This is a genomic window from Neorhizobium sp. P12A (assembly GCF_008365395.1).
In the GTDB taxonomy this organism is placed as follows: domain Bacteria; phylum Pseudomonadota; class Alphaproteobacteria; order Rhizobiales; family Rhizobiaceae; genus Rhizobium.
Genome location: NZ_QOVX01000006.1, coordinates 1 through 111,657, shown reverse-complemented (window position 1 = coordinate 111,657; position 111,657 = coordinate 1). Strand labels below are relative to the sequence as shown.

116 protein-coding genes, 1 tRNA gene, 1 pseudogene and 1 riboswitch (1 of these 119 only partly in view) are annotated in these 111,657 nt (G+C 58.6%); of the genes and pseudogenes, 64 read left to right on the top strand and 54 right to left on the bottom strand.

Going from position 1 to position 111,657, the window contains the following annotated elements; genetic code table 11:
* The 3 genes from DTW90_RS18645 to DTW90_RS18635 all read left to right on the top strand — a co-directional run.
* Window positions 1-759 carry the final stretch of an SEL1-like repeat protein gene (locus DTW90_RS18645; protein ID WP_188079981.1) on the top strand. It extends 1,719 nt beyond the left edge of the window, so only the last 759 of its 2,478 coding nucleotides appear in the window; the start codon falls outside the window, past its left edge; its stop codon occupies window positions 757-759.
* A 154-nt stretch (window positions 760-913) separates the two neighbouring features.
* Window positions 914-2,923, top strand: a complete 2,010-nt coding sequence (thrS, locus tag DTW90_RS18640) for a threonine--tRNA ligase (protein WP_149340087.1) — start codon at window positions 914-916, stop codon at window positions 2,921-2,923.
* Between the two features lie 118 nt (window positions 2,924-3,041).
* Complete coding sequence (locus DTW90_RS18635) at window positions 3,042-3,881, top strand: 1-acyl-sn-glycerol-3-phosphate acyltransferase (RefSeq protein WP_149340085.1); 840 nt, start codon at window positions 3,042-3,044, stop codon at window positions 3,879-3,881.
* Between the two features lie 9 nt (window positions 3,882-3,890).
* Here DTW90_RS18635 and DTW90_RS18630 read toward each other — a convergent pair whose 3' ends face one another.
* Entirely contained in the window at window positions 3,891-5,009 is a 1,119-nt protein-coding gene (locus tag DTW90_RS18630) for a hypothetical protein (RefSeq protein WP_149340083.1), read from the bottom strand.
* Window positions 5,010-5,118: 109 nt separating this feature from the next.
* Here DTW90_RS18630 and DTW90_RS18625 point away from each other — a divergent pair, with 109 nt between their 5' ends.
* The gene (locus DTW90_RS18625; protein WP_149340081.1) at window positions 5,119-5,700 is read left to right on the top strand and encodes a nitroreductase; all 582 of its coding nucleotides are present in this window, start codon (window positions 5,119-5,121) and stop codon (window positions 5,698-5,700) included.
* 1 nt (window position 5,701) lies between these two features.
* Window positions 5,702-6,313: a flavin reductase family protein gene (locus DTW90_RS18620; protein WP_149340080.1), complete on the top strand. Its 612-nt coding sequence runs from the start codon at window positions 5,702-5,704 to the stop codon at window positions 6,311-6,313.
* An 18-nt stretch (window positions 6,314-6,331) separates the two neighbouring features.
* On the opposite strand, the gene DTW90_RS18615 is transcribed toward DTW90_RS18620, so the two are convergent.
* Window positions 6,332-7,048, bottom strand: coding sequence for an aldolase/citrate lyase family protein (locus DTW90_RS18615; RefSeq protein ID WP_188079980.1), 717 nt, complete (start codon window positions 7,046-7,048; stop codon window positions 6,332-6,334).
* Window positions 7,049-7,276: 228 nt separating this feature from the next.
* On the opposite strand from DTW90_RS18615, the gene DTW90_RS18610 reads away from it, so the two are divergent.
* Window positions 7,277-8,416: a DUF2336 domain-containing protein gene (locus tag DTW90_RS18610; RefSeq protein ID WP_149340077.1), complete on the top strand. Its 1,140-nt coding sequence runs from the start codon at window positions 7,277-7,279 to the stop codon at window positions 8,414-8,416.
* A gap of 4 nt (window positions 8,417-8,420) precedes the next feature.
* Here DTW90_RS18610 and DTW90_RS18605 read toward each other — a convergent pair whose 3' ends face one another.
* From DTW90_RS18605 to parE, 3 genes are all read right to left on the bottom strand, one after another.
* Complete coding sequence (locus DTW90_RS18605; protein ID WP_188079979.1) at window positions 8,421-9,602, bottom strand: AI-2E family transporter; 1,182 nt, start codon at window positions 9,600-9,602, stop codon at window positions 8,421-8,423.
* A 172-nt stretch (window positions 9,603-9,774) separates the two neighbouring features.
* The gene (locus tag DTW90_RS18600) at window positions 9,775-10,908 is read right to left on the bottom strand and encodes an esterase-like activity of phytase family protein (protein WP_149340075.1); all 1,134 of its coding nucleotides are present in this window, start codon (window positions 10,906-10,908) and stop codon (window positions 9,775-9,777) included.
* Between the two features lie 185 nt (window positions 10,909-11,093).
* Entirely contained in the window at window positions 11,094-13,160 is a 2,067-nt protein-coding gene (gene parE / locus DTW90_RS18595; protein ID WP_149340074.1) for a DNA topoisomerase IV subunit B, read from the bottom strand.
* A gap of 216 nt (window positions 13,161-13,376) precedes the next feature.
* Here parE and DTW90_RS18590 point away from each other — a divergent pair, with 216 nt between their 5' ends.
* The 6 genes from DTW90_RS18590 (at window position 13,377) to DTW90_RS18565 (ending at window position 20,236) form a co-directional block, all read left to right on the top strand.
* Window positions 13,377-14,267 carry an alpha/beta hydrolase gene (locus tag DTW90_RS18590; RefSeq protein ID WP_132524866.1) on the top strand — a complete coding sequence of 297 codons (891 nt, stop codon included), beginning with the start codon at window positions 13,377-13,379 and terminating at the stop codon, window positions 14,265-14,267.
* A gap of 111 nt (window positions 14,268-14,378) precedes the next feature.
* The gene (gene tpiA, locus DTW90_RS18585; RefSeq protein WP_149340073.1) at window positions 14,379-15,149 is read left to right on the top strand and encodes a triose-phosphate isomerase; all 771 of its coding nucleotides are present in this window, start codon (window positions 14,379-14,381) and stop codon (window positions 15,147-15,149) included.
* A gap of 116 nt (window positions 15,150-15,265) precedes the next feature.
* Window positions 15,266-15,739: a preprotein translocase subunit SecG gene (gene secG / locus DTW90_RS18580; RefSeq protein WP_132524870.1), complete on the top strand. Its 474-nt coding sequence runs from the start codon at window positions 15,266-15,268 to the stop codon at window positions 15,737-15,739.
* A 144-nt stretch (window positions 15,740-15,883) separates the two neighbouring features.
* Window positions 15,884-17,512, top strand: a complete 1,629-nt coding sequence (locus tag DTW90_RS18575; RefSeq protein ID WP_188079978.1) for a CTP synthase — start codon at window positions 15,884-15,886, stop codon at window positions 17,510-17,512.
* Window positions 17,513-17,842: 330 nt separating this feature from the next.
* Window positions 17,843-18,376, top strand: coding sequence for a FecR domain-containing protein (locus tag DTW90_RS18570; RefSeq protein WP_246664973.1), 534 nt, complete (start codon window positions 17,843-17,845; stop codon window positions 18,374-18,376).
* Between the two features lie 6 nt (window positions 18,377-18,382).
* The gene (locus DTW90_RS18565; protein WP_149340069.1) at window positions 18,383-20,236 is read left to right on the top strand and encodes an adenylate/guanylate cyclase domain-containing protein; all 1,854 of its coding nucleotides are present in this window, start codon (window positions 18,383-18,385) and stop codon (window positions 20,234-20,236) included.
* A gap of 38 nt (window positions 20,237-20,274) precedes the next feature.
* Here DTW90_RS18565 and DTW90_RS18560 read toward each other — a convergent pair whose 3' ends face one another.
* Window positions 20,275-22,149, bottom strand: coding sequence for an adenylate/guanylate cyclase domain-containing protein (locus DTW90_RS18560; protein ID WP_188079977.1), 1,875 nt, complete (start codon window positions 22,147-22,149; stop codon window positions 20,275-20,277).
* Window positions 22,150-22,568: 419 nt separating this feature from the next.
* Complete coding sequence (locus DTW90_RS18555; protein WP_149340066.1) at window positions 22,569-23,657, bottom strand: citrate synthase/methylcitrate synthase; 1,089 nt, start codon at window positions 23,655-23,657, stop codon at window positions 22,569-22,571.
* 84 nt (window positions 23,658-23,741) lie between these two features.
* Here DTW90_RS18555 and DTW90_RS18550 point away from each other — a divergent pair, with 84 nt between their 5' ends.
* Complete coding sequence (locus tag DTW90_RS18550; RefSeq protein WP_149340064.1) at window positions 23,742-24,878, top strand: citrate synthase; 1,137 nt, start codon at window positions 23,742-23,744, stop codon at window positions 24,876-24,878.
* A gap of 12 nt (window positions 24,879-24,890) precedes the next feature.
* Here DTW90_RS18550 and tehA read toward each other — a convergent pair whose 3' ends face one another.
* From tehA to DTW90_RS18535, 3 genes are all read right to left on the bottom strand, one after another.
* A complete protein-coding gene (tehA, locus tag DTW90_RS18545) occupies window positions 24,891-25,886 on the bottom strand; it encodes a dicarboxylate transporter/tellurite-resistance protein TehA (protein WP_149340063.1) in 996 nt (331 codons plus the stop codon).
* A 41-nt stretch (window positions 25,887-25,927) separates the two neighbouring features.
* The gene (locus DTW90_RS18540) at window positions 25,928-26,896 is read right to left on the bottom strand and encodes an MBL fold metallo-hydrolase (RefSeq protein WP_149340061.1); all 969 of its coding nucleotides are present in this window, start codon (window positions 26,894-26,896) and stop codon (window positions 25,928-25,930) included.
* Between the two features lie 76 nt (window positions 26,897-26,972).
* The gene (locus DTW90_RS18535; RefSeq protein WP_149340060.1) at window positions 26,973-27,794 is read right to left on the bottom strand and encodes an alpha/beta hydrolase; all 822 of its coding nucleotides are present in this window, start codon (window positions 27,792-27,794) and stop codon (window positions 26,973-26,975) included.
* Window positions 27,795-28,122: 328 nt separating this feature from the next.
* Here DTW90_RS18535 and gnd point away from each other — a divergent pair, with 328 nt between their 5' ends.
* Window positions 28,123-29,151 carry a phosphogluconate dehydrogenase (NAD(+)-dependent, decarboxylating) gene (gene gnd, locus DTW90_RS18530; protein ID WP_132524888.1) on the top strand — a complete coding sequence of 343 codons (1,029 nt, stop codon included), beginning with the start codon at window positions 28,123-28,125 and terminating at the stop codon, window positions 29,149-29,151.
* An 86-nt stretch (window positions 29,152-29,237) separates the two neighbouring features.
* On the opposite strand, the gene glp is transcribed toward gnd, so the two are convergent.
* The 5 genes from glp to DTW90_RS18505 are packed head-to-tail and all read right to left on the bottom strand — an operon-like array spanning window position 29,238 to window position 34,724.
* Window positions 29,238-30,461 (bottom strand): gephyrin-like molybdotransferase Glp, encoded by a 1,224-nt coding sequence (gene glp / locus DTW90_RS18525; protein ID WP_132524890.1) that lies wholly within the window; start codon window positions 30,459-30,461, stop codon window positions 29,238-29,240.
* Between the two features lie 3 nt (window positions 30,462-30,464).
* Complete coding sequence (gene moaC / locus DTW90_RS18520; protein WP_149340058.1) at window positions 30,465-30,956, bottom strand: cyclic pyranopterin monophosphate synthase MoaC; 492 nt, start codon at window positions 30,954-30,956, stop codon at window positions 30,465-30,467.
* 1 nt (window position 30,957) lies between these two features.
* Complete coding sequence (gene trpC / locus DTW90_RS18515) at window positions 30,958-31,773, bottom strand: indole-3-glycerol phosphate synthase TrpC (protein WP_149340057.1); 816 nt, start codon at window positions 31,771-31,773, stop codon at window positions 30,958-30,960.
* A gap of 16 nt (window positions 31,774-31,789) precedes the next feature.
* Window positions 31,790-32,806 carry an anthranilate phosphoribosyltransferase gene (gene trpD / locus DTW90_RS18510; protein ID WP_149340055.1) on the bottom strand — a complete coding sequence of 339 codons (1,017 nt, stop codon included), beginning with the start codon at window positions 32,804-32,806 and terminating at the stop codon, window positions 31,790-31,792.
* Window positions 32,807-32,831: 25 nt separating this feature from the next.
* Window positions 32,832-34,724 (bottom strand): peptidylprolyl isomerase, encoded by a 1,893-nt coding sequence (locus DTW90_RS18505; protein ID WP_149340054.1) that lies wholly within the window; start codon window positions 34,722-34,724, stop codon window positions 32,832-32,834.
* Between the two features lie 168 nt (window positions 34,725-34,892).
* Here DTW90_RS18505 and DTW90_RS18500 point away from each other — a divergent pair, with 168 nt between their 5' ends.
* Window positions 34,893-35,174 (top strand): hypothetical protein, encoded by a 282-nt coding sequence (locus tag DTW90_RS18500; protein WP_132524899.1) that lies wholly within the window; start codon window positions 34,893-34,895, stop codon window positions 35,172-35,174.
* A 66-nt stretch (window positions 35,175-35,240) separates the two neighbouring features.
* Here DTW90_RS18500 and DTW90_RS18495 read toward each other — a convergent pair whose 3' ends face one another.
* The 6 genes from DTW90_RS18495 to DTW90_RS18470 all read right to left on the bottom strand — a co-directional run bounded on the left by DTW90_RS18495 (window position 35,241) and on the right by DTW90_RS18470 (window position 44,778).
* Entirely contained in the window at window positions 35,241-36,995 is a 1,755-nt protein-coding gene (locus DTW90_RS18495) for a GNAT family N-acetyltransferase (protein ID WP_188079976.1), read from the bottom strand.
* A gap of 129 nt (window positions 36,996-37,124) precedes the next feature.
* Complete coding sequence (locus tag DTW90_RS18490; RefSeq protein ID WP_132524903.1) at window positions 37,125-37,616, bottom strand: hypothetical protein; 492 nt, start codon at window positions 37,614-37,616, stop codon at window positions 37,125-37,127.
* A 93-nt stretch (window positions 37,617-37,709) separates the two neighbouring features.
* Window positions 37,710-39,083: an HlyD family type I secretion periplasmic adaptor subunit gene (locus DTW90_RS18485; RefSeq protein ID WP_149340051.1), complete on the bottom strand. Its 1,374-nt coding sequence runs from the start codon at window positions 39,081-39,083 to the stop codon at window positions 37,710-37,712.
* Window positions 39,084-39,088: 5 nt separating this feature from the next.
* Window positions 39,089-41,575, bottom strand: a complete 2,487-nt coding sequence (locus tag DTW90_RS18480) for a type I secretion system permease/ATPase (RefSeq protein ID WP_246664972.1) — start codon at window positions 41,573-41,575, stop codon at window positions 39,089-39,091.
* A 41-nt stretch (window positions 41,576-41,616) separates the two neighbouring features.
* Window positions 41,617-43,647, bottom strand: a complete 2,031-nt coding sequence (locus DTW90_RS18475; RefSeq protein ID WP_149340050.1) for a hypothetical protein — start codon at window positions 43,645-43,647, stop codon at window positions 41,617-41,619.
* A 156-nt stretch (window positions 43,648-43,803) separates the two neighbouring features.
* The gene (locus tag DTW90_RS18470; RefSeq protein WP_149340049.1) at window positions 43,804-44,778 is read right to left on the bottom strand and encodes a fibrinogen-binding protein; all 975 of its coding nucleotides are present in this window, start codon (window positions 44,776-44,778) and stop codon (window positions 43,804-43,806) included.
* A gap of 1,088 nt (window positions 44,779-45,866) precedes the next feature.
* Here DTW90_RS18470 and DTW90_RS18465 point away from each other — a divergent pair.
* The 4 genes from DTW90_RS18465 to DTW90_RS18450 all read left to right on the top strand — a co-directional run bounded on the left by DTW90_RS18465 (window position 45,867) and on the right by DTW90_RS18450 (window position 50,311).
* The gene (locus DTW90_RS18465) at window positions 45,867-46,664 is read left to right on the top strand and encodes a response regulator transcription factor (RefSeq protein WP_149340047.1); all 798 of its coding nucleotides are present in this window, start codon (window positions 45,867-45,869) and stop codon (window positions 46,662-46,664) included.
* 420 nt (window positions 46,665-47,084) lie between these two features.
* Entirely contained in the window at window positions 47,085-47,549 is a 465-nt protein-coding gene (locus DTW90_RS18460; protein ID WP_149340046.1) for a MarR family transcriptional regulator, read from the top strand.
* The gene (locus DTW90_RS18455; RefSeq protein ID WP_149340045.1) at window positions 47,542-48,771 is read left to right on the top strand and encodes an HlyD family secretion protein; all 1,230 of its coding nucleotides are present in this window, start codon (window positions 47,542-47,544) and stop codon (window positions 48,769-48,771) included. The genes DTW90_RS18460 and DTW90_RS18455 overlap by 8 nt, the downstream gene beginning before the upstream one ends.
* Window positions 48,764-50,311, top strand: a complete 1,548-nt coding sequence (locus tag DTW90_RS18450; RefSeq protein ID WP_149340044.1) for a DHA2 family efflux MFS transporter permease subunit — start codon at window positions 48,764-48,766, stop codon at window positions 50,309-50,311. Before DTW90_RS18455 ends, DTW90_RS18450 begins: the two co-directional genes overlap by 8 nt.
* A gap of 95 nt (window positions 50,312-50,406) precedes the next feature.
* Here the strand turns inward: DTW90_RS18450 and DTW90_RS18445 are convergent, their stop codons facing one another.
* The 4 genes from DTW90_RS18445 to DTW90_RS18430 form a co-directional block, all read right to left on the bottom strand.
* Window positions 50,407-51,024, bottom strand: a complete 618-nt coding sequence (locus DTW90_RS18445) for a DNA-3-methyladenine glycosylase (protein WP_149340042.1) — start codon at window positions 51,022-51,024, stop codon at window positions 50,407-50,409.
* Complete coding sequence (locus DTW90_RS18440) at window positions 51,021-51,614, bottom strand: hypothetical protein (RefSeq protein ID WP_149340040.1); 594 nt, start codon at window positions 51,612-51,614, stop codon at window positions 51,021-51,023. Before DTW90_RS18440 ends, DTW90_RS18445 begins: the two co-directional genes overlap by 4 nt.
* 115 nt (window positions 51,615-51,729) lie before the next feature.
* Window positions 51,730-52,491: a CbtA family protein gene (locus DTW90_RS18435; RefSeq protein ID WP_149340038.1), complete on the bottom strand. Its 762-nt coding sequence runs from the start codon at window positions 52,489-52,491 to the stop codon at window positions 51,730-51,732.
* Window positions 52,492-52,503: 12 nt separating this feature from the next.
* Entirely contained in the window at window positions 52,504-52,713 is a 210-nt protein-coding gene (locus DTW90_RS18430; RefSeq protein WP_132524922.1) for a CbtB domain-containing protein, read from the bottom strand.
* A gap of 59 nt (window positions 52,714-52,772) precedes the next feature.
* Window positions 52,773-52,841, bottom strand: a riboswitch (cobalamin riboswitch).
* 106 nt (window positions 52,842-52,947) lie between these two features.
* Here DTW90_RS18430 and DTW90_RS18425 point away from each other — a divergent pair.
* Window positions 52,948-53,520 (top strand): histidine phosphatase family protein, encoded by a 573-nt coding sequence (locus DTW90_RS18425; protein WP_149340036.1) that lies wholly within the window; start codon window positions 52,948-52,950, stop codon window positions 53,518-53,520.
* A 6-nt stretch (window positions 53,521-53,526) separates the two neighbouring features.
* On the opposite strand, the gene DTW90_RS18420 is transcribed toward DTW90_RS18425, so the two are convergent.
* Window positions 53,527-53,991, bottom strand: a complete 465-nt coding sequence (locus DTW90_RS18420) for an NUDIX domain-containing protein (RefSeq protein WP_132524926.1) — start codon at window positions 53,989-53,991, stop codon at window positions 53,527-53,529.
* Window positions 53,992-54,073: 82 nt separating this feature from the next.
* Window positions 54,074-55,255 (bottom strand): acetate/propionate family kinase, encoded by a 1,182-nt coding sequence (locus DTW90_RS18415; protein ID WP_149340034.1) that lies wholly within the window; start codon window positions 55,253-55,255, stop codon window positions 54,074-54,076.
* 302 nt (window positions 55,256-55,557) lie between these two features.
* On the opposite strand from DTW90_RS18415, the gene DTW90_RS18410 reads away from it, so the two are divergent.
* The gene (locus tag DTW90_RS18410) at window positions 55,558-55,878 is read left to right on the top strand and encodes a hypothetical protein (RefSeq protein ID WP_149340032.1); all 321 of its coding nucleotides are present in this window, start codon (window positions 55,558-55,560) and stop codon (window positions 55,876-55,878) included.
* 367 nt (window positions 55,879-56,245) lie between these two features.
* Here the strand turns inward: DTW90_RS18410 and poxB are convergent, their stop codons facing one another.
* From poxB to DTW90_RS18385, 5 genes are all read right to left on the bottom strand, one after another.
* Window positions 56,246-57,970, bottom strand: a complete 1,725-nt coding sequence (gene poxB / locus DTW90_RS18405) for a ubiquinone-dependent pyruvate dehydrogenase (RefSeq protein ID WP_149340030.1) — start codon at window positions 57,968-57,970, stop codon at window positions 56,246-56,248.
* Window positions 57,971-58,205: 235 nt separating this feature from the next.
* Window positions 58,206-59,027, bottom strand: a complete 822-nt coding sequence (locus DTW90_RS18400) for a nickel-binding protein (RefSeq protein ID WP_149340029.1) — start codon at window positions 59,025-59,027, stop codon at window positions 58,206-58,208.
* A gap of 163 nt (window positions 59,028-59,190) precedes the next feature.
* Window positions 59,191-59,280: transfer RNA gene (locus DTW90_RS18395), tRNA-Ser, on the bottom strand.
* Between the two features lie 77 nt (window positions 59,281-59,357).
* Entirely contained in the window at window positions 59,358-60,476 is a 1,119-nt protein-coding gene (locus DTW90_RS18390; RefSeq protein WP_246664971.1) for a site-specific integrase, read from the bottom strand.
* 41 nt (window positions 60,477-60,517) lie between these two features.
* On the bottom strand, window positions 60,518-61,075 hold the full coding sequence (locus DTW90_RS18385; protein ID WP_149340025.1) for a hypothetical protein: 558 nt from the start codon (window positions 61,073-61,075) through the stop codon (window positions 60,518-60,520).
* A gap of 113 nt (window positions 61,076-61,188) precedes the next feature.
* Between DTW90_RS18385 and DTW90_RS18380 the strand changes: the two genes are divergently transcribed.
* Genes DTW90_RS18380 through DTW90_RS18370 form a run of 3 tightly spaced genes read left to right on the top strand, consistent with a single transcriptional unit; the run spans window position 61,189 to window position 62,542 of the window.
* Entirely contained in the window at window positions 61,189-61,404 is a 216-nt protein-coding gene (locus DTW90_RS18380; protein WP_188079975.1) for a DNA-binding protein, read from the top strand.
* Window positions 61,401-61,784 carry a single-stranded DNA-binding protein gene (locus DTW90_RS18375; RefSeq protein ID WP_210251418.1) on the top strand — a complete coding sequence of 128 codons (384 nt, stop codon included), beginning with the start codon at window positions 61,401-61,403 and terminating at the stop codon, window positions 61,782-61,784. Before DTW90_RS18380 ends, DTW90_RS18375 begins: the two co-directional genes overlap by 4 nt.
* An 8-nt stretch (window positions 61,785-61,792) precedes the next feature.
* Window positions 61,793-62,542, top strand: coding sequence for a hypothetical protein (locus DTW90_RS18370; RefSeq protein WP_149340023.1), 750 nt, complete (start codon window positions 61,793-61,795; stop codon window positions 62,540-62,542).
* 162 nt (window positions 62,543-62,704) lie between these two features.
* On the opposite strand, the gene DTW90_RS18365 is transcribed toward DTW90_RS18370, so the two are convergent.
* On the bottom strand, window positions 62,705-62,968 hold the full coding sequence (locus DTW90_RS18365; RefSeq protein WP_149340021.1) for a DUF982 domain-containing protein: 264 nt from the start codon (window positions 62,966-62,968) through the stop codon (window positions 62,705-62,707).
* 68 nt (window positions 62,969-63,036) lie between these two features.
* Here DTW90_RS18365 and DTW90_RS18360 point away from each other — a divergent pair, with 68 nt between their 5' ends.
* From DTW90_RS18360 to DTW90_RS18345, 3 genes are all read left to right on the top strand, one after another.
* The gene (locus DTW90_RS18360; protein WP_149340019.1) at window positions 63,037-63,495 is read left to right on the top strand and encodes a hypothetical protein; all 459 of its coding nucleotides are present in this window, start codon (window positions 63,037-63,039) and stop codon (window positions 63,493-63,495) included.
* A 292-nt stretch (window positions 63,496-63,787) separates the two neighbouring features.
* On the top strand, window positions 63,788-64,081 hold the full coding sequence (locus DTW90_RS18350; RefSeq protein WP_149340015.1) for a hypothetical protein: 294 nt from the start codon (window positions 63,788-63,790) through the stop codon (window positions 64,079-64,081).
* 184 nt (window positions 64,082-64,265) lie between these two features.
* Window positions 64,266-64,607, top strand: a complete 342-nt coding sequence (locus DTW90_RS18345; RefSeq protein ID WP_149340013.1) for a DUF6362 family protein — start codon at window positions 64,266-64,268, stop codon at window positions 64,605-64,607.
* A gap of 204 nt (window positions 64,608-64,811) precedes the next feature.
* Here DTW90_RS18345 and DTW90_RS18340 read toward each other — a convergent pair whose 3' ends face one another.
* Together DTW90_RS18340 and DTW90_RS18335 are read right to left on the bottom strand one after the other, a co-directional pair.
* Window positions 64,812-65,222, bottom strand: coding sequence for a hypothetical protein (locus DTW90_RS18340; protein ID WP_149340011.1), 411 nt, complete (start codon window positions 65,220-65,222; stop codon window positions 64,812-64,814).
* A 192-nt stretch (window positions 65,223-65,414) separates the two neighbouring features.
* Window positions 65,415-65,630 (bottom strand): hypothetical protein, encoded by a 216-nt coding sequence (locus DTW90_RS18335; protein WP_149340009.1) that lies wholly within the window; start codon window positions 65,628-65,630, stop codon window positions 65,415-65,417.
* A gap of 149 nt (window positions 65,631-65,779) precedes the next feature.
* Between DTW90_RS18335 and DTW90_RS18330 the strand changes: the two genes are divergently transcribed.
* From DTW90_RS18330 to DTW90_RS18275, 13 genes are all read left to right on the top strand, one after another.
* Window positions 65,780-66,250 carry a terminase small subunit protein gene (locus DTW90_RS18330; RefSeq protein WP_149340007.1) on the top strand — a complete coding sequence of 157 codons (471 nt, stop codon included), beginning with the start codon at window positions 65,780-65,782 and terminating at the stop codon, window positions 66,248-66,250.
* Window positions 66,234-67,721, top strand: a complete 1,488-nt coding sequence (locus tag DTW90_RS18325) for a terminase (protein WP_149340005.1) — start codon at window positions 66,234-66,236, stop codon at window positions 67,719-67,721. The genes DTW90_RS18330 and DTW90_RS18325 overlap by 17 nt, the downstream gene beginning before the upstream one ends.
* Window positions 67,721-69,673: a hypothetical protein gene (locus tag DTW90_RS18320; protein ID WP_149340003.1), complete on the top strand. Its 1,953-nt coding sequence runs from the start codon at window positions 67,721-67,723 to the stop codon at window positions 69,671-69,673. The genes DTW90_RS18325 and DTW90_RS18320 overlap by 1 nt, the downstream gene beginning before the upstream one ends.
* A 117-nt stretch (window positions 69,674-69,790) precedes the next feature.
* Window positions 69,791-70,669 (top strand): hypothetical protein, encoded by an 879-nt coding sequence (locus DTW90_RS18315; protein ID WP_149340001.1) that lies wholly within the window; start codon window positions 69,791-69,793, stop codon window positions 70,667-70,669.
* Window positions 70,670-70,707: 38 nt separating this feature from the next.
* Entirely contained in the window at window positions 70,708-71,868 is a 1,161-nt protein-coding gene (locus tag DTW90_RS18310) for a DUF4043 family protein (RefSeq protein WP_149339999.1), read from the top strand.
* A gap of 61 nt (window positions 71,869-71,929) precedes the next feature.
* On the top strand, window positions 71,930-72,322 hold the full coding sequence (locus DTW90_RS18305; protein ID WP_149339997.1) for a hypothetical protein: 393 nt from the start codon (window positions 71,930-71,932) through the stop codon (window positions 72,320-72,322).
* Window positions 72,323-72,332: 10 nt separating this feature from the next.
* Window positions 72,333-72,677, top strand: a complete 345-nt coding sequence (locus tag DTW90_RS18300; protein WP_149339995.1) for a hypothetical protein — start codon at window positions 72,333-72,335, stop codon at window positions 72,675-72,677.
* 16 nt (window positions 72,678-72,693) lie between these two features.
* The gene (locus DTW90_RS18295) at window positions 72,694-73,038 is read left to right on the top strand and encodes a hypothetical protein (RefSeq protein WP_149339993.1); all 345 of its coding nucleotides are present in this window, start codon (window positions 72,694-72,696) and stop codon (window positions 73,036-73,038) included.
* On the top strand, window positions 73,039-74,463 hold the full coding sequence (locus DTW90_RS18290) for a hypothetical protein (protein ID WP_149339991.1): 1,425 nt from the start codon (window positions 73,039-73,041) through the stop codon (window positions 74,461-74,463). It begins immediately after the preceding gene.
* A complete protein-coding gene (locus tag DTW90_RS37160; protein WP_188079974.1) occupies window positions 74,463-74,624 on the top strand; it encodes a hypothetical protein in 162 nt (53 codons plus the stop codon). The genes DTW90_RS18290 and DTW90_RS37160 overlap by 1 nt, the downstream gene beginning before the upstream one ends.
* Window positions 74,625-75,314 carry a hypothetical protein gene (locus DTW90_RS18285; protein WP_149339990.1) on the top strand — a complete coding sequence of 230 codons (690 nt, stop codon included), beginning with the start codon at window positions 74,625-74,627 and terminating at the stop codon, window positions 75,312-75,314. It begins immediately after the preceding gene.
* On the top strand, window positions 75,314-77,482 hold the full coding sequence (locus tag DTW90_RS18280) for a hypothetical protein (RefSeq protein WP_149339988.1): 2,169 nt from the start codon (window positions 75,314-75,316) through the stop codon (window positions 77,480-77,482). Before DTW90_RS18285 ends, DTW90_RS18280 begins: the two co-directional genes overlap by 1 nt.
* On the top strand, window positions 77,479-79,677 hold the full coding sequence (locus tag DTW90_RS18275; RefSeq protein ID WP_149339986.1) for a hypothetical protein: 2,199 nt from the start codon (window positions 77,479-77,481) through the stop codon (window positions 79,675-79,677). The genes DTW90_RS18280 and DTW90_RS18275 overlap by 4 nt, the downstream gene beginning before the upstream one ends.
* Here DTW90_RS18275 and DTW90_RS18270 read toward each other — a convergent pair.
* Both DTW90_RS18270 and DTW90_RS18265 read right to left on the bottom strand, forming a co-directional pair.
* Window positions 79,651-79,899 carry a hypothetical protein gene (locus tag DTW90_RS18270; RefSeq protein ID WP_149339985.1) on the bottom strand — a complete coding sequence of 83 codons (249 nt, stop codon included), beginning with the start codon at window positions 79,897-79,899 and terminating at the stop codon, window positions 79,651-79,653. The two genes, DTW90_RS18275 and DTW90_RS18270, sit on opposite strands and share 27 nt — an antisense overlap.
* Window positions 79,900-79,945: 46 nt before the next feature.
* Window positions 79,946-80,248 carry a hypothetical protein gene (locus DTW90_RS18265; protein WP_149339983.1) on the bottom strand — a complete coding sequence of 101 codons (303 nt, stop codon included), beginning with the start codon at window positions 80,246-80,248 and terminating at the stop codon, window positions 79,946-79,948.
* 76 nt (window positions 80,249-80,324) lie between these two features.
* Here DTW90_RS18265 and DTW90_RS18260 point away from each other — a divergent pair, with 76 nt between their 5' ends.
* Genes DTW90_RS18260 through DTW90_RS18245 form a run of 4 tightly spaced genes read left to right on the top strand, consistent with a single transcriptional unit; the run spans window position 80,325 to window position 83,144 of the window.
* On the top strand, window positions 80,325-81,272 hold the full coding sequence (locus DTW90_RS18260) for a hypothetical protein (protein ID WP_149339981.1): 948 nt from the start codon (window positions 80,325-80,327) through the stop codon (window positions 81,270-81,272).
* 2 nt (window positions 81,273-81,274) lie between these two features.
* Complete coding sequence (locus DTW90_RS18255) at window positions 81,275-81,622, top strand: hypothetical protein (RefSeq protein WP_149339979.1); 348 nt, start codon at window positions 81,275-81,277, stop codon at window positions 81,620-81,622.
* On the top strand, window positions 81,619-82,800 hold the full coding sequence (locus DTW90_RS18250) for a hypothetical protein (protein WP_149339977.1): 1,182 nt from the start codon (window positions 81,619-81,621) through the stop codon (window positions 82,798-82,800). Before DTW90_RS18255 ends, DTW90_RS18250 begins: the two co-directional genes overlap by 4 nt.
* Before the next feature lie 2 nt (window positions 82,801-82,802).
* Entirely contained in the window at window positions 82,803-83,144 is a 342-nt protein-coding gene (locus tag DTW90_RS18245; RefSeq protein WP_149339975.1) for a hypothetical protein, read from the top strand.
* Window positions 83,145-83,146: 2 nt separating this feature from the next.
* Here the strand turns inward: DTW90_RS18245 and DTW90_RS18240 are convergent.
* Window positions 83,147-83,326 (bottom strand): annotated as a pseudogene (locus DTW90_RS18240) (XRE family transcriptional regulator); the annotation flags it as partial.
* Window positions 83,327-83,528: 202 nt separating this feature from the next.
* On the opposite strand from DTW90_RS18240, the gene DTW90_RS18235 reads away from it, so the two are divergent.
* The 5 genes from DTW90_RS18235 to DTW90_RS18215 all read left to right on the top strand — a co-directional run bounded on the left by DTW90_RS18235 (window position 83,529) and on the right by DTW90_RS18215 (window position 87,349).
* On the top strand, window positions 83,529-84,017 hold the full coding sequence (locus DTW90_RS18235; RefSeq protein WP_149339971.1) for a TIGR02594 family protein: 489 nt from the start codon (window positions 83,529-83,531) through the stop codon (window positions 84,015-84,017).
* A gap of 24 nt (window positions 84,018-84,041) precedes the next feature.
* Entirely contained in the window at window positions 84,042-84,368 is a 327-nt protein-coding gene (locus DTW90_RS18230; RefSeq protein ID WP_149339969.1) for a cell wall anchor protein, read from the top strand.
* 18 nt (window positions 84,369-84,386) lie between these two features.
* The gene (locus tag DTW90_RS18225; protein ID WP_149339967.1) at window positions 84,387-84,680 is read left to right on the top strand and encodes a hypothetical protein; all 294 of its coding nucleotides are present in this window, start codon (window positions 84,387-84,389) and stop codon (window positions 84,678-84,680) included.
* Window positions 84,681-84,774: 94 nt separating this feature from the next.
* Window positions 84,775-85,041, top strand: a complete 267-nt coding sequence (locus DTW90_RS18220; protein ID WP_149339965.1) for a hypothetical protein — start codon at window positions 84,775-84,777, stop codon at window positions 85,039-85,041.
* 7 nt (window positions 85,042-85,048) lie between these two features.
* A complete protein-coding gene (locus DTW90_RS18215) occupies window positions 85,049-87,349 on the top strand; it encodes a hypothetical protein (protein ID WP_149339963.1) in 2,301 nt (766 codons plus the stop codon).
* Between the two features lie 64 nt (window positions 87,350-87,413).
* Here the strand turns inward: DTW90_RS18215 and DTW90_RS18210 are convergent, their stop codons facing one another.
* The gene (locus DTW90_RS18210) at window positions 87,414-87,941 is read right to left on the bottom strand and encodes a hypothetical protein (RefSeq protein ID WP_149339961.1); all 528 of its coding nucleotides are present in this window, start codon (window positions 87,939-87,941) and stop codon (window positions 87,414-87,416) included.
* 100 nt (window positions 87,942-88,041) lie between these two features.
* Here DTW90_RS18210 and DTW90_RS18205 point away from each other — a divergent pair, with 100 nt between their 5' ends.
* Window positions 88,042-88,545, top strand: coding sequence for a hypothetical protein (locus DTW90_RS18205; protein ID WP_149339959.1), 504 nt, complete (start codon window positions 88,042-88,044; stop codon window positions 88,543-88,545).
* 90 nt (window positions 88,546-88,635) lie between these two features.
* Here DTW90_RS18205 and DTW90_RS18200 read toward each other — a convergent pair whose 3' ends face one another.
* From DTW90_RS18200 to DTW90_RS18180, 5 genes are all read right to left on the bottom strand, one after another.
* The gene (locus DTW90_RS18200; RefSeq protein WP_149339958.1) at window positions 88,636-89,232 is read right to left on the bottom strand and encodes a DUF1629 domain-containing protein; all 597 of its coding nucleotides are present in this window, start codon (window positions 89,230-89,232) and stop codon (window positions 88,636-88,638) included.
* 980 nt (window positions 89,233-90,212) lie between these two features.
* Window positions 90,213-90,452: a hypothetical protein gene (locus DTW90_RS18195; RefSeq protein WP_149339956.1), complete on the bottom strand. Its 240-nt coding sequence runs from the start codon at window positions 90,450-90,452 to the stop codon at window positions 90,213-90,215.
* A 128-nt stretch (window positions 90,453-90,580) separates the two neighbouring features.
* Window positions 90,581-90,847 (bottom strand): hypothetical protein, encoded by a 267-nt coding sequence (locus DTW90_RS18190; RefSeq protein ID WP_149339954.1) that lies wholly within the window; start codon window positions 90,845-90,847, stop codon window positions 90,581-90,583.
* Between the two features lie 82 nt (window positions 90,848-90,929).
* On the bottom strand, window positions 90,930-91,379 hold the full coding sequence (locus DTW90_RS18185) for a hypothetical protein (protein ID WP_149339952.1): 450 nt from the start codon (window positions 91,377-91,379) through the stop codon (window positions 90,930-90,932).
* A gap of 495 nt (window positions 91,380-91,874) precedes the next feature.
* Complete coding sequence (locus tag DTW90_RS18180) at window positions 91,875-92,312, bottom strand: DUF6678 family protein (RefSeq protein WP_149339951.1); 438 nt, start codon at window positions 92,310-92,312, stop codon at window positions 91,875-91,877.
* Between the two features lie 197 nt (window positions 92,313-92,509).
* Here DTW90_RS18180 and DTW90_RS37155 point away from each other — a divergent pair, with 197 nt between their 5' ends.
* Complete coding sequence (locus tag DTW90_RS37155) at window positions 92,510-92,677, top strand: hypothetical protein (RefSeq protein ID WP_188079973.1); 168 nt, start codon at window positions 92,510-92,512, stop codon at window positions 92,675-92,677.
* 30 nt (window positions 92,678-92,707) lie between these two features.
* Window positions 92,708-92,992: a hypothetical protein gene (locus tag DTW90_RS18175; RefSeq protein WP_149339949.1), complete on the top strand. Its 285-nt coding sequence runs from the start codon at window positions 92,708-92,710 to the stop codon at window positions 92,990-92,992.
* 33 nt (window positions 92,993-93,025) lie between these two features.
* Here DTW90_RS18175 and DTW90_RS18170 read toward each other — a convergent pair whose 3' ends face one another.
* The gene (locus tag DTW90_RS18170) at window positions 93,026-93,661 is read right to left on the bottom strand and encodes a DUF1629 domain-containing protein (protein ID WP_149339947.1); all 636 of its coding nucleotides are present in this window, start codon (window positions 93,659-93,661) and stop codon (window positions 93,026-93,028) included.
* Between the two features lie 207 nt (window positions 93,662-93,868).
* Here DTW90_RS18170 and DTW90_RS18165 point away from each other — a divergent pair, with 207 nt between their 5' ends.
* Window positions 93,869-94,180: a hypothetical protein gene (locus tag DTW90_RS18165; protein WP_149339946.1), complete on the top strand. Its 312-nt coding sequence runs from the start codon at window positions 93,869-93,871 to the stop codon at window positions 94,178-94,180.
* Between the two features lie 824 nt (window positions 94,181-95,004).
* Here the strand turns inward: DTW90_RS18165 and DTW90_RS18155 are convergent.
* Together DTW90_RS18155 and DTW90_RS18150 are read right to left on the bottom strand one after the other, a co-directional pair.
* On the bottom strand, window positions 95,005-95,205 hold the full coding sequence (locus DTW90_RS18155) for a transcriptional regulator (RefSeq protein WP_149339942.1): 201 nt from the start codon (window positions 95,203-95,205) through the stop codon (window positions 95,005-95,007).
* A gap of 32 nt (window positions 95,206-95,237) precedes the next feature.
* Window positions 95,238-95,474 carry a hypothetical protein gene (locus DTW90_RS18150; RefSeq protein WP_149339940.1) on the bottom strand — a complete coding sequence of 79 codons (237 nt, stop codon included), beginning with the start codon at window positions 95,472-95,474 and terminating at the stop codon, window positions 95,238-95,240.
* A 131-nt stretch (window positions 95,475-95,605) separates the two neighbouring features.
* Between DTW90_RS18150 and DTW90_RS18145 the strand changes: the two genes are divergently transcribed.
* Complete coding sequence (locus DTW90_RS18145; protein ID WP_149339938.1) at window positions 95,606-96,094, top strand: hypothetical protein; 489 nt, start codon at window positions 95,606-95,608, stop codon at window positions 96,092-96,094.
* A 35-nt stretch (window positions 96,095-96,129) separates the two neighbouring features.
* On the opposite strand, the gene DTW90_RS18140 is transcribed toward DTW90_RS18145, so the two are convergent.
* Entirely contained in the window at window positions 96,130-96,624 is a 495-nt protein-coding gene (locus DTW90_RS18140) for a PIN domain-containing protein (protein ID WP_149339936.1), read from the bottom strand.
* Window positions 96,621-97,343 (bottom strand): hypothetical protein, encoded by a 723-nt coding sequence (locus DTW90_RS18135; protein WP_149339934.1) that lies wholly within the window; start codon window positions 97,341-97,343, stop codon window positions 96,621-96,623. The genes DTW90_RS18140 and DTW90_RS18135 overlap by 4 nt, the downstream gene beginning before the upstream one ends.
* A gap of 138 nt (window positions 97,344-97,481) precedes the next feature.
* Here DTW90_RS18135 and DTW90_RS38155 point away from each other — a divergent pair, with 138 nt between their 5' ends.
* Window positions 97,482-97,691, top strand: coding sequence for a transposase domain-containing protein (locus DTW90_RS38155; protein WP_348642645.1), 210 nt, complete (start codon window positions 97,482-97,484; stop codon window positions 97,689-97,691).
* Here the strand turns inward: DTW90_RS38155 and DTW90_RS18130 are convergent.
* Both DTW90_RS18130 and DTW90_RS18125 read right to left on the bottom strand, forming a co-directional pair.
* Window positions 97,658-98,251, bottom strand: a complete 594-nt coding sequence (locus tag DTW90_RS18130; RefSeq protein ID WP_149339932.1) for a hypothetical protein — start codon at window positions 98,249-98,251, stop codon at window positions 97,658-97,660. The genes DTW90_RS38155 and DTW90_RS18130 overlap by 34 nt on opposite strands.
* 105 nt (window positions 98,252-98,356) lie before the next feature.
* Window positions 98,357-98,632: a hypothetical protein gene (locus DTW90_RS18125; RefSeq protein ID WP_149339930.1), complete on the bottom strand. Its 276-nt coding sequence runs from the start codon at window positions 98,630-98,632 to the stop codon at window positions 98,357-98,359.
* 384 nt (window positions 98,633-99,016) lie between these two features.
* Here DTW90_RS18125 and DTW90_RS18120 point away from each other — a divergent pair, with 384 nt between their 5' ends.
* Entirely contained in the window at window positions 99,017-100,237 is a 1,221-nt protein-coding gene (locus tag DTW90_RS18120) for a hypothetical protein (RefSeq protein WP_149339928.1), read from the top strand.
* An 817-nt stretch (window positions 100,238-101,054) separates the two neighbouring features.
* Here the strand turns inward: DTW90_RS18120 and DTW90_RS18115 are convergent.
* A complete protein-coding gene (locus DTW90_RS18115; protein WP_149339926.1) occupies window positions 101,055-101,492 on the bottom strand; it encodes a hypothetical protein in 438 nt (145 codons plus the stop codon).
* A gap of 325 nt (window positions 101,493-101,817) precedes the next feature.
* Here DTW90_RS18115 and DTW90_RS18110 point away from each other — a divergent pair, with 325 nt between their 5' ends.
* The 4 genes from DTW90_RS18110 to DTW90_RS18095 all read left to right on the top strand — a co-directional run bounded on the left by DTW90_RS18110 (window position 101,818) and on the right by DTW90_RS18095 (window position 106,244).
* Complete coding sequence (locus DTW90_RS18110; protein ID WP_132524941.1) at window positions 101,818-103,014, top strand: septal ring lytic transglycosylase RlpA family protein; 1,197 nt, start codon at window positions 101,818-101,820, stop codon at window positions 103,012-103,014.
* Between the two features lie 69 nt (window positions 103,015-103,083).
* On the top strand, window positions 103,084-104,271 hold the full coding sequence (locus DTW90_RS18105; RefSeq protein WP_149339924.1) for a D-alanyl-D-alanine carboxypeptidase family protein: 1,188 nt from the start codon (window positions 103,084-103,086) through the stop codon (window positions 104,269-104,271).
* Window positions 104,272-104,529: 258 nt separating this feature from the next.
* On the top strand, window positions 104,530-105,222 hold the full coding sequence (gene tmk / locus DTW90_RS18100) for a dTMP kinase (RefSeq protein ID WP_132524945.1): 693 nt from the start codon (window positions 104,530-104,532) through the stop codon (window positions 105,220-105,222).
* Window positions 105,219-106,244: a DNA polymerase III subunit delta' gene (locus tag DTW90_RS18095; protein ID WP_149339922.1), complete on the top strand. Its 1,026-nt coding sequence runs from the start codon at window positions 105,219-105,221 to the stop codon at window positions 106,242-106,244. The genes tmk and DTW90_RS18095 overlap by 4 nt, the downstream gene beginning before the upstream one ends.
* 20 nt (window positions 106,245-106,264) lie before the next feature.
* On the opposite strand, the gene DTW90_RS18090 is transcribed toward DTW90_RS18095, so the two are convergent.
* Window positions 106,265-106,612 (bottom strand): hypothetical protein, encoded by a 348-nt coding sequence (locus DTW90_RS18090; RefSeq protein WP_149339920.1) that lies wholly within the window; start codon window positions 106,610-106,612, stop codon window positions 106,265-106,267.
* A gap of 100 nt (window positions 106,613-106,712) precedes the next feature.
* Window positions 106,713-107,513 (bottom strand): sulfite exporter TauE/SafE family protein, encoded by an 801-nt coding sequence (locus tag DTW90_RS18085; RefSeq protein ID WP_149339918.1) that lies wholly within the window; start codon window positions 107,511-107,513, stop codon window positions 106,713-106,715.
* A 246-nt stretch (window positions 107,514-107,759) separates the two neighbouring features.
* On the opposite strand from DTW90_RS18085, the gene metG reads away from it, so the two are divergent.
* From metG to DTW90_RS18065, 4 genes are all read left to right on the top strand, one after another.
* Window positions 107,760-109,310 carry a methionine--tRNA ligase gene (metG, locus tag DTW90_RS18080; RefSeq protein WP_149339917.1) on the top strand — a complete coding sequence of 517 codons (1,551 nt, stop codon included), beginning with the start codon at window positions 107,760-107,762 and terminating at the stop codon, window positions 109,308-109,310.
* Between the two features lie 7 nt (window positions 109,311-109,317).
* Window positions 109,318-110,100, top strand: a complete 783-nt coding sequence (locus DTW90_RS18075; protein ID WP_149339915.1) for a TatD family hydrolase — start codon at window positions 109,318-109,320, stop codon at window positions 110,098-110,100.
* Between the two features lie 4 nt (window positions 110,101-110,104).
* Window positions 110,105-110,932 carry an MBL fold metallo-hydrolase gene (locus DTW90_RS18070; RefSeq protein ID WP_149339913.1) on the top strand — a complete coding sequence of 276 codons (828 nt, stop codon included), beginning with the start codon at window positions 110,105-110,107 and terminating at the stop codon, window positions 110,930-110,932.
* Window positions 110,933-111,286: 354 nt separating this feature from the next.
* Window positions 111,287-111,469, top strand: a complete 183-nt coding sequence (locus tag DTW90_RS18065) for a hypothetical protein (protein ID WP_149339911.1) — start codon at window positions 111,287-111,289, stop codon at window positions 111,467-111,469.
* Window positions 111,470-111,657 lie beyond the last annotated feature (188 nt).

Below are 111,657 nucleotides of genomic sequence, written 5' to 3'. Positions count from 1 at the left end.
AGCAGCGGCGCGACGGCTGACTTTGCCAAGGCATTGGAATGGCTAACGAAAAGTGACTCCAAGGGCGACGAGGACGCCGCGTACCTGCTCGGTGACATGTACCAGGGCGGCCACGGCGTGCCGATCGATCTTACCAAGGCGTTCAACTGGTTTCTGAAATCCGCCAGCAACTCTAACGCCGACGCGATGAATGCAGTTGGCTTCTTCTTCCAGAACGGGATGGCAACCACTGCTGACGCCAACATAGCGCTCCGCTGGTACAAGAAGGCGGCAGACGGCAATTCGGCAATCGGCGCCCTCAATCTCGCCTATATGTACGAGGACGGCAACGGCGTGCCGATCGACCTGAAGGCGGCTTTCGAGTTCTACAAGAAGTCAGCCGATCTGGGTTCGAACAGCGCCATGTTCGCCCTTGGCCGGATGTATGATGATGGGCGTGGCACCGCAGTGGACAAGAACGCGGCCCTGCAATGGTATCTGAGGGCCAGCGATCTCGGCTACAAGGGCGCCGCCTATCGTATCGCGTTCGCCTATGATCGCCTCTACAGTTCCGACCTTGCTGCCGAAAGCGTTCTGAAGGCGCTGAGCGAAGGGGACGAGGTGATCATATCCCGCCTGAAGTCGATGTCGCCATTCACTCTGCGCGCGCTCAAGCAAAGCCTTCGTCAGCGCGGACTTTTCAGCGGACCGATCACCGACGAGATCACTCCGGCGACGACGAAAGCTCTGGAAGACTATTACAAAGCAAACGCTTCCTAGACCACGTCAGCGGGAGATTTGACGTCTTCTGGAACAAGCTGGACTTTGACTTCAACAGTGAAACGAAGTATCACGCCGACCTGTCAGCCGCCGGGAATCCCCGGTCTATTTTACCACCCGCATTCGTTGGCGGGACTGGACAAGGAGAATTTTGATGTCCCAAGCCGTTTCCCTGACATTTCCCGATGGTTCCGTGCGCAGCTACGATGCTGGCGCAACCGGTCGCGATGTCGCCGAATCCATTTCAAAGTCGCTGGCCAAGAAGGCGGTCGCCATTGCGATCGACGGCACCGTCCGCGATCTCTCCGATGCCGTGACCGACGGCAAGATCGAAATCATCACCCGCGAAGATCCCCGCGCGCTGGAGCTTATCCGGCATGACGCGGCACACGTTCTCGCCGAAGCTGTACAGGAGCTATGGCCCGGCACGCAGGTGACGATCGGCCCGGTCATCGAGAACGGCTTCTACTACGACTTTGCCAAGAACGAGCCTTTCACGCCCGACGATCTGCCCGTCATCGAAAAGAAGATGAAGGAAATCATCCAGCGCAACAAGCCGTTCACCAAGCAGATCTGGTCGCGCGAGAAGGCCAAGGAAGTCTTTGCCGCCAAGGGCGAGAACTACAAGGTTGAACTTGTTGACGCAATTCCAGAAGGCCAGGACCTCAAGATCTACAACCAGGGCGAATGGTTCGATCTCTGCCGCGGCCCGCACATGGCCTCCACCGGGCAGATCGGCAACGCCTTCAAGCTTATGAAGGTGGCAGGAGCCTATTGGCGCGGCGACAGCAACAATGCGATGCTGTCGCGCATCTATGGCACGGCCTTTGCCGAGCAGGCCGATCTCGACAATTACCTGAACGTCCTCGCCGAGGCCGAAAAGCGCGACCACCGCCGTCTTGGCCGTGAAATGGATCTCTTCCATTTCCAGGAAGAAGGCCCGGGCGTCGTCTTCTGGCACGGCAAGGGTTGGCGCGTGTTCCAGACCCTCGTCTCCTATATGCGTCGGCGTCTTGCCGGCGACTACGAGGAAGTCAACGCGCCGCAGGTGCTTGATACGTCGCTGTGGGAAACCTCCGGTCACTGGGGCTGGTATCAGGAGAACATGTTCGCGGTAAAATCCGCCCATGCCTTCACCCATCCCGATGACAAGGATGCCGACAACCGCGTCTTCGCGCTGAAGCCGATGAATTGCCCCGGCCACGTGCAGATATTCAAGCATGGCTTGAAGTCCTACCGCGAACTGCCGATTCGCCTTGCGGAATTCGGTCTCGTGCATCGCTACGAACCGTCGGGCGCCTTGCATGGTCTGATGCGCGTGCGCGGCTTCACGCAGGATGACGCGCATATCTTCTGCACTGACGAGCAGATGGCCGCCGAGTGCCTGAAGATCAATGATCTCATCCTGTCGGTCTACAAGGATTTCGGCTTCGAGGAATGCGTCGTCAAGCTCTCCACGCGTCCCGACAAGCGCGTCGGCTCAGATGCGCTCTGGGATCGTGCCGAAAGCGTGATGATGGACGTGCTGAAGACAATCGAAGCACAGTCGGGCGGACGCATCAAGACCGGCATCCTGCCGGGCGAGGGTGCGTTCTACGGGCCGAAGTTCGAATACACGCTCCGTGACGCGATCGGCCGTGAATGGCAGTGCGGTACCACGCAGGTCGACTTCAACCTGCCGGAGCGTTTCGGCGCCTTCTACATCGATCAGCATTCGGAGAAGACGCAGCCCGTCATGATCCACCGCGCCATCTGCGGCTCGATGGAACGCTTTCTCGGCATCCTGATCGAGAACTTCGCCGGCCATATGCCGCTATGGGTATCGCCGCTGCAGGTGGTCGTTGCAACGATCACCTCGGATGCGGACGAGTATGGCGCCGAGGTTGCCGAAGCGCTGCGTGACGCTGGCCTCACCGTCGAGACCGACTTCCGTAACGAGAAGATCAACTATAAGATCCGCGAACATTCGGTAACGAAGGTTCCCGTGATCATCGTCTGCGGCAAGAAGGAAGCAGAAGAGCGTTCCGTCAACATCCGCCGGCTCGGCTCTCAGGCCCAGACTTCAATGTCGCTCAATGCAGCGATTGCGGAACTGGCGCATGAGGCGACCGCACCGGATCTTCTGCGCAAGGCTGAAGCCAAGAAGGCCAAGGCGGCGGCCTGAACTGCAGTTTGAACAATTAGCATCTGGCAGCGTTTTCATCGTGCTGTCAGATGCCTGACATATACCTGCAATATATGGCCCCTGAATGATCGAGGAGCGGGCAGCGCCCGGTGCCCATTTGAATTTCAAAGAATTGTCCTATGCCAATGAACGGGACCCGCGTCTGAAGCGCTGGTTCATTCGCTCGATCGAGGGCTTGTCCGGCCGTGACCGTTACGCGCGCCTTTACGATATCTGGCGTACGGATATCGTCGGCAAGAGCGAGCGGGTGTTCGGCAAGATGCTGGACCTTATCGACGTTCGCATGGATATCAGGGGCGAATGGCCGCCGCGCAACCTCACCGACGATACGCCCGTTGTCATCGTCGCGAACCATCCCTTCGGCATCGGTGACGGCATTGCTGTTCTCGCGCTCGCCGAGCAGCTCGGTCGCCCGTTCAAGGTGCTCATTCACAATGAGCTCCTGAAAGTGCCTGAGATGGCGGATTACTCCCTGCCGATCTCCTTCGACGAGACCAAGGAAGCACTGGCCATCAACATGCGCACGCGGCATGAGGCCCTTCGTATTCTGAAGGAAGGAACGACGATCATCGTCTTTCCCGCGGGCGGAGTTGCAACTGCAAAAAAGGGCTTCGGCAGGGCAGAGGACTTGCCCTGGAAGATGTTCCCGGCAAAGCTCGTGCAGTCTGCGCGCGCTAGCGTCATTCCGATCTATTTCGAAGGGCAGAACGGCAGGCTCTTCCACCTCGCGAGCCGGCTTTCGCTGACGCTGCGCCTTTCACTGTTGATCCGCGAATTTCGTCGGCTGTCCGGCAGCACGATCACCTCCCATGTAGGCGAGCTGATATCGTGGGAATCGTTGAACAAGGGCAATGATCGCAAGGATCTGCTGTCGCGGCTCTATAGTGCTGTCTTTTCCATGGCGCCGCCGCGGCGGCCGTTTTTGAAGCGAGCCTAGTCAGCCCCGTCAATCCATGCTGGTGCCGCTTTCGCCGGGGGCAAGCTGTTCATAGGTCGGAAGCGGTGCTTTGCCAGCCGGATGAGGTTGCTCAGCTGGCGACGCCTGTTGCGGCACGACTTGCTGAACGGCGGGAACGGCCTGATCCTCCTGCCGCAGCGGTTCCTGCACTTCCTGCGGCTGCTCCCTCAACAATACCTCGACATCGGAATTCTGCCCGGCGGTCACGTTGAAATCGCGCTGGTAGATCTTGTCCTTGTTGCGGGCGACGGCCGTATACACCCCTTCCGACAGGACCATGGTCGGGAAGGCGCTGACGCTTTCCGCAACGATATCGCCCGATGACGTCAGTACCGACCAAGCCGTATCGGCAATGGCTTCTCCGCCGGCATCCGAGACGAGCTTGAGCGTGATCTTTGCGGCGCGGTGCTGGATCGTCGCCTCGGTCACCTTGCCCGATTCCACCTGGATATCTGCACGGATGATCGCGTTGACTTGACCGTATTCCGAAACGACGTGGTAGGTGCCGGCACTGATGCCGATCAGCGTGTTCGGCTTGACGTCGGCCATCACGAGACCGCGCGTCCCATCCTCCTTCACGTCGCTCGAATAGATCGAGAAGCTGAGTTCGCCGGGCGGGATGCGCACGTCGGAGCCCGAGACGGCATTGAGCACGATGCCGCCGGCATCAAGCACCATGACCTGCTTTTGTATGGCACCGCTATCAGGCACGGTCAGTTTCTTGGTGACGCCAGCGCGTCCGAAGGAAACGTTGACGAAATAATCCCCTGGAGCGAGCTGAAAATCGGCCGATCCGCCCTTCGAGCTGGCAACCAGCGGCAACTTGCCGTCAGCACCCGGGATCGGACTGAAAACGTACCAGGACAGGCCCTGCTGCACAGCCTGACCATCAGCTGTCATCTTTGCATCGAAGGCAACTTCGCGCAGCTCCGAATTGCTCGGTTTAGCCGCGCCTGGCGCCATGAAGGCGTTAAGCTTCGGCATCTTGGAGGTCGTATCGAGCTGCTTGAATTCCTTGAAGGCGTCCTCGGCAGCAGCAGTCAGCGGCATCACCACCAGCGCGGCGATTGCAAAGCCGATCCGGGCGAGGGCCAAAGTAGCTGACATGCGTTCCCAACCGATTGACTTCTTGAGCGACAAAGGCCACTTCAAGACCAATCCAGTGGCAAATTCAAGACCTGTCCGCCTTGCGCATCTCGACGAAAGCAATTCATCCATGAAAAATGATATTAAGCTGATCGATTATCTTGCGGTCCGCCGATCTATCCCAGCCTTCCAGATGTCCGAGCCCGGCCCGGACAAGACCGAAATCGAGGACATTCTGCGTATTGCCTCGCGCGTTCCGGATCACGGAAAGCTCGCCCCCTGGCGTTTCATCGTCTATCGCGGAGAGGAGCGGAAGCGCATCGGCGAGGAGCTTTTGAAGCTCGCGTTGACGGCAAAACCGGACCTGTCGCCCGAGATGATCGAGGTCGAACGCGCGCGCTTCACCCGCGCCCCCGTCGTTATCGCCGTCGTTAGCAAGGCGGCACCGCATGTCAAGATTCCGGAATGGGAACAGTTGATGTCGGCGGGCGCCCTGTGCCTCAATCTGCTCATGTCGGCCAATGCCCATGGCTGGGTTTCGAACTGGCTGACCGAGTGGTTCGCCTATGATGAACGCGCCTATCCGGTTCTCGGCGTACAGCCGGGCGAGAAGGTCGCCGGCTTCATCCATATCGGTTCGAGCACCTTTCCGTCGACAGAACGGCCCCGTCCGGAGTTGGTCGAAACCGTAACCTGGGTCGGCGGAGAGTAATATGTTCTATGCGACCGATGCGAACCAGCACGGTCTGGCGCACGATCCGTTCAAGGCCATCGTTGCGCCGCGCCCCATCGGCTGGATCGGCAGCAAGGGGAGCGACGGGTCGATCAACCTGTCGCCCTATTCCTTCTTCAACGCTGTATGCGATCGGCCGAAGATTGTCATGTTCTCGTCCGACGGCAAGAAGGACAGCGTCAGGAACGCAGAAGAGACGGGTGTCTTTACCGCCAATCTCGTCAGCCGCAATCTCGTGGAGAAGATGAATGCCTCGTCGATCGCCGTCTCGTACGGCGTAAACGAGTTCGAACTGGCGGGCCTCACGGCAAAGACCGGTACCTTGGTAGACGCACCCTATGTTGCCGAGGCGTTTGCTGTTCTGGAGTGCCGGGTAACCGAGATTCTCAATCCGAGGACGCTCTCCGGCGAGCCGGCTCTGAATGTCATGGTCTTCGGCCAGGTCGTCGGCATTCACATCGACGAGACGATCATTCGGAACGGGCGCCTGGACATGTCGCTGGCGAGACCTGTGGCTCGCATGGGCTACATGGACTATAGCGAAGGCAGCGAGGTCTTCGAGATGATCCGCCCCAAGCCGCCGCAGAGCTAGGCTCGACGCTGAAGCCCGTCAGGCGGCAAAGACCGTGTTGATGACGGCCGCCTGTTCGGCGCTGATGGCGATCTTGCCGGCAAAGCCATCGCCGCGAGCCGAGTCGCATTCGACGCGGAAATGTTCGATATCCATGGCTGCCGAGGGCGTGTCGATCGCGCCGACACCCGCGGTGCTGGCTCCGAGCAGGGTCAAGGTACGGACGGCTTCGAGGGGAGCTGCCAGACGGCCGTTCGATTCATGCAGACGGTTGACGCCGATATTGCCGGCTGCCCGATCGGCCCACCATCCCAGCGCTTCCAATCTCTGCGATTTGGCACGATAGCTGCCGGCCGAAAAGGCGACCCCGGCATGATCGCCGGTCAGGGCCACGATTTTCGTGCGGCCAACGGGAAGCCCTGCCAGAGCTTCCTGAACGGAAATCATAACATCGAGCTGCTGCAGATCGGAGCCGCCGTCGGCATGCGGAAGGACGATGCCGGCAGGTTCGAGAGGAACCAGAGCCTCGAGATCACCTTGCAGAAGATCGCTCCCGGAAGCATGGGTCATGACGTAGAACACCATGGCCGAGGAATGATCCTGCCGCAGGAGATCGGCAGCTGCAAGGCGAGCTTCCTCGGCGTTCACGGCCTGCGCTTGGGACAGGTCAAGGACGAACGCATCGGCATTGCTGGCGAGACCTTCGACCAGCTTCGTTTCGTTGCCCGCAGGCGCCAGGAACCAGGACCTAATCAAGCGGAACTTCCCCAACTTGGCCTCAACAGGCCCTACGCAGGATGCATTACGTTACGTAAACTACCTTAGCTGGAATTGGATCCTCCGGGGAGGGGGACCGCCCCATAAACGGTCACATATCTCGGTCAGCGGTTAATGAATATGGTGAACCAATCATAAACTTTTTGAAGGTAACGTGAATGCTGTAGTTGGCGGACAAGGATTGTCCCGCAAGTATTGGGGCGTAACGTGATCGTAGAAGCATTTCTTCGCTGGGCGGAAACCGCCAAGACCGGAGACAGGGCGAAGGCAGCCAATGCATTGGGCCGGGCCTATCTTCAGTCTTCGATGCCTACCGAAGAACGCGCTGCTGCCGAAATGGCAATGACTTACCTGCTCGATGATCCGTCGCCTCGTGTGCGATTGTCCCTCGCAGAAGCACTTGCCCATTCGGATGCTGCACCACGGAATGTAATTTTATCGCTCGCGGAAGACCAGCCCGAGATTGCCGGCCAGGTCATTATTTCCTCGCCGCTCTTTTCGGACGTGGATCTGGTCGATCTTGCTGCACGAGGCACGAGCGTCACCCGAATTCTGATCGCTTCACGCGGCTCGGTCTCGCGATCGGTTTCGGCCGCGCTCGCCGAAGTGGGAGGCGAGGAGGATGTTCTCTGCCTTCTGGAGAATGATGGAGCAGCCATCTCACGCGCCTCGCTGAAGCGTGTAGCCGAGCGGCTTGGCGACTGCTGCGACGTGCGCAGGCTGCTGCTTGAGCGGGAAGATCTGCCTTCAGATGCGCGTCATTTGCTGATGCAGCGCGTCAGCGAGGCGCTTTCAGGCTTCAATCTCGTGCAGGCCGCCATCGGAAGCCAGCGACTGCGCCATATCACCCGCGAAGCCGGCGAGACCGCGACCGTTACCATTGCCGGCGCCGTGCGGCACGAAGATATTCCGGAACTGGTCGAGCACCTGCGGCTTTCCGGCCGGCTTACGCCCGCATTCCTGATGCATGCGCTCTGCTCCGGCAAGGTGGATTTCTTTGCGGCGACCATCGTCAGCCTTTCCGGCTGCGACGAACGCCGCGTGCGCTCGATCCTCGGCAATGGCCGCATGCATGCGGTGCGGGCGCTATATGAATCCGCAGGCCTGCCGCGCGATATCAGCGCCATTTTCGTGGAGGCCACGCTGCTCTGGCGCAATGCCTCCCGGGCGGATGCCGGGTCTGTCCTTGAAAACGTGTCGTCGCGGCTCCTGCAGATATTCCGCCGCAAGGACAGCGTATCCCCAGCCGCAACCGAGCTGATGGACATGGTCGAAAAGCTGCATATTGCTGAACAGAGGCAATCGGCCCGCAGCTTCGCCTCGCTTGCTTCTCTCGCAGCCGCTTGAAAGATCAGCCTTCGGAAGCTTCCCGATGGATACGGAGCTGAAGCTCCGGTTCGCGCTGAGCCTGCTCCTCGGCCAACTCCACTTCACGAATCCATTCACGCCAGATTGCGACGATGATTGCCATCAGAACCGGGCCGATGAACAGGCCGAGGAAACCCATGGTCTTCACGCCGCCGACAAGGCCGAAGAAGGTGGGCAGGAAAGGCAATTTGATCGGTCCACCAACAAGCTTGGGGCGCAAGGTCTTGTCGACGATGAAGAGCTCGACCGTTCCCCAGATCACCAGACCGATACCGGCGACATGATCACCGTTGGCCAGGAGGTAGATCGCGACAAGCGTAAACGAAAGCGGAGCACCGCCCGGAACAAGCGCCATGATCCCGGTCAGAACGCCAAGCGTGACAGGAGAGGGGACGCCGGCAACCCAATAGGCGAGGCCGAGAACGATGCCCTCGCCAATGGCGATGACCGTCATTCCCATGACTGTCGAACTGATGGTGGCCGGCACGACGCGCGAGATGCGCTCCCAGCGGTTCGGCAGGATGCGCTCGCCGATCAGGTCGAGCTGGCGCACGAATGACGCCCCGTCGCGATAGACGAAGAACAGCGCGATCAGCATGAAAAGAAGCGTCAGCACCACATGGAAGGCGCCGCCGCCGGCTGCCAGAACCGCGCGGTAGATATTGCCGATATTGGCGCCACTGACGACCTGCGCGAGCTCGCCGATCGAGCCGGGATCGCCGATATATTGCGTCCACTGCTCATCCAGCCACGAGCCGACAACGGGCAATGCCACGATCCATTGCGGCGTCGGAGCGCCGAAACGGTTGGCATGCACCGCCCAGGCGAACCAATCACGGACTTCGCCCGACGTGTAGATGACCGCAAAGACGATCGGCAGGACGAGGAAGGTGACAATCAGAATGATCGCGATGGTGGCGGCGATCGTGCGGTTGCCGCCGGTACGGCGCAGGAGATCGCTATAGAGCGGCCAGGTGGCAAAGCCGATCACCAGGGCGGCCAGCACCGGAATGATGAAGCCGTAGAAGAAATAGATGGCGGCAAGGGCAATGAAAAGCAGCAGCCATCGAGCAGCCGAAATCGAGGGAATAAGGGCGACCCGCGCCGACGCGGAAGGCCCCAGCCATCTCGGCTCTCTCGGATTCTGTCGTTCGAACATACCCACCCGGCTTCACTTCTTCAGTTTCTTCTTACATGAACCGGTTATGGGCCATGATCTGGGCTGTTTCAAGGGGAACAGCTGCCGCGCGCATATAATACGGCGGCATGACAAGATGAAGACTACCGCTGCGAGCAGCAGGTCCTGAACGCATCAAAGCTAAGAGCAGTGCGAAGCCTTATTGCGGACGACGAACGACCTTGAAGGCGTAGAACTGTGTCTTCTGGGTCGGATTGAAATTGTTGTCGGCCACGAAAATCAGGACGTCGGTTCCGTCCTTGGCCTTGCCCAGCGCCACGCCCTCGACATTGTCCGGTCCAAGGCCGAGCGAGCGCAGATCCATGACCTGAGCCTTCCGGACCGGTACGATCCGCTGGTCTGCCTTGGCGAGCGAAGGGATGTCCTTCACATCGGTCGCGCCGTCGAGATCGAACATGTTGATCACGGCAGAGTTTCCGACGCCCTGTGCGTAGCCACGTTCGATCGATAGAAGGTGATGGTCGTCCAGAGCCAGAAATTCGGACATGCCGAAATCGTTCCAGCCGTCCGGCTTTGCGGCGCCCTGCGGAATCGGCGAGACGGGATAGACATACTGCGCCTTCTGTTCGCCGGTCGCCGCATCGTAGCGGATCACGCGGTCGAGACTTCCGTTGGTGAGTGTCGTCATCGGTCCGTCCTGATAGAGGGCGGATTCGAGGCCGACGAGAAAATCGCCGGAAGGCAGGAAGGTCGTGCTTTCAAAGGCAAGATTATCACGGATGCCCGTGCTGTGATCTGCGGTGGGCGCAAAACCCTGGGGCAGGGTGAATTCCCTGACGAAGCTGCCGTCCGGCTTAGCGACGCGGACGAAGGGCGGCAGCAGCGCCTTGCCGTCGCCTTCGCTGCTCCAATAAATGCCGTCCTTGCCAATGCGGATCGATTCCGGATCGACGGTGCGGATCGCAAAGGGTTCGCCGCTATTGTCCTTCAGGACCACATGATCGACGACGGTAACGCCCTTCAGACCGTCCGCGCTGACATCAATGTCGAGATCGTAGAAGCGGGCAGGCGCCTTCTCGGAACGATCGTCGCTGATCGAAATATAATGACCGGTCGCGGGATCGAAATCGATGCCCGACAGACCTCCGACCTCCACGCCGCCTTCCATGAAGCCCGTGGGGATATCGAATTCGCCGAGATAGGAGAGGCTTATCCCCGCTTTGCAATCGCCGAACGGGCAGGGCACGTCGATGGTCTGGCCGATCCCGGTGGCGTAAGCGCTGGCGTTGAACAACAGAACAAGTGCACTGGTCGTCAAAAAGGGCTTAAGCATGGAAGGGTCCGGCAACATTGGATCAAAGGGAACGCCGGATGACAGAGAACCGGCAGCATATCTATGCACTGCCTTGTGACGCCTTTGTTACGCTGTGCGGTCCTGCCGATAAATTGATTGCCGACCCAGCCAAATCTTGGCTGGGCAGCGAATGGCGGATTGATCCGCTCCCGTATGCCTCGAACTCAGATATCGAGATTTTCCGCAAATGCCGCCCGCTCCTGAATGAAGCGGAAGCGGGCATCGGCCTTGGTGCCCATGAGATTATCGACGGCATCGCGTGTGCCTTCGAAATCGACCTCGTCGATCGCCACCTTGAGAAGCGTGCGCTTCGAGGGATCCATGGTCGTTTCCTTCAATTGCGCCGGCAGCATTTCGCCGAGGCCTTTGAAGCGACTGATTTCGATCTTGCCTTTGCCCTTGAACTCGGTGTCCATCAGCTCCTGGCGATGGCCATCGTCGCGGGCATAGGCGGATTTTGCGCCCTGCGTGATCTTGTAGAGCGGCGGCACGGCCAGGAAGAGATGGCCGCCGCGGATCAGCTCCGGCATTTCCTGATAGAAGAAGGTAATCAGCAGCGAAGCGATGTGAGCGCCGTCGACGTCGGCATCAGTCATGATGATGATGCGTTCGTAGCGGAGATCCTCGTCGCGGTATTTAGACCGCGTACCGCTGCCGAGCGCCTGGATCAGGTCCGAGATCTGCTGGTTGGCAGACAGCTTTTCGCGGCCGGCGCTGGCGACGTTCAAGATCTTTCCGCGCAGGGGAAGGATCGCCTGGTTGGCGCGGTTGCGCGCCTGCTTGGCCGAACCACCTGCCGAGTCACCTTCGACGATGAAGAGTTCGGCGCCTGCCGCCGTATTCTGCGCGCAGTCGGCGAGCTTGCCGGGCAGGCGCAGCTTGCGCACCGCCGTCTTGCGGTTGACCTCCTTTTCCTTGCGGCGACGAAGACGCTCCTCGGCGCGCTCGATCACCCAGTCGAGAAGCTTTTCGGCTTCGCCTGGATTGTCGGTCAGATAGTGGTCGAAAGGGTCGCGCAGCGCATTTTCGACGATGCGCTGAGCCTCGACCGTTGCAAGTTTGTCCTTGGTCTGGCCGACGAATTCCGGCTCGCGGATGAAAACGGAGAGCATGCCGGCGGCCGAGATCATCACGTCATCGCTGGTGATTTCCTTCGCACGCTTGTTCTGCGTCAGTTCGGCATAATTCTTCAGGCCACGCAGCAGGGCGAGGCGGAGGCCCGCCTCATGCGTGCCGCCTTCAGGCGTCGGAATCGTGTTGCAATAGGAATGGATTTGCGGATCGCCGCCATACCAGGTCACGGCCCACTCGAGCGAACCATGACCGCTGGTCTTTTCCGTTTTGCCGGCGAAGATCTCGCGGGTGACCGTGAATTCCTTTCCCATCGTCGCTTGAAGATAGTCCTTCAAGCCACCGGGGAAGTGGAAGACTGCCTTGTCCGGTATGTCGGAATTTTCGGGCAGAATTCCCTCTTCGCAGCTCCAGCGGATTTCGACACCGCCGAAAAGATAGGCCTTCGAGCGCGCCATGCGGAAGACGCGGGCAGGATCGAATCTGGCATGATCGCCAAAGATCTGCGGATCCGGATGGAAACGAACGCGCGTGCCACGGCGATTATGGACGTCGCCGAGCTCTTCCAGCCCGCCCTGCGGCAGGCCACGCGAAAAGCGCTGGCGATAGAGCTTGCGATTGCGGGCAACCTCGACTTCCAGATCGTCCGACAGCGCGTTGACGACAGACACACCGACGCCGTGCAGACCGCCCGAGGTCTCGTAAGCCTTGCCGTCGAACTTACCGCCCGCATGGAGCTTGGTCATGATGACTTCAAGCGTGGACTTGCCGGGGACCTGCGGGTGGTTCTCGACTGGGATGCCACGGCCGTTATCGGTAACGGTCAGATAACCCTGACGATCGAGATAGACTTCGATAAAGTTGGCATGTCCGGCAACAGCCTCGTCCATCGAGTTGTCGATGACTTCAGCGAAGAGATGATGCAGCGCCTTCTCGTCCGTACCACCGATATACATGCCGGGGCGCATGCGCACGGGTTCCAGACCCTCAAGCACGCGGATGGCAGAGGCGTCGTAGGTGTCGGAAGAGGACTGAGCTGGAGGTGCCGGACGCGGGGCAGGGGCGGCGGCAGCCTTTTCGACTGGCGCTGGGGCTTTTTCTGCCGTTTCCTGTTTCGGAGAAACCGGCAATCCGGCAAAGAGGTCGTTGCTTTCTTCCATGGGGTCGTTCAGATCTTCCTAGAGGGCCGGCGGTCGCGCGGGATCGCGCCGAACCCCAAAATCACCGCATTTGATGTCACGTTTGCGAATCAGACAAATTTTGCCAGAAATCGCCCGAAAGCGCGACGCCGCCGGTTTGGCGGAATAAATTTGAAGAAGATGTGCGTTGCCGGGCGTTCGATAGCAAGCCTCGGACGCAGCAAGGGAAGCGTTCACATGCAAATGTCCACAATTCATTTCGTCATTATCGCTGCAATTGTGGCCATTCTGCCGTTCGCCGGCAGCGCCGGCGCGACTGACGGCGCGCTGAAACCCTTCAAAGACGAGCTCTTTTCGAAACAGACCGTCATCGAGAGCCACGACAACGGCGCTTTCGAGACGATCGACTATCAGGAAATGCGCGATATCAACGGCCGCGATGAAATCCCCGAGCGGCGGGTCAAGGGTCCCTACGTTTCGCTTGGCGTGCGCTGGAAGCAACAGGATCAGACGCTGACATTGGGCGATCGTAAGGTCGATGTATCCCGAACGGGGCTCGACGCGAAACAGGCCTTCACCGTGATTTTCATTCACGGGCGGGGTGGCGACCGGAGGCTCGGCTCGAACGATTACACCTTCGGCGGCAACTTCAACCGGCTGAAGAACCTGGCAGTCGACAATGGCGGTACCTACTATGCGCCAAGCGTGAAGACCTTCGACAGCGATGGTGTCGCCGATATTGCGGCGCTGATCCGATATTCCTATGAGCAATCAGGCGGAAAGCCCGTCATCCTGACCTGCGGCTCCATGGGCAGCTTCATCTGCTGGGGGATTACCCGCGACGGCGAAAGCGTGAAACGGCTGAAGGGCATGGCGATCCTCAGCGGCGTCACCGATCCGGATTTCACCAAGAGCGTCTTCTACAAGTCCAAACTGCCGCTCTGGTTTGCACAGGGGAGCCGAGATCCGGTCTATCCGCCAGCTGCCCAGGAGGCGCTGTTCGAGCAGCTCTACAAGGGTGGCTACCCAACCCGGTTCACGCTCTACCAGACCGGCAATCACGGCACACCAATACGCATGACGGACTGGCGAAAGATGCTAAACTGGATCCTCGCAACTAGCCGCTAGAGACTATTTTCGTAGATCGTAAATTTTCAAACGATTTGAATTCCTTAGGCAACTTTCATTTTCACGGCGGTTTTGTTAGTCCGACTAAGAGCCAGGGGAGTGAAGCGAAGAATGACAACAAAAATGCGTCCGCTCGTTGCGGGGAACTGGAAAATGAACGGCACTCGGGAGTGCCTGACCCAGATCAAGGCGATCGCGGAAGGAGTAAAGGGACCGCTTTCCGAAAAGATCGAGGCGCTGCTTTGCCCGCCGTCGACGTTGCTCTACGTCTCGACGGCACTCGCCGACGACAGTCCACTGGCGATTGGGGCCCAGGACTGCCACCAGGATCGCTGTGGCCCGCATACCGGTGACATTTCCGCCGATATGATTGCCGACTGCTTCGGCACCTATGTCATCGTCGGCCATTCCGAACGCCGGACGCATCACGGAGAAACCGACCAGCTCGTTCGCGCAAAGGCCGCGGCTGCCCATGAAGCCGACCTGACGGCGATCATCTGCGTCGGCGAAACGGCGGAGGAGCGCGCAGACGGCCGTACGCTGGATGTGTTGAACAAAGAGATATGCGCTTCGGTTCCAGAGGGAGCGAGGGCCGACAGGACCGTCATTGCCTACGAGCCCGTCTGGGCCATTGGTAGCGGCCACACGCCTACGGCTGCCGACATCGAGGCAGCGCACGCATTCATGCGAGCAAGGCTCGTGGAACTATTCGGGGACGAGGGGCAAAAGATGCGGATATTGTACGGCGGATCGGCCAACCCGACCAATGCGCGCGATTTGATCCGCATCCCCGAGGTCAATGGACTTCTTGTTGGCGGGGCGAGCTTGAAAGCGGCGGACTTCCTCGCCATTTACGGTGCATACGAGCAACTTCCGGCCTGATCGCCTGAACTCTCATCTACTCCCCGGTCAAAAAGACTTGGAATAGATGAAAGCCTCATGTAAAGAGCCGCCAGCTTTTCTTCATTATGCCCGCGTAAGTGGGCAGGACTGGATCTATGCAAACCGTACTGCTTGTCATCTATCTCATGGTTGTCATCGCCTTGATCGGCGTCGTGCTGATCCAGCGCTCGGAAGGCGGCGGGCTCGGTATCGGCGGCGGGTCCGGCTTTATGTCGGCTCGCGGAACGGCAAACGTCCTAACGAGAACGACTGCAATTCTTGCAGCGTTGTTCTTCGTTCTGGCGCTCGGTATGAACGTGCTGTCGCGCTTCGAAGGCCGTCCGACCGATATTCTCGACCGGATTCCGGCAACGAGCGGCCAAGGCAACGGCATTCTCGATTCGCTCGGCGGCAACAAGGGCGCTCAGCCGGCAAACGGCCAGGCTCCCGCTCCGGCCGGCAATGGCGTTCCGAATAGCGGCGATGCCGCACCTCAGGCTCCGGCGGCGGGACAGCCCGCTCCGGCAGGTCAGGCACCGGCTGCGACCGCACCGGCGCAAGGCAACTCCGGCGTACCGACAGGTCAGTAAGCCGAGAGTTCAAGAAATCATCTTCCGGCAGGTCTCAGGATCTGCCGGTTTTCTTTTGTCGACGTTCCGCTTAGCTTCCAAAAAATCCGGAAAGGAATTTTTGGGCTGGCGGAATCATTTGTTAAAAGGTATCCGGTGACTCCCATGGCGCGATATGTATTCATCACTGGCGGCGTGGTTTCTTCTCTTGGAAAAGGAATTGCGGCCGCGGCTCTCGGAGCGTTGTTGCAGGCCCGTGGTTATCGGGTCCGGCTTCGCAAACTCGACCCCTATCTGAACGTGGATCCGGGCACCATGAGCCCGACCCAGCACGGCGAGGTCTTCGTCACCGACGACGGAGCGGAAACCGACCTCGATCTCGGTCACTACGAACGCTTCACCGGCCGTTCGGCGACAAAGACCGACAACATCACCACCGGTCGCATCTACAAGAATATCATCGACAAGGAACGCCGCGGCGACTATCTCGGCGCCACCGTTCAGGTCATTCCGCATGTGACCAACGAGATCAAGGATTTCGTCACCGAGGGCAATGATGACTACGATTTCGTCATCTGTGAAATCGGCGGCACGGTCGGCGACATCGAAGCCATGCCCTTCATGGAAGCGATCCGCCAGCTCGGTAACGACCTGCCGCGCGGCACCGCAATCTACGTCCACCTGACGCTGATGCCCTATATTCCGGCGGCCGGCGAATTGAAGACCAAGCCGACGCAGCACTCCGTCAAGGAACTGCGGGCGCTGGGTATTCATCCCGATATCTTGCTGGTTCGCGCCGACCGCGAAATTCCGGAGGCAGAGCGCCGCAAGCTCTCGCTCTTCTGCAACGTGCGGCCGTCTGCCGTCATCCAGGCGCTCGATGTTGCCAACATTTATGACGTGCCCATGGCCTATCACAAGGAAGGCCTGGACAACGAAGTTTTGGCCGCATTTGGCATCGAGCCGGCACCGAAACCGCGTCTGGAGCAGTGGGAAGAGGTCTGCAACCGCATCCGTACTCCGGAAGGCGAAGTGACGATCGCAATTGTCGGCAAGTACACCGGTCTCAAGGATGCGTACAAGTCGCTGATCGAGGCGCTTCACCACGGTGGCATCGCCAACCGGGTCAAGGTCAAGCTCGAGTGGATCGAATCGGAAGTCTTCGAGAAGGAAGATCCGGCGCCCTATCTCGAGAAGGTCCATGGCATTCTCGTTCCGGGCGGCTTCGGCGAGCGCGGCTCGGAAGGCAAGATCCATGCGGCGCGCTTCGCCCGCGAGCGGCAGGTGCCGTATTTCGGCATATGCTTCGGCATGCAGATGGCTGTGATCGAGGCGGCGCGCAATCTCGGCGGCGTGGAAGCGGCATCTTCGACGGAATTCGGTCCGACCAAGGAGCCCGTCGTCGGTCTGATGACCGAGTGGCTGAAGGGCAACGAGTTGCAGAAGCGCACCGCATCGGGCGACCTCGGCGGCACGATGCGCCTCGGTGCCTACAGGGCAGCCCTCAAGAAAGATACGAAGATCGCGCAGATCTACGGTTCGACCGATATCTCGGAACGCCATCGCCACCGCTACGAAGTCAATATCGACTACAAGGACCGACTGGAGAATTGTGGCTTGATCTTCTCCGGCATGTCGCCTGACGGCATCTTGCCCGAGACGATCGAATATCCGGATCATCCCTGGTTCATCGGCGTTCAGTACCATCCGGAACTGAAATCCCGCCCGCTCGATCCGCATCCGTTGTTTGCAAGCTTCATCGAAGCGGCGCTGGAACAGAGCCGTTTGGTCTAGGCCTTTCCCGGACATTTAGATGTATGAGACACAAAACCCGGCGAAGGCCGGGTTTTGCTATTTCCGGCATCACATAATCTTTTCAATTCCCGAGCGTGCTCTGACGCGAGGCGGTGACAGTCTCGTCGGGGAACCTCATAGGCTGATGGTACCGAGAGCTGATAGGATCACTTCTCGGTGTCAGCTTCGGTGCGACGGGGGAATCCGCCTTGCTCCAAAAGGCTAAAAGGCTACAACGGCTTGCAGATCCGCGGCGCGTGACGCATCATCCGGTCTCGAACGGCCGCGACAGCCCCACGCGAAGCGGCACACCGATCAGAGGGAATGACCATGGACGGGAAAAACGGACTGGTTCGGATCGCGTTCGCCGTGGCTTTATGTGCATTCGGAGCCCAGGACGCGCTGGCGCAATCCGCAGCCAGTTGTTCGCTTCAACCGGTCAACGCGACGACACGGCTGACGTTGCATTGCGGCCGCGGAATAAGCATCACGGCGGAAAGCGGCGCACGCTTCCAGTTTCTGGACCGCAATGGCGACGGCCAGATCGACGCGGCTTCGCTCGATGGCAAGGCCATCGTGCTCGATGTCGATAGCGCCCGCGTCAAGGGCGGCTTTCAGGTGGTGACACCCCAGGCGATCGCGGCGGTGCGAGGAACTCGTTGGGCGGTCGACGTTCAGAGCGACAAGACGGCTGTGCTCGTGCTGCGCGGACGTGTTTCCGTGCGTCGCTCGGACCAAAGAAACGGCGTCGTACTTGGCGTCGGGCAGGGGGTGGACGTCCAGTCAGGCACTAGCACGCCGTTGACCGTCAAGCGCTGGCCCACGGCGCGCGTCAATGCGCTGATGGCAAGGCTGGGTCAATAACGCACAATGCGAAAGCCTCCACTACTGACCTTGGTCGCGGCCCTCCTCGCGGCCTCATGGGGAGCCAGCCTTGGCGTGCTGCATCTCAGGGGCGACATACCGGTAATCGATGGTGTCGAAGCGACGCTGACGAATTTCAGGACGACGCTGCTTGGGCGACATACACCTCCTGATATCGTGACCATAGTTGCTATCGATGACGATACGGCGCGGCAAGCCGGCGCCTACCCCCTGCCACGCGCAACATTGGCCAAGATCGTTACCAACATCCAGAAATCGAAGCCCAAGGCGATCGCGCTCGACATGCTTCTTGTCGACGCGGGGCCGGAGGAGGGCGACAAGGCCCTGGCAGATGCGCTGGGCCAGGGAAACACTGTCCTTGCCGCTGCGGCAGTCTTTCCAGAGAGCCGGCAGCAGATCGCGGATACCGGCGAGAACCTGCTGACCGGGCTTCCTAAGGCCAGCGAACTGCTCCTGCCGCAACGACGCTTCACGGATGCGGCTGCGGTTGGTTTCGTCAACGTGCAGACAGACAAGAGCGGAGCGCCCCGCTTCGTGCCGATGTTACTGCGCAGTGGCACCAGCATAGTGCCTTCCTTCCCCCTGCGCGTGGCCACGCTTGCAAGCGGCGCCGATCCGGTTATCGAGCCGGATGGTATCCTGCTTGGAGATCGCGAGGTCGGAACGGATATAGGCCATATGCTGCCACTATCCTTTTACGGTCCGCGCGGCACGATCCGCACCATCAGCGCCACCGCGGTGTTGAACGGACAGATTCCCGAGAACGTCATCAAGGACCATATCGTGGTCATAGGAGCGACGGTGACGGGCGGCGGCGATGTGTTTCCGACGCCTTTCGATCCTGTTTTTCCTGGAGCGGAGGTCATCTCGACCGCGATAACCCATCTGATGGCCGGCGATGGACTGGTCCGTGATCATAACGTCAGGCTCATCGATGCGGGGTTGGCGGTCGCCTTGTCCGTCCTGCTCATCGGGCTCCTTGCCTGGCAGCGCAGTGCGATCGGTATCGCCACGATCCTGAGCGTCATCTTCCTCTGGGCGATGGTGAATTTGGCCGCATTCGCACATGGCATCTGGCTTTCGGCAGCACTGCCCATGGCGGCGGCTGGGCCGCCGGCAGTTCTCTTCGGCGCCGCTCAACTTCTCCTCGGCAGGCGCCAGGCGCATCATTTCGCGCAGCAGAGCCAGCTTTTGCAGCGCGTCCAGGCGCCGGGCCTTACGGAGTTCCTAGCCCGTAATCCCGATTTTCTGACCCAGCCGGTCCGGCAGGACGCAGCTGTCGTCTTCATTGACATCAACGGCTTCACCGGCTTGAGCGAAACGATCGGTCCGACGGCAGTACGGGAATTGCTGAACGACTTTTACAATCTTGTCGATGATGAAGTCATTGCCAACAACGGCGCCATCATCAGCTTCATGGGTGACGGCGCCATGATCCTGTTCGGCCTGCCGCAACCGGGACCGCAGGATGCAACAAACGCCTTGCGCTGCTGCGTCAGGCTTGCCGACCGTACGCGGCGCTGGCTTGAAGGGCTTCCGGAGGCAACGACGTCGCGCATCGGTTTCAAGATCGGCGCCCATTTCGGTACCATCGTCGCCTCGCGACTAGGCGGCGGCAGCCGACAGCAGATCACAGCGACAGGCGACACTGTGAACGTCGCAAGCCGGCTCATGGAGGTTGCTGCCCGTTTCGGCAACGAGGTTGCGATCAGCGACGAACTTCTCAAGGTTGCCGGTCGTGACAGCGAGCCTTTTCAAACCGGCACCCTGGATGGACCAATGGAAACCCAGCTTCGTGGTCGAGCAGGTTCGATTGCGGTGTGGCTATGGAAAATATAGGGCCGCAATGCGCATTCGCGTGCGGCCCCTCGTAAGTTTCATACCGCTATTGGTTCCTCGCCGACGGAATCCAGCAGTTTCTGGAACCGCGGCAGGCTGCGAAGAGGATCGAGGTCCGAATCGTTGCGGAACCAGTAGAGATGATAGCTCGAGCTGTGCGGGAGCAACGTCTCCAGAAGATCGAGTGCGCGATCCAGATCGCCCAGCATCGAATAGACGCAGGCGATGTTGTATTGCGCGACGATATCATCCGGATCAATCGCCAGGGCGCGCTCCGCCCATTCCCGGGCGCGTTCCTCATCTCCCATATGCGCCAATGCCAGGGCGCCACGATGCGCAGGGCCGGAGTTCTCGGGGCTGAGGTTCAAGGCACGCTCCGCGCGCTCGAAACCGACCCTTGCCCAGCGTTCCTGCTCGACCTGCAGCCCCAGTGAGCGATAGGCGCTCATCAGATGAACCGGCGTCAGGTAGTCATCTTCCCTGATAGCAGCGGCGCGTTCGAAATAATGCACGGCTTCCTGAAAGCAACCTTGCATGAAAAAGACGCGGGCATAATGGAAATTGGCCTCATAAAGAGTGGGGTCGATTTCCAGAGCGCGTTCGAAGGCAATGCGCGCTTCCTCGTCTCGGCCGCTCTGATGCAAGGCCAATCCGTAGGAAGCCTGTGCCTCTGCGAGATTGGGGTTCAGTTCCACCGCCTTGGCGCTCGCCTTCATGATGCATTCGAGCGGGAATTCCTGGGCATTCCAATCCCTGAGTGCCGCATCGCAGGCGGCGATACCGGCATAGGCGCCGGCATAGCCGGGATCCAGCTGAACCGCTTTCAGGAACATCCGCCGCGCCAGCAGAAGATAGGTCCTTGTCCAGCTATGCGAGAACTGCCGCCCTCGGAGATAGTAGGTGTAGGCTTCCACGTTGGCGGTAGGTTCGCTCTCGATCGCTTTTTTCTCGTCCGGCAGCAGCTTGACCTTGAGCTGATTGACGATCGCATGGGTGATCTCGTCCTGAATGGCAAAGATGTCCGTCAGGTCACGATCATAGCGATCCGCCCAGATATGCGCGCCGTTGCGGGCGTCGATCAGCTGACCCGTGATGCGAACGCGACGCGCCGCCTTGCGCACGCTGCCTTCCAGCACGTAGTGGACGCCGAGTTCCTGCGCCACCTGCTTCACCTTGACGGACTTGCCCTTGTAGGTGAAGGCGGTGTTGCGGGCGACGACATGCAGGCCCGATATTTTCGAGAGATCGGTGATGATGTCTTCGGTAATGCCGTCGGAGAAATATTCCTGCTCCGGATCATCGCTCATATTCGTGAACGGCAAGACGGCAACCAGCCGCTTGCCACCACCCTGGGCCGCAAGGTAGACGGCAGCCGCGCGCCGGCGATGCGACGACGGATCGCCAAACGAGATCGTGTAGACCCGAACACCGCGGGCAATATTCTTCAGGAAATGCTCACCGCGGTCTTCGAACGCGAGATCAAGACGGGAGCCGATCTGATCGTGCACGGAGGAGGAGATGGCGATGCCATTGGGCTCGGCGATGCTTTCCAGCCGTGCGGCCACATTGACACCGTCGCCAAAGATATCGCCGTCCTCGACGATCACGTCGCCAAGGTTGACACCAATGCGCAATTCGATGCGGCTATCCTGCGGGATATCCTTGTTGCGCTCGACCATGCCGCGCTGGACTTCGGCTGCGCAGGCGACGGCGTTTACGACGCTTGGAAATTCCACGAGCATTCCGTCGCCGGTCAACTTGACGATGCGTCCGCGGTGGTTTGCGATTGTCTTGTCGACCAATTCGGCACGATGAGCCCTGACCGCTGCCAGCGTGCCGGCCTCGTCCATGCCCATCAATCGGCTGTAGCCGACGATATCAGCAGCGAGAATCGCAGTGAGACGGCGTTCCAAGAGCCCTCCACATCCATCCTGCGTCCCAAAGGAACAATCTATTCCGATGTTATCCCAATGTCGTGCATTTTCCATGTGTGCACCACCGGCTGCGAAAATCAACCAAGCGGCGCTGATAGCATCGAATGCCACAGCTCGCGAGATCGCATTTAGGATTAATCTTTTTGGAACAAGGGCTATATAAGCACGAATTTCTCTAACCCCTTTCGGTCATAAAACCTCGAATCCGGGGCCAGATACGTGGTTTTAACGTTGCTAAAACCACGGGGAAGAAGCGACGAATCCGGTGAATTGGCGCGCACAAAATCGAGAGCGCGCCCTCTATGACCGCATTTGGGGGATGGAATCAGCAACTGCTCGGTCAGGACGAGGTGAGCAGAGAGCAGGCGCCGAATCGCTCCGGCGCCTCGAATCGTCTCTCACGCCGCCTTCGGCATGGGACCGACGTAACGCGACTGCGGGCGGATAAGCCGGCCCTCGAGTATCTGTTCGCGGGCGTGGGCGATCCAACCGACCGTGCGCCCGATCGCAAAGACCCCGGTGAAGGATTCACGCGGGAAGCCGAGCGCATCGAGCAGCAATGCCGTGTAGAATTCGACATTCGTTTCCAGCGGTCGATCGGGCTTGCGTTCCTTCAGAAGCGCAAGTGCCGCGACCTCGACCGCTTCGGCCAAGGCAATGCGCTCGGCGTCGACCTGGCCACCGTCGATGATGGGTTTCAAGGCTGCTTTGAGAGCATCGGCACGAGGGTCCCGAACACGATAAATGCGATGGCCGAAGCCCATGAGGCGCTCACCGCGATCGAGCTGGTGGGCAAGCCACGTGCGTGCCCTGTCGGGGCTGCCCACCGCATCCAGCATGTCAAGCACCGGTCCCGGCGCACCTCCGTGCAGAGGGCCCTTCAAGGCGCTGAGCGCAGCGAGCACGGAAGAGGTGAGACCTGCGTGCGTGGAGGCGATGACCCGAGAGGCGAAGGTCGAGGCGTTCAGTCCATGGTCGGAGATCGTAACCAGATAGGCATCCAGACCCGCCGTCTGCTCCGGGGTCGGGGCAACGCCGTTCATCATGCGCAGAATATCGGCAGCCTGAGACAGAGCTGCATCGGGTCGAATCGCCTCATCGCCGCGCTTGAGGCGCAGGACCGCCGGCAGGAATACGGCCGGAGCCGCCATCAGGGTTACGGCCGTCGCGAGGTCGTCGCCATCGGCCACGCGCGCCAGCAGCGCCCGCATGGCATCGACGGGGGGCAGCGCGAGGAGCGCCGGGCCTGCCGCTTCCACATGGCTGAACAGAGCCACTCGCGCAGCGCCAAGCAACATGTCGAGACGCCGTGCGTCAAAATCCTCCTGAAACAGGCCGCCGAGCAGCAGCGCCGCGACATCCTCATAGTGGCTGGTCGCCACCAGATCGTCCAGCGATACGCCGCGAATGATCAGGCGTCCCGCTGCACCATCAACATCGGAAAGCTGGGTTTCGGCTGCGACCACGTCATCAAGTCCACTTTTCATTGCCATTCTCCTTTGACTTTCCCTCTAGATCGGCACAAATGATATTGACGTCAATCTTGATGAAATTGATCAATGTGAGGTTCCATGACCTGGCTGACGGCTGAACAGGCGCTTATCCTGCTCGGAACGAAATCCCAGACGCTCTATGCCAATGTCAGCCGTGGTCGCATCCGCGCCAAACCCGATCCTTCGGACACGCGACGCAGCCTCTATTTCGGCGAGGACGTGAACAAACTTGCCGCCCGACACCCGGGACGACGCAAGAGTGAGGCGGTGGCGGAGGAAGCGATCCGCTGGGGCGATCCGGTGCTTTCTTCTGCCTTATCGACTGTCACCGATGGGAGACTTTTCTATCGCGGGCGCGATGCCGCCCGGCTCTCCGAGGCCTCGACGCTGGAAGACGTCGCCTGCCTGCTGTGGGATATGAAGCGACCTTTGCGATTGAATGGAAAGGTCTCACAGATGGCCGAGCCGAGGCTTGCTACGGCCTTCGCCGCGCTGGCGCATCGAGCACCTAATGACCTCCCGTCTCTCGGGCGATCCGCCGTTGCCCTGCAGGCAGAGGCAGAGGATGTCCTGATGACCGTTGCCGATGCGCTGGCACCCGGCGCCCACGATATGACGCTGGACCAGCGCCTGGCAGAAAACTGGAAGCGTCCCGAGGCGGCTGATCCGATCCGGCGCGCGATGGTGTTGCTCGCCGATCATGAACTGAATGCCTCGACCTTCGCGGCGCGGATTACGGCATCGGCGGGCGCCACGCTTTCTGCCGTCGTGCTATCCGGTCTTTCGACACTGACCGGACCGCTTCATGGCGGGGCTTGGCGTGGCGTTTCGGGTTTGGTCGATACGGCTACTGCGATGGGTGCAAGGGAGGCAGTTCAATCCTACCTGGCGCAAGGACAGTCGCTGCCTGCCTTCGGCCATCCGCTTTATCCGGACGGGGATGTTCGCGCACAGGCGCTATTGCCGCATATCCCTCTGCCGCCGATCTTTGCGGAACTTCAGGCCGCAGGGGAGGAGATGGTTGGGGAACGGGGAAATATCGACTTTGCCCTGTCGGCGCTGGCTGACGTCTTCGACCTGCCGAGAGATGCGCCGCTGACCATCTTCGCTCTCGCCCGTACCGTGGGTTGGCTTGCGCATGCCATGGAGCAGGTGACCAGCGGCAGGCTCATAAGGCCCCGTGCCCGCTATGTGGGTCCGTCACTTGAGGTGTAGTGGAATAGCGGCTCAGCCTTGCCCGACAGCGTCTCTATTGCGCTGCGATAGCGCCGCCCAGGTGACGGGCATGCGCCCTGTCACCACAAGGTGAATCGTGCCGATCGCAATCAGGCCCACGACGATGTTGGCCACGACGAATAGAACTGGTGCGAGCACGGTGATCAGCCCTGTATCGCCGCGATCGATGAGACGGAGCGGCGCGGAGGCGAGGGCGGTCGCGCCGAAGGTGAAGGCCCAGTAGGACGGGGCGAAGGGCTCCTGCCTGATCCAAGGATATAGCCGCAGCAGGATCAGCGCCTGCAGAACGGCATAGCCGACCATCGCGTGCACGATAATGTCAGGAGGCCCCTGAGTGACGCTGAGATAGGCGACCGCGCCGACCGGAGCCGGCGCGAGCTGGACGCCGAGCGTCGGGCGCATCGGCGGCGGCAGTGCTACGGTATAGAAGCGATGCAGCAGTACGGATTCGATCGCCAGCCAGGTAAAGATACCGGCGCCGAAGGCATATTGTCCCCAATCGGGGTGACCGATGGCGCCGGCGATGATGGCGGTGACGAAACTTCCGGCGACGGCCGGCAGATAGAGAACGGGGGTCGTCATGGCGTCCTGTCGATCACCCTGCCAGAGGCCACCGGTGCGCCAGACGGCGAAGAGCAGGGTATAGAGGGCGCCGAGACCGAACAGAACTTCGGCGCCTCCGTGCGAGTAGGGCAGAAGCCCGCCCGCAGCAAGCATGGTGGCGACGCCCACCAGCCCGATGAAACAGCATTGAACGGGGTGGACGACCTCCTTGAGAGCCTCTTCGCGCGCCACCAGCCATTTCAGGGCAAAAAGGATGATCAGCAATGCCCATACGGCGATCGCAACAAAGGTGATGATCTCACCGATGAGAGCCGGCAAATGCCAGACCTGATGCGCAAGCCGCCATGCGGTTCCGAGACCGGCAAGTCCCAACACCATACCAAAGAACGCGGCCGGGACGAGCGGCACCTTCACAGCGGACATTACCAATTCTCCTAGAATGCAGGACCCCAAGATATGGCGTCTTAGACGCCTTCATAAATAAGCTGCGTGAAGAAACGCGGCGTTATCACGAATTTTCCCCAAGTAGCATCGTATCGTGACGTTGGCTTTGCGGCCACCACTTCCTCAAGAGAACGTCCCTGTTTCTTCAGCTTTGCGACATTGTCGCGCGAATGCGCAAGCATGTCGTGGAAGGCCACGAGTTGTTTGTGGTTGCCAACGGGGCCGTGGCCGGGGATCACGACCGTCTTGCTGGTCGTTGCCTTCACGTTGGCGGCGGCTGCCTTGATCATACCGTCGATATTTCCGCCCGTGGAATAATCGATAAACGGATAGATGCCATTCCAGAACGTATCTCCGGTGTGCAGGACGTCGGCTTCCTCGAAGGTCACGGAGATATCGCCATCGGTATGTGCCGGATCATAATGCTTCAGAATGATGGTCGCCCCATTCCATTTGAGGGTTCGTTCCGAATTCATCAGCGCAGTCGGCAGGGCGGCAGGAGGCGAGGCGGGAAAATTGAAATCCCAGTCCTGAACGCGCTGCGCGGAAGAGAGATGTGTCAACGTATTCTGCTGCGCGATGATCTCGGCACCTTCGGAATGAAGCCACTCGTTTCCATCCGTGTGGTCGAAATGCCAGTGCGTATTGATGAGGTGGGTAATGGGCTGGTCGCCAAGGTCGGCAAGGGCCTTTTCGATACGAGGCCGTGTTGCCGTGATGCCTGCATCCACCAGCACCTTGCCGTCATCGCCCGTCAGCACCGCAATGTTGCCGCCGGAACCGGACAGGACGTTGACACCGCCTTTGAGCTTGCGTGTGTTGATCTGGGCTTTTGCGGCCTCATCGCGGATCATGTCGACGATATTGCCGGCGGCGGCAAAGACCTCGGCTGGAGTCAACCAGGCTCCGGTCGCAGCAAAGGCGGCGCCGCCGATGCAGCACAGGCAAAAGCCTCGGCGAGACATGCCGGATTGGTGATGATTGTTCATGATGTTTTCCCCCAGGGAATGCTTGGTGCGTTTATGCTTCGAGAGACCGGCGCCCTGCAGCGCCGGCCTTCAGCGATCAGGCCTTGAGAAACGCAAGCAGGTCGGCGTTGAACTTGTCCTTTTCCGTCGCCGTCAAACCGTGTGCTCCACCGGGATAGACCTTGAGCGTTGCGTCCTTGACGATCTTGGAAGCGATGCGGGCGGCTGCAACGATCGGGACGATCTGGTCGTCGTCGCCGTGAATGAAGAGCGTCGGAATGTCGAACTTCTTCAGGTCTTCCGTCAGGTCGGTCTCGGAGAATACCTTAACGCAATCGTAGGAGCCCTTGATGCCGACTTGCATGCTCTGCAGCCAGAACTGCTCGCGCAGACCTTCACTGACCTTGGAGCCTTCACGGTTCGCGCCATAGAACGGGAAGGCCAGGTCCTTATAGAATTGCGAACGGTCACCGGCGACACCGGCGCGGATGCCGTCGAATACCGAGAGCGGCAAGCCCTCGGGATTGGCCTCCGTCTTCAACATCAGCGGCGGAATGGCGCCGACCAGCACAGCCTTCGCCACCCGGCTCGTGCCGTGACGGCCTATAAAGCGGGTCACTTCGCCGCCGCCGGTGGAATGGCCGACCAGAATGATATCCTTCAGATCGAGAGCCTCGATGACTGCAGCAAGGTCATCGGCATAGGTGTCCATATCGTTGCCGTCCCAGGTCTGGCTGGAGCGACCGTGGCCGCGGCGATCATGGGCGACGGCGCGGTAGCCGTTGGAGGCAACGAAGAAGAGCTGGTCGTCCCAGGCATCCGCATTCAGCGGCCAGCCATGGCTGAAAACAACCGGTTGTCCCTTGCCCCAGTCCTTATAGAAAATCTGGGCGCCATCCTTCGTGGTAATCGTCGGCATAGTGAAACCCCTTCTTGTCCAGTTGGTTAGGCGAGTTGCGACTCAAAAATCGAATGAGAATCGGGAGTACGGGCAATAGAATTCGGCGTCGGAGGCGTGACGTTCCGAACGCCTGAACCGATCATTGTCGATATCGGCGGAGCTTGATTGTCGATTCTTGCCACTTTCACCTGAATCCGGCTTACGTGGTTCACTGCGCCGGCTTTGTGACGTAAGCTTCGCTTGCGTGTTTGCGTCCCTCTGCATAGCTTGCAAGCCATTAGTTCAGTGGCAAACCGCCGCAAGATTCTTTATTGGATACGAGAACCCCCTCCCAAGGAGATTTGAAATGCAGATTGGTATGATTGGTCTCGGCCGCATGGGCAGCAACATGGTCCAGCGACTTATGAAGAATGGCCACAGTGCCGTTGTCTTCGACGCTCGCGCACAGAGCGTTGAGGAGCTCGCCAACCTCGGCGCCACAGGCAGCAGTTCGCTGGAAGACTTCGTTTCGAAGCTCGAAAAGCCGCGTGCCGTCTGGATGATGCTGCCGGCTGCGATCGTCGATGCCGAACTCACCAAGCTCGTCCCGCTCCTCGAAGAGGGCGACATCATCATCGACGGCGGCAATTCCTACTATCACGACGACATTCGTCGCGCCGCCATGCTGAAGCAGAAGGGCATCCATTACGTGGACGTCGGCACCAGCGGCGGCGTCTTCGGCCTGCAGCGCGGCTACTGCCTGATGATCGGCGGCGAAACGCCGACCGTCCAGCATCTGTCGCCGATCTTCGCAACCTTGGCGCCCGGTGTCGGCGACGTGAAGCCGTCTCCGCAGCGCACCGAAGTCGCAGCCGCCAAGAGCACTGCCGAACAGGGCTTCCTGCATTGCGGCCCGCATGGTGCCGGTCACTTCGTCAAGATGGTCCATAACGGCATCGAGTATGGCCTCATGGCCGCCTATGCCGAAGGCCTCAATATCCTCAAGCATGCCAATATCGGGATGCAGAAGGCGGAAATCGATGCCGAGACTGCGCCGCTCTCCAATCCGGAATTCTATCAGTACAATATCGATATCGCCGAGGTTTCCGAAGTCTGGCGCCGCGGCAGCGTCATCACCTCATGGCTCCTCGACCTGACTGCCGATGCGTTGCATGCCGATGCTGGCCTGACGCAATATGCGGGCCGCGTCTCGGACTCGGGCGAAGGTCGCTGGACGATCTCCGCCGCTATCGACGAAGGCGTTCCGACGCCGGTGCTCAGCGCCGCACTCTACGGCCGCTTCTCTTCGCGCGGCAATGACGATTTCGCCAACCAGATCCTGTCGGCCATGCGCGCCGGCTTTGGCGGCCATCACGAAAAGCCGGCTGCCAAGTAAGTCGGACAAACATTCCTCGGGCGGCCAATGGCCGCCCAATTTGATTCGTAAGAGTGACGAAGCAGGGGGCAGAAAAATCCGCGATGCTAAACCGGGAGCTCCGGGCGCAGCAACAGGACAGGGCAGGGCTCGCCGGCTGCAAGTTCCGCCGCATGCGGCGGGCGGATGATCAGGCAATCCGAGCGGGCAAAGATCTTCATCATCGACGAATCCTGCTTGCCGAAAGGCTCGGCCAGCCATTCTCCATCCGGTGACTTGGACAGCTTTGCTCGGACATAATCCTGCCGCTGGTCGTTGGCGGAAAGTTTCGTGGCTGAAAGCGCCACGCTTTCCCTCTTCAGCGGCGGTAAAGACGCCAGTTTGCGCAGCAGCGGCTCAAGGAAGAGCACGCCGCAGACGAGGCTCGAAACCGGGTTGCCCGGGAGCCCGATCACATGGACGCCATCGAGGCTTCCAATCATGAGCGGTTTGCCCGGACGCATGGCGATGCGCCAGAAATCGAGCGTCATGCCCACTGACTTTAACGTCGACTGGACGAGATCATGATCGCCGACTGAGGCGCCGCCGAGAGTGACTATGACGTCGGCGCCCGCCGACCGTGCCCGCTCGACGGCTGATGCAATCTCGGTGCGATCATCAGGAACGATGCCAAGGTCCAGCACTTCGGCGCCGGCCTCCCTGGCGAGCGCAGCTATGCCGAATGTGTTGGAGGCCACGATCTGGGCTTCCGCCGGCGGCGTGCCCGGAGGGACGAGCTCGTCGCCGGTCGCCAGAATCGCCACCAGTGGCCGTCGGTAGACGTCGAGCACCGGATGGTTCATGCCAGCCGCGACCGTCAGGCGCGAGAAGTCCATGACGGTTCCCTTGAAAAGCACGACCTCACCCTCGGCGAAATCCTGGCCACGTGGGCGAACATGCTGGCCGAGGCGGACTCCATAGGTCGTCCGGATATGGTCACCCTCCCGCTCGGCATCCTCCTGCAACAGAATGGTGTCGGCGCCTTCAGGGATCGGTGCGCCGGTGAATATCCGCACCGCCTCGTTTTTCCCGATCGAACCCTGAAATGCGTGGCCGGCAGCTGACGTGCCGATCACAGCCAAGGTCGATCCCGGCTCGGCGAGATCCTCGCAGCGCAGCGCGTAACCATCCATTGCCGAGGCGTTGAAAGGCGGCTGCGTCAGGCGCGCGGCCAGGTCTTTCGCCAGCACCCGACCAGTAGCCTTGTCCAGCGCGACGGCCTCGCTTTCCGAGACGGGAGTGGCCTTGTCTAGAAGGCGGCTCTGGGCTTCAGCGACTGGCAGCAGGCTCATATCTTACTCCTCGCGGCGGAAATCACCCGATTTGCCGCCTGACTTTTCCAGAAGGCGGATCCCACTAATCTCCATGGCCTTGTCGGCGGCTTTTGCCATGTCATAGATCGTGAGGCAGGCGACCGAGACCGCTGTCAACGCTTCCATTTCGACGCCTGTGCGTCCGGTCAGCTTAGCCGTCGCCGTCACCCGCAGGCCGGGGAGGGCATCATCCTCCGATATGTCGACCGACACTTTCGTCAGCATCAGGGGGTGGCAAAGGGGAATGAGATTGGCGGTCTGCTTGGCGGCCATGATGCCGGCAAGCCGGGCGGTCGCGATGACGTCGCCCTTCTTGGCGTTACCCTGACGGATCAGCTCGAGCGTCTCCGGATTCATCCTGACATGGCCTTCGGCGGTCGCAACGCGAGCGGTCTCGGCTTTCTCGCCGACATCCACCATATGGGCCTCCCCTGAGGCGGATATGTGCGTCAGCCCGGTCTTTTCGGCGGCCATCTTACTCGGCCGCCAGGGCACCGGTTTCGCCGGTCAGCAGAGCGCGTGTCGCTGCAGTCACATCATCCTTGCGCATCAGGCTTTCGCCGACGAGGAAGCTGGTGATTCCGGATCTCTCGAGACGCTTGCAATCCTCATTGGTGAAGATGCCGCTCTCACCGACCAGAAGCCGGCCTTCCGGGACCATGGTCGCCAAGGCTTCGCTGACCGCGAGGCTCACTTCGAAGGTGCGTAGATTGCGGTTGTTGATACCGACGAGCGGAGAGGAGAGCTTGAGCGCCCGTTCCATCTCTTCGGCGTCATGCACCTCGACCAGAACATCCATACCGAGACCGAAAGCCTCGTCCTGCAGGCGCTCCGCATCGCCGTCGGACAGCGAAGCCATGATCAACAAGATGCAATCCGCGCCCCAGGCACGGGCCTCATGCACTTGATAGGTCTCGAACATGAAATCCTTGCGCAGTGCAGGCAGCGCGCAGGCGTTGCGTGCCGCGGTCAGAAATTCCGGCGCGCCCTGAAAGCTCGGCTTGTCCGTCAGCACGGAGAGGCAGGCAGCACCACCGGCCTCATAGGCGGCGGCCAGCGACGGCGGGTCGAAATCGGGACGGATGAGGCCCTTGGAGGGGCTCGCCTTCTTGATCTCCGCGATAAGACCGTATTTTCCGGCATCGTGCTTGGAGACCAGCGCCTTGTGGAAGCCGCGGGGCGCAGTCTGGTCGGCCTGCATCGCCTTGAGATCGGCGAGCGTCACAACGGACTTGGCAGCAGCGATTTCCTCGCGCTTATAGGCTTCGATCTTCTTGAGGATATCGGTCATCGCGTCCTCGTCCTTCTCAATCCTGTTCATTCGAGACGGCGATGAGCTTTTCTAGCGCAGCAGCCGTCGCACCGCTGTCCAGCGACTGAGTTGCGAGCTTCATGCCATCATGGATGGTTTCCGCCTTGCCGGCAATGACAAGCGAGGCTGCAGCATTGGCAAGGGAAATGTCGCGGTAAGCGTTCTTAGCACCTGACAGGACATCGCGCAGCGCTGCGGCGTTCACAATGCCGTCACCGCCTTTCAGCACATCAAGCTTGACGCGCGGAACTCCGAAATCCTCGGGCGTCAGCTCGAAAGTGCGGATCTTGCCGCCTTCGAGCGCTGCCACCTTGGTCGTGCCGGTGGTGGTGATTTCATCAAGGCCGTCGCCATGCACGACCCAGACGCTTTCGGCCTCGAGATCACGCAGCACCTCGGCAAGCGGAACCACCCATTGCGGCGCGTAGACGCCGAGCAATTGGCGGCGTGCGCCGGCCGGATTGGAGAGGGGACCGAGCAGGTTGAAAATCGTCCGCGTGCCGAGTTCGACGCGCGAGGGGCCGACATGCCGCATGGCCGAGTGATGCATCTGCGCAAACATGAAGCCGATGCCGGCATCGCGGATGCAGCGGGCGATCATGTCAGGGCCGATATCGAGCTTGACGCCGAGCGCAGACAGACTGTCGGCGGCGCCGGACTTGGAGCTCAGCGCGCGGTTTCCATGCTTGGCGACGGGAACACCGGTGCCGGCAACGATCAGGGCTGCAAGCGTCGATATATTGTAGGTGCCGGTGCCGTCGCCGCCGGTTCCGACGATATCGATGGCATCGGTCGGCGCTTCGACGGCCAGCATCTTAGAACGCATGGTCGCGACGGCTCCGACGATCTCGTCGACGGTTTCGCCGCGAACCCGCAACGCCATGAGGAAGCCACCGATCTGCGAAGGCGTTGCCTCTCCGGACATCAGGATTTCGAACGCCTGACGGGACTCGTCCCTCGTCAGTGCCTCGCCGCCGGCGACCTTGGCAAGAAGCGGCTTCAACTCAGCCATGGCTTTCGATCCTTCCCGAGCGTCCCTAGCGAACCATTGCCTGTTCGGCGAGCGTCTGATTGACGTTCACCGTATATTTCGATTGCAGGGTGGTGACGATCTGATCGAGGATGTCATCGCCGGCCGCATTGGCGATCGCGGCAATCTGCTGGTCCTGATTGTTGAGCGCATCCGTTGCCGGTGCTGTGTTGACGTCGGTGACCTTGAGAAGGATCTGCGTCGTCTCATCGCCGCCCACCGAATTCGCTACCGTATCGACAGCGCCGGAGAAGGCGGCCGTGACGCCACCATGGCCGAGGACCGGATCATCGGTCGTGCGGACGACATCCGCCTTCGATTCGACGGCGATGCCGAGCGGAGCCGCGATGTCGGCGAGCGACTTGCCCTTCTCAGCTTCCGTCTTCAATTCCGCGGCCTTGACGGCCAAGGCTGCTTTCTGCTGTTCCGCAGTCCAGTCAGCGACGGCCTTGTCGTGAACTTCCGACAGCGGGCGATCTCTGTCAGCGATGACGTCCTCGACATCGAACCAGATATAGCCGTCATTTCCAACGGTCAGCGGAATGGGCTGGGCGCCCTGATCGGTCTTGAAGGCCTCAGTGAGGAGCTGCTGCTTAGAAGGAAGATCCTTCACCTCATTGCCGCTCTTATCGAGGCCGGTCGCATCGACGGCGTCGATCGTGATTGCCTTCAGATTGAGCTGCTTGGCGGCATCCTGCAGCGATGCACCCGAACTGCGAAGGTCTTCGAAGCGGTCGTGGACATCGTTGATCTCGCTGGCGGCCTTGGAGAGCGCCACCTGCTTGCGGATATCTTCCTTCACGTCATCGAAATTCTTGGCAGTCTCTTCCTTGACGTTGGTTACGCGCAGGATGACCGGACCGAAGGAGCCCTGGACGACAGGCGTCGTGCCGCCTTCCTTGGTGACGGCGAAGGCAGCGTCGGCGATTGCCTGGTCCGGAACCTTGTCCTTGGTGAAATCGCCGAGGAGCACATCGTTCTTGGTCTTGCCCTGATCGCTCACCAGCTGATCGAAGGTCGTGCCGGTCTTCAGCGCGGTCGCTGCTGCGTCGGCAAGATCCTTGTTGGCGAAAGTCAGCTGCTCGATCGTGCGGCTTGCCGGCGTCTTGAAGCTTTCCTTGCGCTTCTCGAACTCGGCGCGGGCCTCGTCGTCCGTGACGCTGGCCACGTCGGCAAGATCGCTAGGCTCCAGTGTCACATAGCCGATCTTGCGATATTCGGGCGCGCGGTAGCGCTGCTTCACGCCTTCGAACCATTTTGCCAGCACGTCATCGGCAGGCGCCTTGATCGGATCGATATTGGCATTCGTCAGGATGAGGTAATCGATGCTGCGGCGTTCGTCATGAAACTGCCTGATCGCATCGACGAGCACCGGGGGCGCGGAGAAGCCGTTGGAGACGGCGTCGACGATCTGGCCGCGGACGGCGACCTTGCTGCGTTCCTTGATGTAATCATCTTCGGTAATGCCGGCGTTTCGCAAGCGGCTGGAGAAGAGATCACGGTCAAAGCGGCCATTGACGGCCCTGAAGGCCGGATCATCGCCGATCAGTTGCGCCAGGCGATCCTTGGAAAGGCCGAGATCCATCTCGCTGGAGAGCTGATCGAGCGTGGCGCCGGCGATGAGCTGCTGATAGGTCTGCTGCGCGGCACCAAAGGCCTTGGCCTGGTCAGGCGTCAGCTGCATGCCGAACTGCTGGCTCATGGCGCTGACCTGGCGGCGGTAGGCAAGCCGGAACTCGTTGGCATCGATATGCTGATCGCCGACCGTTATGACCGTTGTGCTCGAACCGCCGCTCACCAGCGAGCGGGTCACACCCCATATACCGAAGGACGCGACCAGTAGGAGCATCAGGCCTTTGGCAACCCAGGTCTGGGCGGCTCTTCTCAGCAATTCGAACATCAGAACGCAAACCTCGCATAAACCTTGACTTTGCCCACGGGCAAAGCATTTGGAGTTCCTTAGAACAATCCGAAACGGAATTGAAGAGCGTCGACCGAAATCACCCCCAAACCCGGAACCTTTGCCCAATGCGGGCGTTTTAAAGGGCACGAACAAGAGGAGTTCAATATGGCCGATACGAAAACTACCTCCGCACAAGCCACAGCGGCGCGCATCCAAGCCGAAGTCGCAAGCGACGATCTGTCAGCGCAGATTACTGCCCTGAGAGAGGATCTCGCCCGTCTTTCGGAGAGCGTCGTCGCGATCGGGCAGGGCGCTAAGTCGGTGGTGGCTGGAGAGGCTTCGCAGGTCACGGAACGCGTGCGCGAAAAGGTCCGTGAAGAGCCTCTGTTTGCATTGGCAGTCACGGCCGGCGTCGCCTATATGATCGGCTTGCTCAGCCGACGCTGAAAACAGGGCAGTTTCATTTTCAAAAGACCGGCGGAGTTCGCCGGTCTTTTTGCGTGGACTGATGACTTAGTGCTTGGTTCGCTGAAGGAAGCTCTTCAAACCCACCGAACGTGGGAAGGGCAGCTCGGTGGGTGGCGCCTGCAGCGCTTCCCAATCCTTAAGAGAGCCAAGGATAGTGTCCGAGGATTGCTTCATCTGCCTTGCGATCGGCCCCGAGGCACGCGCCACCGGTTTGAGCGGGAAGCCCTTGGGATGTATCGCAGGCAAATTGAGATCCGGCGAAAGCGGCTTCAGGAGCTTGGCCAGCGCTTCCCTGGCCTTTTGCCTGTAGGTGGTCAATAAGGGATCGTCGGAATGAAGCTGTTCCAGCACCTTGAATGCCTTGATCGCGTCGGTCGTTCGGCCTGACGCCGCCAGGGCCGTGCCCTTCTTGAAATGCGATCGTATGTTATTGGGCCTTTGATCGACGATCCTGGAGAAGGTTGCTGCGGCCTCCGCGAATTTCTTTTGCGCCATCTGCGTGTCGCCAAGACGCACGAGCACCGGGATCGGGTCGGCGGCCTTTGCCAGAAGCGTACTATAGGCTGCCTCCGCTTCCGCCAGCTTGCCCTTGTCGAACAGGAGCTGCGCAAGCGAGAGCTCGGCACCGATATGATCCGGGTAGGCGGCAAGGACCTGCTCGAAGGCCGCTTCGGCATTCGTCCTGTCTCCCGATGCGTAAAGCCGGCTTCCCTCCTCGTAAACATGACCTATGCTGCGAACATTCAATCCTTCGCGAAGATTTCGACCGCTTCGGGTGCGCACCGTGATGCAGTGAAGGGTCTGCTCCTCGACGCCGAAAGCATATTTATACGGCTCGTTGCCACGGAGGAAATCGTAGCTGATAAAGCCTTCTTCGATCGCCCGGCGAATTGAGTAACCGTGGAGGACGAGACCCGGCGAGGGGGTTTTCCAGTCCTCATCGCGGCCGGCGATGTAAAAGAGGATCGACTTCTTCTGATGATCCAGGAAGTTGGCGAGTGCCCCCAGCGGCCTTTCGCCATGCCAGAGGATTGGAACCATCAAGTTTCCGCTTCGGAAGGCGTCCAGCAATATGGCACGTGACGTAGCGATGATCTTCTCTGTCCGATCACCCTTGAGGCTGCCCCATTTTGCACGCCAAAGCCGGAAGAGGATATCGACATCCCGGTCGATCGTGTCGGCGGTCGCGACTGTGATGCGGTAGCTGTCATCATTCTCGACCTGCCTTAGGAAGCGGCGAAGCTTCTGCCGCGTCGGGCTGCTCAGATTGCGTTCGAGATAGGCATCCCAACTGGTCGGTAATTTCGCGACCGGGCAGATAGTCTGGTCGATGCCGGCCTCATCAAGCCGCGAGACCTTGCGGAATGATACGTCGGGTCCGCCCAACTCTGCAAGCAGCGCATTGCGCCGCTCGATGGAGCCCGAGAAATTGTCGAGATGGAGGTTCGTCCAGTTCTGGCTTTTCAGGAACAGGGCAAAACCGCGGATCGCATGTGCCTCATAGCCCGGCTCGCTGATCAGGCCGGTATAATCGGCTGCATGATTGCCAGCCATGAAGATGTCGTCGGTAAAAATTCCGGTCTTCTGATCCTGAACCGTTCTCAGGCGCAGGGGAAAGAAGGCAACATAAGGAGATCCAGGTTGCTTCTCGCGCAGCGCCAGGATGAACCAGCGCTTCCGGTTCCTCACATATGCCTGCAACCATGTCCAGGAGAGAGAATATTGTGCTTGAGGGTCGCTTACATAAACCCGATCCCAATCCGCACGCGCCGCATCCAGATCAGCAATGCTTTCGATCACGTCAATTCGCATACGCCTACCGATCGCTTTGTTTACTTCGCTAAACAGCAAGCGCTCATATTAGCTGTATTTGAAATGCGTCAAATATTCCCTTCGTGTTATTTGCGGAGGTAAAATGGGATTAGCGATCTACATGGCATCCGTGTAGCGCGGGCTGGCGCGGATGAAGACCCAGAGCGCCTTGCTGATCTCGACGATCTCCTGGATGGACTTCTCCAGGCGGTCGATTTCCTTCCGGTCGAGCTGTTCGATCTTGCCGTAGCGGACTTCCTTTTCGTCCTCGACAAGGCGCATCAATTGCGTGCTGGAAATCTCACCGCTCTCGTCGAAAGAATAGATGCAGTGATTGTATTTGTTGCGCATTTTCGATTCCCGCTTCAGGCGGCCCATCAGCGCAAGAACGGCCTTGCTGTCATCCGATGGGGCCGACGGCAGTTTGGCCAGCCGCTCGACCAGATCGATACGCGCGCGCGTCGTATTCAATGTCAGGAAAACGATAATGGCAGCATCCTTCTCCACATTGAGAAGGTGCGCAATAATATAAATCAAAAGGCTCTCGGTATTGGTCCAGACATAGTTCAGTCGGCCGACAAGGAGCAGAACATCTGATATCGCAGGCATTGTACGACCCAATCGAAAATCACAGATTATGCATTCATCATAAAGCAAAATCCTATTTAAGCATGTCCTTCCTCTGGCCTTTTCTGGTCTCGATCAACGCTCGCGGAATGCTCGCGACATGCTGTCGACAACCGGCTTCGAAAGATATTCGAAGAATGTTCGCTCCGCCGACTGGATCATCACATCGGCCGGCATGCCGGGCACCGGCTTGAACCCGGGAATACGCTTGAGTTCTTCCGGCGCCACCTTGACCCGCACGATATAGACATCCCTCTGCGTGCTTCCCGAGGCATCCTCCACCGAGTCCGCCGAGACGTAGAAGACGTCTCCGTTCAGAACAGGCGTCGTGCGGCGGTTGAGCGCAGAGAGGCGGATCGTGGCTGTTTCGCCTTCATGGAGTTGATCGATCGAGGTCCGCAGCACTTGTGCCTCGATGATCAGCGGCACGTTGTTGGGCAAAATTTCCATGATCGGCTTGCCGGTCGTTATGACGCCGCCGGCAGTGTGGTAGTAGGCGCGCACGACGGTGCCGCTGACCGGAGAACGGATGACGGTTCGGTCGAGGACGCCCGTCGCCTCGCGCGCCTGCTCGCGGACGCTTTCGAGATCTGACTCGGCGGTCTCCAGCGCATCAAGGGCAGCCTGCTTATTGGCATTGATCGCGATGATCGCTTCCTGACGGTACTTCGCCACCTGCGATTCGCTTTCGTTGATCTCGGACTCGATGCGCGCCAGTTCGCCCATTGCGTCGGCGACGGCGCGTTGTACCGCCAGCAGATCGGAGCGACGTACGACGCCTATCTCGGCCATCTTCTGCTTCGAATTCTGTTCATCCGTCAGGAGGTTGAGCTGCGTGACGAAGGCTTTCTTCTGGCCGTCATACCCCTGATTGCGGAATGCCAGCGAGGTGATGTTCTTCTCGATCAGGTTCAGCTGTTCGTCGAGCTTGACCTGCTTGCTGCGGAAAATGACGAACTGGCTTTGAATGAGCGCGTTGACATCAGGATCGCTTGCCTCCTGCTGGACCACGTCGGGAATTTTGAAGTCCTTGGCGCCTTGAGCCTCGGCCTTGAGGCGGGCGACGACTGCCTCAAGCCTCAGACGCCGCATCTTGAGGGCGCGTTCGTTTGCAAGCGCTGCGGTGGGATCAAGCGTCAGCAGGATGTCGCCTTCGTGTACGACATCGCCTTCGTTCACCATCAGCTCCTTGATGATGCCGCCCTCCAGATGCTGGATAATCTTGTTGTTGCCGGTCGCGACGAAACTGCCCTGGGCGATGACGGCAGAGGCGAGGGGAGCTGTCGCCGCCCAGTAGCCGAAGCCCCCGAACGAGGCCACCAGAATGGCAAATCCGGTAAAGCTGTGCGGCCGGATGGAGCGCGGCACCTCGCTGTACCATTCGACCTGGCCCGCCTCATCTTTCTTGGCGGATTGGATTTCTGTCTTTTCCTTGCCTCTCCGAAACATGACACTCACCCGCCGATCCGCGGAGCCTGTTGCCCGCCGTTGATGCCGTCGCTTGGCCTGGTGCTCATCGCCTTAAGAACTTCCATCCGCTCTCCGAACATCGCCACCGAACCGTCTTTCAGGACCAGGATCTTGTCGACACATTGCAACAGGGCAGGACGCTGGGTGATGGTGACAGTCGTGATGCCCTGTTTCTTTGCGTGGATGAGCGCACGGGCGAGGGCGTTTTCCCCGGCTGTGTCTAGGTTCGAGTTGGGTTCGTCGAGAACAACGAATTTCGGATTGCCGAAGAAGGCGCGGGCAAGCGCAATGCGCTGCTTTTGTCCGCCTGAAAGCGGCGAGCCGTCGGCGGCAACCACCGTCTCATAGCCCTGGGAGAAGCTCGCGATCAGTTCGTGGACATCAGCCAGGACAGCAGCTTCGTAGACGAGCTGGTCTTCCACATCATCGCGCATGCGGCAGATGTTCGCCTTGATCGTGCCCGGGAAAAGCTGCACATCCTGGGGCAGGTAGCCGATACTCTCACCGAACTGACGCTGATCCCAGTTGCGCAGGTCCATGAGATCGAGGCGCACGTTTCCCGAGGTTGGCAGGATTGAGCCGACCAGCATCTTGCCGAGCGTGGTCTTGCCCGAACCGGAATTGCCGATGACGGCAAGCGATTCCCCCTTGCTCAACGAGAACGAAATACCGTTGAGGATGACCTTCTTCTGTGGCGGCGGCACGAAGAGAATGCGCTCGACATCCAGACGCCCCTCCGGGTTGGGCAGGCGCAGGCGAGGGAAATTCAGCGGCGAATTTAGAAGGAGTTGCTTGATGCGGCCGTAGGCGGCGCGGGAGTGGTTGAACTGGTTCCAGCCTTCGATCGCGCCTTCGATGGGTGCGAGCGCGCGACCGGACACGATGGACGCCGCAATCACCATGCCGCCGGTCAAGTCACCGGCAAGCGACAGATGCGCGCCCCAGCCGAGCAGCGTGACCTGCGTGACTAGTCGGCAGGCCTTGGTGAGGCCGGAGAAGACGATATTCCGGTCCTGAGCGGCCACCTGCGCCTTCAGCGAACCCGATGTTTCGCGGCCCCACATCTTCACCGCTTCGGGGATCATCGCCAGAGCATTGATGATCTGGGAATTGCGGGCCATGGAATCGAGATGGAAATTGGCGCGGCCAAGGAACGAATTGGCCTCGGCAAATTGCTGGGCCGTCATCTTCTGATTGAGATAGGCGATGACAAACATGATGGCGCAGCAGGTCAGCACGATTACGCCGAGCGACGGATGCACCATGAAGACGACGACGATGAAAAGCGGCATCAGCGGGGCGTCCAGAAAGGCAATCAGGGTGCCCGACGTGATGAAACCGCGCAATTGCTGCAGGTCGGACAGGGTTTGATAGTCACGTCCCGTTCCATGCAGCGACGCGCGGGCGGCCGCACTGAGGATGGGGGCGCCGAGCTGCACTTCGAGCTCGACGGCTGTCCTCATCAGGATGAACCGCCTCACGGCGTCCAATATGACCTGGAGGATCACGGCTCCGAGCACGGCGATGGTCAGCATCACGAGCGTATCGATGGAGCGGCTGGTCAGTACGCGATCCGATATCTGAAACAGATAAATCGGAATTGCCAGGACAAGGACATTGATGGCGAGCGTGAAGGCCATGACGATCAGCATGTTGCGTCGGATGACGATCATGCCGTTACGCAAGCTGGCCGCAAAATTCAGCGGCTGGCTGCTTCGCTTGTGGAAGACGTTGCCGCCTCCGCCGCCCCCACCGCCATTGCCCTTGCCGTCATCGTCTCCACCATTGCCGCCGCCACCGTCACGAACGCGCCGTTCACCTTCCTTGATCGGTCCCGGCTCACTATCGATTGTGCGAGGCAGCGGGCCTGGATGCGCCTTCATCTCGATTTCGGGCTTCACTTCGGGCAGCTTCACTTCGGGCACCGGCGAGACGTCGCGCATGGCGGTCTCAACCGCAGGAGCTGACTCAATCGCGGGGTCGGGCAACCTTTCAGCCTTAGGCGGCAGTATGGTCTGCTTTGGAGTCGCAACTTCAATTTGAGGAGGCGCAACGCGCTCCTCGGATGCGGCTTCATCTACACCTTCCGTTACGGCTTGCGGTAACGGAAGCTCTTTTGCTGCCTTTGACGACGATGCGGTTGAGTGATCGCCCAGCTGACGCGGCTCGAAGGCCTTCGGCTTAGGAAGATCCAACTGCACCTGGTTGCGCGCCGAGGATGACGGAGCTTCGTTCCGAAGCGGGAAAAACCGCACCCGCGTTGAGGTTAAAACAGAAGGTTCATCGTCAGCAGCCTTTGCCTCCTGCCGAGTTTCCGCCGGCACAAGCTTCTGGAGGTTCTGGATGACATCATCGATTGCAGTTACGGTCGAGGCAGCAGCGGTGTCTGATTGTTCGTTGGCCGGCGCGACAGAACTCCGCAGCCGCACGGTCTGGCTCTCGGCAATTCCCAATTTGGAAATCTGGTTCATCGGAATGCAACTCCCACTTATTCTTGCCAGTTTCTTGCCGATCAGGTGAGAACCGAATGCATCGGATCACCGACGCTTCCGTTGTGCCACGACAGGTCGTGACCGAAGTCGGTCGTTCCGTCCTGTCCTGTCTGCTGGTCGTTATTGTCGTCGAGGAATGCGATCGCCTCGTTCGCCAATTGCGCCACGGGCTGGTTGGGGGCGGGGCCATCGTGATCAACGAGACCGCCTTGAATGAGAATCGCATCCGAATATGTGTGGCCGGCAACGTAGGTCGTATGGCCGAAACTGTCGTAGTCGATAATGCTGGCGATGTTGACGACCGCATTGCTGCCAGTATCGATCTTGACCGTCGCATCGTGATTGTCGTGCAAGGTTTCGTTGGCGATCTTGGTCACGGAATCGCCGTCGCCGACGACATTCACCTGCTTGATGACATTGACGTCGTAAAAATTGCCGGTGATGTATAGGACATTCAGGCCCGCATAGCCGGCGAAGGTCGGATCATGCGCAAGCCCTTCCGGCATGGAAGCATCGCGATCCTGGATGTTCTTGACGACATCGTTCATGTAATCCGGCATGGCCTCGAAGCGATCGGTTCCGCCGATGTTCTGGATAGCTGCCTGGTTCCAAAGCAGATTGCCGCCCGTCTGCACCTCGGCGCCCCTGGTGCCGTCCAACTTCACCGTATCGCTGTCGTAGAGCACCGAAATCTGGGTGATCGAGTTCATGTCGAGGACGTGGCCGCCGACGATCACAAGATCGTACTGCATTCCGATGCCGAGATAGGATGCAAGGTCGGCGACGCCGTTATTGCCAGTCAGGACAGTGGTGTCGACGCCGCTGGTCGTGACCGTCAGGGAGTCGTTATCGGACAGGAAATTGTATTGCTCCGTCCAATGGACGAAGGAGACGTCGCCGTCCACGACGCTGACATGCCAGGCGGTCGGAAACACCGGGTCGCTGCCATCGCCGCCTGCGTGGCTGGTTGGATCGTTTGCGAACTGGCTATGCTCGAAAACCGCAATGTTCTTGCCGATTGTCTGGGCGCTGGCTGGCGACGATGCATCATTGTCCAGCAGGCCCTCGACTTTGTCGTGGTCGGCATAGGTGTAGATCTGGGAAATCGCATCGACGGAATGATAGTCGCCCATGACGGCCATGACAGGCGCAATGATGCCCGTGTCCACGACTGTCGCGATATTGACGACCTCGTTCCCGCCTGTCTCGATCGTCAGGGAATTTCCGGAAGGATTGTCGCTATGGACCGGTGTGTCGCTGCCGGTTGGCTCCCCGGAGGGCGTCAGCAGCGGCTGAGGCATATAATCGTTCAGATCGGGGAGATCGTTCGCATCGGCGCCATTGACGTGAATCCCGTCAAGCACCTGGGCCGCCTGGATGACGTAGCCGCTGCCATCCGGCTCATGAATGCTCGTTCCGCCGTTCTGCTCAACGGTCTGCGCGAAGTCGTGCATGTCGTCGCCGATCTTCGTAAGCGCGTCCGGGCTGTCGGTGCGCTCGATCGAACTGAAGGGCGACATGGCATCCGCCCTGGCGTTCATCTCGGCAAGCTGGTCGAGGATGTAGGAAAGATCCTGAACGGCATGGTGGCCGTTCGTCATGTCGAGAATGTCATCGTCACGAACGACGTTGACCTGCATCACATGGGCTATTTCGGATCCTTGACCGTGGTCGACATGAAGCTTTTGCTCTGCGCCAAAAGTCGTGGTCGCAATATAGAGGTCGGCCGGGTCCCGGATCGGCGCAAGCTCCTCCTGGGCCAGAGCGGTGAGGTTCTTCAGCGTCGCGTGGAAAGTCTCGTCATAAAGTCTCGCCTGCAGATGATCGTATTCATAGGCGTTGGAGACGTATTTCACGTTGGGACTGAAATCGATCAAAGTCAGGTCGGAGGAGAATTGATCCTGGGGCAGGGGCTGATCCGGTGTCTCGGAATTGGCGTCCTGCACGATCTGTCCGTCGAGCGCATGCTGTCGCAGCTCGATTGCATCCGTATGCGTTTCGAACATACCGATGAAATGCGCGATGATTTCCGACAACTTTTCAGCATGCATGACTGAGCTCCCCTACAGTCGTCTGCATCTGGCTTCTGCGCACTTTGGTTGAAACTGCCGACGATGTCCCGTAGCCGGCATATCTCTGCTCAAGCCGCCAATATGCACCGGCCTTGAGTGGCCGGTGCACGTGTGCAGATAGCTTGTGCAGTAATATCAGCCGTTGTGCGTATCGTGCTGGTCGTTGCCGCCGGTGATGGCGATATCGGCCGCATTGCTGACCATGTTCGCGCCCTGGACCAGCTCCTGATGGAAACCGGAATTGGCGAGAATGGCGGAAGCATCGGATACGTTGCTGCCCGTGAGATCGTGACCGACACCTGCGGTATGCGGATCCCAGCTCAGCTTGCTGTCGATATCTACGCCGTCCGCGCCGTGGGCGTTGCCGCCAGTCGCATTCAGGTAGTTGTCGGCGCCGGAGTTGTTCATCTTCAGATCATAGGCTGTATCCTGATCTGCAAGATTGTTGGCCTGGACAAGGCTGAAGCCCGTGTCGTTGCCATCTCCGCCGAGAGCGTTGTTGAGGATGTTGTCGACATTGAAGTGGAACGAGAAATCGTCGCCGATATCGTAGGTCACGTCATGGCCGGCAACGCCGAGGTTGCCGAAGTTGGCGACATCCTTGAGGCTGCCGAAATCGTCGTCGCTGTTCGTGGAATTGTGTGAATCGGACGTAGTCTTGGTGTTGTAACTATCGTCCATTTCGTTCTTGTTGATATTTCTGATATCGGTCTCAGTATTGCTGAACGACTTGTTCGACGTCCAGTCGTAGTCGTTATGGCTGTTCAGGTCGTTGTTGCTGTTGGACGTGGATGTATTTCCGTTGTCCTTGATATCGACGTCAGTATCGGTGTGCGTCGCGTTGATCACCTTGCTGGTATAATCCCAATCGTAATCGTTGTTGCGATTGTTGCCGCTGTGATCGTCGGTGCTGTTGTTGCTATCGGTTTTGTCGTCATCGGAAATAATGTTGGTGTTGGTGGTGTTGGTCTGGTTTGCCACACCGGCAACGGCGACCGAACCGTCATCCGAATGCGTGCCATTGACGGCGCTTGTAGCAAGCCCGTCAGCCAACGCTCCGACGCGCAAGTCGTCTTCGGCGCTTACGTTCGCAATATCCAAGTCGGGCATGTGATCATTTCCTCCGAAGGAAGGAGGCCGTCTCGAAATCCCTCTCATCTAAACGGGATATACTCGCGGCGGCCCCAACTCTGTTGACACTGAACTCTGTTAACGCTGCGGCAGACATACGAGCTACGCGCCTGCCGTCCTAAACCGGCCTGTTGGTTCAGACCCGGACTGTTGCGGATTTGTCGCAAAGCGAAACAAAAGCAAACAAACCCGTTGTGGCGATCGAAAGATCGCCAGCTGCATGTTCTGTTCATTTCACTAAAGATGCGGGGAAAGCCTGCCGGCTACGCAAGTCACCAAAACCGGAATGTCGCTGCCCCCTGGTGTCCCGATGCTCTGGCGGAACGTTCGGACTTTGACTGAAAAACAGGCAGTGTCCTAGCTATCAATTTGGGCTAAAGCCTGTTTTTCCAGCAAATCCCGTCTCTTCGCCGAGCGACGAACGTGTTAATAAGTATATGTTATAATTTAGGTTTAGCGACGCTTAGCGGTATTAGCCCGGAAAATCTGACTATCATTGAGGCAATGCCGAGTAGCAAACTCCTTCGATAGGTCAATTCCCGGTGCGTTCCGACGTCCGATAAGCAGCGAAAATGTTTGTCCGGCGAAAATTTTCAACTTTTCTTGATCAAACGCGGCCAAAAGGAAAGCGCTACGATACTTCTCGAAATGTAATAAAACCTATACTGAAAGCCCTTATGGTCAGGTCATTCAGACCATCGGCCTTGTCCGAGATAAGTCAATGGTTACAATCTGGTTAAGCCGAAAACGGCTACAGTTATTGCCTCACCCGGCCTCGCAGTAGAAATCTCATACAAACAAATATAAATGCCCGAAAATGTGCGAATTTGCGCAGAAATTTGTGGTGCATTTTAGTTAAATTCCCACATTTATGGTAATTTTTAAGGCCTTTGCGCGGGACCTAACCCCTTTGGGCAATTTTCAATCATCCGGACATGTATTAGGGTGGTTAAAACTTAGTAAAGAAGGCTGAACACAGTCCGAAAAGAGCACAGCGCTCATAAAAGAACATTCCAGTAGAAAAAGCGGGTTAACAAACTTTGTTGTGAGCTTTGGGGGATGCGTAAATGTTCATTGCAAGCGCTAGAACAGGGGAAATTGAAGAAAACCGCAGTATCATACCGCTGAAAGACACCATTATCGTACTGGCCGACGCCGATCTATTTTCCGAATGCCTGGTACAAGCACTGGGCGTAAGGTTTGCAAACTACGACGTCGTCAGCATCGCTGATCCGAAGGTACTTCATGGCGGAGTACTTGATGGAGTAAAACTTATCCTGCTTTATCACGTATCGTCAGATGACTTGCAGGATACTTTGCGATCGTTGCGCGCCGGTACACCTGGTGTTTCTATCGGTCTTGTGGTCGAAACCATCGATCTTCTCGATCCCTACGTTGCCAGACTTGTGGAAGCACGCAGTATTCACGGCGTGCTGCCGCTCAATCTTCGCCTCGATGTTTTCATGGCGGCGATCGATCTACTGATGAAGGGGGGAGAGCACTTCCCTTCGGCATTGCTTCGCAGATTAACCGGCGAAATACAGCACTCCGGGCAGTCATTCTATGGATCGCCTTCAAGAATTGCCGGCAACAACCAGCGCCCGTACGATGACGGCATGGGCGCGCGTAGCGGTAGCCTGCAAACGCTGACGACCCGCGAGGTGCAGATTCTCGACCTAATCTGCAAGGGGACACAGAACAAGATCATCGCGGACCAGCTCAGCCTGTCCGAGAACACGGTCAAGGTCCATGTCCGCAACATCTACAAGAAGATGAATGTCCGCAACCGAACGGAAGCCGCTTCGCGCTTCTTCAATTCGGATCTCGGTCACGATCGCGATCCGTCGCGCAAATGGCGTAATTGACACGATAAACGTCAGATCAGAAGAGCCGCCGTCGGTCCTTACGACCGGCGGCGGCTTTGTATTTTCGATGGCACCGACGATTATGCCGACAAAGGCATCGAAGACGATTCTCTTCCGAGGTCTGAAGGAGCGGTTGTCGCACTGCACCTGACCCCAATTTCACTTAATCGCCTGGGCGGCGCCCAACCAATGCCGCGCGCCGATAATCTAGAATTAGATTAACATTTTCAGTTAGATAAACTCAATTACTAATCATCGGAGACTCGATCGTCCGCGGGCTTGCCATAGGGCAGGTGTTGCCGTTCTGCGACATTTTGACAAGAGCCGCCCATCTTTCCCTTTAATTGCTTGTATGCATCGCCCACTTACTATATGGCACAGCATTATAAGGATGCTTATGAATAGTAGGCTTTCATTTCCATGACCACGACACCTACCATCGGTTTTCTGTTGCACGACGTCGCACGTCTTCTTCGGAAGCGGTTCGAACAGCGTGCGAAGGGCCTTGGCCTGACGCGGTCGCAGTGGCAGACGCTCGCCTACCTCGCCAACAACGAGGGAATCCACCAGGCGGGCCTCGCCGAGATATTGGAAATCGAACCGATTACGCTGGTGCGCATTCTCGACAAGCTCGCCGAACGCGGCCTTGTCGAGCGGCGCCAGCACCCGACCGATCGCAGGATCTGGCTCCTTTACATGCGCGAAGAAGCAAAGCCTCTCCTCGTAGACATGCGAAGCATCGGAGACGCCGCGCGCGGCGAGGCGCTGGATGGCGTGTCAGCGGAAGATCGCGAGCGTCTGTCTGAAATTCTGACCCTTATGAAATCGAACTTGATTCAGGCCTGCCGTTTGGGAGCAGGCGACAAAGAGAAAAATCATGGCTGACTCCTCCCCAATTCGCATGCCCGCAAACGCAAATGAGACTGCCTCTCACGAAGAAGTGGCAGAAGCCCCTGTCGTGGCAGAAGCACCGTCCTCCAATCCGACGCCGGCACCTGCGGCAACTGTTGTCCCGCCGGCTGCCGCTCCCGAGAAGCCGCGCAAGCGTCGCAGCCCGACGAGGCCGATCCTGTTTGCGCTGCTGCCGATCGCTCTTGTAGCCGGCGGCTATTACTACGTGACCGGCGGCCAGATCATGTCCACCGACAATGCCTATATCCAGGCGGACATGGTTGGCATCTCGACCGATGTCTCCGGTACCGTCGATTCCATCGAAGTGCATGAAAATGAGCCGGTGAAGAAGGGGCAGGTGCTCTTCCGTATGCGCCAGCGTTCCTTCCAGATCGCACTCGACGGCGCGAAGGCTCAGCTTGGCGTAGCTGCCACCCAGCTACAGAACCTCAAAGCCAGCTACCAGCAGGCCTTGGCGCAGATCGCCCAGGCAGAGGCCGACATTCCTTATTTCCAGACGGAATTCGATCGCCAGCAGAACCTGATCAACAGCTCCGTCGCATCCAAATCCGCCTATGACGAGGCGAAGCACAATCTCGATGCCGCCCAGCAGAAGGTGAACGTCGCCAAGGCCCAGGCCGCCACGACGCTTTCGCAATATGGCGCCGACATCAACCAGCCCATCGAGCAGAACCCGATCTATCAGCAAGCGCAGGCTGCCGTCGACGACGCCCAGCGCCAGCTTGACGATACGGTTGTGCGCGCGCCCTTCGACGGCATCGCCACCAATGTCAATTCGCTGCAGGTCGGCCAGTATCTGCAGACGTCGCAGGCGGCGTTTGCCTTGGTATCCAGCACCAATCTCTGGATCTCGGCGAGCCCCAAGGAGACGGAGCTGACCTACGTCAAGCCCGGCCAGAAGGCGACGATCACCGTCGATGCCTATCCCGGCGTCGAGTGGAAGGGCACCGTTGCCAGCATCAGCCCGGCCTCCGGTTCCAGCTTCTCGCTGCTGCCGGCACAGAATACCACCGGCAACTGGGTGAAGGTCGTTCAGCGCATCCCGATGCGGGTCTCGATCGATGACATGCAGGGCAAGCCGCCGCTTCGCGTCGGCATGAGCACGGTCGTCGATGTCGATACCGGCCACGCCCGCGGCTTGCCTGATTTCATCAACAATCTCTTGGGCCAGCCCCGAGGTCAGGATCATGAGTAACGCAGCAGCACCAGCGGCTGACGCACCGATCGCCAATCGAGGCGCGATCACGGCCTGTGTCATTCTCGCCGTCATCATGCAGGCGTTGGACACCACCATTGCCAACGTTGCGCTGCCCTATATCCAAGGCAGCGTTTCGGCGAGTGCGGACCAGATCAACTGGGTCCTGACATCCTATATCGTGGCGGCCGCCATCATGACGCCACCGTCGGGCTTCCTGTCGGCCAAGTTTGGGCGCAAGCGCGTGTTGCTGACGGCGATTGCCGGCTTCGTCGTCGCGTCGGTTCTTTGCGGCTTTGCCCAGTCTCTCGTCGAAATCGTCGGTTTCCGTCTGCTGCAAGGCCTGTTCGGCGCTTCGCTCGTGCCGCTGTCGCAGGGCATCCTGCTCGACATCTACAATGTCGAGGAACGCGGCAAGGCGATGGCGCTGTTCGGCGTCTCGGTCATGGTCGGTCCGGTTCTCGGGCCTGTCATCGGCGGTTGGCTGACGGACCATATCAGCTGGCGCTGGGTGTTCTATATCAACGTGCCGATCGGCGCGCTTGCCTTCTTCGGCATTGTCGTCTTCGTCACCGAGACGAAGATCGATGCGCTGGCGAAGCTCGACTGGTTCGGTTTCGGCATGCTTAGTCTGGCGATAGCGTCGCTGCAGCTTTTCCTCGACCGTGGTGAGCAGCTCGACTGGTTTTCCTCGGGCGAGATCATCGTCGAAGCGCTGGTCTGCGCCTCCGCTTTTTACCTCTTCTTGGTCCATACGTTCACGGCGAAGAAATCCTTCGTCAATCCGCGCCTGTTCCTCGACCAGAACTTCGCGGTTAGCATGCTGTTCATCTTCATCGTCGGCGTCACCTATCTGGCCTCGCTGGCACTGATGACGCCTTATCTGCAGACGCTGATGGGATATCCTGTCGTCACTGCCGGCATCGTCATGGGTCCTCGCGGTGTCGGCACCATGGTCTGCATGTTCATTGTCGGGCGGCTGATCGGCAAGGTCGATACGCGGTGGTTGCTGTTCCTCGGCCTTGCCCTGACAGCCTGGGCCATGTGGGCGATGACCGGGTGGACGCCCGACGTATCGCAATGGACGATCATCTATGTCGGCTTCATCCAGGGCGCCGGTCTCGGCTTCCTCTTCGTGCCGCTGACCACGATCGCCTTCGCGACCTTGCCGGCACAGATGCGCGGTGAGGGGACGGGTCTCTACAACCTGTCGAGAAACATCGGTTCGAGCGTCGGCATCTCGGTTGTTTCGGCCCTGATCGTATCGAACACGCAGAGCAACCATGCCTCGATTTCGGCCTATGTGACGCCATTCAACCATGCTTTTCATGCGCCCGCGGCGATGGAAAGCATGAACCCGCTGACCCGTGTCGGCAGGGCCGCCCTCGACAGCGTAATCACGTCGCAGGCGACGATCATCGCCTACATGGACGATTTCAAGCTGCTGATGCTGATGTCCATCTTCGCGATCCCTCTGCTCGTTCTGCTGCGGAAGCCATCGGCTCCGCCGGTCGTCGACCACAGCGTCGCAATGGAATAGCCGCTAGAGTTTTCCTTTGTCCTCAGCGGCTTAAAGGGACCGTCGGGCACCACCCCGGCGGTCTTTTTGCGTTCGGGGCCGGATTTGAGCGGTGATCAGGGATTAGGGAAGCGGCGGCTGACGAAGCGCGAGCCCGCCGCGCCGAAGCGCCAGAGCGGATCGACGTTCTTGGTGATGCCGATCCTCTTTCCCGCAACGACGGGAACGGGCTCGGCCGCCGATATTTCGAGGGGCGCCGCATCGAGAAAACGGCCATCGATACTTCGATCTATGGCAAGCGCCTGGCAGAGTTTGCCTGGACCGTTGCAGAGTTGCTCGATGGCATCAAGCCCGCGACGTTGCACCATGGTCGCTATGCCATCTTCCGGCTCGAGCGCACGGATCAGCACGGCGCTGCCAGGAATGCAGACGAAATTGACGCACCAATGGATGCCGTAGGAGCGATAGACATAGACATGGCCGGGTGAACCGAACATGGCCGCATTGCGCACCGTAGGTCCACGGAAAGCGTGGGACGCCGCATCGTCGGGACGATAGGCCTCCGTCTCAACGATGCGCCCGCCGACGCCGTCGCAACTGAAACGCCAGCCGATCAGGTCATGGGCAACCGTCACCGCATCCCGGCCGAAGAATTCCGCCAGCTTGCCGCCGGAGAGCGGCTTCGCACCTATGGAGTGAAGAGGGGAAGGTGGATTGCCGCGCTCGCCGGTCATCCTGCCGACCGGCCGGTTCTTCTCAGGGCCCAGGCACTCCCCAGAAGCAGCAACGCAATCGCGCTGAAGCTTGCCATACTGGCTGGATGCATGGGGACGGCCGACCAATCCGGGCGGATGATGTCGGCGGTGTTGAAGCTCTCATTGCTGAACTGGCAAAGGATGAGCGAAAGCTGATGCAGCACCAACTCGGTATCGATGTTCGATACGATCTCCGACGCAGCCGCAGCCTCGCGCGGCATGGTCCGCATGCGCAGGAGCACATCCTTGGTCGCCGCGAGATAGGCATGGGAGCATTCGTTGAACGGGCTGTTCTCGTCGCTCACGCTTTGGGGAACCGAGCCCCACATGCAATAGGAATATTCGATCTGCGCATAATTGAGGACTCGCCTGAAATCCTCGTTGGTATCGGCGGCATTTTCGGCCAGATCGATGATCGCGCCGCGATAGGTGGAGATGACACTCATCTCACCATGCGAAAGGCTGGGGATCGAAATGCCCGAGGTCGGTCCGCCCGCAGGCGCGCCATGCGCCGAGGCTGAAGCCGCGATTGCCGTCAAAACAAGGGCGAGACCGATAAGCTTACGCAAGTTGCTGTTCCATCGCTGTTGGGCGGATTTTCCGCCCTGATCGTCCATCTGAAACGGGAAGTGGTCGATGCCAGTTGAAATGCTTTCGGGCAGCGAGACCCGGAAGCAAGCTTGCTCAAGATCGGCGAGGGGCAAGGCCGGAGCGTGACGCCGCCGCCGGATATTTCCGCGTTTCGCCGAGCAGTCGGCTCGCCCAGGCGCCGAAGCCGAGACCGAGGGTAGTCCACAAGATGACATGCATTCCAAGGGACGTAGCGCGGAAACGCCAGAGGACGACAGCAGAGAACTGCTCCGGAACCTCGTTGATCGGCGGCATCAGATACTGGACAACGCCGACAACCAGCACGAAGGCAATGCCGGAATAGATCACGGCATTCCAGATTCCGTGCTGCGGTGCGAGCCGCTTCGTCAGCGCGACCGCACCGACCATCGCTGCAATCGAGACGACGATCATCACGAAGAACAATTCGGTTCTGACGGCGATCGTGTCGGGATTGCCGACCGCCGGCGGGTTTGCCGGATATTTGATGTCGGGCACGAGAGCGATCACCACGAAAGCGGCAAGCGCCAGCAGAGCAGCCGTGCCGCGTGCACCGAGCGGGCTGACGCGGCCATAGACGAAAGCGAAGACGAGGGCAAAGAGACCGCCGAGCGCGGCCGCATAGACCACGGCAGCGACCAATAGGCCAGGACCAGCCTGGGTGGCGCGGCTGACGAGTTCCGGCTCGGGCATTTCACCCTTCATCTGGGCCATCTGGTCTTCGAACGCGATAGCGCTATCGACCAGCGGCTCGCCGAAGGTGTGCGCGAAGGCAAAAACGAGGATGCCAGCGAGCACTCCGACCAGCATGCCGCGGAGCAAAAGATTACCAACCATGTGAGGAACCCCTTAGTGGCAGGGGAAGCCGAGAAGGTGGCGGCCGTCGTGCACGAATTCGTGCACGTACATGCCGCGGATCAGCGAGGTCGCGCCTTCTTCGGCGCCGACGAAATAGATGGCGAGCAGCGCCAGGAGGCCGGCGAAAATCGCCCAGGGCAGGATCTGGCCAACCGGAATAGGCGCCGGGACAGCTACGGGGGAGAAAGTGGTATCAGACATTCTTCAGTTCCTTCATAGAATGACGCGTTCCGTCGATGACAAGGACTATCATCCGCTGGGTCTGGCTTGCTGCAGGTTCGACCTGCCGTTTACAGTGGCGCGACCGCGCCGGAATCTCACCGGCTTCCATACGGATAATCAGAACGTTATATCTGCGAGGCGCGCTTGATGTCAACGAAGCGTCGCGACACTTCCTTTGAGCTTTCCGACTTATTTTCAGGAGAAATTTCAGCGGTGAAGGGACGGCTTACCTGGATTTGCCACGGCGCAACGCAAAGCAACCGCGACGGCGCCTTTCCGACCGACGAGCCCTTGGAAGAGCGCGCGGTGGAGCAGTCAAAACGGCTCGTTCCAGGCCTTTCCCGGCCCGATCGCGTCTGGATCAGCCCGATGCTGAGGGCGCGCCAGACGGCAGAACTGTTGGCGCTGCAGGGCGAGATCGAGCCTGCCCTTGGGGAATGCGACTATGGCCGGTGGGCGGGCAAGGGATTGGCGGACATTCATGCCAGCGAGCCGGATGGTCTCTCGGTCTGGATGACGAACGCCGATGCAGCCCCTCATGACGGCGAATCGTTGTCCCACCTTCGCGATCGGGTCGGCGCATGGATGGAACGACACCTTGGGGATGGGGGCCATACCGTCGTCGTGACGCATGCGTCCGTGATCCGCGCTGCGATCATCCACGTGCTTCGGGCACCCCCTGAAGCCTTCTGGAAAATAGATGTAGAGCCCTTGAGCCTGACGGAGATGAGCAGCGATGGCCGCCGCTGGACGCTGCGTCTGCCCAATCGCGCCCGGTCCGATTGACAGAGATCATGGCTGGCCGGTCGCCAGTTTTTCCAGCGCGTCCAGAAACGGGCGCTGGCCGGGAATGATCTTCAGGCGCGCCTCGGGCAGGGTGAACCATTCGGCGCGATCGACCTCCGGAAAGGACTGCATTCTGCCACTCCTCGGCGGCCACTCGAGTTCGAAGAGGTTGCTCGTCAGTTCGGCCACATCGAATTCCCCTTCCAGCGCAAAGGCCGTGACCGTCTTTCCGCTGTTTTGCCTCAGCTCTCCGAGCAACTGTGGCGTACCTTCCGGCGCGCGGCCCATCTCCTCGGCGAACTCCCGAAGTGCGGCCGCAAGCGGCAGTTCGCCTTCGACATATTCGCCCTTGGGAATGGACCATGCCTCCTCATCGCGCTTGCGCCAAAAGGGGCCTCCGGGATGCACCAGCAGCACGACGACACCGCCCTTCGTCTTTCGATAAAGAAGGATGCCAGCGCTTCTTTTCATCGCTTCGCCTCCGATCACCGAGCTCTTTGCAGGCGATCATTTCCGATGTCCCACATCAAGGTGCGCGGCGCCTCGATTTTGGTCAAGGCGCTGATAAGATCGACAGGGCCTCGTCGGCGATCACCTGCTCCTCATCAGTCGGGATGACGAATGCCGAGACACGGCTCTGCTTCGCGGAAATAAGCTCGTCACTCCGCGCATTGGCGTCGGTGTCGATCTCCAGGCCGAGCCATTTCAGATGGCTGGCGACACGCTCGCGGATTTCCGATTGATGCTCGCCGATTCCCGCCGTGAAGACCATGGCATCGATGCCGCCGAGCGTATTGGCAATACGTGCCGTCTCACCGGCGATGCGCAAGGTAAACAGGTCCAATGCTTCTTTGGCTTCAGGCCTTTCGCTGGCCAGCAGTTCGCGACTGTCACCGCTGATGCCGGAGACGCCGAGCAGGCCGCACCGGTAATAGAGGAAGTCCTCCAGCGACTGCGGTGACTGGCCTCTGCGATTGAGCAGATGCACCAACACGCCGGGATCGAGCGCGCCGGTGCGCGTCGCCATCGGGATGCCGTCGAGGGTCGAGAACCCCATGCTGGTGTCCCGACTTTTTCCGTCCTGCAATCCGCAAAGACTGGCGCCACTGCCGAGGTGGGCCACCACGATCTTTCGCTTTGCGATATCAGGTACCCGCCGCGCAAGTTCACCAGAGATAAATTTATACGAGAGCCCGTGGAAACCGTAGCGCTTTATTCCCTCGTCATGGAGCGCGCGGGGAATGGCGAAGCGGCGGACGAGGTCGCTGATGGTGCTGTGGAAGGCCGTGTCGAAGGAAGCGCACTGGGCCAGCTGCGGGCGGATGCGCTGCATCGCCTTGATCAGCCGCAGACCCTGGGGCTGATGGAGAGGCGCCAGAGGTATGAGCTCCTCGATCTTTGCAACAGCATCTGCGTCGATCCTTGCGGGTCCGGTAAAGACCTCACCGCCGTGAACGACGCGATGTCCGGCGGCGGCAACAGCGCCGAGGTCGAAATGGTCGGCAAGGGAGACGAAGGCCTCGCTCAAGACCTCGTCCAAGTCGTCTTCGCCCTTCGCCTCGAGCGGGACATCGAAGGTCGAAGGCCCTTCGGTCAGGTGAAAGGTGAGGGGAGCCTGACGAAAATCGATGACTGCCTTGCCGATCCGACGCGCCGCCTGTCCCTCATAGGCGAAGATGCCGATTTTGACGGTCGACGAGCCTGCATTGAACGTGACGAGGACTTCGCGTTTCATTCGGCACCCCCTTTTCAAAAATGACAGGGCGACCAGCGAATTTCACCTGGTCTGGAGGAAGGATAGAGGGCAGCGCTTCAACTGCAAGGGGAATAGCGGCCTTATAGACGAAGGAGATCGCAACCCCCTGCCTGCCGGCATGGATCCATGTCAAGCCGCGGTCATTTTGTCGTCCGAGCTAACTGGATGATGCTCTGCTGCCAGCAAAGAGACCGCCGTCCGCCGGGCGGCCCAACGGAACCTGCCTTCGAATTGGACGTTGGGTTACATGAACTCACGAATATGCACGAAGGAGTGATGTCTTGAAAAGATTAGCAACCATCATGCTGACGGCATCGGTTGCGCTCGGATCTGTGCTGGCAATTGCCGATACCACATCCGCAGCGCCAATTCCGCAACCGCTGACGATCGGCTCATCGAACATCCATCAGGCACGAGTGGACGACAATCCACCGTATCGATGGGATGCCCCGCGCTACTACCACAGACGTCACTGGAATAGAGATGACAGGCGTTACTGGCATAGAGAGCACTGGCGGGAGAGAAATTGGCGCGAGGGAGACTGGCGTAGAGACCGCTATTGGCGGTACCGTCGCGGCCCGGCCGTCATCCTGGATTTCTAAACCATAATCGGGACATGGGGGCGCTGTGGAAACAGCGCTCCTTTCTCATTATTCAAAGCTTGCTAATGGTGCCCGTGGGGTCGAAATAGAGGCGCAGTCTTGCGATAGCGGAACGAGACCCAGATCATCCGCACGACAATCGGCAACCAAATAGCCGTCGCGACTATAGCCGAGAAGACACATCCGGCGAGACGGGCCGCGCCAGAGGCAGATCCAGATATGCTTTGCGATAGTCGAGTCATGCTCAACATTTGGGAACCCTCCGCAGGCACTTCAACTTTTGAAGCGACTTTCTTTCGGATTAACCTCTTCTGGCTGTCCCGATGAGGAACCACAGCAGAAGCCGCGTCATCATCCGTCGCTCCTCTCAACGCCGGAGATTGGTTTTGGCGAGTTCGATAACTTCGTCGCCCCTGCCGTTTATAATCGCCTTCAGCATATAGAGGCTGAAGCCTTTGGCCTGCTCGAGCTGGATTTTTGGCGGCATGACCAGTTCCTGCTTTGCCGTAACCACATCGACCAGTACCGGACCATTATGGGCGAGAGCCTGCCGCAGTGCGACATCGAGATCTTCGGAGTCCTCGACGCGGAAGCTCTTGACGCCCATCGCCTCGGCCATCGCCGCGAAGTTGGGGTTCTTCAGATCCGTGCTCGTGTCGAGATAGCCGCCGGCCTTCATCTCCATCGCGACAAACCCGAGCGAGCCATTGTTGAAGACGACGATCTTCACCGGCAGGCCAAGCTGCGAAAGTGTGATGAAATCACCCATCATCATGGTGAAGCCGCCATCGCCCGACAGTGAAACGACCTGCCTAGTAGGTGCCGCCGCCTGTGCGCCGACGGCCTGCAACATCGCATTGGCCATGGAGCCATGATTGAAGGAGCCGAGCAGGCGACGCTTGCCATTCATGGCGAGGTAACGAGCCGCCCAGACCGTCGGCGTCCCCACGTCAGCAGTAAAGATCGCATCCTCTGCTGCATTCTCGCTGACCAGCCGTGCCAGATACTGCGGATGAATTGGGCTGCCTTTCTTGGAAGGCACGGCAAGATCGTCGAGGTCGCTTCGCGCCTTTGCATAATGCTTGCGGGCATTGTCGAGGAAAGTGCGGTTCGGCTTGTCCTTCAGATGCGGCAGCAGTGCCACAATAGTTTCGGCGACGTCGCCGACCACACCTTGCGTCAGCTGCGCACGCTTTCCCAGTGCCGCGGCATCGCGATCGATCTGGATGATCGCGGCGTCCCTGGGATAGAAGGTCCGATAGGGAAAATCCGTGCCCAGCATCAGGACCGTGTCGCTGTTCATCATGGCGTAATAGCCCGACGAAAAGCCGATTAGTCCGGTCATGCCGATATCATAGGGATTGTTCCATTCGACATGCTCCTTGCCGCGCAACGCATGGACGACAGGAGCGCCAAGCCTTTCGGCCAGCGCCACCACTTGGTCATGCGCGCTGGCGCAGCCGCTGCCAGCCAGGATCGTCACCGTCTCCGACCGATTGAGAAGATCAGCAAGCCGGTCGATCTCCTCCGCCAGCGGCAGAATACGCGGCGACTTCGGCAGCGCAGCTTTCGATTTCGGTCGAGTGGGCGCCTCGGCCAGCGCTACATCGCCGGGGATGACGAGAACGGCAACACCGCTGCGGCCGATGGCCGTGTTGAGCGCACGATGCAGGATCTCTGGCATCTGCGCCGGATTGGACACCAGCTCGACGAAGCAGCTGCACTCGCGAAACAGCTCCTGCGGATGCGTCTCCTGGAAGTAACCGAGTCCGACTTCGGATGATGGGATGTGAGCGGCGATTGCCAGCACCGGAACGTGATTGCGCTGACAGTCGTAGAGACCGTTGATCAGATGCAGGTTGCCCGGACCGCAACTGCCTGCGCAGACGGCGATCTTTCCCGATATGGCTGCCTCGGCACCGGCGGCAAAGGCGGCAGTCTCCTCATGCCGGACGTGCATCCACTCAATCCGGCCGAGCCGCCTCAGGCTGTCGTTCAACCCGTTGAGGCTATCGCCGGTGACACCCCAGATGCGTTCAACGCCCGCTTCAGCAAGGGTTTCGGCCAGAAGATCGGCAACGGTTTGCGGCATGATCATTGCTCCTGTTCTTTGTCGGCGTCGGTTTAGGGGACCCAGGTCGATGAGACGTCCGGATTAACTGTCAGCCTTAAGAATAGGACGCACCTGATAGTCGTCCAACATATCGAGGGATGAATAAGCTACACTCAAGGATGAATGGCTTCGGCCTGCGTCACCGGGCGGAATGGGAACACCGCGAAGGAGCCGCGCCGGCCGGTCATCGACCAAATGCTCCGCCTTTACGCGCTCATCCGCAATCAGCCCAATCACACTGGAAAGCCAGCACGGGCTTGGAAAAGCCCTTCAACCGTCGTCGCGTTGCATGGGCAAAAAGATCGGAGGCACCGTATTCCCGAAAAATGTTTTCCGACACGAGGATCGTGTCGCTGGCCGCAGCGGCGCACAAGCGTGCTGCAAGCTGGACCGTGGAGCCGAACAGGTCGTTGCTGTCTTCGAGAGGCTCGCCGCAATCCAGTCCGATACGAACGTGAATTGGTTCAGGATTTCCATCATTGTAGCGCCTGAACTCTTGCTGGATATTCATGGCGCAATCGACGGCTGCCGTTGTCGAGGCGAATGCCGCCATGATCCCATCGCCGGTGTGTTTCACTTCCCGCCCGCATGACTTGCCAAGGCATCTGCGCACGACCGCGTCATGTGCCCTGACCAGTTCGATCGCCATGCGATCACCGAGACGCGATGTCATAGCAGTCGAACCGACGATATCGGTGAAAAGGATCGCCCTGTGGCCGGCATCCATTTCCGCGGCGGATTGTCCAGGCATCGGTTCGGGATCATGGATTCGGCCAAGAAACGCTTCGACTGCCGACAGCGCGACTTCAACCACCTCGCCGGCAATGAGACCATGAGCCTCGCGGTGTACGCATTGGGCGGTTTCCATGTCGGGGGCGTCGACAAGGCAGAAGGCTGTTCCGCGCCGCTGATCGAACCAGTAGGTCAGGAACTTAACCCCGTACCGATCCTGAATCTCAAGATCCTTGCGATGCGCATCCGCAACCTCGGCAGCCGAGGTTCCCGAGAGCTCATGCCGATCCATGAAGATAGCCATCTGCACGCTCCCGCTGGAATCCAGCCTGGTGGAAGCGTTTATTCTACGGCCTTGATGTAAATCCGTCCATCTTTGGGCTTAAGGACCGGTCGGCGGCGGAAAGCGAGGCGCTGTCAACCTCGTTTTCATCCAAAAATTCCAAAATCTTGAAAACAAAGAAATCTGGCGGAAGAGGTGGGATTCGAACCCACGGTACGGTTTCCCGCACGCCGGTTTTCAAGACCGGTTCCTTAAACCACTCGGACACTCTTCCAAGCGTTTGAAAAGGTTGATCAATCCACTTTTTGTTGATTGCTCGAAATCGGCGGTTGCTACCGATTTGCTACCAAATCATTCGACGGCTGGCTTTTTAGCAGCTTTGATGGCCGCGTCAACTTGCTCTGCCGCATTTGCCTGCATTCCAGGCATGACGTGCGAATAAAGATCGAGCGTGATTGCGATCGTCGAATGGCCGAGGCGCTCGCTAGCAATTTTCGGGTGAACGCCGGCGGCAAGCATTTGCGTTGCGTGCGAATGCCGCAGATCGTGGAAGCGGATTTTCGGTAAACTCGTCTTCGCCAGCAATCGCGACCACTCGTGTGTAAGCGAAATGGGGACGAGGGGGCTCCCGTCAACCTGCGCAACGACAAACGAATCGTCGTCAGGGCGCATTCCTAGCCGCAACTGTTCTTGAGCCTGGGCGATTCTGTGGCGGTTCAATTCCTCAACGACGGTAGCAGATAGGGCCACGGTTCTCGCGCGGCTGTTCTTAGTTTCCTTATAGCGGACGCCTTCCTTGGTGTACTCGGCGCTTTGTACGACCGATATGCTGCGCTCGCCATTGCTTCCGAGATCGACATTGCCCCAGCGGAGCGCAGCGATTTCGCCGCGCCGCAAGCCGCACATGATTGCCAGGATGGCTGGGATGAACATTCGGGTAGTGCGGAAGGCTTCGAAGAGTTCGGCCGTCTGGGCCGCAGTGAATGCCTTCATCGCCTTTTTCTCGACCTTAGGCGGTCGTGTCGCTGCAACGGGATTCTTTTTGAGCAGATCCCATGTGACGGCCTGTTCCATCGCAGCAAGCAGGACGCGTCGGCAATGGTGCACGGTTCGAGGAGACAGGCCGCCTTTTCCGTCTCGCCGGCCATCTTCGAGCAGCTTGGCCCATGTCCCATCTATGCGAGCCGCCGTGAGCTTGTTCATCGTGACCGATCCGAGGATCGGTGCCACGTTTTTCAGCATCAGTTCTTCATAGCGCTGGTGCGTCTTAGGCGAGACGTTGGACTTTTCGTGTTTAAGCCACTCGACGAGAAATTCGCGAACCGTGGTTTTCGATGGCTCGATGTAGCTCCCGCCATCCAGCTCGGCGATCAGCCGTGCGCATTCGGTCTCCGCCTGTCGCTTGGTACCGTGGAAGGTATGCCATTTGCGGCGGCGCTTTCCTGTCTCGGGATCCGGAACATCTAGCACTATGGCCCATTTTCCAGGCGATCGTTCTCGGACGTGACCCTTCATTCTCGCATCCTCCGCTTCGCTTGGATTTCTTGCCTTCTTTTCCGCCAGTATTTTATCTGGACCTCTCTTGAGGCTCCAATTGCCTTCAAGACGGCCTCATTAGGCACTGGAGATCTCGCTTCCTCGTCTGCTAGTCGCACAGCTTCGGAAAAACGCTGATTGTTTGCCAGTTGCGCGATCTCCACAAGCAAATGAAACAGGTTGTCCTGTGCTTCGATCTGTCTATTAAAGGTGAAGTTCACTGCATCGAACAGTTTATGCGCTATTTCGTGATCAATTAGGTGTCTATCCCCTTCATCCAAAATATTAGCGACAACTTCTTCCGGGATATCAATAGCCGCCGACGCCATATCCAGTACCTCAGCAACATCCTTTGTGATGGTCGGCAGCGCTCTTACGGCTCTGAGACCAATCTGTACTAAACGTCGAATCGCGTCTGACTTCGACGGCACCCGGTTGTCGTGCTGCCAATCCTCAATGTCTTTAAGCTCATCTTCCGTGATGACCATTTGCAAGCGTTTGCTTTCGCTCTCGCCAAGTTTTGGTCGTGCCATTTGGGGATAACTCCACATTTCATGCCAAAAATACACACGAAACGTTGTCGGTCAAACTTAAAAGGGATAAAGGAGTTTTGTGTGTAATTTTGTCATGAATGGAGAGTGAACAAATGACATTGGAAGAGGCTCTTTCTCGACCAACGATCCCTGTTCCGGATGCGGGGGCGTTGTTCTTTGGCCTTGCTCGAAATGCTGCCTATGACGCCGCGAAGAGGGGGGACTTTCAAACCATCAAGGTTGGAGGCAGGATTGTGGTGCCGGTTGCCCCGCTTGCTGAACGACTAGGATTGAAAGCAAATATCGGAGGGAAGGCGGGTTCAGCATGATGACAGCTGCTGCCTATGGCCGCCTCGGCCAAGATCCAAAGTCGATCACCACTCAATCTGGAAAATCGATGGCCGCCGCTTCAATGGCTGTTGTCATCGCGGAACAGGAGGCACCGCCGCTTTGGGTCAACATTCTTGCTTTCGGTCGCACCGCCGATGACCTTCTCCGCCTTCAGAAGGGCGACATGGTCAGCGCCTCTGGCCGCGTCCAGCGCAGCACATGGACCGGAGCTGACGGCACGAAGCACGAACAGCTTCAAATTATCGCCGACTCTCTCGTGTCCAGCCGCACAGTTCGCCCTCATGGGGGTAGTCGGAAGCAATCGGCCGGCGCACGTCAGGAGCAGTTACCCGACCTCAACGACCATGTTCCGTTCTGAGGTGGCGCATGGACCAGGTGGTAACCAAAGATACCAGCAACGCAACATGGAAGTTTGACTTCGCTGACACTGTCCAAGCTGACCCACAGGCTAAGGGCGGCTGTCTCGCTGTCATCAGGGCGTATCTGAATTTTGCCTCCAAGAACGACCCGAATGCCTTCTGTGCACTGCCGGAACTAATGCTGCGCACCGGACTGAGCAAGCCCGCAATCCGCAGAGCCAAGGAGACTTTGACACGTCTTGGCTACATGAAAGCGCAATACACTACCGAGGGCGGCGCGGTCATGTACCGACTCGTCAATGGTCGCAAGCAGCTCATCGATGATCACCTACGGATCGCACGGGAAAGCCTCCTGCTGGAACAGCGAGACAGGAAGAGACGTGAGCGAAAGCGTTCAGGGGGGAAAGAAACGATACCCCCGCAAATCGACTTAAGGGAACGAAACGTTACCCCCGCGGGGAACGAAACGTTACCCAATACCGTAGACCAATACCGTAGAGACTCTTGCTCTGAGGGAAGAGAGGAATCTCCATGGGGCATGAGTGTAGAACGTAACCCCTATGCTGCAGCCTCGGACGATGACCCGACAAGACCATTCGACATCCCAGAGAATGACAACGAGGCAGCGGATATCCTCTCGCACGTCAACACGACAAATCCGGCAATCCTGAACGCTCTTCGTAAAATGCTGATGGCAGGCGAACTCAGCCCCGCGTTTCTGACTTCCAACTTCGGAGGCGGCAATGGAGCAGCCTGAACAGCTCGATCTGCTGAAATGGGCTGACGAACGGCCTAGCGCCCAGGTGATCGACGTCATCGACCGGATCGCGCTGCGGATTTGGTGCCGGCGCTTTTGGCCGAAACCTCAACATCCCTGCAAAGAACCGATCAACCTTCCTCGAAAGGGGGCAGCATGATCTCAACACACCACGGAAATATGCCCGATATGCTCCTCGTTAGCTGCCCGTATGAGCGCCTCTCTGACTTCGGTCGCCGGAATGACGTCGTAATACGCATCCAGGCAAGCCCGAACAGCGATGATGTACTGCTCGCCATCATGGGATGGCCAGTCGCTGATAAGCGCCTCTGCCGCGTCCCTGACCGTTCTGACGACCCTGTATTTTTCTCGGCCATTCATGACGAGCCGAAGGGCAGGAAAGTGATGCGAAGTGTGCCGATTCATTACGGTAAGCCCTCACATGATTATGACTTTAATAACCCTGCAAGGACCGTGCCGTCTGAGGTAGCGGCATGATCATCCTAAACATCACTCGCAACCATGACGGCCAATACGAGATCGTCAATGCTACTGGCAAACTTGTCGAAGGTCCGTTTGAGACCAACGCAGCCGCATGGAAGGCGCTCGATCGGCTCGATAGCGACGCGGCTGTCCTGCCGCGCAAGCGCAACAACAAACAGGTCCTGTGGGGCAAGCCCGAGCAGCCAGCAAAGCAAAACAAGCGCCAGAAGAGACTAGCAGCGAAGCAGGAACGCCAGATGCAGAAGGCCGCGGCAAAGGCTCCGGGCTGGGTGAGGGCAGTTGCGGCGAAAAAGTTCGACCCGGTCGGCGAACGCGCCTACCGCGATCATAAGCTCGGGACGTTCGGCGCCGCCTCCGAGGTTCGGAGAATAGACCCGGCAACATACTTGGCCGAAAAGCAAGGCAGCATCAGCGAAGCCAACATCCCCAGCAAGAGAAGGGCGAAATGACGATCAAGGAACGACAGGAGCGTGAAGCGCACGATCGGGAAAACCCTTGGCGGCCAATGAACTCGGCGCCGAAAGGTACCGGCCTCATTTGCGATTTGCTTTTCGACGACATCGCGGGACATTACCCGACCGAGGGTCTTCAGTTCTTCCTCGATGGGGAAGGCATTTGGCACCAGATCGATCCCCCTCGACAAGTCCTCTACCGCGCAAACCCGATCAACTGGCGGCCGTCTTACGTGCGGCTTACGCCTGAGCGTCGCAGTATAATCAAGAAAAGGGCTAAGGGCTTGAAATGAAGATAAACATTCTGGACGACAATTGGCCCTGGCACCAGAACCCCAATCCTACCAGCGGCGCCTATCGCGACGGTTGGGCGATTGTCGTGCACGACAGCCGCACTGGAGGACAGAAGGCCTATGCGGATATGGTTTTCCCGACGATGGATGGCGCGAACATGACGGCCGCGCGAATTGCGCCAGGCGCCAGTGACATCCTGCCAGCTCGTGAGATCTGGCACCGGACAAAATTCAAGCGCTCGTTTCGTACTCACCGGACAGTCATCATCAGGGAAGCCGCCGTTGCCTAAGATCCGCAAAGCACGTGAGAAGAAGCCAGCACCACGAGGGCCTGGACGGGCAATTCTGCCGGAGGATGGTCCACGCCGCGTGCACAATCACATCCGCCTTCATGCCCAGCCCGTGCGTCGGCCGGCGCCGCGCATTGGGCCATCCAAGGTGAGGATCCCTCGCTCCGATATTGAGGATCGCCTGATGACCGCGATGAAGACGTTGCGCGCCATGCCTGACAAGGAGCGCCGGTTCTTCGTCATGAAATCCTCATCGCCGGATTACATCCGAGAGTACATCGACGCCTACGATCCGGAGGATGATGTTCAGCCGCGCTTCCGGCCGACGCCGGCAGATGTCTCGGACTATCTGACGGCACTATCCTGGGTGCGGCACCTCGATCGCGCCGCATGGCGAATCCTGTGGTGGCGATCCTTCGACGTGTCGTTCGGGCTCATCGGCAAGAAGATCGGCCGCAGCGACGAGACGGCGCGGAAGCGGTACGAGACGGCGGTAACCGATGCCTGGATCGCTGCCAACACGTGATATCCACTAGTGCGACGCAACATGTTGGTGTTTTTCACTGCAAAATGCTTGGCAAAGTTGGCATTATCTGCTATTTCTCGTGATACAGTTGGTGATTTGCGCGCCTACGGAACGCTCGCTCTGTTTTTCGGCGATCGCGTCTGTCTAAGGTCCCTTTGATTTCCGACAGCATGCGGTAAGGGCGCCCATGACGGCGCCCCAAACTCACACTTTTAACGCCATCGTGTATGTCACGGATGCGTGTTTGTCGTGTTGACCAAACCTCTGATAGGTCCAGTTCTGATGGTCCAGAATTGCGTTGGCTTCGTCGCGATAGAAAACGAAAAAGCCACACGTCCACCAGTTATCACCTTGCGGACCATAGTCGGTGCTGACGATCTGAAGGTCCATCTCTGCAGGTAGTTTATCGCGGTTCTTGGTTATGAAGTCACTTAGGCTGATCACTTTAGACGCGCCGATGTACTCGGTTCCGACGTGCTGACCACCGATCGACACGTCCATCTGATCGTCTACCGCGGTGATCGACAGCAACAGTTCTCGTCTTAGATCAACGGGGATTGGCTTAAGTACTTCATCTGTTGGGTAGTCGACTCGAACTTCTGGGGGTGTGGCCATCTTCCGATCCTCAGCGTGCGGAATTGCACACGCCAACCCTAACATTTTCTCAACCACAGCGCGATTAATGCATTGTGGGTATTCTCGTACGCCTTAGTATGCCGTGCCCATGCCGGTCCCCCAAATTAGCGCATTGCCGCCGGGGTCTGTCAGCCCTTCATGAAACGGCGCGAAGTGGGCAAGCCGAGGTTGCTACAGGAGTTCAACCAAGTTGAGATCGTGATTGAACGTCGCTTCCATGTGCTGCGCTTCGAAATATCTCAAATCTACGGCGCTCAGCTGAATAGGCGCATTTACTTCGAGCTGTTCGCCTTTGCCCATATTCGCGTTGATGAAGTCAGCTGCATCTTTGGCCTTGGCGAATGCACGGTCGCCCGTTGAAGTCGTAATGGTCCAATTCGTTCTCATCTTTCGCTCCTAAAGGTTGAGTGGCGAGACCGCCAAAACATCTGGCGCGATAGTCACTCAATTGGGTGATAAACGCAACGCTGTCCTAGGTGCCAAGAATGGCATCGATCTCAAGGGCAAGCCGGCAATCCAACCTAACCGGATACGAAATGACAGGAAGACCTGTAGAGTACAGCGTCGAGATCGCAGACAAGATTTGCGAGCTCCTATCCGATGGGGAGAAGAGCCTTCGCTCGATCTGCGCCATGGATGGCATGCCTTCGAAGTCGACGGTGTTCCGATGGCTGTCCGCGTACGACGACTTTCGGGACCAGTATGCGCGCGCCCGCGAAGCTCAGGCAGACGCGATCTTCGACGACATCCTCGATATCGCCGACACGCCGATGCTCGGTGAGAAGACGAAGGTCGACAAGGACGGCAACATCGAAACGACGACTGGCGATATGATCGAGCATCGCAAACTGCAGATCGATGCGCGCAAGTGGATGGCCGGCAAGCTCCGTCCGAAGGTCTACGGCGACAAGCTCGATATCGATCTTAACGGCAAGGTCGATTATGTCGTCAGTGCCAAGCCGATGTCAGAGGAAGAGTGGTTGAAGAACCATGGGGCTGACGAGTAGCCTCGCATGGGCGCCTCAGGACGGTCCGCAACTCGCGCTCGTCGAGTGCCCGTTCCGCGAGGTGTTCTTCGGTGGCGCCCGCGGCGGCGGCAAGACCGATGGCGTTCTGGGCAAATATGCCATCAAGGCGTCGATGTATGGCTCTGGCTTCAATGCCTTGTTCTGCCGGCGTGAATTGCCAATGCTCGATGACGCGATCGAGCGAAGCAAGGAAATATACGCGAAGATTGGCGCCGACTGGAACGACCAGAAGAAGACATGGGTGTTCCCTGGTGGCGGCCGCCTTCGCTTTCGCCCGCTTGAGCGGGTCCAGGACGCTGACAAGTATCAAGGCCAGAACGTCAGCGACGCCTGTGTCGAGGAAGCGGGTCTCTATCCGGACAGCAAGCCGATCGATCGTCTGTTTGCCGTGCTGCGTTCTGCCAAGGGTGTCCCGACCCAGCTTCTGTTGACGGGCAACCCCGGTGGCGCTGGGCAGAACTGGATCAAGAAGCGGTATATCGATCCGAGCCCCCTTGGCATGAAGCCGCTCGTCAGAGTGCTCCCGAACGGGAAGGAACATAGGTACATCTTTATCCCGAGCCGGATCGAGGACAACAAGCTCCTTCTGGCAAACGACCCTGACTATATCAATAACCTGTACCTGGTCGGTTCCGATCAGCTCGTTCAGGCTTGGTTGTCAGGTGACTGGAACGCGATCGAGGGTGCTTTCTTCGACTGCTGGGATAGCAGCAAACATGTAGTTCGCCCCTTCACCATCCCGGACGACTGGTCTCGCTTCCGATCGATGGACTGGGGTTCGGCCAGGCCGTTCAGCGTCGGCTGGTGGGCTATCGCGACTGACGATTATGTGACACCTGCCGGCATCATTCCGCGCGGTGCGATCGTGCGTTACCGCGAATGGTACGGATGCAAGGCCGGGGAGACCAACGTCGGCCTGAAGCTGACGGCTGAAGAGGTCGGGCGCGGAATAGCGGAGCGCGAGGGCGCCAAGTTCGACCCGGATACGAAAAAGATGATCGAGCCGCCGTCGGAGAAGATTTCGTACGGCGTGCTCGATCCTGCAGCATTCGCGGAAGACGGAGGCCCGTCGATCGCCAGCCGCATGATGCGGGAGACGAAGTTCAAGGTGATGTTCAAGCCAGCGGATAATGCCCGCGTCTCGCAGCGCGGCGCCATGGGCGGCTGGGACCAGATGCGTGCACGGCTGAAGGGAGACGGCGAACGGCCCGGCTTGTTCGTGTTCTCCACCTGCACCGACTTCATTCGAACGGTTCCGTTGTTGCAGCACGATCGAGACAGGCCGGAAGATCTGGATACGGACGCCGAAGACCACGTAGCCGACGAGGCGCGATATGGCTGCATGTCCAGACCAATGGTCCAGGTCCGCGAAGTCGAATCGCCGAAGAAGCGCAGCGATTACAAACCGCGCCAGAGCAGCGCCGAAGCCGGCGATTGGGTGAGCTACTGATGAATCAGACCGGATATTCTGTCGGCAATGGACCTGTTCCCGGCCCGAGCACGGCTGCCGTTCAGGGTTCGCAGCAGATTGCGGACCATGCCAGGCTCAAGCGCCAGTTCACCGAATACCTCAGCATTAAGGATGCCGAGATCAAGGAGCAGAAGGAGGCGCGCCGTTATCATCACGGCTCGCAGTATACCGACAAGCAGATCAAGACGCTGAACCAGCGCCGGCAGCCTGTCGTCACCTACAATCGCATATCCCGCAAGATCAATGCGCTGATCGGCTTCCTCGAAAAGATGAAGACCGACCCGCGTGCCTATCCGCGGACACCTCAGCACGATGAGGGTGCGGAGATCGCCACTGCAGTGCTGCGGTACGTGTGCGATGAGCAGGACTGGACCAGCAAGTCCCCGATCTGCGGCCAGAATGGCGCCGTGGACGGTATTGGCGGCGTCGAGCTGATCATCGAGAAGGGCGACATGGGAGACCCGGAGATCGGCCTCGAGGTCGTCGACCCATCGGGCTTCTTCTATGATCCTCGTTCGCTCAAGCCCGACTTTTCTGACGCACGCTATATGGGTTCCGCCAAATGGGCGGATCTGGAAGCGGCAATCGAGATGTTCCCCGATCGCGAGGAGGATCTTCGCGCCTCTGTCGAGACCGGCAACGATTTGAGCAGCAATCCGGATAGTGACCGTGTCTGGATCAACGGGACGGAGAACAATCGCCGCATCCGCATCGTCGATCACTGGTACATCAAGAATGGCGACTGGTACTGGTGCATCTACACCGGCTCGATCATCCTGGCCGAGGGCTTGTCCTATGTGAAGGACGAGAAGAAGCGCACGATCTGCAAGTACATCATGTACTCGGCCAACATCGACCAGGACGGCGACCGCTACGGCTTCGTGCGCAACATGAAGTCCAGCCAGGACGAGATCAATCAGCGCCGGTCGAAGGCACTGCATACGCTCAATAGCCGCCGCGTCATCATTGAGCAGGGATCTGTCGCCGACGTGGAGCAGGTTCGTAAGGAAGCGGCTCGACCCGATGGTGTGATCGAGATCGCGCCCGGTACCACGCCGCCGCAGTTCGACGACAATGCCCGAGGACAAGAGCTGCAGGGCCAGATGGCGTTCCTTGAGGATGCCAAGAACGAAATCGAGAACTACGGCTTCAACCCCGCGCTGATCGGACAGGGCGTGCAGGACATGTCCGGCCGCGCGATCCAGCTTCAGCAGCAGTCCGGCATCGCCGAGCTTGGCCCGTACACGCTCGCGTTTCGAGGCTGGAAGATCCGGGTCTATCGCGCTGTCTGGTGCGCGGTGAAGGAGCACTGGACTTCAGAGCGCTGGATTCGAGTCACCGATGACCAGAAGCTCGCTCAGTTCTTCGCGATCAACCAACTGACGATTGATCAGCGTACCGGCCAGCCGGTCATATCGAATTCCATCGGTGCGCTCGACGTCGATATCATTGTCGACGAAGGCCCGGACGAGATCAACATGCAGGCCGATGCCTACGATACGCTGACGATCATGGCACGCAGCGGTCAACAGATCCCGGCAGAGGTGATGATCGAGCTGTCTTCGTTGCAAAGCTCTGTCAAGCAACGCGTTCTCGGCATGTTGCAGCAGGCGAAGCAGGCGCAACAGCAAGATCCGCAGAAGCAGGCGCTCTTGGCCGCGCAGCTCGACGAGACGAATTCCGCAGCTGTGCTCAAGCGGGCACAGGCTCAGAAGGCGATAGCCGACGCCGGCACGCCGAAACCTCAGCCGGGCGGCCCAACCGATCTCGATGTCGCGAAGGCAGTTGCGGACATCCGCAATGTTAACGCGAACACGGCGAAAACCTTTGCCGATGCTCGCAAGTCGAATGTCGAGGCCGCGCTGAAGCCGGTCCAGGCTGCCAACGAGGCGGCACGGACACGGCAACAGTCCCAGCAGAACCTCACATAAGAGCCGCCATCTTTAAGGGCGATCCGGCCGCTGGTCCGTAACCAGCAGAGTGCCGCCGACTAGACGGGCGATCAGCCGCCGCCAGGCTCATGGGCGCTTCACGCATTGGAGAATAAAATGGCCGTTAATTCGGAATTGGATGAGCTGTTGTCTGACGCTTCCTTGGAGACGCCAGCAGCAGCACAGCAACAGCAGGAAAACCAGCCGGCTCCGGCGGATACTGGCCGCGCTCGTGATGAGCAGGGCCGGTTCATCCAGACCCAGCAGGAGCAGCAGCCCACCGCACAGCAGCCGGAAACGACGACCGGTCAGCCTGATCCTTCGGGGCAGGCTGGAGGCGTCCCGGTCAGGGCCGTGCAGGACGAACGCGAGAAACGGCGTGAAGCTGAGGCAAATGCCGAGGCACTTCGTCGCGAAATCGCGGAACTCCGCGGCATGGTCACGGCACAGCGCCAGCCACAACAGCAGCATCAGCAGGAAAAGCAGCCCGTCGCCCTGTGGGACGATCCGGATGCTTTCCTGAGGGAGCAGCTCTCGCCGTTCCAGAGCGAAATCCAGCAAATGCGGGAAGAGCTTTGGGAGTCGCGGGCAACCGCTCTCCATGGTGCTGACAAGGTCGAAGCCGCAAAGAAGGCGGCCGAAGCCATGGTCGCTGCAAATCCCATGAACGGGAAGCTGTTGCATCAGCAGATCACCGCATCCGGCAATCCCTTCGACAACCTGGTCAAGTGGCATCAGCGCCAGCAGGCCATGACGACCGTCGGCGACGATCCGGAGAAGTGGTTTCAGTCAAAGCTCGAACAGTTGCTCACCGATCCGGCCAAGCAGGCCGAAATCCTTGAGCGCATCCGCTCGGGCGCTCCATCCATCCAGAATAACGGCAAGCCCATCACGAACTTTGCCCCGTCCCTCAGTCGCATGCCGTCCGGCGGCAACCAAGCCCCCGACAACGACATGAGCGATGGTGCGCTGTTCAGTTTCGCCACCCAGCGGTGACCGCAAAGCGCGGCGCCCGGCTAGAAAGGACATAGGCCATGGCCGTCACAACGGTACAGGACAACAATAAACTCGTTCAGTACGTGAGGGAGATCAATCGCGAGTTCGTCCGCGAAAATCTCTTCTCTCCGTACATGGGCACCGCGCTCACCGCCATCATCCGCATCAAGCAGGAGCTTAAAGACGGCGGCGAGCAGATGAACATCCCGATCGTCACGAAGCTTCGTGGCAAGGGGAAGGGTTCGGGCACGCTTGTCGGCAATGAAGACAAGATCGACAACTACGGCATGCGTGTCTGGATCGACTGGGCTCGTAACGCTGTCACCGTGAAAAAGAGCGAAAAGCAGAAGGATTCTGCCAACGTCTTCGGTGAGGCAAAGCCGCTGCTGTCCGATTGGGGCAAGGAGCGTCAGCGCGACGATGTGATTGCCGCGTTTATGTCTCTTCCGCTCGAAGCGGCGCCTTCGGGCCTCGGTTCCGATGACGGCCAGACGGTCAACGGCATTGTGTACGAGAACGCCACGGCGGCCCAGCGCAATACCTGGAACGCGGACAATTCCGACCGCATTCTCTATGGCGGCGCTCGCGGCAACTACAACGCCACCCACGCAACCGCCCTGGCGAACATCACCAGCGCAGCCGGCAAGGGCTCCGCGGCTTCGATCACCATGGCGAAGCGCATGGCGGAAACGTCCGTGCCGAAGATCACCCCGTTCAAGACCGAGGACGGTTACGAATGGTACGTCTACTTCGCCGGATCGAACGAGTTCCGCGATCTGGAGAACGACGCGACCATTTTCGCCGCCAACAAGGACGCTCGCGCCCGTGAGGGCAACGGCATGAGCAAGAACCCGATCTTTCAGCCGGGCGATCTGCTCTATAGCGGCGTCATCATCCGCAAGGTTCCGGAAATCTCGGCGTTCGTCGATACCGTTTGGACCAGCCTCCAGACCGCCGGCAACACCGGTATCCGCATCGAACCCGGATTCCTTTGCGGCCAGCAGGCTGCGGTCCTCGCCTGGGGCCAGATGGCGAAGAACACCGAACGCACCGAGACGGACTACGGCTTCATCACCGGCGTCGGTGTCGAGATGGCCTATGGCGTCGCCAAGTTCTTCAAGAAGCATCCGATGGACGGTACCGCGCTGAAGCAGTGGGGCGTCGTTACCCACTTCGTTGCGGCCGCGCAGGACGCCTGATGAGCGATGGGGCGGCATTCGACCGCCCCTTTTCCTTCCTTGAACATGAAAGGAGACGACAATGGTCGGTCTCAATAACCAGATCCCGGCGCGCGATGCCGGCTATCAGAACGTCCAGTATTTCCGCAAGCGCCTGCAGTTCTCCGATGGTGTCCTGACCACCAAGTTCCGTATTCCGGCCGGGTCTATCATCCTGTCGGCCTTGTCTGGCGTGGACGTGCAGACGGTGTTCAACTTTGGCACCAACAACCGCGTCCAGATCGGTGACGCCTCCGGTGCATCGAAGTACGGTCTGAACCTGTCGCTCACGGCGCTTGGCTTCGTCGCGATGGGCGTTGCGGTGGGCCATAAGGTGACCGTCGATACCGACATCATCGTCACGCTCGATGTCACGGGCACCGCCGGCACGACCGGCGACGCTGAAGCGCTCCTCGCCTTCATCCCGGCCAACTGAGGAGGGCGATATGGTCAAGGTCAAATATATCCCCGAGGCTGGAACGCCTGATGAGACGGAAACGCTCAATCACAAGTTCAATGCCAAGCGGCCGACCGAGGTCACCGATCCGAGCGTGATTGCCGTTCTCCGCGGCAATCCGTTCTTCGAGGTTTTGGACAAGGAGCCTGCACCGGTTCCCGCTCCCAAGGCCCCGGCGCCGAAGCAGAACGAACCGCTGACTGCCTCTGAGCAGCCTGACGGCACCTTCGCCGTCTTGCAGGGCGACGCCATCGTCAAGGCCGGCCTGTCGAAGGAAGACGCAGACGCATTCAACGCCCTGTCCGACGAGGACAAGGCCGAATACGTGAAGTGACGAGGAGGGCTGCATCATGACGGTATTGCGTGACGATCTCGTAGTTGCGGCCCTCAAGCTCCTGCAGGCTGATGGTGGCGCAGGGCAGTCTCCCTCGCCAGAGGACATGCTGGAAATCGACAACATCCTCGATGGTAAGCTTGCGGAGTTGAACCGGCGCGGCATCTTCTATGCCGACGATAACAGCCAGTTCGATGACGAGTATCAGGGACCGCTTGCCACGATCCTTGCAAACGAAGCTGCCCCGAAGTTCGGTCAGGCTCGCAACGATGCATCTAGGCTCGCTGCCGAGGCCACTTTGCGCGAGATGAGGAATTCAACCTACGTCTCCGGCACCACGCTTGCGGTGGATTATTTCTGAATGGTCGCGATCGTCTTTCCAACCAGCACGGCGCCGGGTGCGCGTCCGGGCGAAGGTTCCGGCCGGCTGATCAATTGCTATGCCGAGCCGCTCGATGCGGGGGCGCGCGCACAGTTTGCACGTCGGCGCGCGCCTGGTCTTCGCAGATTGGCGACTGCCGGCTTTGTGGGTTGCCGCGGATATCATTACTTCAACGGTGATCTGTACGTGGCGTTTGCCAACGAGCTCGTTCGCGTCAATCAATCCGGGTCGAATTTCACCGTCACGACGCTCGGCTCGCTGCCAGGAACGAAGCGCGTCACCTTTGCCAGGAACAACAAGGCCCCAACGCCGGATATTCTCTGCACGACAGAAAATGACACCTACGTCATTCACCAGGCCAGCGCGCCAACCAGCTTGAACGACGCCGATCTGCCACAGGCCGAGTCCGTGGACTTCCTTGACGGGTATTTCGTGTTTGGTCTTCGTGACGGCCGGTTCTTCGTCTCGGCCATCAACGACACCACCATATCGGCACTGGACTTCGGTAAGGCGGAAAGCCATCCGGGTGGCATCTATCGCGCCATCTGCTTTGGCGAGCAGCTTATCCTGTGCGGACCGAATGCATTCGAGTTCTGGCAGAACGCCGGGAACGCAACGGGCTCGCCCTTTTCTCGATCATCTGTCACGCCGATCGGTCTTGCTTCGACGTTCGCCATTGCTGGCAATGAGAACGGCTTCCCGAGCCTGATTTGGGTTGGCGATGATAATGCGGTCTATCGCCTCGACGGCGGCTATCAGCCCACCAAGATTTCGACGCCGGATCTCGATCGGCTGATCGAGGCAGTCAGCGACAAGACGCTGCTTGATGTCACGGTTGCTGTCACGGGTGGTCACAAATGGGCGACGGTCTCCGGGCCTAACTTCTCGTGGACCTACGAACTCGCCACCGGCTTCTGGCATGAGCGCCAGAGCTATCTCGATGACCACTGGCGCGGTGTCTGCTCTGCTCAGGCCTTCGGCGGCTGGGTGATTGGAGACAGAACCACGGGCGATATCTGGCTGCTTGATCCCAACTACGCCTATGAGGGCGACGATCAGTTTATGCAGACGGTCATTTCCCTTCCTTCGGCGGCATTTCCCAATCGGACCAGCATTCCGCGGGCAGATTTCGACCTGATCGTCGGTCAGGGCCTTGTGACCGGCAAAGACCCGATCGAGATGGACCCGCGCTGCCTGATCTCGTGGTCGAACGACGGCGGCTATTCTTTCGGCACGCCGGTCCAGCGCTCTCTCGGGCGGCTGGCAAACCATCGCATGCGCATCACCGTCAACCGCACCGGCTTGGCGGGTCCGACAGGACGGGTGTGGAAGATCGACATTGCCGACCCTGTCTATGCAGCGATCTTGTCCGGTTCGATGGATGGCGGGGCTCTGGCGCACTGATGGCTTCGAACGTCCAATCTCTTCCGCCGTTGCCGGACCCGAAAGCGCCGGTCGTCGATCCGAAGACCGGGCTCATCACCGTGCCCTGGTACCAATATTTGCGCCAGCTCGACAATCACATGCGTGATGCAGAGCGCCGGCTGACAGCAGGAGGCCTTTGAATGGGATTTTTGAGCAGCCTGTCGGGCAGTGATGTCGGCAACAACACGCTGAAGGCTCTGAAGCAGAATACCGGGCTGCTGAACAGCTTCGACACGACCGGCAACACCATCATCGATACGGGCGAGGGCAAGAGCGCCGACGCCATCAACGCCGGGATCGCGGGCTATCAGCCGTACCTCGACACGGGCACGAACGCTCTCGGCACCTATTCGGATGCACTTGGCCTAAACGGCGCCGACGGCAACGCCCGAGCGACGGACGCCTTCCACACATCGCCCGGATATAATTTCGCGGTTGATCAGGGAACGCAGGCTGCACTTCGCGGCGCGTCTGCCGCCGGCATGCTGAATAGCGGCAATACGCTGACAGCGCTGACGCAGTTCGGGCAAGGGACGGCTGATCAGGAGTATAATTCCTGGCTCGATCGGCTCAATGGATTGCAGGGGCAGGGGCTCACGGCAGCCAGCGGGCAGCAGGCCGGCGACACCTCGCTCGCTGGTCTCTACCAGACCGGCACTGACAATCGCCTCGGGCTCGAAAACACCGTCACGCAGGGCAAGATGGGCATCAACACGCAGACGGGCCAGATCCAGGACCAGCAGCAGGCGGCAAAGGACAGCTTCCTCGGCAGTCTGCTCGGTGGCGGCCTCAGCCTTGGCACCAAGGCATTGAGCGGAGGCCTGTTCTGATGGTCGCAAATCTCAAGAGCCTCTACATCCCGATCGATCCGCTGCCGAAGGTCGATACCTCGTGGCTTGGCGGCCTTCAGAACGCGCTCGGGGATGCGATCGACAAGGCGGCACAGAACAAGTCGTTCGAGCAGAACGTCGTTCCAGCCATTCTCGGTCAGCCTGCGCCAGCACAGCAGCCGAATTTCCTTCAGCGTCTATTCGGCCAGGGCAGTGCTCAAACCAGCATCCCTGCGCCGGCAGCACAGCAGCAGGTGGCAGCGACCAATCCCGCGCCCGCAAAGGCACCCGTCCCCGGTTTCGGTGTCTCCGCGTCCCCGGATGCAACCTCTTTGAACGGCTATCTGTCCGACCCGAGCCGCCGATCGACGCTACCGGCCGGGATGCGGAACAACAATCCCGGCAACATCAAGTTCGTCGGTCAGGATATTCCGGGTCTCGTTGGTCCATCGCAGAACACCGATCAGGGCGATCCGCAGGCTGTTTTTGCCACGCCGGAAGCTGGCATGGCAGCGATGCATTCCTTGCTGCTGAAGAAGTACAATGGCGGCAAGGTGACGGCAGATCAAATCATCGCCGGGAATGGCGGCTGGACCCCCGGCAATCACGAGGCGGCGGCCAATGTCGCCCGCTACGCTGGTCTGGCGCCCAACCAGGACATCAATTTCAACGATCCGACGCAAGCGGCGAAGTTCATGCGTGGCCTGATGATGCAGGAGCACGGCAATTCCAGCCGGCTCTATCCCGACAGCATGATCACCGCGGCGATCGGCGGTCAGCCTCAGTCACCGTCGCAGCCTGCATCTGCGCAGGCGACGGGTTATGCACCGCTGCCGCAGCCCACGGCAGCCGAACAGGCAATTCAGCGGCAGATGCCGCAGCAGGTCGCCAGCCTTGATCCAAGCGTCGCAGCGTCGCAGCTTGGCGACAACACGCCGTATGCACCGAAGACCGATGCACAGCGCGCGGCGGATCAGGCTCGTCTGGCACCTGTTGTTGGCCAGCTTGGCGACAACACTCCGCGGGCAGACGCTTTGCCGGGCCAGGTCGCACCGCAGATTCCGTCACAGCCGGCAGTCCAGCAGCCCGCACCGACACAGGTCGCAGCCTCGCAGCCTACCGCGCCGGCTGGGCCGTCCGTGATCGCCGCTGCGCAGCCTGCATCCCGCCTGAACATCAGCAACGAGCAGATTGCCGCAATGGTTCGTGATCCGAACACGCGGCAAATTGGGATTCAGCTTTGGCAGCAGGTGCTTACGGGCAAGACCGCACAGCCATGGTCGTTCGTGAAGCTCGACGATGGCACGCTCGCACGCGCCAATCAGTCGACGGGTGAAGTTCAAAGCCTTGGACAGTTCCAGAGCGCGAAGAAGAACCTCCTCAGCAATGGGAAGGGCGGTTTCTACGACGCTGATTCCGGACAGTGGATCGAGCCGCCTCCTGGCATTGCGGGCAACCAGGACAACTACTTCGGCAATGTCATCAAGGGCTACGATAGTCAGGGCAACCCGATCTATCTCCAGCCCGGCAAGGATGGCACGGTCAACCAGTTGAAGACCCCCGATGGTTTCCATGCGGAAAACCGGCTTGAGAAGGTCGACCTCGGCACGTCTTGGCTGATCAAGGATACGACGACCGGCGAAACGCAGCTTGTGCCGAAGGACGTCAAAGGCGAGGCGCAAGCCAAGGCTGTTGGCACAGAAACTGGCAAGAATACGGTCGATGCGACGACGACGCTGCCTCAGGTCCAGGACGCCGGTAATCAGATGCTCGCGACGATCGACAGTCTCTCGTCAGACCCATACCTGCCGAACATGCTTGGGCCGGTAAACAGCCGAAAGATGAATCTCAGCTCCGAATCCGAACGCGTTCAGTCGAAGATGGACCAGATCAACGGTCAGGCCTTCTTGCAGGCGTACAACACCCTTCGCGGCGGTGGCCAGATCACCGAAGTTGAGGGCGCAAAGGCCACGGCTGCCATGGGTCGGCTGAACACCGCGCAGAGCGTGCAGGATTATCAGCAGGCCTTGAAGGAACTGCGCGACATCGTCGTTCAGGGCATCAACCGCGCCCGCCAGAAGGCTGGCCAGCAGCCCTTTGAGCAAGCGCCATCAGCCCCTTCGGGCAATCAGACGTCCACCGGCGTCCAGTGGAGCATTGAAAAATGACAGTGCTGAACATCGCCGGAAAGCGGGTGACCGTTGACGACAGCTTCGAGAGCCTGACGCAGGATCAGCAGAACTCGACCGTCGAGGAGATCGCCAAGCAGCTTGGCGCTGCTTCTGCGGCGAATTCCCAGCAGCCGGCAGCATCGCCGGCCCCCGAGCACAGCAATTTCGAGAAGCTGATCACCGGCGAAGCGATCGACCCTCGTGACAACGCTGCCGGCAAGGCTGATGCCTTCGTGCGCGGCGCTGCCGATACGCTGACATTCGGCGGCGCCGATGAGCTCACTGCTCAAGTCAAGAGCGATCCGTTTGCTGTCCAGAAGAAGCCCGACGACTACTATAGCCGTGGTCTATACGCCGGATCGTACAATCCGCTCGGCTGGCTTGCCCGCACGCTCGATGCCCCGTTCGCGTCGGATACCAAGGATGCCGACTACAACAGGGCATTGGCGGAAGAGCGCGCGACGGATGCATCCGACACGCAGAACCGCGAAGGCTATCGCCTGACGGGTCAGCTTGCCGGTGGCCTGGCCGGGGGCACCGCACTTGCTCGAGGCGGACTGTCGGCGACGGCGAATGCAATCAATCGCGGCGCTAGCCTCGCCAAGGTAGCCGCTGCCGGCGCAGGCGAGGGCGCGATCCTGGGCGGCGCTCAGGGATTCGGAAGCGGAGAAGGCGGTTTTCTCGATCGGTTGCAGAACGCTGCCGTAGGCGGGGCCGTTGGTCTGGGAGTAGGAGCTGCTGCCCCGTATGTGACGGCCGGCGCTGGTTCGTTCCTGAAATCCTTGGCCGCTCCTATCACGGCTCGCCTCAATCCACAGCCAGCGGCGAACCGCGCGCTTGGACTGGCCCTGCTTCGATCCGGCCGCACTCCTGATCAAGTCGCTGACGTGCTGCAGTTTGCGGCCGACGACGGCCAGGGCGTCTACAACGTGGCGGACGCGCTCGGTCATTCCGGCCAGCGGATGCTCTCATCTGTCGCGCGCACCCCGAACGATGCGCGGCCGGAGGTCGTCAATTCGCTGCTCAATCGCCAGATGGGGCAGGGTGACCGGCTGTCGAATGCGCTTTCCGAAGGCTTCGCCGTTCCGGACACAGCCGCGCAGCGCACAACGGCACTCACGGATGTACGGACGGCTGACGCGAACCGGAATTACGACGCGGCTCGTCGCTCTGCCGGCGCGGTCAATGTGTCGCCGATCCTCGACACGATCGACCAGACGCTTTCGCCAGGCGTCAACGGGGTCGTGAGCCCGCGCGACAACATCGGCTATGACACGATCGAGGGCGCCTTGGCCCGCGTTCGCGGCATGCTGTCCGACGGCAATTCGCAGGTTACAGACTTCAACACCCTGTTCCGTGCGAAGCTTGATCTCGATGACATGATCCAGAAGGCCGAGAACCAGGGAGCCGGAAACCGCGCCTTCGCTCTTGGACAGGTGCAGCGGCAGGTGGACCGTGCTCTCGCGGATGCCTCGCCGGAATACCGCAACGCCAATGACACGTTCGCGCGGCAAAGCGGCGTCATCGACTCGGTTGCTGATGGAGCTGCGGCGACCAGTGGCCGTGCGCGTGCGCCGGATAACATTGCTGACTTCAATGCAAGGACGCCGGATCAGCAAAATGCTTATCGCGCTGGATACGGCGACAAACTGATCGGTCGCGTGGAAGCCGCATCGGCGTCTCCAACGACGAACAAGGCTCGGATGCTCAATACGCCTAAATTCCAGCAGGAGTTTCCAGCGTTTGCAGCACCGGGGCAGGCCGATCAGTTGGGACGTCGTGTCGGCCGTGAGCAGCGCATGTTCGAGACGATGAACCAGGCGATCGGCGGCTCCCGCACTGCCGACAATCTGGCCGACATGGACGAGATCAAGAACTTCGATCCGAACGTATTGAGCAACCTGTTCAAAGGCAATTGGAAGGCTGCCGCGCTCGGTGCGGTCACGAAGGTGCTGAACGAAGGGAAGGGAATGCCGCCGGCGGTGATCGAGCGGATTGGCCGCGGGCTGATCGAAACGGACCCGGAGGCAGCGCGTCGGCTGCTGACGGTGGCAAACAGCAAGGCCATGAACGACACGGCAAAGCGTGGAATGGCGACTGCGATCTTGAACAATCTGGCATCCACGGTTCCGGCGCGCGTACTGCCCGGCGATCAGCCAACGCCGCTACAGATCGCGGTCCCGGCGCGCTGATTTTGATTTCCAGCTCTCGGGGACTTTGTTGCCGGTGATCTCGATGGCCCAGCCGGCCAGTGTGCAGCCGAGACCGAGGCCAAGGCATAGTGAGATCCAATCGACCTGCCTCGTGAAAATATTCAGCAGGAACACGACACCGATCACAGGAAAAACCCAACGCCACGGACCTGGCGTCCGGTCGATCTTCGGCTCGTTCTGATCGTGGTCGATGGTTTGCATGCCGGCGAGAATGCCCGAAAAAGTAGAGAAAGAAAAGATGACGACTTCAGTTGGCCTTCGATTGATCAGGTGGCGTCAGCGCGCCTTTGATCATGTCTCCAAGTATACCATGCAGTATTTGCGCGGACGCAAGGCTCATCCTCAGTCTCGTTGCGACCTGCGCAACGCCCTCGTTGTTAGCGTCGACTATCCCGGAAGCGAACGAGAGATAGAAAACGCCGTTGATGTGGCGTGCTTCCGTAATCAGATCGACGAATTCAACCGGCTGGCCAGCGTCCCGAACCTCCCACCAATCGGCCCCGATTGCCATTCTTCGGCCTGACTTGATGACGACTTCGTTTTCCGACATCCGCACCTCCCGTTTTGGGGAAGCATGAAACCGTTTCTCGCCAGAGTCGAGTCACCCAACATCGATAGGATCTTCAATGGCCGGTTTGTGGAACCTGTCGCAGCAACAGCTCTATGACCAGAACGGCAAGCCGATGGTCGGCGCCAAGGCCTATTTCTTCAAGGGCGGCACGACCACCCCGATCACGGTCTACAAGGCGTTTGCACTGGGCTCTGTCAACGCGCACCAGAACCCGCTGGTGACTGACGGCTTTGGTCGCTGGCCCACCGTCTACATGGACGAGGCCGATGACTTCTACCGCGTCCGTGTGACGACGGCCGGCGGCGTGGTGGTGTTCGATGAGGACGGCATTCCGATCATAGGACCTGCTGGCGGTGGTGGGGGAGGCGGGGATAACCCGGTCGATCCTGACGCTGTTTCTAAAACCGGCGACGTGAAGGCCCGGTACGATACCGACTTCCTGTCCGGCTGGGTTCGTATGAATGCCCGCACGATCGGATCAGCCACATCCGGTGCATCTGAGCGCGCCAATGCCGACACACAGCCGCTGTTCGAATATCTCTGGAACCACGATGGCAATCTCGTCGTCGTGGGCGGGCGCGGTGCCACCGCAAATGCGGACTGGCTGGCGAACAAGCAGATCACCCTACCTGATGGCCGCGGCGCTACGCTCATCGGCCTCGATACGATGGGGAATAGCACGGCCGGCAAAGTTGCTGCCGCCACAGTGCTTGGCAAGACCGGCGGCGAGGAGAAGCACACCCTCACGACGGACGAAATGCCGTCGCACGGCCACACCGGCACCACAAACCCGAACGGCGCCCACTCCCACGGTGTCCACGGCACAGAGGGCGTGGACGGAAACGACAATATCAGCTTCCGCGGTTCGGGCGTCGACAAGTCGGAGAGCACGGATGTGGCCCCGGATCACGTCCACGCATTCGCGACCAACAATGCCGGCGGCGGCCTGGGACACAACAACATGCCGCCGTACCTGGCACTCACTCTCTACATAAAGCTCTGATCATGTATGAAGCGAATTTGAAGCCCGTTTCCAATCGCGCCGATTGGATAGCGACGATCGAGCTCGTCGATGACGATACGAACGACGTGATCGAGGATCTGACCGGCATCGAGGTCTATATCGAGGTCCGTTCGCGCGATCCCTATCACCGCTGCCTCAGCGGCTCGGTCGACGACGGCCACATCATCCTCATTCCTGGCGGCGTCATCCAATGGCAGTTCACCGCCAACGAGATGCACACCCTGTGCGCTGGCACCTATGAGGTCGGGATTACGGTCGTTCGCGACGGCATCACGGAACAGGAACTGATCGGCTCGCTGCCGGTTCTCGATGGAGTCATGCGCCGATGAGCCTTCGCCTTCGCGTTCTTCCCCGCTTTCCAGCTCGCATCTCCGGCATCAGCGGTCTCTCGACATACCGGGATGGTCCCGACCTGGTCATCAAGTCGGATTACGGCTCTCTCGTCCGCATTCCGGCAGTCGACAACGAGGCAACAACGTTCTTCAAGGTGTGGAACGAGGACGACGATTCCTATTCCATCATGACCTTCGAGGACGTGTTCTCTGCTATCGCCGACCTCGGCTTTCTCGACAAACCGACCTACGATCCGCAGAACATCGGAGCCGATGCCTTCGCCCGCGCCAATCAGACAGGCGTCCAGGCGATATCCACGGTGACCGGACTACAGGCGGCATTGGACGCGAAGCTCAACCTGGCCGGCGGTACAATGACCGGCAATCTCAATATGGCGGGGTTCAACCTCCTTAATGCCCGAGAAGGCGTGCCAGACTACCTTAACGGCTTGATCACCGTCAGAGGAGCAACATCGATCGCAGTGGGCACCGGCTGGATGAAGGCGGGGGCGCTGTACGTCAAGAATACCGTTTCGTTGACCAAGTCCTTAAACGCTGCGTGGGCGGCGGGCGGTGGCGGGAATGGTGCGCTTGACCAGGGGTCGTTTAGTGCGAATGCGACCTACTTCCTTCATGCGATCCGCAAAAATAGTGACAGCTCATTTGACTGGCTGTCCTCGCTCTCGCCATCAGCCCCGCTCGTTCCGGCTGGCTATACTTTGGTCGGTCGATTCTGGTCTGTGATTGTAGCGAGCAGCGTCATCTTGGATTACACGCAGAGCGGCAACAAGTGCCTGCTCACGTCAGCTATAGCCGAAAGTACAATCACCACGTCGTTCGCAAAGGCTCTCGTAACGCTGTCTGGCGCTCCCAACGGGTTGTCCGTTGACATGCTGCTCGACATGTCCGGAGCAATCGGCCCGGTCGTCAACGCTTCTGTCGATGCCAGGCTTTACGACGGATACCTGCCGTCCGGTGCTTCCAGCCAGTCAGCCCACGGTGGAGCGTCCTCCGCCACCACCGCCAACAGCGTCAATTTCTTCTCAACGCCCAAGGTGAGAACGAATACGTCCAGGCAGGTCTACCAGTCCGTGAACTACACGGGAACAACTGGCACCGTTTCCCTCACTTCCCTCGGCTGGGAAGACTGGCAACTGCCGAGAATAGGAGCTTGATCATGTTCGTGATGCGAGAAGATGGAAAGATTGTCGGCGCCTTTGCCAGCGAGCAGGAATTCGCGACGGAAGAACTATCGGATGACAGCGCTGAGCTGGTCGCATTTCTCAATCCGACGGCGCCGGCGGTCTACATCATCCCGAAGATGGTCCTGTGGACGCGTCTTTCTGATGCAGAGGCGAACACGGTTGACGCTGCCATGGCAACCCAGTCGGCCAAGCTGCGGGGGATTTGGAATTCCGCCAGCGAAGTCAGGTCCGATAGTGAGTTCTTCGGTACGCTCGAGGCGTTCCTGACCAGCGTACTTGGCGCCGACCGCGCTACGCAACTGCTGCAGCCTTAGGCCGGCTTTGGCGCCTCAATGGCGTAACGCTCGTCCTCGTAGACCTCGATAAGCCGGGAGAGAGTATCGAAACGATCCGCCGCTTCGGTCCCAAGCTCGGGCGGATTATCGAAATACTTGGCGACCTCGGCAATTGCCCACGCCAAGTCTTCATCGTTTTTGATCGGGCGGATCTCTTCCATCGGTCAGGCCAACTTCAAAAGAATGGCGGCGGGTAGAAGTACGACGGTCGCTGTCGCCAGCGCCACGACTGCCATCTTCATCAAAATCGCTCGGCGCGTCCGGGCGCCATCCCAATCGTAAGCCAACGCAAACCCCTACGCCACTGTACCGGTCAGCAAGATAGCTCATCTCCGGTAACCGGCAAGCCCCAAGGAAAATCTGATGGTCGATCACATCGCTGAGCCGCGGTGGCTCACTTTTGCGCGTAAATATTCCGGCCTGAAGGAAGTGGCCGGGTCGGGGAACAACCCCGAGATCGTCGCCATGTGGAAGAAGCTCGGGCTTCCTTTCCGGGACGACGCGACCCCTTGGTGCGCTGGCTTCGTGGGCTTCGTCCTCGAAAGCTCCGGCATCAAGTCGACGCGCTCCGGCCTTGCGCTCTCCTACGAGAAGTGGGGGCAGGCGCTCAAGGCCCCGGCCGTGGGCTGCGTCGTCACCTTCAAGCGCACCGGCGGCGGCCATGTCGGCTTTGTGGTCGGCAAGGATGCCAGCGGCAATCTTCTCGTGCTTGGTGGCAATCAAGCTGACGCCGTGAACATCAAGGGTTTCCCACCCGCCCGCGCCACGTCGTACCGCTGGCCGGCCGGCGAACCTCTCCCCTCGACCTCTCTGCCTATCGGCAGCGCGGCAATCTCCACCTCCGAAGCCTGACCAACCCCACAGAAGGACATCTCCATGCGTCTCATGCTCATCGCATGCACGCTCGGCATTGCTTTGTCGAGCTGCACCACCACTGAAACGACGAAGATCGACGATGCCATCCAGCAGAACCTCCCGAAGGTCTGCTCCGCCCTGTCGATCGCCCATTCGGCTTTTACCGCCGTGGCAGCAAGCGGCGCGGTCAAATCGAGCACCGTAGCGAAGGAAGCGGCTGCTTATGCCGGCGTTTCCGTCATCTGCTCCGACCCAGCCCACACGAACGTCGTCAACGCCGTTGTCCTGGTTGCGCAGGCCTACGCCACCGTTTCCGCCGCCTTGGTCGAAGCCAAGACAGCGCACTGACCCTGAGAGGACACTTCCATGAACCAGCAGCAAATCCTCAGCCTCGTCCGCATGCTCCTGATGGCGATCGGCAGCATCCTCGCCACCTATGGCGTCGTCGACAGCACCGCGGTGTCCGCTGATGTCGACGTCATCATGACCGCTGTCGGCGGCGTGATCGCGGCCGGCGGCCTCGTCTGGGGCATCTGGCAGAACACGCACAAGAATACCATCGCCGCGGCTGCGTCGCTTCCGTCCGTCCAGAAGATCGTCACCGATGCGACGACCGCAGCCAACGTGCCCAGCACCAAGGTCGTATCTCCTGGCGGCTGATGTGGTCGCGGGCATTCTTGCCTCTCTCAGCTCCATCGTCACGCTCGCCGGTCTCATCTGGCTGGCGTGGCATTCCATCTGAAAGGAAAAGCACATGGCCGCTGCTCGCGATACCATGCCTCTTGCAATCGACAATATCGGCTCGGCTCGCTTCGCTGCCGCTGTGACCCCGGATGACGCCAACGATTTGGCCTATGTCACCCGCGGAATCTATGTCGGCGTAGCCGGAAACCTTGCCGTGAACATGTCAGGCAACGGTGGCCCGGTGACCATTCCGGTTCAGCCCGGTCTTCACCCTCTGGCGGTCTCACGAATCCTTTCCACGGGAACGACGGCCACCGGCATCGTAGCGATCTGGTGAGGCCAGCATGACCTTTATTGGAATAAGGCTGGGGCTCAACCCCCCCATCTCGCAGGGTGGGGGTGGGTCAAACGTCATTGGCGGCATCACCATCGGCACGCAAGGAACCGGCTTTCGTTCAGCCTACGTGCTTATGGACGGCGCCGACAGTTTCTCTGCGTCTGATTTCCTCACGCCGACCAATCACCTCGGCCGGTATATGACGACGCGCGCGTATGGCAACCAATCTGGTGCGCCGAAGTATCTGCGCGGTGCAGGCTCGCTCGGTGGCTATGAGGCTGATCCTTGGCACACTGGGATCAAGGACTCCAACAGGGGCGTTGTTCCTGCATCCTTCGCTGACATGATCCAGTTGGGCGGTAGCCTCAAGACCAAGGCCCGCCGTGCGACATCGGCCGAAAAGCTCCTGATGGGCGATCTTGCGGGCAAGAACAATCTCAGCTCCATGGTGCATATGAGCCGCCGCAACATGATGCGCGCTCCCTGCATGCTGGAAATGAGCCTGCGCTTTCCTTATTCGCTGGGATCATGGGATACCAACCATCCGACATTCTGGCTGATGCAGGACCAGCCCGCGAGCGGGTTCGACGGTCTGGAGCTTGATTGCGAAGGCTTCGCGCCCGCTTTCCAGTTCAACGTCAACCGCTGGGTCAATGGCTCGCAGGTCCAAAACGGAAACCCCGGCAATACTCAGACGGTATCGCAGACCGACTACCGCACCTATTCTTTCGAGGTGAAGCAGAACGCGGGTGTCTGGACCGCCTATCTGTACGAAGAAGGCGTACTTGTCGGCTCTACGCCATGCTCTGGAGGATCATTCACGTTCGATCCGACGCGGCCATTCTACATCATGATCACCAGCCACATCCTGCAATCGGGCATCACGCAGTCCGTATGGGATGCTGCCGGCGATGCGGGGGCGACGATCGATTGTGACTGGTGGCGCGCGTGGGGCTCTGGCACATTCCGCAAGCCCTTGAAGCCCGACGTTCTTCTCAAGGCCGACTTCAACACCGCTTTCAGCTTTGATCTCGATACGCCTCAGGCAGTGTTCGGGTCTGATGTCTCTTCCGACGTCATCGCCATGATCCCGAACGAGGACAACAGCCCTGCACAGCCGTGGGTGCGTGCGCTGTTGCCGGCCGCGATCGTTCGAAGCGGTAACAATATATCCGGAACCGTGTCCGATCAGCCCGGTCGCTTCATTTCCTCTCGTTCTGCCACCCCTAGCGCTGGCGACGGCTGCATCCCACAAGCAATCACGCTCTGCATCGGCCCGCGCGTAGTTCCGACGCAAATCCAGTACACCGTTGGGCAGGCCTTCACCTTCGACCTCTACCAGGCGGTCGATTGCGGCGATTTGCATATGGGGAAGATCATCTCGACTTCGGGATGGCCTGCCTGGGCGACTGTCGATATCGCCAACGGTCTCGTCACCGGCATGCCGACTGACACCGGCAACACGACAGTGACGATCTCCGGGACGAACGCTGTGGGCCAGTCGGTGACCGCCTCTGTCGCATTGCAGAAGTATGTAGCCCCGACTTATGACTACATGTCTTGGGATGGCCCGCTGTGGATCGACGCCAGCGATACCGCGACAATCACGCAGTCGGGCGGCGTGGTAACGGGGGTGGCAAACAAGCGCTCTGGCAGCGTGGACATGGTGAAGGCCGGCGCAGCAAATATCACGCTGGTGGCCAATGCGCAGAACGGCAAAAGCGTCCTTCGATTTGCTGCGAATACAGCCGGAAGTCCGGCGCGTCTCCAGCCAGCAAGCGCGAATTCACCGATCGACACCATGCAGCAGGGCAACGATAAGCCTTACGTCAAGATTTCGGTTTACAAGCCCACCGACGGGAACACCGGTTTCATTGACGGATGGTCCGACACAGTTCCATCAGCAGATTGCCAGCAGATAGCGTTGATTCGCCGATCGGCGTCCGCATCGTCCATTCGCCGATCGACTACCACTTCTGTTACGAATGATGTTTCGTGGGGTAGCGGTCAAGCGACAGGCGTCCTTTTTATCGTCGTGGAAAGCCACACCGGTACGACCCTTACTGTCTTTGACTCGTCGCTCACAAAGGTGGTCAATAACGTCGCTCAGGACGCCAACACGTTCAATAGTGAGCTTACTTACTACATCGGTGCGGCTGAGACCGGCGGGGCAACCGATCCGACATTCGCACCTACCGTCTGCGCCATGGATTATTGCGAAAATATTCTGACGTCAGCAAAGACGGATGCGGAACTCCAGCAGTGCATATCCGATCTTGCGACCAAGTGGGGCAAGACACTCACTTAAGCTACGCACCCCCGCCCTAACCAAGGGTGGGGTTGTCGGGCCGAAGTGGACTTCTTCCAAAGCGCTATGCGCCGTCATGTTCTGAATATGCCTGTATCTCTGCCAGCGAAGGTCGTCCGTCCATCATGAAGAAAAGCATTTCGATTTTGTTGGGTAGGATGAGCAGAACCACGGTTTCTGAAGCGTCTGCAACGGCTATTTCCTCGAAGGATATCGACGCAGCTTGAAGAAGCATCTTCGACTCTTCGACCGACAGTCCTGGTTCGAAGCCATTGAACTTAATATAACGCCTAGCAGCGTACTTCATCTTCCCCTTCTTTGGCTCCGGCCGGCCGCTGATTGCAGTCCACATCCGAACACAAACTCGACAAACTTCTACCTGCTCCCCCTGGACCCAAAGCTCGACCTGTATATTGCCGTAGTAATCGAGAAGGCTGTCGAAGGTCGCACTCCCGCTGAAATCCCACCAGCTTGGTGTTCCGAGGAGACGGCCAAAAGAGAAAAGGGGAACGTCCGGGCGCGGCGTCTGCGAGGGCGTTTTTTGAAGTAGCTTTAAAATTGAGAAGGCTTCGGAGCCTGATTTTGCGGGCATGTCCAGCCAGATATCACGGTGGCAGACCTGTCACAATGACGCGCTGACGTCCCGCGGCGAAAAGAGGACCACCCACACCCGAAGTATCCAAGGGAATCCCATGAAGCTCGATATCGACAAGGATTGGTTGGAGAAGATGGCCGCCAAGGAAGGCGATCTTGAGATCGGCGTAGGCCGACGCCGCGATTTTCCGGCCGCCTATGGCGGTTGCCGGTGCGCATGCCATCGCTCGGACCTGATGCATTGCATGCCGTGCTGCCATCCGACCGATGATGACTTCAAGTGCATGGATGCCGACGTCAGGAAGTATCTCGGCATCGAAACCTATGACGATATCGTCAAGGAAACCTCGGATGAGTTCGCTCACCGAATTCGCGAAATCATGAAAGGAACGCGACCAATGTCCGACAAGCAGCAAGCAGCCTTCACAAAGCCGACATCTCCCTATCCGGGCTACATCAACGTCACGCGGGAAGGCGATGACGTGACCGTCAGCCTGCGCGGTGACGCGCGGGAGAATGGCGACGTCGGGCCTCTCTCCACCTTGAAGCTGACGTGGCAGGAATGGCGCCAGTTCTTGGACGAAATCGAGTACCGGCTTTAGCCTAACCCACCCACGCCCTAACCAAGACTGTCACCGGGCAGGGGTGGCCGCTTTCGACGTCAGCTATATTTTCAGATCCATGCCGGTCTTTCATCGATCCAAGCTTTTCTGTCGAAAAATCAATTCACGATCCTCTAGAAATTTTACACCGTGGGAATTGACGTTCTCGATACCGGCTTTGAGCTTTTCAGAAACAACAACATGAGCAAACGACTCCCTCCACCGGACAACGTTGAGATCGCCAAGATAATCGTCCTGAAAAACAATCTTACGGGAGTTTTTCACAATGAGTTCTGTCGGCTGCAGGTCGGGGACATACCATTCAATCTCCGACCGTTGCCTATCTACAAGCAATTTTTCCGTGAGCGGATAGACAGCCCAGACTTCCTTCGTGATGTCTTTGAAACGAATTTCGCAAGGGTAAAATCCCACCTCGCCCGCACCGCATATTTGTTCAAAAACAAATTTCAGACGATCGGAGACGATGGCGATGGACCCGGTCCCTGGAAAGTAGTCGTAGGCGTCAAATCTGGGGGATCGATATCGCGACGAGTAAACTAACCGTCCTGTGCCTGGTGGCCGGGGCTCATGCGGACTCCACAGATCGATTGAGTGAAAATCCGAAGCTTCGTAGTCTTCATCAATTGAAAGATTGGTGTCAAAGACCAAGCCCAGGTCGGTTGTCATCAAGAACGCGTTTGGCATTTTTGCACTTTCAATCAATGCGGTGGGGTGAGGATAGCGATTAATATTTCTTCGTGTCGCGCTTCTGAAGGTTTTCGACGTGATTTACTCCGGCCTCGACCGCCTCGCGGATGAGGAACGCACCCTGGTCGTCCCAACGAGAGTGTCAACGCGTCCAAGAAGGTCGGAAAAAAACCTAACTGTAGTAGACTTTTGGTCGAATTTTCGGGCGTCCCACGCGGCGGCCGGCGTCCTGAGAGTTGCTGATGCCACACCGAAAGAAGGCTCGCAGCACCCACACCCGAAATATGACTGTCACCGGGCAGGGGTGGAGTGACAGCCTTCGGCCTGAAGGGTGGGGGACCGCTTTCGGCCCAAAGCGAGCGAAGAGCTATTCACCTTTCTGGTTTGACGGCCCAAGCCGTCCCTTCCTTCGGTGTTCTTGCATTCGGTCATGCGGTCGAACTTTAAGCCTTCGGGAACATCTGTAGATTTTGCCGAGGTCGGTCGTTATCTCGACGTAACAAGAGGCGGTCGTAGGCTCTACCATTGAGAAGCCTATGATTGCGTCGGCGAACCATTCTTGTGGCATGTTATTTGCGGCCATTAGCCTCAGTACGGCGTGCTGGTAATACACCGAAGTAGCGCTGAGGTCCGGGCGGGAAGGCAATGTCTCGCCTTTACGCAATTGGAGCTGCAGTTCCCTTGGGCCAGTATGAAGGATGTTTACAAATTGGCCGAGCGCCCAGTAGCCGTTGAGATCATTATATCTGCTCACAAAGCTATCGAGAACATCCCGGCAAATACCTTTAAACTGCCTTCGTCTGGCCATGCCCAATCCGATCTCGACCCTACGCCAAGCCTCTCCCTAGCATTGCAGGATTTAATATGAGGTCGCAATGATCGCAATTGGCGCAGAGACACCACACCCACACCCCAGGTATGACTGTCACCGGGCAGGGGTGGAAAGCTATCGTCACAAGCTACACCGGACGCAACCATGAAACAGGCGTGTACATCAGCCACGGAGTTGAAGGACGATTGATCTGGATGAGGATCAATATGAAAACAATCGAGAACCAAATCGCGGCCAGCCTGCCAAGTGGAATTTCATCAGCCGATTTATATCGATGTGGACCCACGCCCTTGATGTATATCAACACCATACCTCCAGCGAAAACGGCAAGCTGGAGAAGGTCAGCAATATTCAAGGCTTCACGCATCTCACGCAATTCTTCTAAGTCGGGTCAACTTGGGGCTGAACTTACCGTTTTTGAGCAATGACCGCAAATCGTGATTACTGGTCTGGCCCTAACCAAAGGGTGGGGCTTCTTCCGGCTAAATGGGAACATTATCGAATAAGACTGCCGACCAATTCAAGAATATCCACCAGCCGCATGCATCCCAGAAGCAGACCGCCGAGCGCTCCAAGCGGCGCGAAAAGGATCATGGCGATAATGCCGGCCAGGTGAAAGCCGAGCCAACCTGCAAAGACAAGGCCAGCGCAACTGAAGGTGAACGCAACGATTTTGCGCACCTTTGACATTCGATCTAAACCAGGTAACGAGGTCATGTATTCTTCGGAGCACTGATGGATGATTGATCGCAACTCATCCATGTGAGAGAGACTTTCGTCAAGTGCTGCTAGACCATGTGTTCTCGCACCCACACCCCAGGTATAAATGTGAGGGCAGCCAAGATTATTTATAAAGGTAGTTCATCAGCTTTGGCAAAGCCGCTTCAACGTCATCAATCAGGCTTCTTGCTTGCTCTCTCGGATCGAGATCGCTCTTTCGAGCAAGTTCAAGCCTTGCATACATTGGTCTTAGAATTGACCACTTTCTCGTGAGCGTGAATATATCCTTGATGTGATCAGAAGCGATAACTAGATCGGTGGCCTCTCCCACAAACTGCTTTACTCTGTATCCTTTGATCCAGAGCGATGCGTTAGGTTGGATAAGCGAGAAACAAGCGATTTTTACATCATCCCGATTGTTTAAATCCGCGAAGTCATATCGAAATCCAGCGTCGTCGCGGCCGAAATAAGAACGCGGATTAGGATGCCTTGATAGACCCCAATTTCCAAACTGCGGAAGAACTCTAGACAGGAATTCTTCATTAACGGCTTTCATTCTGCTGAGCTTTTTCAAGGAGTTCACTTTACTTTAATGTTTCGTTATCTGACTTCGAATTTCCTCCAGACGGGCTGCCTGCTCTAGCTGCGCCGCCGTCTGCCAGCGTGATAGATCATGTTATCAATGGTGCCTAGGAAAATACCGTGACCAGTAATCCGCGCTACAACGGCAAGCCGTTGCTTCGACTTCTCGAGATGTACGTACTATGGGCAATCGGCGAGTTGTCTTCAGCCGAACGGCAAGCACTGGATAGAATGGCTCCAAAGTTGCACTCGCTCTATGGGAGCAGTGGAGAGTGGAATGATGCGGTCGCAGCCGCGATTCATTTGCCCCCGAAATGCCGGACGCGATCCGGGATGTGTGGGCCAGGAATCTGGAAATCGCGCGTGCGAATGATGTGACTCTGCATCCTCAAACGTTCGCCGAAATGTTCGCGGACGAGAACTTAATAGTCTGATTTAGCAAGAGCAAAGACTTGCCTCGATTCAATAGAATGGCAGCGAGCCTTCTTCATTTAACATGCCCCACAACCCGAATTGCATCCTCCGAGACCTCAAGGGGAAAGCGTTTTCCTGTGCTCTCAATAACAGCCCGGATCGCGTCTATGTCTTGTGGCACCAGTTTAGCCGGAACGTTGTTATCTCTTCGATATCTCACGATACGCCTAAACTCGATCCACTCGATTTCAACCAGGGGATATTCGTTAAGCGGCCAGAGATCAATGTAAGGGTGAGGTGGAAATAACCCCGGATGAGCCACAATCTCGCATTCCTTGTCGTCGCCAATGAATTTTACCGAACATGCGGCGCTGATACCCGCTTCTTCGATGGCGCCAAAGAGCGCGCGCCACTTGGTGTTAGACATCAGGGACGCCGTGTAGCTTTCAGACGAGAGCTTCCTCGCCTTAGCCCGCATCGTTCCCATGTTTACTGGCGGATCTTTTCGCATTCAACATCTCCGGATTCGCGCGGTGCAGTCGATCTCGTATCTAGCAGCCGCTGAGAGGTATCCACCGGGACAATATTTGGCGGGTGATAGAAGGCAAGAGGTAGTCGCTCAGCTTGGGCGGGCCCCGTCGCCCTAGCCAAATCAGCCTTGTACCTGGCTTGGGAGAGTGAGATTTTGTTGGGGTTGGAGGAGAAGCCATGGACAGCTACGAACTTGAGAAGGCCGTCTTGGCAGAGCGTCAGCGTTGCGCCGAGATTGCCCGCCAATATCTTGAGGCGGTCAAAGACTGCACGCTGAACGACGATGAGCCTGAGAAAATTTACCAGGCCATCATAGCGGGTGAACTGCCGCCTGAACTAGCCTAACCCCCCGCCCGAAGTATTAGCGAGAGTCACATGTCACCAACGGAAACTGATGAATATAAGAACGTCTTCTACGTACTTGGGCTGGTCTTTATAGAAATAAGAGCGACCGAAAACCTATCGAAGGCGCAAATTCTTGCCGACGTCTTTCACAATGTTCCGGCCATGATTAATCGGCGGTTCAGTGTGGAGGAGATTATGGCGGAGATCGATCGGAAGTCTGTCCGCCATGGCTGCGGGCGAATGATTTCGGCGCTATTAGAGACGGCGGCCAAAAGAGCCGATGGTGCTTGCAACGACTTTGTCAACAGAATGTAGCGTACCCACACCCCAGGTATAAATGGGGGGGCGTCAATAGTACGGTTGGTAAGTGATGCCAGTTCGTGGCTCCCCAGGCCGCATATTGGTCAACTTTCCAAACATCTCGTAGTCCTTGATCCCGGCGGCCAAGCATGCCTCTTTCAGAACGCTATCGGCCACCAGCCCTGGCAGGTGCTTCTGCTTGAACAGGTGGGCAGAGCCTGCACGTTGTTCATCGAAATGTAGGTTATGCTTGCCGAGGAGGTCGTAGATCTGATTTCCTTTGTCGTCCAAAATCCGCAACCTCGACCGATCGAGATCCAAGGCGTCAATCTGTCTGCGCACCGCGAAGAAGTAGTAAGGTGACGATGGCGCTTTTCCTTTTGGATAATGTATTTCGATTGGTGAAAATTCGGCGGCTTCCGGATCGATGGTCTCGATCACATCTTTGAGTTTTTGGCTCACGAACATCACGCCCATACACATCGACAAGTCCTTTGGCGGCTTAAAGCGGCTCCCTTTTTTGGGTGCGAGTATTGGCGTTTCAGGAAAGGGCGGCAAACGGCCATCCGGTCCGATTATCATCAGGTGCCCGGGCCGAAGTAGATTTCGGAAATTGACCACATCTAGGCCGTGGCCAGATCCCCTGATCGGTACTTGGAAGAGAAAAAACTTGCGTTGCGTCATGCTCAACCTCCAGGCCCGAGAAAATCATTGAGATCGCAAGCGGAGTCAATGCCTTGCCCACACACCCCAAGTATGGGTGGCAATTACCCATGCCGACGCCGAACCGGAAATGTGGCTTCCATGAAAGCCGACATCTGTGAAATGATCCGCTGCCGCCTCCAATTGGCAAATAGTAAGGTCACGTGAAGCAGTGTCGAAAGGTTAATCATGGAACGGCTTGAACGCGATGCACCATTTCCTGTCCAAATTCAGGGCCGGTGGACGGACGTGGAAGATCCAAATTCGGAACTGGTAGTCCAAGGCAGTGAAATCATCTGCTTTGGCGAAACAGTCTCTTACGATTACAAGCTGGTCGATACGGTTGACGGCGCGCTGACCGTCAGCCTGAAGATAGACGATCATACCGCTGAAGATACCTTCCAACGCGCCAACATCACCGAGTTGGTGATCACGCCAGAAGGCGAATTTCACGCATATAATGTCAAGTTCGCCAGCCAGTTCGAACGAGCCGTAAGCTAACGACCTCGACGGCAAGCCGACTTTATGAGTTCACGGCCTAGATCAAAGAATAACCGTCGCCAGGTGCGCCATCAACCTCTAGCTATCATCCCCGACGTCCATCCTTTCGATAGTTCCACCACTTCTTGCTCTCCAGAGCGCTTCGTCGAAAGCGGTGTGCCGTTGACACATCAATGGAATTCGTTGGATCAGATGCCGCCGCGCGTGCAGCGGCATGACAACGGTGCGCCAGATGCATTCAATTCAAGGTATGTTTAGAAGGTCGACATCGAACCAAGCATCTTCATATTTCGGCGCAATCAGAAAGCGCCAACCTGGAGGAAGGCCTAGATACGGAACGACTGCTGGGCATCGTTCTCCCAGATGGGAAACGTGCATCGGCTTGAAGAATTCGGGATCAGTTGAGAATTCCTCTCCACCCCAAATGAACCAACCACTTGTCCCGGCCTCTGGTGGATGCCTCAGGCCATTTAGGGGCTGTCTGCCTTGCAAGGCGCTATCGGAAATTCCCAACTTTGATAGGAGCGCCGAAGGAGTGAACGTCACGCCGTACCGCAGACATACTTCGACTTGATTTCGGCTCAACGATCGCTCCATGTTCGGGGAGTTTGTTAGCAAACATGGGTTGGCTGCACCAGCTTTTGATCGCTTCGCCCGACTATAGACATTCGGTATGCGTTACTCGACCAGATAATTCCATGGTAGGAGCATATTAATCCGGCTCTGCTTGTGCCCGTTGACGATGGCGGTGAGCCAGGCTCTCCTCGGGATGGAACAGCGATGATCGAGCCTGGCTCTGCTTACATGTGGGATGTAAGCGGGAATCAAAGCTCTGCTGGGCGGGAAAGTTCCGTCGGCGCATCCTTGTCGAGCGGGTAGCGCTCGCTCTCGTACCGATCCACGAGTGTAATCAGGGCATCGAGTTTGTCGCCGTCTGGCGTGCCAGCTTCGGCGCCCCAGAGCGCCTCGATCTCGCGGATGGCATTTGCGAGATCTTCGTCGGTTGGGATTGGTCGAATATCCATGCTCGTTCCTTCGTCGCCTGAGCAGTAGGCAATCATTTAGCTGCAGGCTCCAACAGTTCGATCCGGTTCCCCGGAAGCAGCGCGATCACTTTCCTCGTCTGTAGTGAAAACAGCACGTGCACGATCTCGTCCTGGGTAAAGCCACGCATGACCATCGGCGGCCCGATGTCGTAGTTTGAGATCGGTTTGCCGGGCTCGACGCCCAGCGTCTGGAGCACCTCGAAAAAAGCGGCCCGGATTTCGTCATATCGGTTCTGAGTTGTCATCATCGGAAGATATGCGCCGCATGCCGCTCTGCCAATAGAGATGAATGATCGCCGGTCGCGGCCGGCGGCAACAACAGTTTTGAAATGTGGATATTTGAAAAGGGCGAATGAGGGTGGCTGAAAAGGAAATCGATATGCCGGTGACGCTTGAGAAGGCCAGATTGAACCTATGGAACCTCGTCGGCTTTGTGGCCGGCATCACGGTCACGGCGTTCGGCTGGGGAGTGACCTATTCAAACCTCAGCAACTCGATCGAGAAGCAGGCGAACCAGATCCAGGACATCAACGGCCGAATGCAGCAGGAGGCGAACGACCGGAAGGATCGGCTGAAATCCTACCAGGACCAGCTATCGGGAATGCAGCAACAGATCGCGCAAATCACGCCGCTGACCTTTCAGACGAACCGGGCGATCGAGGGTGTTGCTGAGAACAAGAAGGCGGTCGAGGCCACGAACGACCGCATTGACCGGGTGGTCGAGACGTTCGGTGGAAAACTCGACACAGTGATCGAGAACGTCGGGAAGCTCTCGACGCAAGTGTCAGTGCTATCGTCGAAGCTGGACGATATTCAGGGCAAGCAGACGGATAAGACTACCTATCGGACACCGATCATTCGGCCCTAAACATTGGCACGAGCGGTTAGCGAGACGTCGCGTTTTCAAACGTCGAATTTGTGCTGGGGATCTTGCGGTGGATCGGGAAGCTCATCGATTAGTTTTAAAGCAACCGAACTGCCGACGAGATATTTCCCGAGATTGCCGTCGTCGGTATAAAGTGCGTCGGCACCGCGAACAATCGCTGTAGCGGCGATCATGGCATCAAACTTCATCGCTACGCGCCAATGCTTCACTCGATCTTCAGGACGCAACGTAGCTTGATGCGATGCAATGCGCTCGCCTGTCTCGATGGCGATCACTTCATCGAATGCCTGTACCGTGAAGCCTTTCAGTCGCCGAAGGGTTTCAACCACCTCTTCAATCTTATCGGCGCGACCCGCAACGAGCTCAGCGATCGTCGGCGACGGGATTGTGATGACGGTATTTGTTTTGGAAAGACCGTCGATGAAGTGTCTTACCTTTCGGACGCGACCGTTGTCCTGCGTACTGTCAGGATCAATCATCAAGACCAAGAAGACAGTGTCGAGGACGATCATGCGCGGCGGAGCTCTTCAACAGCCGCAATGATCTTTGCGCCGCTTTCGGGGGGCAATATTTCCCTAAGCTTGCTCAAAGTCTCTGTTAGCGGCTCATCTTCAAGAATTTCGAATGATGTAGCCAAAAGACTGTCGAGCGACCACTTGCCAGAGGAATCACGACTCCAGCGACCATCACCGCTGACCCTGACGTATTGATGAAAGAGTGCGGCCAATTCTTTTGCGTGCGCGGCGGCGATCGATATTCGGGCCGTCAGATCGCCATCGATCTCGAGTCCAATCTTGATGCGGTCGCCCGCGCCTTCGATGCGAATAAGGCGTCCTTGAACCGATGTATGCTGGTTTACGACACGGATTACTTTTGATGCCTTTGATGCCCCTGGAAAGGAAATAACTTCTCCACCTTTCGGCAGTGGCATTTCCGCAGTCCAGCCATCTTCAGCAAGAAATTCATTCAACTTTCGCCACGGTGTAGCGGCATCAGCATCATTGTCGTTATGGGCGGCTTCTCGCACGCGGGGCGATATAATAGCCACCGACTGCGCTTCGGCAAAAGCCACTATGCTGACGCTCTGGTCTCTGATCTCTTTAAAATGGACGCTTTCAGGCGCACCCAATAACTTCGCGAGTTCAGCCATGTAGGCGACGAGCCTAGTCATTGGGATCGTCTCAGGCTTCGGTCCAATGATGCGGAAGGAATATTCAAGAAAATCGTTCAATTTACCCTCCCTGGCTGGAGCCAACTTATTCTTAAGAGGATAACGCATCTTTAAGCCGAAACGATGCCATATCTGCATCACTTGTAACAAAAAATTAATGCTCTAGGCCTTCGCTGAGCACTCTCAGCCCCTGATCGCATCCGCCCCTCCAGCATCCCGTGCGCAACCATCCCAGTCAGATTCAGCAGCTCCTCGGCAATTCGGTCACTGATCGAAGCCGCAAAGCTGAACAGCTTCGATGCGGAAGCCTACCTGCGAATTGTCCTGTTCCGCATTGTCGACCATCCGTTCACGAGAGTTGATGAGCAACTGCTTCAGGATGCTAATAATCCTCGCCCGGACGGCTGACGCAGTTGAAAGACGCAACGTACCAGTTCGTGTTCACTGGCATCGTCCAGCTTGGCTAGCCGTCGTTTGCCGCAACGAGCATCAAGAATACCAAGCGCCCGGATCAACGGTCTGGAATTCGTGAGCATTGCGTCAAGGGGTTGATTGAGGGATTCGAACATCGCTCGATGCAAATCAAAATGATCCGCTACCCCACGCTCTCGAAGCTTCCGCTCGATTTCTTGCACATCTTCACTGGAAGGTTCACCGCCGTGCTCGTCGCACAAGGCGACCCGCTCTTTCCAATATTGGTAATAGGCGCTTCCGTAGATTTTCCTTCCGTCTATGGTGACCAGAAATTCCCCCTCGTGATCGTGTGCGTAGCGATATCGCGTTGTTTGAACCTGCACTCGACCGATAACTTCTGGGGCAAAGCGAGCTTCGACAAGCTGTTTCAACTTTGTCCACTTCATCGGAAACGCTCTCGCCTCAAAATCAGCACGCTCCTCAAGCACCTCTGGGGGTTTATACTCTGCCTCTGCCCAAATTTCACCGTTCCAGCCAAAAGTCTGAAAAAGCATTCCATCGGCCGCTTACCTTCTAGGAGCCGTCGCGTTTCGGCTGACATTAGCCGGTCGATTTCGTTGGCGGCTCGGTATAGCTCAGCGATGAAGTCGGTTTCGTGCTCACCCGTCCTCATATTCGTCGTCGTCCCCGTCCAGCTCTTTCAGCTTCGCGTCGATCAGTTTGATTGCCAAAATCATCGCGTCGATTTCCCATTCGAGATGTTCGGCCAAGTCCTCGGTGATGATTTCGATATCGGCAGCAGGCAGGTTGGCTTTGCTGTTGATGATCTTGATCGCGTCAGCGCCAAAGCCACTGAGGTAGTACTTCGCCCGCTCGATCTGGAAACCAAACTTGCTACGTTGGTCGTGCAGACGCTCTCGCTCTTCGTCAATCATCCCAGTTCTCCACACTCCAACCTGGCCCTTACGCACTATCGGGTTGGGTACCACAACTCTAATTCACTGATTTTATTGAACGAACTCTTCAGGACGTCTTTAGAAATCCGTTGCTTGTCAGCCAGTCTCGTAGAATAGACCGGATCGCTTCCGACTGATTGGGGATTGGCTTCACCGAGGCGCGATAGACGTCAAGCGCGTCTAACATTTCCTGATCGAAGCCGACGAGTTTCTTGAATGGAAATTCCGGAGGTCTACCCATTTTGAATATTTCGCATATGCCTTATTGACGATAACGAATATACCGCATATACGAAATATGCAGGCCAGGCAAGAGTTGTCGCTCTCATCTGGCCCTAACCGCACGAACGAAGGAGGTTCGATATGGCTACCGCATCTCATATCACAGGCAACGAGGAAATCGTATCCACGAGCAATGATCACGGCCGGGTTGCGAAACATCTCGCCAAGATGATGAAAGCAATTGGGGATCGAGAGGCGAAAGGACCTGAGGAAGAGCTGAATGTTCTAATAGCCAACTTCGAGACCACTTATGCTGCGTGGATGGCGACAGCACCATCCCCAGACGCCGATGTTACAACTGAATGCCCCGAATTTGAGGCCCATGCCAAGGCGGAATACGAGTTAGTGGAATTTCAATGCAGGTCGTTGGCCGAAATTCAGCAAAAGGTCGCCTACTTCGAGAAAAGCGAGTTGCTCCGGTTTTGCTTGAAGAGTGGTGGAAGCTATGGAGAGTACGAGGAGCTCTCGCTTTTCCTAAACACCCTTCTCCTTCAGCCAACAGCACCAGCTGTCGAGCCGCTAGGTTTGGCCATTGCGAAATACCGTGAAGAGTGGGTGGCCTATCTTAAGTCGACGGAAGAAGACGATAGCGCGCCACGAATTTACGAAGATGCGATGCGAACGATCGACGCGTGGGACAGGCCGGCTGACTCTGCAACGGAGGCCGCGATGGCACTAGAGCTTGCCCTTGAGGAGTACGAAAGAGGCGATTCACCCCGTATATCGTCTATGATGAAGGCCGCGCTTAACTACCTTCGATCGGCTGCGGAACTCCCCACCAGCAGCAGCCAGAATTTGCCGGCAGAGGGCTCTCTGGCTGACGCAATAAATGACTATGTGACTTACGCTGCCAATCCAGCCGGCAGTGCTCACAGCGAAGAGGAAGCTGCCGATGCCGTTATGAGCCCCCTGTTTAATTGGAAGGGACCCGCGGCAACGCCACGAGACGGGATCGCCGCGCTAGAGCTCATCCTGACTGAGGAAATGCTGATCGACGAGATGGGGACGCCTCTAGTAAAGGCGACTATCGAGTATCTTGAAGGTTTGGAAACAGGATTCAAGAAGCACCAGGAAGATGCAGTAGATCTCTTCTACGATTTGCACGATCTGCACCAGCTAACCGAGACCATTCGAGATATGATGTCTCAGATGGATCACAGATCGCCAGATGGCGGCATAAACCAAGAACTTTATCGTGTGGGCGCGCTTTGCCGGATCGTTTCATCTTCGGTAGGGAAAATGTGCGAGCTCACAGAACGCTATGATAGCCCCGGGTATTGGTCGTCAATAGCGGTTGCCTAGGGAATCCGGTTCCTGAAAAGGCCCCTTCTGGGGCCTTGTTTCATGCGCGCTTAAATTCGTCGCTGAACCATGTCCGCGCATCCTGGCACGCTGACGTTTCGCTTTCGAACTCAAGATAGTGAGCATATCCGCTCGCATTGAGCCAGTCGACGAAGAGGCGAAAGTCTGGGGCCAACTCACCGCTATGGGAGCGGGCATGCCATTTGTAGCACAACAGTCTGATGGCGTTCCTTGCTTCCAATTTTCCTACGTTCATTCCAGTTATTTCCGCATTGCCGACTGAGCACTAGGTGGCTCGATTGCTCTCACCGTCAACCGTTGTAACCAGACCGATCACACCAAACACGTAAGATGGTTCGCGAGGCCCTTAAGGATCGCGGAGCATTTTACACAGTTGCGGCGAAGGCTGAGGGAAGCTGGAAAGGTGCGAACGGTTGAGGCGAGGGCGGGTTGTTCGGAGCCAACCGAACAGCCAGTGAACAACCTGCTACCATTTTGCTACCCAACTCGGTAGCACGCAACAAAACGAAGAACTACAAGCAGGGAATAAAGGTCGGGAAAAGCCTGAAGAGCAAGCACATTCCAACACGAGCTAATACAGTAAAGGACGGTAGCAACCGAATTTCAAGACCGGTTCCTTAAACCACTCGGACACTCTTCCATCTGATTGATCTGAATGAATCTTCGATGCATTTTTGCCAAATTTTCCTGGCGTTTGCTATCGATTTTCGACCAAATCGTGGTTCGGTTGGCTTTATATCCTTTCGGATCGCAGCGTCAACCTGCACCGCGGAATCGGCGCTTTGCATTCCCGGTATTATGCGGGGATTAACGGCAATTTTTTCGTCAACAGCCTTTTGAAGATCCTACCATATGAAATCCGGGCTTGCGCCTCGGCATCACTCAGATCAGCGGCGTCCAGTCTGCGACACGCCTGTCTGAAATTGGCGGCATCCGTTGAGTCTGCCTTTTCCGTGCCGACGATGACGATCTGCCAGATACAAGCTGCTTTCAGGTCGACTTCGACCGCGCCGCTGCATCCGCTGAAAAGGCAAAACGCAACGCCTCGCTGCGACATATAATCACCGCCGTTCGCTTTCGGCCATGCGGCACTGAAATTGGCCTTCTGTTTTTCGCAATAGGGGCGGTCCTGCGACTGCGTGCAAGACAGCATTTTTGGCCGCTGGTTTTCTGCAAACGCTTGGGCGGAGAGCCCGATCAGTAATATCGCCAGAGTCATTACATATCGGATCATACTCTTCTTCACCCTTCGCTTGGGAGGAAATCCCAGTCCCGACTACAGCAACGGAGCAAGGATAGATACGGGCAGCCGTCCGACCACACAGGAAACGGAGTAGGTGCATAAGAGGAAGCCAGCGTTGCACTGTGTCAAATTGAGATTTTATTAACCATAATCGTCGGATTTCCTGCCACTGTGGCAAATTGGTTCGCAAATTCGACAAAGTGCAATCATGATTAAAGTCCCGTTAGTTGGTTGAGTAGTAGGCCAGATTTGGTCTGGGGAGGATGCGGGAGCATTCCTTAACCATACGAGGTATTCGAGTAGCGGCGTGGGACACATGAAGTTCGAAAATGGTGCAGTAACGTTTGCCACTGGCATAAGATGGGCAGCTATCTCCGTTATGTGCGCGACGGTTACCGCTTGCGGAACCACACATGGTCCCGTCGCCAAAAAGTCCCATGGCAAGGAATATTTCTCCGAGAGCGAGTATGGCGTGAAAGCCAGCCCGCGTGTTGCCTATGGCAACAATATCCCGAAGGGCGGCGGGCGGTATATGCTCGGAAACCCCTATGCCGTTAAGGGCAAGTGGTATTATCCCAAGGAAGATTATTCCTACAACAAGGTGGGCATCGCCTCCTGGTACGGTGATGCGTTCCACGGCCGTTTGACGGCGAATGGCGAGGTCTACGACCAGCTGTCGCTGACAGCTGCGCATCCGACGTTCCCGCTGCCGAGCTATGCGCGCGTGACCAATGTCGAGAACGGCTCTTCCATTATCGTTCGCGTCAACGACCGCGGTCCTTATCATCCCGGCCGTATCATCGACCTTTCCAACAAAACCGCCGACATGCTCGACCTGAAGGACAGCGGCACAGGCGACGTGCGCGTGCAATATGTGGGCAAGGCGCCGCTTGACGGCCATGACCAGCCCTATCTGATGGCGTCCTATATTCCCAAGGGCTCGCGTCTTCCGGGTCTTATTCCCGGTGGCCAGATCGCAACCGGCGTGATGGTGGCATCCAACAGCAAGCGGATCACCGCGGACGAACTGCCCGATTACGCGCCGACCCCTTATCGCGCGCCGCGCCGCACGACGGCCGCGTTAGCGCCCGCTGCCGTTCCCGTTCCAGCAACCTATTCACAGACGGCCTATGCAGGATCGACGCCGACATCCTCTTACGGCCGCGCGTCATCCGCCCAGGCGCCGACGCTCGTCTGGGGCGGGCAGACGCCGGCTCCCGTGCCGCAGGCGGCACCCGCGCAGCAGCAGCAATATACGCCGTCGGCGCAGGGCGCCATCATCCTGCCGGTCTTTGGCCCCATTCCATATGAGCGGCCGGATTCCTTCCGCGGTGCGGTTCCGATGGCCAGCCTCGATACGCCGCTTGAGGCCGCCTATCAGGAGGCTCCCGTCAAGACGGTTACCGTTCAGCTCGCTTTCGATGCGGTGATGGTCCGTAACGACGGACTGACGCAGGATTCGATCCTCTCCTCCTATCGCCGCCAGCATGAAGCAAAAACGCAGGCCGACTGACCGTCGCCGTTGCCTGAAATTTCACTCGCGGATAATCTCATTTGCGGGGATGACGGACTAGGGACTGACATGCTGAAACGCCTGCTTGTCTCACTTTTTCTGGCGGCTACGGCAGGCCTACCGGCGCTTGCCCAAACGCCGCCGACTGCTTTCGAGACCAAGGCGGCGCAAGCCTTCATGATCGAAGCTTCGACCGGCACGATCCTGCTTGCCAAGGACGAGAACCGTCCGATATCGCCGGCATCGCTTGCCAAGCTGATGACCATGGATGTCGTCTTCGATGCCATCCGCCGCGGTCAAATCACGCTCGATACCGATTATCCCGTTTCCGAAAATGCGTGGCGGACAGGTGGAGCGCCGTCGCGTGCCTCGACGATGTTCGCAGCGCTCAAATCCCGCGTACGTGTTCAGGACCTGATCCAGGGCGTTGCCGTCCAGCAGGCGAATGACGGCTGCATCATTCTCGCCGAGGGCATGTCGATCAGCGACAAGGAATTTGCGCGGCGCATGACGCAACACGCCCGCGAGATCGGCATGCCGAAGGCGGTGTTCGGAAATTCCACGGGCCTGCCGGATGCCGACAGCAAGGTTTCCGTTCGCGAGTTAGTCACGCTTGCACAGGACCTGCAAAAGCATCAGGACCTCTACAAATATTTTGCCCAGCCGGATTTCACCTGGAACAAGATCTATCAGCGCAACCGTAATCCGCTGCTTCCGCTCAGTATCGGTGTCGATGGCCTCGGAACCGGCTTCGCGGAAGGGGAGGGCTTCTCCATCGTGGCCTCGATCGAGCGCAATGGGCGGCGGCTGTTCCTGGCGCTTGGCGGCCTGAACTCCGACAAGGAGCGCACGGAAGAGGCGCGCCGCGTGCTGGAATGGGGGCTCGGCAATTTCCAGAGCCAGCGTGTCTTTGCCGATGGCGAAGTGATCGGTAGGGCAAGCGTCTACGGCGGCTCGGCATCCAGCGTCGGCCTCGTCGCCAAGACGCCTGTCGACGTCTACGTCCCGGCCAACAACCCGGACAGGCTTTCCGCCCGCATCGTCTATCGCTGGCCGCTCGCCGCTCCCGTAGAGGCCGGTTACCAGGCGGGCACCTTGCGGGTCTTTTCCGGTTCGCGTCTTGTGCGTGAACTGCCGCTCTTTACCGATGCCGCGGTCGAACGAGGTTCGCTGAGCAGGCGGGCGCTCGATGCCTTCGTGGAGCTTACGGAATCACTTCTGTTCTCGTGGCTGTGGGATTCGCCTACCGCGACCTAAGTTCCTCACGTAGAAGGCCATCCTATCCACACGAAATCCCTGTTCAAATCCGGCAGAGACTGCCGATGTTTGCCATGGTGCCGGTTTCGTCTATGAACATCTTGCGATAAAGAGGAGCCATCGGCACTTCGTTGCCGGTCTCCGCGCTCTAAATCGGGAAAAGAATGTCGGCGACAGAAATGGTTTCAAATCTGCGCATGATCGTTTTCCGAGCGATCCCGGTTCGAAAGGCCAAGCGCCAAGTGCAGGACGTGATCATTGTCGAGTGAAAACGGGTTGTTCGTAAGCTTCGAGGGCGGCGAGGGGGCAGGAAAATCCACCCAGATTCGCCGGCTCGAGGAAGCATTGCGCCGTCGCGGGCACGACGTCGTGGTCACGCGTGAACCCGGCGGCTCCATCGGCGCGGAGGCCGTCCGGCATGTGCTGCTGTCGGGTGCTGCGGAAGACTTCGGGACGCGGATGGAAGCGATCCTGTTTGCCGCCGCCCGCAACGACCATGTCGAGGAAGTCATCCGACCGGCCCTGAAACGCGGCAAGGTGGTACTCTGCGACCGCTTCATGGACTCCTCGCGGGTCTATCAGGGCGTAACGGGCAATCTGGAGCCGGATTTCATCGAGGCGCTGCAGCGGATCGCCGTGAATGGCATCGTGCCTGATTGCACGCTCATTCTTGATATTCCGGCGAGTGTCGGGCTTGAGCGAGCCCACAAGCGCGGGGCCGCGGCATCTGCCGGTTCGGAACCCGATCGTTTCGAGAAGGAAGAGATCGAGACGCACGAGAAGCGCCGCGAAGCCTATCTCGACATCGCCGCCAACGATCCGGCACGCTGCCACGTCGTCAATGCCATGCAGCCCGAGGAGGCGATAGCGGAAGAGATCCTGTCGATCGTCGCCCAATTGCTGACGCCTGCGCAGCCCGTGCCGGTGAGCGCTCCGGAACCGGCCCGATGAGCGAAGAGCAGCCCGGCGTTCTCGACGGCGCCATACCGCCAGCCGAAAATACACGTCTTTTCGGCCACGAGGATGCGGAGGAATTCCTGGCGCATTCCTATCGCTCCGGCAAAGGCCATCACGCCGTCCTGATCGAAGGGCCGGAGGGGATCGGCAAGGCCACGCTCGCCTTCCGCTTTGCCAATCATGTCATGTCTCATCCCGACCCCGCGCTGGCTCCCGAGCGCATCGGCGATCCCGATCCGGCATCGGCCGTCAGCCGGCAGATCGCTTCAGGGGCGTCCCATAATCTCCTGCATCTCTCGCGGCCGGTCGACGAGAAGACAGGCAAGGTGAAATCCACAATTACGGTCGATGAAGTGCGGCGCGCGGGCAAATTCTTTGCCCAAACATCGGGTACGGGCAATTGGCGGATCGTCATCATCGATCCGGCTGACGACATGAACCGCAATGCGGCGAATGCCATCCTGAAAATTCTGGAGGAGCCGCCGAAGCGCGCGCTCTTCCTCGTGCTATCGCACGCGCCGGGAAAACTGCTGCCGACGATCCGCTCGCGCTGTCTGCCGCTCCGACTGTCGCCGCTTGGTGACAATGCACTCGGTGCAGCGCTCGCCAATCTTGGATTGAACGCGGAACCAGGCTCCGCGCTGTTCGCCCAAGCCAAGGGCAGCGTCAGCGAGGCCCTGAAGCTATTGAACTATGGCGGCGGCGATATCATTCAGGCCTATCAGCAGATTATCATTGCGGAAGGTCCGGCTGCGCGTCGATCGATGCACAAGCTGGCAGATGCGCTGTCCGGCAAGGAAAGCGACACGATCTTCGGATTCTTCGTCTCCTATCTCGGTGACGACATCATGGATCGGGCGAGGGTAGCAGCGGGCGAGGGGCGTATTGCCGCCGCCGACCGGTTGTCACGGCTCTATTCTGACATCACCGAGCGCTTGACCATCTCGCAGGCCTATAATCTCGATCGCAAGCAGACGATCCTGTCGATCCTTGGTGATCTCAAGCAGCAGATCTGACCGCCCGCCTGCGTTTCTTGTCAGCGACCCTGAAGGACCTTGATCGCCGTAACCGTAGGACGATGATGATCGACCACTTGCGTGAAATCATCGTAGGTCAGGCGTCCGGACGCAATAGCCTTGGTCACCCGCTCGCAGACCACTTGCTGGACTTTATCTTGCGGAACGTTTGCCAGCAGCGACATCATGTGCTTTTGCTCAGGTGATGTTATTTTCATCGCGCATTTGTCTTGGACAAGTTTTCTAAAGCCAGGACTGCCCTGCAGTGCCGTTTGTAGTGCCGCATATGTCTGCGGATTGTGCGCGGACGTTGTACAGGACGCCAATGCGGTGATGGCGATCAGAACGGCAGGAATAAAGGGTTTCACTAAAATCTCCGATTGAAAATCACCGGAGTGCTATATCGGTTTTTCTCGAAAAGCGTTAGAGAATTCACTCACAGTCTATCTGTTGCACAAGTCGACGGCGTCAGCCGAAAACCAGCTTCCAGGCGACGATGACGAGCGTTGCGGCAAGCACGAGCCGGATGACGCGCTCGTGGACGCGCGGTGCGATCAGGCTGCCGGCGACGATGCCGGGAATGGAGCCAACGAGAAGGGTGCCCAACATGGTCCAGTTGATCTCGCCGATTGCCCAGTAGCCCATTCCGCCGATCAATGTCAGCGGCACGGCGTGGACGATGTCGGAGCCGACGATCTCGCGGACGTCGGTCTGCGGATAGAGCACCAGAAGGACGGTGACGCCGAGCGCACCGGCACCCACTGAAGTCATGGTGACGAGCACGCCAAGGACAAGGCCGAGCAGGACCGTGAGAAGGGCGATCGAGCGAGGGCTTACCGCTTCACGCTCTCCGCGCCATTTTCGCGCCTGGGACAAGGCCTGATTTCGGAAGACCAGCATGAATGCCGTCAGAAAAAGCAGCAGGCCGAGGGAGAAGGTTATGAGGTGGGCGACCTCGGGGCTTTTGCGATCGACACCGGACATCAGCCAGAGCATCAACAGCGCGGCTGGGACGCTGCCAGCCCCAAGCATGGCAACGACCTTCCAGTTCACGCGCCCATGCATTCCATGGACCGCCGTGCCGGCGGTTTTGGTGATGGCGGCGTAGAGGAGGTCGGTACCAACGGCCGTGGCTGGATGAACGCCAAAGAGCAGCACCAGCAGCGGCGTCATCAGCGAACCGCCACCAACGCCGGTCAACCCGACCAGCATGCCGACGACAAAGCCCGAAAGGGAATAGAGAGGCTGGAACGACGCTAAAAAACTCAAAGCGTTCGTCCGTCCGGATATTCAAGCCGCGTCTTCGAAAGGGTAGCTGATCTCACGTCTATGGCTGTCCCGCGCCTCTTTTTTCTTTGGGTTAAAGGTGGGATGCCATCGAGTCAAGAATGTCTATTGAATTGATCGCGATTGCGTCAGGCCCGGAAACTTAATGTTTCGCTGCGCTGCGACTTGCGCTAAGAGCGTGCCGTACAAAGATAACATCGATAATTTGCAAGTGGACGAGTGCCGGCCATGACAGACAAACCCACATTCTATATCACGACCGCCATCGCCTATCCCAACGGCAGGCCGCATATCGGGCATGCCTACGAGCTGATCGCGACCGATGCGCTGGCGCGCTACCAGCGGCTCGACGGCAAGGACGTGTTCTTCCTGACGGGCACCGACGAACACGGCCAGAAGATGCAGCAGACCGCGCGCGCGGAAGGCATTACCGCGCAGCAGCTGGCAGACCGCAATTCCGGCGAATTTCAGGCGATGGCGAAGCTGCTCAACGCTTCGAACGACGACTACATCCGCACGACGCAGGAGCGTCATCATGAGACGTCGCGGAACATCTGGAACCTGATGGCCGACAACGGCGACATCTACAAGGACAGCTATGCCGGATGGTATTCCGTCCGTGACGAGGCCTATTACCAGGAAAACGAAACCGAACTGCGCGCCGACGGCGTGCGCTACGGGCCGCAGGGCACGCCGGTCGAATGGGTCGAGGAGGCGAGCTATTTCTTCAAGCTCTCCGAATATCAGGAGCGGCTGCTGCAGCTTTACGAGGAGAACCCTGATTTCATCGGTCCGGCCGAGCGCCGCAACGAGGTGATCTCCTTCGTCAAGTCGGGCCTCAAGGACCTGTCGATCTCGCGCACGACCTTCGATTGGGGCATCAAGGTACCGAATGATCCTGACCATGTCATGTATGTCTGGGTCGATGCGCTGACCAACTACATCACGGCGACGGGCTATATCGAGGACAGGAACAATCCGCGAGCGAAATACTGGCCGGCCAACGTTCATATCATCGGCAAGGACATTATCCGCTTCCACGCGGTCTATTGGCCCGCTTTCCTGATGTCGGCAAAACTGCCGTTGCCGAAGCGCGTCTATGCCCACGGCTTCCTGCTCAACAAGGGCGAGAAGATGTCGAAGTCGCTCGGCAACGTCGTCGACCCGGTCAACCTGGTGAACCATTTCGGCCTCGACCAGGTGCGCTACTTCTTCCTGCGTGAAGTCTCTTTTGGCCAGGATGGCAGCTACAGCGAAGAAGCAATCGCAACGCGCATCAATTCCGATCTTGCCAATGGCATCGGCAATCTCGCCAGTCGTTCGCTGTCGATGATCGTCAAGAACTGCGACGGCAAGATCCCGGAATGCGGTCCACTCACCGACGAAGACAAGGCAATGCTGGCCGCTGCGGACGCTCTGCATGCTTCGACCCGCGACGACATGGGCCAGCAGCTTATCCACCGGGCGCTGGCTTCGATCATCGCTGTCGTCTCAGAAACCGACCGCTATTTCGCCGGCCAGCAGCCCTGGGCGCTGAAGAAGACCGATGAAGCGCGCATGGGCACCGTGCTCTATGTGACGGCCGAGGTGGTGCGCCAGATCGCAATCCTGCTTCAGCCGTTCATGCCTGAATCCTCGGACAAGCTGCTCGATCTCGTCGGCGCAGCGGCCGACAAGCGCGACTTCGCCGCATTGGGCGAGGCGGGTCGCCTCGTGCCGGGTACACCGCTGGAAGCGCCGAAGCCGGTGTTTCCGCGCTACGTCGCTCCGGAAGCTTGAGGCGCCGATGCTGATCGATACCCATTGCCATCTGGATTTTGCCGATTTCGAAGCGGAGCGGGACGATATCGTCCAGCGCGCTCACGACGCCGGCGTCAAACAGATGGTGACGATCTCGACCCGGGTCCGCAAGCTCGATGGCCTGCTGGCGATCACGGAAAAATATCCGTCGGTCTTCTGCTCGGTCGGCACGCATCCGAACAATGCCGACGAGGAGTTGGACATCCAGACGGAAGATCTGGTGCGTCTGGCGAACGCCCACGAAAAGGTCGTCGCGATCGGCGAGGCGGGGCTGGACTATTTCTACGACACACAGAAGCCGGAAGACCAGCAGACAGGGTTTCGCCGGCATATTGCCGCTGCGCGTGAAACGAAGCTGCCGCTTGTCATCCATAGCCGCAGCGCCGACGAAGACATGGCCGCGATCCTGACCGAGGAGACGGGGAAGGGGGCCTTCCCCTTCATCCTGCACTGCTTCTCGGCAGGAGAAGCCCTCGCCCGCACGGGCGTCGAGCTCGGCGGCTATATCTCGTTCTCAGGCATTCTGACTTTCCCGAAATCGGAAGAGCTGCGCGCCATCGCAAAGACGATCCCGCACGATCGGCTGCTTGTCGAAACCGACGCGCCGTATCTCGCGCCGAAGCGCTGGCGCGGCAAGCGCAACGAGCCTTCTTACGTGGTCAACACGGCGGAAGTCCTGGCGGAGACGCTGGGGCTGACTTATGCCGAGATTGCCGCGATCACGACGGAAAACGCCTTCCGCTGCTTCTCCAAGATGCCGAGGATTTGAGGGCGTGACCTACAGGCGGCGTTTCACCATTCTCGGATGTTCGTCGTCTCCCGGCGTGCCGCGCATCAGCGGAGACTGGGGCGCCTGCGATCCCAAAAATCCAAAGAACCGGCGTACCCGCTCGGCCTTTCTGGTGGAGCAGATTGCGCCCGACGGCGGCATCACCACTGTTGTCATCGATACCGGGCCGGATTTTCGCGAGCAGATGATCAGGGCTGATGTCACATCCGTGGATGCCGTGCTCTATACACATCCGCATGCGGACCATATTCACGGTATCGACGATCTGCGCGGCTATTTCCACAACACGCATCGGCGCATCCCGATCCTTGCCGACCAATATACGATGAGCCGTATTCGCGAAGCGTTCCGCTATTGCCTGGAAACGCCGCCGGGCAGCAATTATCCGCCGATCGTCGAGCCTGTCATCATCGAAAACCTAGACCAGAGTTTCGTGATAGACGGCTCGGGCGGTCCCATCCGTTTCCTGCCGCATCTGCAGCAGCACGGCGATATCCACTCGCTGGGGTTTCGGATCGGCGATGTCGCTTATTGCAGCGATATCAGTGATTTTCCGCCGGAAACTGTCGAAAAGCTTCAAAATGTCGACGTGCTGGTCATCGACGCGCTCCAATACAAATTCCATCCGAGCCATCTGTCGCTCGAGCAGTCGCTGGGCTGGATCGAGACGCTGAAGCCGCGGCATGCGATCCTGACGCATATGCACACGCCACTCGACTACGACACCGTCATGGCCGAGACGCCCGATCATGTCGAACCGGCCTATGACCAGATGCGCTTCGAGCGCGATATCGACGGCAACGCACTCTAGAATCGAACCGGAGTACCTTGCGTGGACCGAAATCTGATATCGGACGGAACACGCATCGGGATCATCGATCGCAACGGCAAGTTCGTGATTTCGGCCACGGAATTTCAGACACGCCTTGACGTCGACGGATAGATTCGTCTCAGCAGTAGTGACTACGACCAGCTTTCCGACTGGCAGGAAAAGCTGGTCCATTTCAATCTCGGACAGACGACAAACCAGGCCGGGCTGCGATATGCCATCGTTCCGATTATCGAACGCGGCTGGCGCAATGCCGACGGCTCGGAGGAGCCGGCCTATGTCAGCCTGACATCCTATGCTGTCTGCATCTGCATAGACGTCGAGCAGCGCGTTGCCTTGACCGAAGTGACCGAAGATCACTTCCGGCATTCGCTTGCCGGCATCAGCGGGCGGAGAGAACTGGAGGCGGCATTGCTCATGCGATACAGGCCGATGTTTCCGGATTTCTCAGACGGCGAGATACTGGCGCAGGGCTGTGCGATTACCACGCTGCGATTGGTTGAAAAGATCGAAGTCTGAGACCACAAAACGGTTTACGGATATCGCACAGGGCTTTATGGGATGTCTTTTTAGTTCCATAATCTATCTTATGCGACTTACGAATGTAATGGCATTTTAGAGATGCGACACATAGGCCAGTTAGAGATGCGACAGTCGTCGCCTCTTGGGATGCTGGTCGAGCGTCAGCATTGGGAAGCAAGATTAGC

What these genes read in the sequence shown, in the direction of transcription:
- thrS (WP_149340087.1), top strand. Translation starts at nt 914, where the DNA reads ATGTCCCAAGCCGTTTCCCTGACATTTCCCGATGGTTCCGTGCGCAGC.
- DTW90_RS18630 (WP_149340083.1), bottom strand. Translation starts at nt 5,009, where the DNA reads ATGTCAGCTACTTTGGCCCTCGCCCGGATCGGCTTTGCAATCGCCGCG.
- DTW90_RS18625 (WP_149340081.1), top strand. Translation starts at nt 5,119, where the DNA reads ATGAAAAATGATATTAAGCTGATCGATTATCTTGCGGTCCGCCGATCT.
- DTW90_RS18620 (WP_149340080.1), top strand. Translation starts at nt 5,702, where the DNA reads ATGTTCTATGCGACCGATGCGAACCAGCACGGTCTGGCGCACGATCCG.
- DTW90_RS18600 (WP_149340075.1), bottom strand. Translation starts at nt 10,908, where the DNA reads ATGCTTAAGCCCTTTTTGACGACCAGTGCACTTGTTCTGTTGTTCAAC.
- parE (WP_149340074.1), bottom strand. Translation starts at nt 13,160, where the DNA reads ATGGAAGAAAGCAACGACCTCTTTGCCGGATTGCCGGTTTCTCCGAAA.
- DTW90_RS18590 (WP_132524866.1), top strand. Translation starts at nt 13,377, where the DNA reads ATGCAAATGTCCACAATTCATTTCGTCATTATCGCTGCAATTGTGGCC.
- tpiA (WP_149340073.1), top strand. Translation starts at nt 14,379, where the DNA reads ATGACAACAAAAATGCGTCCGCTCGTTGCGGGGAACTGGAAAATGAAC.
- secG (WP_132524870.1), top strand. Translation starts at nt 15,266, where the DNA reads ATGCAAACCGTACTGCTTGTCATCTATCTCATGGTTGTCATCGCCTTG.
- DTW90_RS18575 (WP_188079978.1), top strand. Translation starts at nt 15,884, where the DNA reads ATGGCGCGATATGTATTCATCACTGGCGGCGTGGTTTCTTCTCTTGGA.
- DTW90_RS18570 (WP_246664973.1), top strand. Translation starts at nt 17,843, where the DNA reads ATGGACGGGAAAAACGGACTGGTTCGGATCGCGTTCGCCGTGGCTTTA.
- DTW90_RS18565 (WP_149340069.1), top strand. Translation starts at nt 18,383, where the DNA reads ATGCGAAAGCCTCCACTACTGACCTTGGTCGCGGCCCTCCTCGCGGCC.
- DTW90_RS18555 (WP_149340066.1), bottom strand. Translation starts at nt 23,657, where the DNA reads ATGAAAAGTGGACTTGATGACGTGGTCGCAGCCGAAACCCAGCTTTCC.
- DTW90_RS18550 (WP_149340064.1), top strand. Translation starts at nt 23,742, where the DNA reads ATGACCTGGCTGACGGCTGAACAGGCGCTTATCCTGCTCGGAACGAAA.
- tehA (WP_149340063.1), bottom strand. Translation starts at nt 25,886, where the DNA reads ATGTCCGCTGTGAAGGTGCCGCTCGTCCCGGCCGCGTTCTTTGGTATG.
- DTW90_RS18540 (WP_149340061.1), bottom strand. Translation starts at nt 26,896, where the DNA reads ATGAACAATCATCACCAATCCGGCATGTCTCGCCGAGGCTTTTGCCTG.
- DTW90_RS18535 (WP_149340060.1), bottom strand. Translation starts at nt 27,794, where the DNA reads ATGCCGACGATTACCACGAAGGATGGCGCCCAGATTTTCTATAAGGAC.
- gnd (WP_132524888.1), top strand. Translation starts at nt 28,123, where the DNA reads ATGCAGATTGGTATGATTGGTCTCGGCCGCATGGGCAGCAACATGGTC.
- glp (WP_132524890.1), bottom strand. Translation starts at nt 30,461, where the DNA reads ATGAGCCTGCTGCCAGTCGCTGAAGCCCAGAGCCGCCTTCTAGACAAG.
- moaC (WP_149340058.1), bottom strand. Translation starts at nt 30,956, where the DNA reads ATGGCCGCCGAAAAGACCGGGCTGACGCACATATCCGCCTCAGGGGAG.
- trpC (WP_149340057.1), bottom strand. Translation starts at nt 31,773, where the DNA reads ATGACCGATATCCTCAAGAAGATCGAAGCCTATAAGCGCGAGGAAATC.
- trpD (WP_149340055.1), bottom strand. Translation starts at nt 32,806, where the DNA reads ATGGCTGAGTTGAAGCCGCTTCTTGCCAAGGTCGCCGGCGGCGAGGCA.
- DTW90_RS18505 (WP_149340054.1), bottom strand. Translation starts at nt 34,724, where the DNA reads ATGTTCGAATTGCTGAGAAGAGCCGCCCAGACCTGGGTTGCCAAAGGC.
- DTW90_RS18500 (WP_132524899.1), top strand. Translation starts at nt 34,893, where the DNA reads ATGGCCGATACGAAAACTACCTCCGCACAAGCCACAGCGGCGCGCATC.
- DTW90_RS18490 (WP_132524903.1), bottom strand. Translation starts at nt 37,616, where the DNA reads ATGCCTGCGATATCAGATGTTCTGCTCCTTGTCGGCCGACTGAACTAT.
- DTW90_RS18485 (WP_149340051.1), bottom strand. Translation starts at nt 39,083, where the DNA reads ATGTTTCGGAGAGGCAAGGAAAAGACAGAAATCCAATCCGCCAAGAAA.
- DTW90_RS18480 (WP_246664972.1), bottom strand. Translation starts at nt 41,575, where the DNA reads ATGAACCAGATTTCCAAATTGGGAATTGCCGAGAGCCAGACCGTGCGG.
- DTW90_RS18475 (WP_149340050.1), bottom strand. Translation starts at nt 43,647, where the DNA reads ATGCATGCTGAAAAGTTGTCGGAAATCATCGCGCATTTCATCGGTATG.
- DTW90_RS18470 (WP_149340049.1), bottom strand. Translation starts at nt 44,778, where the DNA reads ATGCCCGACTTGGATATTGCGAACGTAAGCGCCGAAGACGACTTGCGC.
- DTW90_RS18465 (WP_149340047.1), top strand. Translation starts at nt 45,867, where the DNA reads ATGTTCATTGCAAGCGCTAGAACAGGGGAAATTGAAGAAAACCGCAGT.
- DTW90_RS18460 (WP_149340046.1), top strand. Translation starts at nt 47,085, where the DNA reads ATGACCACGACACCTACCATCGGTTTTCTGTTGCACGACGTCGCACGT.
- DTW90_RS18455 (WP_149340045.1), top strand. Translation starts at nt 47,542, where the DNA reads ATGGCTGACTCCTCCCCAATTCGCATGCCCGCAAACGCAAATGAGACT.
- DTW90_RS18450 (WP_149340044.1), top strand. Translation starts at nt 48,764, where the DNA reads ATGAGTAACGCAGCAGCACCAGCGGCTGACGCACCGATCGCCAATCGA.
- DTW90_RS18445 (WP_149340042.1), bottom strand. Translation starts at nt 51,024, where the DNA reads ATGACCGGCGAGCGCGGCAATCCACCTTCCCCTCTTCACTCCATAGGT.
- DTW90_RS18435 (WP_149340038.1), bottom strand. Translation starts at nt 52,491, where the DNA reads ATGGTTGGTAATCTTTTGCTCCGCGGCATGCTGGTCGGAGTGCTCGCT.
- DTW90_RS18430 (WP_132524922.1), bottom strand. Translation starts at nt 52,713, where the DNA reads ATGTCTGATACCACTTTCTCCCCCGTAGCTGTCCCGGCGCCTATTCCG.
- DTW90_RS18420 (WP_132524926.1), bottom strand. Translation starts at nt 53,991, where the DNA reads ATGAAAAGAAGCGCTGGCATCCTTCTTTATCGAAAGACGAAGGGCGGT.
- DTW90_RS18415 (WP_149340034.1), bottom strand. Translation starts at nt 55,255, where the DNA reads ATGAAACGCGAAGTCCTCGTCACGTTCAATGCAGGCTCGTCGACCGTC.
- poxB (WP_149340030.1), bottom strand. Translation starts at nt 57,970, where the DNA reads ATGCCGCAAACCGTTGCCGATCTTCTGGCCGAAACCCTTGCTGAAGCG.
- DTW90_RS18400 (WP_149340029.1), bottom strand. Translation starts at nt 59,027, where the DNA reads ATGGCTATCTTCATGGATCGGCATGAGCTCTCGGGAACCTCGGCTGCC.
- DTW90_RS18385 (WP_149340025.1), bottom strand. Translation starts at nt 61,075, where the DNA reads ATGGCACGACCAAAACTTGGCGAGAGCGAAAGCAAACGCTTGCAAATG.
- DTW90_RS18380 (WP_188079975.1), top strand. Translation starts at nt 61,189, where the DNA reads ATGACATTGGAAGAGGCTCTTTCTCGACCAACGATCCCTGTTCCGGAT.
- DTW90_RS18375 (WP_210251418.1), top strand. Translation starts at nt 61,401, where the DNA reads ATGATGACAGCTGCTGCCTATGGCCGCCTCGGCCAAGATCCAAAGTCG.
- DTW90_RS18370 (WP_149340023.1), top strand. Translation starts at nt 61,793, where the DNA reads ATGGACCAGGTGGTAACCAAAGATACCAGCAACGCAACATGGAAGTTT.
- DTW90_RS18365 (WP_149340021.1), bottom strand. Translation starts at nt 62,968, where the DNA reads ATGAATCGGCACACTTCGCATCACTTTCCTGCCCTTCGGCTCGTCATG.
- DTW90_RS18360 (WP_149340019.1), top strand. Translation starts at nt 63,037, where the DNA reads ATGATCATCCTAAACATCACTCGCAACCATGACGGCCAATACGAGATC.
- DTW90_RS18350 (WP_149340015.1), top strand. Translation starts at nt 63,788, where the DNA reads ATGAAGATAAACATTCTGGACGACAATTGGCCCTGGCACCAGAACCCC.
- DTW90_RS18345 (WP_149340013.1), top strand. Translation starts at nt 64,266, where the DNA reads ATGACCGCGATGAAGACGTTGCGCGCCATGCCTGACAAGGAGCGCCGG.
- DTW90_RS18340 (WP_149340011.1), bottom strand. Translation starts at nt 65,222, where the DNA reads ATGGCCACACCCCCAGAAGTTCGAGTCGACTACCCAACAGATGAAGTA.
- DTW90_RS18335 (WP_149340009.1), bottom strand. Translation starts at nt 65,630, where the DNA reads ATGAGAACGAATTGGACCATTACGACTTCAACGGGCGACCGTGCATTC.
- DTW90_RS18330 (WP_149340007.1), top strand. Translation starts at nt 65,780, where the DNA reads ATGACAGGAAGACCTGTAGAGTACAGCGTCGAGATCGCAGACAAGATT.
- DTW90_RS18325 (WP_149340005.1), top strand. Translation starts at nt 66,234, where the DNA reads ATGGGGCTGACGAGTAGCCTCGCATGGGCGCCTCAGGACGGTCCGCAA.
- DTW90_RS18320 (WP_149340003.1), top strand. Translation starts at nt 67,721, where the DNA reads ATGAATCAGACCGGATATTCTGTCGGCAATGGACCTGTTCCCGGCCCG.
- DTW90_RS18315 (WP_149340001.1), top strand. Translation starts at nt 69,791, where the DNA reads ATGGCCGTTAATTCGGAATTGGATGAGCTGTTGTCTGACGCTTCCTTG.
- DTW90_RS18310 (WP_149339999.1), top strand. Translation starts at nt 70,708, where the DNA reads ATGGCCGTCACAACGGTACAGGACAACAATAAACTCGTTCAGTACGTG.
- DTW90_RS18305 (WP_149339997.1), top strand. Translation starts at nt 71,930, where the DNA reads ATGGTCGGTCTCAATAACCAGATCCCGGCGCGCGATGCCGGCTATCAG.
- DTW90_RS18300 (WP_149339995.1), top strand. Translation starts at nt 72,333, where the DNA reads ATGGTCAAGGTCAAATATATCCCCGAGGCTGGAACGCCTGATGAGACG.
- DTW90_RS18295 (WP_149339993.1), top strand. Translation starts at nt 72,694, where the DNA reads ATGACGGTATTGCGTGACGATCTCGTAGTTGCGGCCCTCAAGCTCCTG.
- DTW90_RS18290 (WP_149339991.1), top strand. Translation starts at nt 73,039, where the DNA reads ATGGTCGCGATCGTCTTTCCAACCAGCACGGCGCCGGGTGCGCGTCCG.
- DTW90_RS37160 (WP_188079974.1), top strand. Translation starts at nt 74,463, where the DNA reads ATGGCTTCGAACGTCCAATCTCTTCCGCCGTTGCCGGACCCGAAAGCG.
- DTW90_RS18285 (WP_149339990.1), top strand. Translation starts at nt 74,625, where the DNA reads ATGGGATTTTTGAGCAGCCTGTCGGGCAGTGATGTCGGCAACAACACG.
- DTW90_RS18280 (WP_149339988.1), top strand. Translation starts at nt 75,314, where the DNA reads ATGGTCGCAAATCTCAAGAGCCTCTACATCCCGATCGATCCGCTGCCG.
- DTW90_RS18275 (WP_149339986.1), top strand. Translation starts at nt 77,479, where the DNA reads ATGACAGTGCTGAACATCGCCGGAAAGCGGGTGACCGTTGACGACAGC.
- DTW90_RS18270 (WP_149339985.1), bottom strand. Translation starts at nt 79,899, where the DNA reads ATGCAAACCATCGACCACGATCAGAACGAGCCGAAGATCGACCGGACG.
- DTW90_RS18265 (WP_149339983.1), bottom strand. Translation starts at nt 80,248, where the DNA reads ATGTCGGAAAACGAAGTCGTCATCAAGTCAGGCCGAAGAATGGCAATC.
- DTW90_RS18260 (WP_149339981.1), top strand. Translation starts at nt 80,325, where the DNA reads ATGGCCGGTTTGTGGAACCTGTCGCAGCAACAGCTCTATGACCAGAAC.
- DTW90_RS18255 (WP_149339979.1), top strand. Translation starts at nt 81,275, where the DNA reads ATGTATGAAGCGAATTTGAAGCCCGTTTCCAATCGCGCCGATTGGATA.
- DTW90_RS18250 (WP_149339977.1), top strand. Translation starts at nt 81,619, where the DNA reads ATGAGCCTTCGCCTTCGCGTTCTTCCCCGCTTTCCAGCTCGCATCTCC.
- DTW90_RS18245 (WP_149339975.1), top strand. Translation starts at nt 82,803, where the DNA reads ATGTTCGTGATGCGAGAAGATGGAAAGATTGTCGGCGCCTTTGCCAGC.
- DTW90_RS18235 (WP_149339971.1), top strand. Translation starts at nt 83,529, where the DNA reads ATGGTCGATCACATCGCTGAGCCGCGGTGGCTCACTTTTGCGCGTAAA.
- DTW90_RS18230 (WP_149339969.1), top strand. Translation starts at nt 84,042, where the DNA reads ATGCGTCTCATGCTCATCGCATGCACGCTCGGCATTGCTTTGTCGAGC.
- DTW90_RS18225 (WP_149339967.1), top strand. Translation starts at nt 84,387, where the DNA reads ATGAACCAGCAGCAAATCCTCAGCCTCGTCCGCATGCTCCTGATGGCG.
- DTW90_RS18220 (WP_149339965.1), top strand. Translation starts at nt 84,775, where the DNA reads ATGGCCGCTGCTCGCGATACCATGCCTCTTGCAATCGACAATATCGGC.
- DTW90_RS18215 (WP_149339963.1), top strand. Translation starts at nt 85,049, where the DNA reads ATGACCTTTATTGGAATAAGGCTGGGGCTCAACCCCCCCATCTCGCAG.
- DTW90_RS18210 (WP_149339961.1), bottom strand. Translation starts at nt 87,941, where the DNA reads ATGCCCGCAAAATCAGGCTCCGAAGCCTTCTCAATTTTAAAGCTACTT.
- DTW90_RS18205 (WP_149339959.1), top strand. Translation starts at nt 88,042, where the DNA reads ATGAAGCTCGATATCGACAAGGATTGGTTGGAGAAGATGGCCGCCAAG.
- DTW90_RS18200 (WP_149339958.1), bottom strand. Translation starts at nt 89,232, where the DNA reads ATGACAACCGACCTGGGCTTGGTCTTTGACACCAATCTTTCAATTGAT.
- DTW90_RS18195 (WP_149339956.1), bottom strand. Translation starts at nt 90,452, where the DNA reads ATGCGTGAAGCCTTGAATATTGCTGACCTTCTCCAGCTTGCCGTTTTC.
- DTW90_RS18190 (WP_149339954.1), bottom strand. Translation starts at nt 90,847, where the DNA reads ATGGATGAGTTGCGATCAATCATCCATCAGTGCTCCGAAGAATACATG.
- DTW90_RS18180 (WP_149339951.1), bottom strand. Translation starts at nt 92,312, where the DNA reads ATGCGAAAAGATCCGCCAGTAAACATGGGAACGATGCGGGCTAAGGCG.
- DTW90_RS37155 (WP_188079973.1), top strand. Translation starts at nt 92,510, where the DNA reads ATGGACAGCTACGAACTTGAGAAGGCCGTCTTGGCAGAGCGTCAGCGT.
- DTW90_RS18175 (WP_149339949.1), top strand. Translation starts at nt 92,708, where the DNA reads ATGTCACCAACGGAAACTGATGAATATAAGAACGTCTTCTACGTACTT.
- DTW90_RS18170 (WP_149339947.1), bottom strand. Translation starts at nt 93,661, where the DNA reads ATGACGCAACGCAAGTTTTTTCTCTTCCAAGTACCGATCAGGGGATCT.
- DTW90_RS18165 (WP_149339946.1), top strand. Translation starts at nt 93,869, where the DNA reads ATGGAACGGCTTGAACGCGATGCACCATTTCCTGTCCAAATTCAGGGC.
- DTW90_RS18155 (WP_149339942.1), bottom strand. Translation starts at nt 95,205, where the DNA reads ATGGATATTCGACCAATCCCAACCGACGAAGATCTCGCAAATGCCATC.
- DTW90_RS18150 (WP_149339940.1), bottom strand. Translation starts at nt 95,474, where the DNA reads ATGATGACAACTCAGAACCGATATGACGAAATCCGGGCCGCTTTTTTC.
- DTW90_RS18145 (WP_149339938.1), top strand. Translation starts at nt 95,606, where the DNA reads ATGCCGGTGACGCTTGAGAAGGCCAGATTGAACCTATGGAACCTCGTC.
- DTW90_RS18140 (WP_149339936.1), bottom strand. Translation starts at nt 96,624, where the DNA reads ATGATCGTCCTCGACACTGTCTTCTTGGTCTTGATGATTGATCCTGAC.
- DTW90_RS18130 (WP_149339932.1), bottom strand. Translation starts at nt 98,251, where the DNA reads ATGCTTTTTCAGACTTTTGGCTGGAACGGTGAAATTTGGGCAGAGGCA.
- DTW90_RS18125 (WP_149339930.1), bottom strand. Translation starts at nt 98,632, where the DNA reads ATGATTGACGAAGAGCGAGAGCGTCTGCACGACCAACGTAGCAAGTTT.
- DTW90_RS18120 (WP_149339928.1), top strand. Translation starts at nt 99,017, where the DNA reads ATGGCTACCGCATCTCATATCACAGGCAACGAGGAAATCGTATCCACG.
- DTW90_RS18115 (WP_149339926.1), bottom strand. Translation starts at nt 101,492, where the DNA reads ATGATCCGATATGTAATGACTCTGGCGATATTACTGATCGGGCTCTCC.
- DTW90_RS18110 (WP_132524941.1), top strand. Translation starts at nt 101,818, where the DNA reads ATGAAGTTCGAAAATGGTGCAGTAACGTTTGCCACTGGCATAAGATGG.
- DTW90_RS18105 (WP_149339924.1), top strand. Translation starts at nt 103,084, where the DNA reads ATGCTGAAACGCCTGCTTGTCTCACTTTTTCTGGCGGCTACGGCAGGC.
- DTW90_RS18095 (WP_149339922.1), top strand. Translation starts at nt 105,219, where the DNA reads ATGAGCGAAGAGCAGCCCGGCGTTCTCGACGGCGCCATACCGCCAGCC.
- metG (WP_149339917.1), top strand. Translation starts at nt 107,760, where the DNA reads ATGACAGACAAACCCACATTCTATATCACGACCGCCATCGCCTATCCC.
- DTW90_RS18075 (WP_149339915.1), top strand. Translation starts at nt 109,318, where the DNA reads ATGCTGATCGATACCCATTGCCATCTGGATTTTGCCGATTTCGAAGCG.